Origin of the sequence: Streptomyces alanosinicus (assembly GCF_014650595.1) — a bacterium.
In the GTDB taxonomy this organism is placed as follows: Bacteria; Actinomycetota; Actinomycetes; order Streptomycetales; family Streptomycetaceae; genus Streptomyces; species Streptomyces alanosinicus.
Genome location: NZ_BMVG01000013.1, coordinates 56,155 through 169,425, shown reverse-complemented (window position 1 = coordinate 169,425; position 113,271 = coordinate 56,155). Strand labels below are relative to the sequence as shown.

Below are 113,271 nucleotides of genomic sequence, written 5' to 3'. Positions count from 1 at the left end.
ATCATGGGAAGCCTCGCATGAGCCGGACCCTGTCCATCCGCTTCGCGGCTCAAGAGATCAACGTCACGATCCATGCCGATGCCGAGCAGGCCGTCGCGCCCGTGCTCGACTTCGTGCAGCCGCACTTCTCGGTCGATCCCGTCGACCCAGCCGCGGCGCACGGCCTCCCTCTGCGGATCTCCCCCCTGAGCACCTGGACGCGCCCGTCCGGCGAACCACGCCGGACGATGGTCCGCAAGGGTCGGTCGGCCGACACGCATCTGTGGGGCGACCGCTGGCAGGTCGGGGACCGGACCGTAATCGAGATCCCGTCGAGCCGGACGGTCTTCGACCTCGCCACCGACGGGTCCGAGCTGCACGTCCACGTCAGCGACACTTCGCGCTACCACCTCTCCGACTTCCTGCGCGAGGCTATGTGGGAGCTGGCGGCGGTCGCCGGCGGAACGTTCATCCACGCGGCAGCGGTTGCCAACGGCTGCGCCGCGATCGCTCTGGTCGGCGACAAGGGAGCCGGTAAGACCACGACCGCGCTCGACCTCGTGCACGGCGGAGCCGACTTCTATTCCGGCGACATCTTGTACTCGAACGACGGCGCCGGCCAGGTGTACAGCTTCCCCGACTATCCGGGGGTGTGCTGGGGCACGATCCGCGCCAACCCGGAACTCCTGGAAGCCGCCGAGGAACTGGGCCACGTGCAGTCACCGAACGACGGCGACAAGGTCCTGCTGCCGCACGACATCTACTGGACCGCCCTCGGCGTCCGGAAGGCCGCGCCGCCGCTCCCGTTGGGTGCGATCATCGTCGCCCATGTCTCGGCCGCCGGCCCGGCCCGAATAGAGCCGGTCGCGCCGCGGTGGGATCTGCTGGAGGCGCTGGAGCGCGGGCGCAGCGATGCGGGGGAGGGCTGGGAGCCGTTCCTCGACGAGGCGGGCCGCCGGTACGCCCGCCCCGCCGCCCCGCCGTCCGCCGCCCCGGTACGTCCGGACGTGCCGTGGTACACCCGGCTCGGCCAGGGGCGCCCCTCGCTGGAGGAGATCGCCCGGTTCCTCGACAAGATCGCTCCGAACATTCGTGAGACGCCCGATGGCCGGTCTTGAGCCGTACTGGAATGAGCTGCTGGACGCGGTCCGGGACGACGGCACCGGCAACTGGCTGAACGTCCTCGCCGCGACAGGCTTTCAGATCCATCCCCACGCAAAGGGGCTGGAATTCGAGATCAAGTACACCCCGCGGTCCGCAGCCGTTGGCGAGCTGGGCGACTATGCGCGGATGCTGCTCGCGTCGGAGGACCTTCCGCAGGGCGTGATCTCTCCGCAGTGGCTCGTCTTCGGAGCCAGCACAGTGGAGTACTGGCTGCTGGACGGAACGGAGTGGAGCAAGCGGCGAAAGTCGGGCGGCACCGACGTACTGAAACGGAAGGCACACCAGGTCTTCCGCGACCCGTCGACCGGCACGCCGCTCGTCCAGTCGACTGAGGACTTCGTCACCGACCCAGAGCGGATCACGGTCGTCCTGGAAGACGTTGGTGGCAGCGCCGGAGTGGTGCACAAGGCCCGAGCCAAGGGCCACTATGTCGATCTCGCCACCGGAATCGTCTTCAACCTCGTCGAGTCCCGCTGCCGGGTCGGCGACGCGGAGCAGATCCAGCTGGAGCTCGAGTACGGCGCCCACGTGTACCACGCGACACAGGAGCCGGCCATGGAGTCCACGCCGGCCGAGCTGAGGGCCCAACTGTGGAACCTGCATCGCCTGTTGAATCCTCGCTTCGACAAGGCGGGCCTCGACACCACCGTCGAACTCAAACGCGACTTCGTCCAGACCGCCTCCGCCAAGCAGACCTGACGCCTGCGCCGCTTCCTGTTCCTGCTCATCGGACGACCCCGCCCCGTCACACGTTCCTGCGAACCTGCGCACAGTCCGGGTGACCAGCGTCGGTCCCGCGCTGCGTCGACGCGATCCGGACGGCGGTGCCAGGCCAGGAACCCAGTGAGCGAGGTGGGCCACGAGCGGGCGCAGTACCCCGCCGACCTGGTCCGACTGGTGCTCCGTACCCTCGTGCAGGTGATGTTGGGCGGCCAGCGTCCGCCGGCGCCTTATGCACACGGATACGGCCAAGACTGTTTCCGAAGCGCTGCTGCCGCTCCCCGATATCCGTCTGACCGGGCTCCGGCTTCGCATGAAGGAGCAGGAGCGTCGATGACACCTGTCACACCTGCGCCGTCCTCGACGTCCACCCCCGGATCGCGATGCAGATCCTCCGTCACTCCGAGATCGCCGTGACGATGGAGGTCTATACGCACGTGCCCTCGGCGGAGACTCGGAAGCCGGGCACCGTTCTGGGCGATAGCAAGCAGAAAACAGGCCAGGAAGAAGGGCAAGCGCAAGGAGGGGCTTCGGGAGCGGGTCGGCTTCCAGGCGCCTTCCGGGGCCCGGGACGGCGCCGACGTCCCTACGCCTGGTGTGACAGGTCGTCCACCAGGAGATCGAGGGTCGCCTCCTCATGAAGCGCCACGCCGAGGGTGGTCATGGCAGGGGCGAGATCCCGGTCCCAGTCCGCGCTGACCGGTTGGCCGTCGAGGGCCAGTTGAGGGATGCCCTCGGCCTGACTGCGCGCGGCCAGGTGCTCGTAGTCCGCGGTGCCCATGCGCCACGGCCGGGCTTCGTAGCGGCGGATGACCCGGTTGGCCAGAGCGATCCCAGGCCAGTCGAAGTCGCCGTGGTACGCGAAGCGGCAGCCCGTGGCGGCGAGGGCGTCCAGAAGTGTGAAGACCACCGTGGCGGCGCTACCCGACGTGCACACCAGGGGCCGGACGCAGGCCGCGTCAGCCGCGGCTTCGACCACACGTGGGTTCTCACAGATGTGGATGAGTGTTCCGGCGGGCAGTCGCAGCCGCAGGGCGTGCAGGTCGCGCGGCGTGAGGTGGGTTTCTGCGTGATGTTCGGCCCGCTCCCGGAGGGCACGTTCCCGCCAGCCTCCGCCGTCGGGCCGCAGCCCGTACGTCAGCACCGTGCTGGAGACCTCGTCCGGAGTGACGGACACCAGCCGCCACAGAGCGCGTCGGCCGGCCGCGTCGTTGGGGAACTCGGTGCCATGGGCGAGGGCGACCCCGCGTTGGACGAGGCGTGCGAGCCATGTGCCGTCGTCCAGGCCGTGCGCGGAGCCGGTCGCCATGGCGGCGAGTTCACCTCGGCCGCGTACGCCGCCCCGCTCGGGTCCGAGGAGGGTGGTGAGGACCTGGACCGCCTGCTGGAGTGTCCACACCGCCGCTGCGGGTGTCACTCCGCGCGGAACGCCGGCCCGGCGCAACAGGTCGTACCACTGCCGGGGCCATTCCTGGCCGGCGAGCGGGGAGGCGGCCAGTGACGAAGCGAGGGACGACCACACCTGTTCCCGCCGTGCCGTCGCGTCCGCGCGGGCGGCACGGCGGTCGGTGAGGGGCGGGCCGAGCGCCTCCAGGGTCTGTATGAGCCCGAGTCCGGCGGCCGAGGCGCGCAGCCGTGCGTCGAGGACGTCGAGCCGTACCGTCACGGTGGCACCGGTGAGGGCTTTGCCCAGGAGGAGCGACAGGTCGTTGCGTTCCTGGGGGTTCATCGCGGTGAGCCTAAGGGAGCCGGTGGCCTGTACGCCGTTGCTCTCCAGGCGTTTGCGTACGCTCTCCCAGAGCCGGGTGAGCCCGGGGCCCGTCAGCCATTCGCGCGTCGCGGAGGGCAGTGCGCTCACATGGACACCAGACGCCGGTGGCGGCCGTTCCAGGTGTAGTGCAGGGTGGCCACCCCGCGCACATGGGGGTCACGGAGGCACTCGTAGATGTGCAGGGACGGAACCTCGGGCCAGTTGCCCATGAGCCGCTCGCTGGTGAGGACGAAGTCGAGATCGAGGTCGACGAGGATACGGCCCAGTCGGCCGTGGGTGGGTTCGTCGACCTTGGCGAAGGCGTCGTCCAGGAGGATCAGGCGTGGCGCGTGCGGTGCCGACTCGGCGAGGCTGGTGAAGTGGGCTGCTGCCGCGGCGAAGAGCACGAGGTAGGAGAGGACCCGCTGCTCGCCCTGGCTGAGGCCGGTCCGGCCGGTCAGTTTCCTACGGCGGCCCGGAGCCGCGTCCTCGACCACGAAGGTGCGGAAGCGGAACCAGTCGCGGTAGTCCAGCGCGGTCCGCAGATGGGCGGCGTAACCGGCTGAAGGATCGGCTCGTCGGGCGTCCTCGATCCGGCGTTGCAGGACTTCGCGCAGCTGCTCGGTCTCCTCGCGCGTCCGGAGGCTCGACGGACTGCGCAGCAGTTCCACGGCTGCCCGGACGTCAGCGTCCACGTCCTCGTCCAGCTTCCACAGCAGCTCGACACCGAGACCGTGGGAGGTGCGCACGGTCCGCAGGGTGTCGTTGAGGGCCGCGACCAGGTTCGCCGCGGTGATGACCTGTGCCGAGAGGTGGTCGCCGAGTTCGCCGGTCAGGAACCGCTGGAACACCTCGCGTTCGCGCTCGGTGAGCCGTCCCCGGGCCTCCGCCGCCTGGACCGCGATCCGCTCGCCCACGGCCGCGACGTCATGGGATCCGTGGTCGTCGACCAGGCGGCACACCTTGATGCCGTCGCGTTCCTCCAGTTGCGCGTCGTAGCCGCCGGCCAGTTGGTCGCGCAGTTCGGTGTGCCGGTTGAGCAGGGTGCTGTCCGACACCTCGTCCTTCGGACGGCCGAGGGCCTGCTCCACGGCTTCGGCGAGGGCCCGCAGCGCGCGCAGACGGCTGCGGACGTCCGCGCCGGGGTCGTCCGACACGTACCCGGGGAGCGAGGACCGGTCGAGGCCGGCGCCGAGCACCACCTCGGGTCGGCCGAGAGCACCGCGGAGAGTGCCGCCGGTGTTGATGACGGCCGTCTCCTGGTCCGCCAGGGTCTCGCGCAGCCGCTTCTCGTCCTCTTCCGCGCGTACGCGCAGGTCGTGGAGGTCGTCGCGGGCTCGTTGCGCTCCAGGCAGGGCGCGGACGGCGTTCGCGACGCGCTGCCTGGTCTCCTGCTCGCGGGTGAGGATCTCCTCCTCGGACGACCCGATGGCCTCCTCGCGGGTCCGCAGATCCTGCTCAGCGGTGCGCAGTCCGGCGAGACGGACCCGGTAGCTCTCCTCCGCGGCCAGGCGATCCTCTCGGGCACGTTCGTACCGTTCGGCATCCGTCTGATGCGTGCCGAGCCGTTCGCCCGTGCCGCCGACGGCCCTGCGGAGATGCCCGACACCGCTGAGCAGGGCAGCCAGTGCGGTGCGTACGCGGTCCAGGGCATCGGGGTCGCCGGGGAGATCGTGGGCGGTCGCGGTGGCGTCCGCCTCGGCACGCGCCGATACCGCGAGAGCGCGGGCCTCCTCGGCCAGCCGTGCCGCCCGGGTCGCCTTGGCGGTCAGGTCACGCAGTGCCCTCTCCGCTGATTCGGTCCTGCTCCATGCGTCCGCGAGCCCCCGTGCCCTGGGGAAGCCCCGTTCCGCGAGCGTGAGAGTCCGACGCATGGCATCGGCTGCGGCGAGTTCCTCGCGGACGCCGGCCAGCCGCTGTTCCGTCTGCGCGGTCCGCTCCTCCAGCTCGGCGAGGATCCGCCGGCGGGTCTCGGCGCGTACGGCGGCCCCCACGTACTCGGTGTCGCCCTTGTCGTGACGGCCGCTGAGCACACCCAGACGCCAACTGCCGTCGTAGAACAGCGAGTTGTGAGCAGATGTTTCCTGTGGGGGTGCGAGTGCGATGGTCGCGAGCAGACGACCTACCTGCTCGGACGTGACCCCGCAACCAGGTTCAGGGACCGGGCGCAGGGCCGAGGCGAGAGTCGGTCCGTCGGACAGCGCGGGGCCGGGCTGGAGGAGGGTGTCCTGGGTGCGGGGGTCGAGAAGAACACCGTCCGCGCCTACCCACGAGTCCAGGATTCCGCTCGCCTCCAGGGCCCCTTCCAGACCGGCCCGGTCGGCCGGCGCCAGGCCGTCCGTGAAGTCCACGAGCCGGTAGAAGGGCGCTCCGCTGCCTGTCGTCCTCGCGGCGACGCGGTGGTGCGGAGCCGGCGGCTCAGGGTCGGTACGTTGCTCCCACTCCCGCTTCTGCTCTGTCAGGCGGCCGAGTTCCTCGTCGAGTTGGCCGACGTTCAGCGCCAGTGCGTCCCGCCGTCCGGTGAGTTCCTCGCCGTACGGTTCGAGTGCGGCCTGAGCGGTTCGCCGCGCCTGGCTGTCGATGTCGGGCGGCAGCGTGCGGTCCGCGAACGGCGCGTCGGCTGAGGTTTCGTGGCTGACCGCGGCATGGACAGCGTCCAGCGATGGGCACCCGGGCCCCAGCTCGGCCCGGGTCTGTGCGGTCCACTCGGCGACACTGCCCGCATAGACGCCGCTCTCCCCGGCCACGTTCTGGCGGCTGATGTCGAGACGGCCGGCTGCCTCTTCCGCCTCGCCCTCCAGCCGTTCCCGCTCGGCATCGGCCTGAGCCGCTCCGGCGCGGGCCGCGTCCGCCCGTGAGATGAGGCGGTTCACTTCCTGGACCATCCGGGCCCGGTTCTTCGCGACCGTCTCGGCGTCCTCCAGCTGGTTCTGCCAGGACCGCAGCCCTTCCCGCGTGGTGGCCGTGTCCGCGCGGGCCGCCGACCGGTGCCGTACGGCGCGCGTCTCCCCGTCCGGAGTCGTCAACTCCGTCTCGACGGACTGGGAGAGGACGGTGCGTGACAGGGCCACCGCCTCGCCGAGATGACCGATGGGGAGCCCGGCTTTCTCCGCCTGTGCCAGCAGCTCTCTGTGTTCGGTTCCCAGTTCGGCCAGCCGACTCCCGAGGTGTTCGACCCCTTCGGCCAGCCGCTCCGCCGTACTCTCCTCCGCGTCGTGTGCGTTGCGCAGGGTGGTGAAGGCGGCCTCGGCGGCGGTGTGCAGCGCCTCCACCGTGCCGCGGCGTTCCGACAGTTCGCGCAGGCTGCGGTAGGCGTGGCTGGCGTGCAGGGCGGCGAGGTCGGTCCTGGCTGTCTGTTCCTCCTCGCGCAGGGTCTCCAGCCGGCCCTCCGACTCCTCCTCCTGCGTCCGCAGGTCGCTCGTCCGCTGTGCGGCGTCTCCGGCCGCCCGGCGCCGCTGCGCGAGGACGCCGAGCTCGTGGCCGACTTGCTGCGCGGAGGTGCGCAGGACTCCGGCCAGGTAGCCGCGGTAACCGGTGAGGAACGTGCGCAGTGCCGTATCGGTGCGTTCCAGGCGGCCGAGTTCGTCCCGTACGGCGTCGAGGTCGTGCAGGTTGCGCGCCACCTTCTCGACCACGTCCTCGTCGAGCCCCGGCAGGGTCTCGCTCAGCAGGGAGGCCAGGCCCCCGTGCTCGACGCGGTCCCCGACCGTGGGGCGCCGCAGCCGGTGAAGGAGCTGGGTGAGGTTGCGGTAGCGCGTCGCGTCGGTGATGCCGAACAGGTCCCGGGCCACCCGGGCGCGGTGCGTGACCGCACGCTCGGTCGTGTTGTCGGAGCCGACGATCTCCTTGAGCCGGTCGACCGGCAGCGGCTTTCCGCCCTCGACCAGGTGCAGATCCTCGCCGATCCGCAGCGGAGTGACGAAGAACGTCGGCAGCGCCTTCTGCGTCGACTTCGAGGCACGGACGGCGACACCGAGCGTCAGGAAACAGTGACCGCCGTCTTCGGCCGTGCCCCGGAACTCCACCCACAGGTACCCGAGACGGTTGGTCTGCTCGAACCCGTCCAGCATCAGCCAGGCGAGCGTGGTGCGGCCGGTGCCGGTCGCGTCCAGTGCCCGGGAGTCGCCGTCCAGAAGATACGGAAGCAGCATCTCCAGGGCCTTGGACTTTCCCGCGCCGTTCTTGCCGCGCAGCAGCAGCCGTCCGTCGCCGAAGGAGAACTCCTGGGCGTCGTACTGCCAGACGTTCTGGATGCCCGCCCGGTGCAGCCGGAAGCGGGTGCCGGTGGTCGTCGCGGGGCCGGAACGCGGCAACGGAACGAGGCCACGCGCGTCGGTGGTCATAGCGGCAACTCCTCTTGAACGTCCGTGCCTTTGCCGGCTGCGGTGGTCGGGCGCACCGTGACTTGGGTGGCGTAGCGCGCCGCCGCGGCAAGCAGCACCCAGCCGTCGCCGCCGGGCCGTGCGCCATGGACATCGGTCACCGTGCGTCCTTCCGGCGCCTCCTCGACGTACCCCTCCGGCAGCCCTTCGCCCTTGGAGCGCAGCCGCCCGGCGCGAGCCATCAGCCGCATGCGGACCAGCAGGTCCAGGACGGCCTCCCGCAGGGCGGGGAGGTCCTCCAGGTAGCCGCGCTGCCAGTTGCCGCGCTGCCCGTACTCGGCGATGAGCTCGGCGAGCACCTCGTCCACCAGGCGGTCCGGGACGGCCACGCCGATGACGAGCGTCCCGCCGGTCGACGGATGCCCCGGTTCCTGCGGCCGAAGCCGCTCCACGAGCCGTTCCACCAGCAGCAGCGCGGCCTGTGCGATGGTCCCGGTGCCCGGCAGGTGCAGATCCGTCAGCTCCTCCTCGGGGTCCACCAGCGCCACGCCCTCGGCACGGATCTCCATCTCCAGGCCGAGCAGTTCGGAGAAAGCCTGGGCTTCCCGGCGCTGCCGGGTACGCAGCCAGTCACGCTCGGCGTCGGTCAGCTCGTCGAGGTGGACGACAGGTGTCTCGACAAGCATCCGACGCACATAGGTGCGCGGTCCGCCGAAACCCGGGTCCGCTGCCCGCCGGACCAGATCGGCGCCGTCCCCGGCCTGCGCGAGCGGGCCGGCCACGACCACACGTGCCAGCTCCCGGTCCACCGTGATCAGGGCCTCCCCGCCCGCCTCCTGCGCGAACGCGGCCACCTGGCCCTCGGTCTCGATGAGGACACCCCACCCGACGAGCTGACGCAGAGCCGCGACCAGGGTCCGCTTCCCGGCCGCCCGGCCCGTCTCCTCCAGCTCGATCCCCGCGTCGGCGGCAGCAGCCCTGATGTCGGCGACCAGGTGCGACAGCAGCATCTGCTCGGGCGCGGTCACCAGCACGGACAGGGCCAGCGCGAGGCAGGCGTACGTGTGCGGGGTGAACGGGGTGCCGGTGGAGCGCTCCAGCCGATGACCCGAACCCGCCCCCAGTCCCGTCTTGAACAGCCGGGCGAAGGAGCTGTCGACCAGCAGGCGATAGCCGAGCACCTGCTGGAACCGTTTGCCCAGCCAGTCGGCGTGCCTGCGGATCAGCGGGAACAGGTCGGCATGAGGGCCGTCGGACGCGACCAGAGGGTGCGCCAGCAGCAGCCGGGCGGCGGTACGGCGTTCGGCGGCCAGGGCCACGTCGTGAGCCGAGGGGAGGGTCATGACACGCTCACCTCAGCCTCATCGCCGGCGGCTTCACCGTCGACCGCGGCGGCGGTACGGCTGATGTCCAGCTCCAGGTCGTCCAGCAGCAGGTCACCGTCGGCCGAGTACAGCACCGTCCGCGCGCCCGCCGTCCGGATCACGGTGAGCCGGATGCCCAGTTCGGCGTCCTCGCCGCGCGCCGCGTCGAGGACGAAGCCCGCAGTCCCCTCTCCCTCTCCCTCTCCCTCCCCGTCCCTGTCGGCGAGCCTCCTGAGCTGAGCGTTTCCGAGCGCCGTGGCCAGTAGCTCCAGGAGCAGCCCGAGCGCCGCCGAGGTGAGGCGTACGTCCGCGAACCGGCCCGACGCGCTGCGTAGTTCGTCCGCCGCCGCTGCCCTGGCCGCCGCTCGCTCCCGGGCGGCCTCCCGCAGCCGCTCCTTCTGCGCGGAGTGGTCCTCCACCGAGGAGGCCCGGCCCCGCTGAGCACGGCTGCCCCTCTCCCGCAGGGCCACCGGCACCTCGACCACCGGACCGGTCCACCAGCTCGTGTAGGCGGGCACCACCTCGTCGGCGGCGGGGGGTATGCCCAGATGACGGGCTCCGTACAGACCGAAAGCGGCGACGGCGATGTCGTGCGCGTCCTGCGGCGCCGCTTCCTCGAACCAGCGGGCCAACCGCAGCAGATCCTTACGCCGGGACATCTCCCCGGTGGCCGACCGCAGCATCCGCTTGGCGTTGGCGAGCAGCGACTGCAACGCGCGCAGGGTGGCGTCCCGCAGCTGGTCGACCTGGCTGCCCTGACCGTCGGTGTCCCTGAACCAGCCGCGCAAGCCCTCCCAGTCCGCGAGCTCGCGGCCTCGGCTGCGCTGGACCCGTATTTCCGTGCGGCTTTCGCTCTGTGCGGACAGCCCGGACAGCCCGGTGAGCCCTTGGGCGTGGGCGTCCAGCCGGACCAGCAGGGCCGGAATATGAGGCCACAGGGTGTCCAGCGCCTCCGAGATCCGGGGTGCGCGGAACGCCACGTCCTCGGTGATCGCCTCGACGTAGTCCAGGAGCAGCTCCTTGAAGCCCTGGTACTCGGCGCTGTCCAGGTCGTAGCGGGACAGCACCTGGCCGAGGTAGGCGTAGAAGTCGCGTATGGAGTCCGCGAACTCGGTGAACTGCACGAACAGCGTGCTGACCCGCTCCAGTCCGGCCTGCGGCTCGATACCGCCCGGCGCGGTCACGAGGCCGGCCAGCTCCCGCAGCCCCCGCTCGACCAGGGCCAACAGTTCGTTGCTCACCTCACGGGCGGCGTCGGCCTCGGCCAGGACCCCGTCGGCGTCCCGCTGGATGCGTTCGCCCAGCTTCGACAGCTGGTAGCGCGAGCGCGAACGCTGGTACTCGCTGATGCTGGACGCCTTCACCGTGTGACTGCTGCGCAGCAGGTTTCCCCAGTTCACGAGCTGTTCCAGCCGGACCGTGAGAGTGTCGGCGTCGAGCCCCGCGGCGGAACCACTGCTCTGACGCAGCTTCGCCATGATGTCCGGGACGGCAAGATCCGCCAGCAGCGTTCCGCAGAAAACCCGCATGATCGCGACGTGCTCCAGCCGCTCGGGCGCACTGAGATACACGTACGCGTCCAGCCGCCGCCGCGCCTCCTCATCGGCGTCCTGACCTGCACCGGATGCTGATGCCCCCATGCCCGTGAGGTTACGCGGCGCAGCCGGGCGTCCGCCGGTGGGTGGCCGAAAATGCCACGGACGTGTGCCAGGCTTCCCCGTACGAACCCAAACTCGCCGCCGCGCGTCCGGCACGGCTGTACGCCTACCTCGGGCTCTCGCTCCTCAGCGGTGTGCGCACGGAGGAGGCGCGGCCCCTCGCCTGGGATCACGTCTTCCTGGAGACGACGGACGGCATCCCGCCTCACGTCGCGGTATGGCGCTCGGTGCGCAAGCACGGTGAGACCAAGACCAGGAAGAGCCGCCGGACCAGGCAGCTCCGACCCGTGATCACACAGGGTGCCGAAGCGATGGACGATATCTTCGCCGCAGATCAGGAAGAGGAGGACACGGAGGGCGGGGAAGAGGGCGACGCGGTGGCCTGATCAAATTCGTTTGGCCCCCTGTTTGGCCCCCGAGCACGACAAAGGGCCAATCGCGATCACGCGATTGACCCTTTGACCAGCGTCGGGGTGGCGGGATTTGAACCCACGACCTCTTCGTCCCGAACGAAGCGCGCTGCCAAGCTGCGCTACACCCCGATGTCGCTGCTTCCCGCGGCGACGACGTTTACTTTAGCCCACTGGTGGCTGTAGACGAAATCCGGTTTAGACGCGGCGGCGGACCGGGGTGGGGCGGGTGTGGTCGATGACTACCAGGAGGACGGCCAGGGCGTAGATCGCGAGGCCGAGGAGGAGGGCGTTGGCCAGGGTGCTGCGGTAGCCGTGGGCGGCCACGTCGAGGAAGGGGTACAGGTAGCGGGACGGGTTCGAGGGCGCGAGGAAGACCGCCCGGGCCAGGGTGAAGATCAGGTAGGCCAGGGGGTACAGAAGCCAGGTGGCCGCCTGGCGCAGGTGCAGGCGGGCCGCGGGCGTCAGCAGCAGCCAGTCCAGCACGGCGGCCGCCGGCGTGATCGTGTGCAGGATCTGGAGGGTCGCCCACTGCGCGTGCCAGCGCACCGGGGCCGTCGCCGCGCCGGTCATGGAGAACGGTGGCGTCGTGTGGGCCAGGAGCAGGTGATAGACGAGCGCGGTGATCACGACGTAGAGAAGTGTGGCACCGGTCACGGCGGACGGCAGCGGGCGGCGGGCCCGCTGTGCCCGCCACGCCGACAGGAGCATGACGACGGCCAGCAGGAGGTTCGCCTGGACGCTGAAGTAGCTCAGGGCGCGGGTAGGGGTGGCCAGCAGCAGCTCCAGGGCCACGCCGAAGACCGCTACCGAGCCGGTCAGGAGGCGGAGCAGCGCGACCGTGGGGCGGCGGACCGGCGCCACCACTGCCGTGGCGGGGACCGGGGCGTGCAGCAGCACAGGCGGGCCCGGGACCGCGGGGAGCTCCGGGATGTCCCTGGGTATCGGGGCGGTCATGCCCTCACGCTAGGAGCGGGGGAGGAGGGCGGCCATTTGGCTTAGCCCGGGTGGGTTACGGCCTGGCTTGGTCCGGGTGGGTTACGACGCTTCGACCCGGAGCTTCTCCTCCCCGTCCGTCGGGGCTGTCGGCCGTCGGCCGTCGGCTATCGGCCCATCAACGTCAGCAGCGTCGCCTCCGGGGGGCAGGCGAAGCGGACCGGGGTGTAGCGGTTGGTGCCGCAGCCCGCGGAGACGTGGAGGTAGGAGGTGTTGCCGTCCGCCAGGTGGGTGGACAGGCCCTTCACCCGGTCGGTGTCCAGGTCGCAGTTGGTGACCAGGGCGCCGTAGAAGGGGATGCACAGCTGGCCGCCGTGGGTGTGGCCGGCCAGGATCAGGGGGTAGCCGTCCGCGGTGAACGCGTCCAGGGTGCGCAGATAGGGGGCGTGGACCACGCCGAAGGAGAAGTCGTGGGTGCCGGAGGGGCCGCCCGCCACCTGGGCGTAGCGGTCGCGCTTGATGTGGGGGTCGTCGAGGCCCGTCAGCTCGATCGAGACGCCCTCGACCTTCAGTACGCCCCGGGTGTTCGTCAGGTTCAGCCAGCCCGCCGTGTCGAAGCCGTCGCGCAGGTCTTCCCACGGGTTGTGGATGGCGCCCACGGCCGGCTTGTTGCCGTTCAGGCCGTGCCGGCCGCTCGTCTTCTCCGTCAAGTAGCGGGCGGGGTTGCGGAGTTTGGGGCCGTAGTAGTCGTTGGAGCCGAAGACGTACGCGCCCGGGAACTCCATCAGCGGGCCCAGCGCGTCCAGGACCTCCGGGACACCTTCCGGGTCGGACAGGTTGTCGCCGGTGTTGATCACGAAGTCCGGGCGCAGGCCCGCCAGCGACTGCAGCCAGCGCTGCTTCTTGCGCTGGCCGCTGACCATGTGGATGTCGGAGACCTGGAGCACGCGCAGCGGTCGCATGCCCGGCGGGAGCACCGGGACCGTCACCCGTCGGAGGCGGAAGGAGCGGGCCTCGAAACCCGCCGCGTACGCCAGTCCGGCGGCGCCTGCCGCCATGATTCCCAGGGGTACTCCGTATCGCGCGCGCATACGTCCATCGTGTCAGACCCCGGCGGTACGACGAGACCGGCCGCCCTCCCCTAAATCTGCCCTCCTCAACCTGCCCTCCCTTAAATCTGCGGGCGTTCGCCGTGGTGCACCTGCGACAATCGACTCCATGACCACCACGCTCAAGTCGAAGCTGCAGGACGACCTCAACGCCGCGATCAAGGAGCGCGACGAGCTCCGCTCCTCGACGCTCCGGCTGACGCTCGCCGCGATCACCAAGGAGGAGGTCGCGGGCAAGGAGAAGCGGCAGCTCTCCGACGACGAGGTCCTCAAGGTGATCACCCGTGAGGCGAAGAAGCGCCGGGAGGCCGCCGAGGCCTTCGCGCAGGGCGGTCGCGCCGAGTCGGCCGAGCGGGAGACGGCGGAGGGCGAGGTGCTCGCCGAGTACCTGCCCAAGCAGCTGTCCGACGACGAGCTGAACACGATCGTCGCCCAGGCCGTGGCAGAGGCGAAGGCGGCCGGCGCGGAGGGGCCGCGGGCCATGGGCGCCGTCATGAAGATCGTGAACCCGAAGGTGGCCGGCCAGGCCGAGGGCGGCCGCGTCGCCGCCGTGGTGAAGAAGCTGCTCCAGGGCTGAGACCACACCCAGGGTCCAGGGCTGAGGCCACACCCCGGGCCCTGCCAAGCACTACGGCGGCGGGGCCGCACCCCTCACTTCAGGGTGCGGCCCCGCCGCCGTACGCGTGCCCCGTCGGACCGGGACGGGAGAGGTCGCCAGGGATGAGTTCGATTTCCCCGGTCACCCCGATTTCCCCGGATCACCCCCGCAAGCCACCGTTCCCGTTCCCGTTCCCGGTGCTTCCGCCGTTGCCCTGGCCCTGGATGAAGTTGCCCGGGAGGGAGAAGGTCGGGGCGGGGAAGGCGCCGCCGGTCGTGTCACCCGTGGTGCCGCCCGTCAGACCGCCGATCAGTCCCCCCGTGCTGTCCCCGTTCTTGCCGCCGTCCCTGCCCCCGCGTCCTTTTCCCCGGCCGTTCCGCTTGTCGCCCTTGTCGCCCTTGTCGCCCTTGTTGTTGTCGTCGGGGATGTCGATCAGATGGAAGTTCTGCACCGGCTTGCCCTCCAGGGCGCCGGTCATCATGTCGCGCCAGATCGGGCCGGGCACCTCGCCACCGAACACCTTCTCGTGCGGGACGCCGCCGATGGTGATGTTGATCATCTGGCGCCGGTGCTGCGGGTCGCCGACCCAGACCGCGCCCGCCATGTTCGGGGTGTAGCCGACGAACCAGGCCGCGTAACGCTCGTCCGTCGTACCCGTCTTGCCCGCGCTCGGGCGGCCGTCGAGGCCGGCCTCCTGACCCGTGCCGTCCTCGACCACGCCCTTCAGGAGCGTGCTGACGGTGTCCGCGGTCTTCTCCGACATCGCGCGTGAACAGGCCGTCTTCGGCACGGCCAGCGACTTCTCCTCGCTGCCGACCTTCTGGGTGATCGACTCGATGGCGACCGGGGTGCAGTACATGCCGCGCGAGGCGAACGTGGCGTACGCGTTCGCCATCGTCAGCGGCGACACCTCCTGGGTGCCGAGCGCGATCGACGGGGCCTGGTCCATCACGCGGCCGTCCGCGCGCTCCACGCCCATCTTCTTCGCCATCTGGGTGACGGGGCAGATACCGATGTCGCTGATCAGCTGTACGTAGTAGGTGTTGACCGACTTGGCGGTCGCTTCCTTCATGCCGTACGGGCCGTGCTCGGACTCGTTCTCGTTCGACAGCTTCTCGGGGTTCTGCGGGTTGTTGCGCCAGGTCTTGCCGTCACACGCCTGCACCGGACTCGGGTACGTCATCTGGTACGGCGACGGGTACTGCTGTGTCGGGGCCTTGCCGCCCTCGACCGCGGCCGCCGCGACGATCGGCTTGAACGTCGAACCGCCCTGGTAGCCCGCGCCGCCGCCCATGTCCGAGTTGGCGGAGAGGTTGATCTGCGTCTCGTTCCTGCCGAAGCCGTACGGGCGGGACTGGCCCATGGCGAGGATCTTGCCGGTGCCCGGCTCGACGATGGTCGCGGCCGTCGCCACCGGGTCGGACTGGTAGACGTGATCCTTGATGGAGTTCTGCACGGACTGCTGCGCCCGTGGGTCGAGCGTCGTACGGATCGTCAGACCGCCCTGGTTCCACAGCTTCGCGCGGGACTCCTTGGTCTTGCCGTAGACCGGGTTGTTCAGGACGACGTCGCGTACGTAGTCACAGAAGAAGCCGGCGCCCTTGACCGCGGTGATGCAGCCGTTCTTCGGCTGGCTCGGATGCAGCCCGAGCGGCTCCTGCTTGGCCTGGTCGGCCTCCTTCTGGGAGATGTCGCCGACTTCCGCCATCCGCTGGAGGACGGTGTTGCGCCGCTTGGTGGCCTCCGCCTCGTCGTTGACCGGGTCGTAGCGGCTCGGGGACTGCACGATGCCGGCCAGCAGCGCCGATTCCTGGATGTTCAGGTCCTTGGCGTGCTTGGAGAAGTACCGCTGGGAGGCGGCCTCGACGCCGTAGGCCTGCTCGCCGAAGAAGGTGATGTTCAGGTAATTCTCGAGGATCTTCTTCTTGCCGAGCTTCTCCTCGATCTGGATCGCGTACTTCAGTTCCTTGACCTTGCGGCCGAGGGTCTGCTGGGTGGCCTCGGCGACCTTCGTCGGGTCGTCGCCGGCCTCCTCGATGAAGTAGTTCTTCACCAGCTGCTGGGTGAGGGTGGAGGCACCCTGGGCGACACCGCCCTGCTGAGCGTTCGTGTTCAGGGCGCGCAGCACGCCCTTGAGGTCGATCGCGCCGTGCTGATAGAAGCGTGCGTCCTCGATCGCGACGATCGCCTTCTGCATGTACGGCGAGATGTCCTTGAGGTCCACCACCGTGCGGTCGCGGGAGTAGACGGTCGCGATCTGCTGGCCCTGGTTGTCCAGGATCGTCGTGCGCTGACTCAGCTGGGGACTCTTGAGATTGGCCGGGATCTCGTCGAAACCCTTCACCGAGCCCTTGGCCGCGAGCCCCAGCGCGCCGGCCGCGGGCAGCGCGATGCCCGCCATCACGGCTCCGGCGAGCACACTGACACCGAGGAACTTGGCGGCCTGCTGCGTTGGCGACAGACCACCACCCGAACGCTTCTTTGGCATGGGGGCAGCCTAATCCGTACTCATGAGCGTTCCGAAGGAGCGCCCGCGTCACGGCACGGCAAAGGGAAACTCCTACCTTCCCATTCGCCGGACACGCGCGCAGGCCTTGGCCTAAGCTGCTCTCAACTGTCACAGCAGTGCGGCCACGTATCAATACGTCCGGCGACCCCGAATCGTTCCGGGCGTACCCCGTTTTTTGCACGGGACGCGACCGGTTCGTGAGGTGGACGTGTCCGAATCCGCCTCGTGTGTCACCTCGCGCCCGTTGTTACGCACCACAGCTGTCCCGGTTTGCCGGGATGGTCGCGTATGTCGCCAGCTCACTCCCGCGGGTGATCTGCCGCTTACCCATAGTCCGTTCGGGCCATCCAAGATTGGGCCCGAAGGGGGTGTTGCGCTGTGCCCACCTTCCGTAACGTCCTCAACTGGCGGCGGTGAATATGCCGCTGCCGCCGTGGGGGAGCCTCGATTCGGGAGAGGACGGCGCCGGTATGGGCTGGGTAACCGACTGGAGTGCGCAGGCTGCCTGCCGCACTACCGATCCGGATGAACTGTTCGTTCAAGGAGCAGCGCAGAACAGGGCCAAGGCGGTGTGCACCGGATGTCCGGTACGCACCGAGTGCCTGGCCGATGCGCTGGACAATCGCGTCGAGTTCGGCGTGTGGGGAGGCATGACGGAGCGGGAGCGCCGCGCGCTGTTGCGCCGCCGGCCCACCGTGACCTCGTGGCGCAGGCTGCTGGAGACCGCCCGCTCGGAGTATGAGCGCGGCACAGGCATCGTGCCCCTCGACGACGACGAGGTGTACGAGAACTACGCGGCGGTGAGCTGAGGGCATTCCCGCACGGCACATCCCCGGGGCACAGCACCCCTGGGGAAGCCGTGATCGGCCGCCCTGCGGTATCGCGCGTCCGCCACCCCTGCGCATACGACCGTGTAGCTGCTCCTGCCGCGCTCTCCTCGCCCGCTCTGTGGACTCTTCTGCCCGCTACGTCGGTTCTGTGTGCTCCGTCGCGCCCGCCGCCAGTCGGGCGCCGATGTCACGCAGGCCTGTGAGGTCGTGGACGTCGCCGGGGAGTGCGGGTACTTCGACCACCGCCACCTCGGGGTGGCGGGCGGTGAAACGGTCACATGTGCGCTGCTCGCGCGCGAGCAACTGCATGCGATCGGCGTGCAGTCTCAGCAGTCCCGCGGTGAGCCGGTCGACAGGGCGTTCCGCGTCGGCGGGGGAGCCTTCTTCGGAAGCGGGGGCGTCGCTTGCGGCCTCGGATGCGGGAGATCGCGAACTGCCGTATGGGTCGGGAGAGTTACGAAGTCCAGCTTTCCCGCCGCCCTGATCCACAATGCGGGGGTCCTCAAGATTTTCGGCGGCGGCGAGCGCCCGCTCGGCCGACAACCGGACCGCGTCGCTGCCATGGACCCGGTTCAGCACCAGACCCACCAGCGGCATCTTCTCCGCGGCCAGCCGCTCCACGAAGTACGCCGCCTCACGGAGGGCGTCCCGCTCCGGGGCCGCGACCACCAGGAACGCCGTACCGGGCGCCTGGAGCAGCTTGTACGTGGCGTCCGCGCGCGTACGGAAACCGCCGAAGGTGGTGTCCATCGCGGCCACGAACGTCTGGACGTCCTTGAGTAGCTGACCGCCGAGCAGTTTGCCCAGTGTGCCGGTCATCATCGACATGCCGACGTTGAGGAAGGCCATGCCCGCGCGGCCGCCCAGTTTGGCGGGGGCCGTCAGCAGGCGGATCAGCCGGCCGTCCAGGAAGGAACCGAGCCGCTTCGGCGCGTCCAGGAAGTCCAGCGCCGAGCGGGAGGGCGGGGTGTCGACCACGATCAGGTCCCACTCGTCCTTCGCCCGCAGCTGGCCCAGCTTCTCCATCGCCATGTACTCCTGCGTGCCCGCGAAGCCCGCCGAGAGTGACTGGTAGAAGGGGTTCGCCAGGATCGCGGCCGCCCGCTCGGGGTCCGCGTGCGCCTCGACGACCTCGTCGAAGGTGCGCTTCATGTCGAGCATCATGGCGTGCAGCTCTCCCTCCCGTCGGCCGCCACCGCCCTTGCCCGAGTCGCCGCGCGATGCCTCTCTTCGATCCTCGGTGCCCTTGACCCTCCGCGGGACGTTGTCGAGGGAGTCGATGCCCATCGACTGGGCCAGCCGCCGGGCCGGGTCGATGGTGAGGACCACCACTTTGCGGCCCCGCTCGGCCGCCCTGAGGCCGAGGGCCGCCGCGGTCGTCGTCTTCCCGACCCCGCCCGAGCCGCAGCACACCACGATCCGGGTCTTCGGGTCGTCCAGCAGCGGGTCGACGTCCAGCACGCGCGCGGGGGACAGCCGACGGCCCTGCTCGCGCGCCTCGGCGGATCCCCGTCCCGCGGCGGAACCTCGCCCCCCGGCGGAGCCCTGGCCCTCGGCTGTCCGCTGTGCCTCGGCCGGGTCCGGACTCATGACAACCCCTGCTTCCGCAGCTCGGTGGCGAGTTCGTACAGACCCGCCAGGTCCATGCCCTCGGTGAGCAGCGGGAGTTCGCCCAGCGGCAGGCCCAGCTCGCCCAGGACCGCGCGCTGCTCCTGCTCCAGCGCATACCGCTCGGCGTACTCCGCCGCCTGGCGCAGCAGCGGGTCCACCAGCTTCTCCGCGTTCCCGCCGCGCCGGGCGCCGCCCAGCCCCGCCGCCGACAACGCCTGTGCCACCGATGAACGTGTGACGGCCCCCACGAGTTCCAGGTCGGCCGCGTCCAGCACCTGTGGCCGGACCATGTTCACGATGACCCGGCCCACCGGGAGCCGCGCGGCGCGGAGTTCGGCGATGCCGTCGGCGGTCTCCTGGACCGGCATCTCCTCCAGCAGCGTCACCAGGTGCACCGCCGTCTCCGGCGACTTCAGCACCCGCATCACGGCCTGCGCCTGATTGTGTATCGGGCCGATCTTCGCGAGGCCCGCCACCTCGTCGTTCACATTCAGGAAGCGGGTGATGCGGCCGGTGGGCGGGGCGTCCATGACGACGTAGTCGTACGCGAAGTGCCCCTTCTTGTCCTTGCGGCGCACGGCCTCGCACGCCTTGCCGGTCAGCAGGACGTCCCTGATGCCGGGCGCGATGGTGGTGGCGAAGTCGATCGCGCCGAGCTTTTTCAGGGCGCGGCCCGCACCGCCGAGCTTGTAGAACATCTGGAGGTAGTCCAGAAGGGCCAGTTCGGGGTCTATGGCCAGGGCGTACACCTCGCCGCCCCCGGGAGCGACCGCGATCTTCCGTTCCTCGTACGGCAACGCCTCCGTCTCGAAGAGCTGCGCGATGCCCTGCCGGCCCTCGACCTCCACGAGAAGCGTCCGCTTCCCTTCGGTCGCGAGGGCCAGCGCCAATGCGGCGGCGACCGTCGTCTTTCCGGTCCCGCCCTTGCCGCTGACGACCTGGAGCCTGCTCACGCCTTCGAGACTAACCAGTCCGGGCGACGCGCACGCCCGGGGCTGTGGATAACGGTCGTCACACTCGGGCGGCCCGCCCGTGCACCGCCGGCCGCGGTCGGCCGCCTGCCCCACCGGTCGCAGCGGCTACAGTCGGCCCCATGACCAAGAAGTGGGAATACGCCACCGTGCCGCTGCTCGTCCATGCCACGAAGCAGATTCTGGACACCTGGGGCGAGGACGGCTGGGAGCTGGTCCAGGTCGTGCCCGGGCCCAACAACCCCGAGCAGCTGGTGGCCTACCTGAAGCGGGAGAAGCAGGCATGAGCGCGGTCGAGGCCAAGCTGGCCGAACTGGGCCTGACCCTGCCGGCGGTCGTACCGCCGCTGGCCGCGTACCAGCCGGCCGTCCGGTCGGGTGTGTACGTCTACACCGCCGGCCAGCTGCCCATGGTCGAGGGCAAGCTGCCGGTCACCGGCAAGGTGGGCGCCGAGGTCACGCCGGAGGAGGCCAAGGATCTGGCCCGGATCTGCGCGCTGAACGCGCTGGCCGCCGTGAAGTCCGTCACCGGCGACCTGGACCGCATCGCGCGCGTGGTGAAGGTCGTCGGCTTCGTCGCCTCCGCGTCCGACTTCACCGGGCAGCCCGGTGTCGTCAACGGCGCCAGCGAACTGCTCGGCGAGGTCCTCGGCGACAAGGGCGTGCACGCCCGCAGCGCCGTCGGCGTCGCGGTGCTGCCGCTGGACGCGCCGGTGGAGGTCGAGATCCAGGTGGAACTCGCCCAGTGACCCGCCAGTGACCCGCCAGGGACTCGCCCAGTGACCCGCCGGCGACTCGTGGGTGACCCCGCGGACCCCCGCTGACCTCGGGCACCTCTCGAACATTCGCCGTACACGGGATAGCCTCCGGCCATGGCGAACGGTCAGTGGTATCCACCCGAGTGGCCGGACCGCATCCGGGCGCACGCGGACGGCACCCTCACCCCGGTGTCCCCGAGACGCGCGGCCACGGTCCTGCTCCTGAAGGACACCGAGTCCGGTCCGGTCGTCCACATGCTGCGCAGACGCGCCTCCATGGCCTTCGCCGGAGGCGCGTACGCGTATCCGGGGGGCGGTGTCGATCCACGCGACGACGACCGTCTGGTGCGCTGGGCGGGCCCCGCGCGCGCGTGGTGGGCCGAGCGGCTCGGCGTCGACGAGCCGGGCGCCCAGGCGATCGTCTGCGCGGCCGTACGCGAGACGTACGAGGAGGCGGGTGTCCTGCTCGCCGGGCCCGACGCGGACTCGGTCGTCGGCGACACCACGGGCGACGACTGGGAGGCTGACCGCGTCGCGCTGGTCGCGCGCGAGCTGTCCTTCGCCGAGTTCCTCGACCGGCGCGGCCTGGTGCTGCGCTCGGACCTGCTGGGCGCCTGGACCCGCTGGATCACCCCGGAGTTCGAGGCCCGCCGCTACGACACCTGGTTCTTCGTGGCCGTCCTGCCCACGGGGCAGCGCACCCGCAACGCCTCCACGGAGGCGGACCGCACGGTGTGGATCCGCCCCGCCGAGGCCGCCGCCGGCTACGACAAGGGCGAGCTGCTGATGATGCCGCCCACCATCGCCACCCTGCGCCAGCTGATGCCGTACGACCGTGCCGCCGAGGCGCTCACGGTCGCCTCCGCGCGCGACATGACCCCCGTGATGGCCCGTGCCCGCCTCGTGGACGGCGAGATCGTCCTGTCCTGGCCGGGGCACGAGGAGTTCACCAAGCACATCCCGACGGCCGAGACGAACAGCGGTGGAGGCCCCGCATGACCGACGCAAGCGCCCTGCCGGGCCAGCCCCGCGGCCAGGTGCTCTCCGGCCCCGCCACCGAACGGGCCGTCAACGTCCTCGCGCCCAACGCCTCCGCGATGACCCTGGACGGCACCAACACCTGGATCGTCGCCGAGCCCGACTCCGAACTGGCCGTGGTGATCGACCCGGGCCCGCTGGACGACACCCATCTGAGCGCTGTCGTGGACATGGCCGAGAAGGCAGGCAAGCGCATAGCCCTGACCCTGCTCACCCACGGCCATCCCGACCACGCCGAGGGCGCCGCCCGCTTCGCGGAACTGACCGGCACACGCGTGCGTGCCCTCGATCCGGCGCTGCGCCTCGGTGACGAGGGGCTGGCCGCAGGGGACGTGATCACCGTCGGCGGCCTGGAGCTGAGGGTCGTACCGACCCCCGGGCACACCGCGGACTCGCTGTGCTTCCATCTCCCGGCCGACCGGGCCGTGCTGACCGGCGACACCATCCTGGGGCGCGGTACGACGGTCGTGGCGCACCCGGACGGCCGGCTGGGCGACTATCTGGACTCGCTGCGCCGGCTGCGCTCCCTGACGGTCGACGACGGCGTGCACACGGTCCTGCCGGGGCACGGGCCGGTCCTGGAGGACGCCCAGGGCGCCGTCGAGTTCTACCTCGCCCACCGCGCCCACCGGCTCGCCCAGGTGGAGACCGCGGTCGAGGACGGCCGTCGCACCGCGGGCGAGGTCGTGGCCCACGTCTACGCCGACGTGGACCGCTCCCTGTGGCCGGCGGCGGAACTGTCCGTACGGGCCCAGCTGGACTATCTCAGCGAGCACGGCCTGATCCAGCCGATGTGAGCTCCGCCGCCCCTCCGTGGTCCGCGCGTTCACGCGTCCACGCGTCCGCGCCGGTCAGCGTCCTCTGTCGAGCGGGCGCAGCACATCGGCGCGGTCCAGTTTGTCTGGGTTGCGCATGCCGTAGAGGCCGGTGACCCGTCCGTCCCGGATCTCGAACGCCGCCAGCCAGGCCAGCGCGTCGCCGGTGAGGAACCGGACCGCGGGCATGCCGTTGTAGCGGGCGGGCTCGATCCGGGCCGTCGTCGCGCTGGTGCGGTACACACCGAGGACGAATCGGGCGACCTCGTCGCACCCGACGACCGGGCGGCGGGCGGCGGTGACCTTCCCGCCGCCGTCGGCGATCGCCACCACATCGGGCGCGAGCAGATCCATCAGCGCCTGTACGTCGCCGTCCGCCGCCGACCGCAGGAACCGCTCGACGATCTCCCCGGTGGCGGCGGAATCGGGTTCGAAGCGGCGCCTGCGCGCGTGTACGTGCCCACGCGCGCGGTGCGCGATCTGCCGGACGGTGACCTCGGTCCTGCCGACCGCGGAGGCGATCTCGCCGTGGGTGTAGCCGAACACGTCGTGCAGGACGAACACGGCGCGCTCGGTCGGGTTCAGCGTCTCCAGGACCAGCATCATGGCCATCGACACCGACTCGGCGAGGATCACGTCGTCGCCGACCTCGGGCGCGGTGCGGATCGGTTCGGGCAGCCAGGTGCCGATGTACTCCTCGCGCCGTGACCTGGCCGCGCGCAGATGGTTGAGCGCCTGCCGGGTCACCGTGCGGACCAGGTACGCGCGCGGGTGCCCGACCGTGGCCGGATCGACCTCCCGCCAGCGCAGATAGCTCTCCTGCAGCACGTCCTCGGCATCGGCGGCGCTGCCCAGCATCTCGTAGGCGATGGTGAACAGCAGCGGGCGGTGCTCGGTGAAGGCGTCCTCGGCCATGAGCGGGTCCGGCTCCTCTCCTCCTGGTCTACGGTGCCGACGGTGCCGGGCATGTGCCGTTCGCGGCCGGCAGCTTCCCCGTGAGCAGATAGCGGCTGCCGGCGCGGTCCATGCAGGCGTTCCCGTCGAACAGGTACTGGCCGTGGTTGCCGCCGCCCGAGACGAGGAGGCGGGAGCCGGAGAGCGCCTTCTGCATGCGCTGCGCGCCCACGACCGGGGTCGCCGGGTCGTCCTTGGCCTGGAGCAGCAGGATCGGCGGCACCTTCACCGAGCCGATCTTCACGGGCTTGGCCGTCGGGGCCTTCCAGTACGCGCAGGGCGCGCTGAACCAGGTGTTCTGCCAGGCGAACAGCGGGGCCTTGGGGGCGGCGGCGGCCGTGTCCCGGTGCCAGGTCGCCCAGTCGCGCGGCCAGGCGTCGTCCACGCAGTTGTAGGCGAGTCGGGCCGGATCCACGTCACCGAGGGCCAGCTGGTCGGTCGCGCCGAGCAGTGTGCTCGCGTCCCCGCGCCGGTAGTCCGAGACGGCCTGGGCCGGATCGCTCCAGAACAGATCGGTGTACATGGCGGAGGCCAGCAGGTCGTCCAGCTCGGCGCTGCCCGCGCGGCCGCCGGCGGGGTGGGCGGCCAGTTTCGCGCGGACGGCGTCCCACGTGGCCGCCACCTTCGCCTGAGTGGTGCCCAGGTGATAGGTCGCGTCCTTCTTGGCCGCCCACGCGAAGAACTGCCCGGCCCGGTGCTGCAGCGCCGGATTCTGCTCGTACTGCGAGCCATAGGTGGTGACCGTGGGATCGACGACGCTGTCCAGGATCATGCGGCCGGTGCGCGCGGGAAACAGCGTCGCGTACGTCGCGCCGAGCCGCGTCCCGTACGAGTAGCCGAGGTAGTCCAGCTTGTCGCGGTGGAGCGCGGTACGGATCCGGTCCATGTCGCGGGCCGCGTTCGCGGTGGTGATGTACGGCAGCAGGTCCTTGGCGTGTGCGGAGCACTGCTCGGCGATCTTGCGGGCGACCGTGCTCCGCGCCTGCTCCTGGGCCGCGTTCGCGGGCGTGTACGGCGCGGCCGGATGCTTGATCAGCTTGCTCGTGTCCCCGCAGGAGACGGGGGTGCCGGCACCGACACCGCGCGGGTCGAAGCTGACCACGTTGTACGCCGAGGCGACGTTCTCGGGCATCGAGCTCCACACCAACTTGGGCGCGCCGATGCCCGGTTCGCCAGGCCCCCCGGGGTTGACCACGAGGGTGTGCGGGGCGTTCAGAGCGCCGACCATCGACAGGGTGAGCTTGATCTGCCGGCCGTTCGGCCTGGCGTAGTCGAGGGGCACTTCCAGGGTGGCGCAGTAGGTGCCGCGCGGCGCTTCGGAGCCCGCGGGGCAGGTGGACCAGTGCAGCGCCGCGGGGCCGGTGACCGTGGCGGCGGGCGCCGCATGGGCCGCCTGAGGACCGGCGAGGGCCACGAGCCCGAGGGCGGCGGCGACGGCCGCGCCACGCCGGGCGAGGGGAGAGGGGCGTCTGGTCAACGTCTGCTGCCTTCCGGTCAATTCGCTGCTGCCGGAGGCAAGATGAGACGGAGGCCGGGAGGGTTGCCCGATCGCGGCGGTGCGTTCCGGCCGACTTCGGAAGGAGTTGTCCGGTGCGGGTGCGGGTGCGGGTGCGGGTGCGGGTGCGGGTGCGGGTGCGGGTGCCGGTGGACGGCGTCTGGGCACTGTGGCTGTGGCGCGCGACGCACGCGCGCGTGGCCGTAGCCCGCCGCACATGGCTGCGGCGGGCGACTGATGCCTCAGCGGACGTCAGTGGGCCTCAGCGGCCTCAGCGGACGTCAGCGGCCTCAGCGTGACCTCTTGGCCAGCCTCTCCACGTCCAGCAGGATCACGGCTCGCGCCTCCAGGCGGAGCCACCCGCGCTGGGCGAAGTCCGCCAGTGCCTTGTTCACGGTCTCGCGCGAGGCGCCGACCAGCTGGGCCAGCTCCTCCTGCGTGAGGTCGTGGACGACGTGGATGCCTTCCTCGGACTGCACGCCGAAGCGGCGCGAGAGATCCAGCAGGGCGCGCGCCACACGGCCGGGCACGTCGGAGAAGACCAGGTCGGACATGGCGTCGTTGGTCTTGCGCAGCCGGCGGGCGACGGCGCGCAGCAGCGCGGTGGCCACCTCGGGGCGCGCGTTCAGCCAGGGCTGGAGGTCGCCGTGGCCGAGGCCCAGCAGCTTGACCTCGGTCAGCGCGGTCGCGGTCGCCGTACGCGGGCCCGGGTCGAACAGCGACAGTTCGCCGATCAGCTCGCCGGGGCCGACCACGGCCAGCATGTTCTCGCGGCCGTCGGGTGAGGTGCGGTGCAGCTTCACCTTGCCCTCGGTGACGACGTAGAGCCGGTCCCCGGGGTCGCCCTCGTGGAACAGGGAGTCGCCACGCGCGAGAGTCACCTCACTCATGGAGGCGCGAAGCTCCGCGGACTGCTCGTCGTCGAGAGCCGCGAAGAGCGGGTTGCGCCGCAGAACGTCGTCCACGAGTTCTCTCCTTGTCGACCTGCTCAGGGGATCTTGCTCCCCCGGTGTGCCAGGGGACCGTGTTCCCCATTTTGCCGGACGGTCCAAACAGTGTGATCTGTCACAAGGATGCCGCACAGGTGTCCCGAGGTAAGCGTCAGGGGTCCAATCGGGGGCCGATCTTCGGGGTCCGGAGCGGATGTCGGTGCCGGGCTTTAGGCTGGCCGGGTGTCCAAAACGCCGGTGAGAGCACAGGCCAAGGGGGCTTAGCGGGTGGTTGTACGTCGCGATTCCGCCGTGGGCGAACAGAGCTCCGGCGATGGTAAGAAAACCGGAAAACCGGTAAAAAAGGTCGCTCGGGCCAAGAAGGCCGCGCCGGCGAAGAAGGCAGCGGAGGTGGCACCGTCCGCAGCCGAGGCCGCCACCAAAACCGCCACTAAGGCTGCCACCAAAGCCGCCGCCAAGGCCGTCGCGAAGGCTCCGGCTCAGGAGTCCCGCACGGCCCTGGTCCGCCGCGCCCGGCGCATCAACCGCGAGCTGGCCGAGGTGTATCCGTACGCCCACCCGGAGCTGGACTTCGAGAACCCGTTCCAGCTGGTCGTCGCCACCGTGCTGTCGGCCCAGACCACCGACCTGCGGGTCAACCAGACGACCCCCGCGCTCTTCGGCAAGTACCCGACCCCCGAGGACCTGGCCGCTGCCAATCCGGAGGAGGTCGAGGACATCCTGCGCCCCTGCGGGTTCTTCCGGGCCAAGACCAAGTCGGTCATAGGGCTCTCCAAGGCGCTGGCCGAGGACTTCGGCGGCGAGGTGCCCGGCAGGCTCGAAGACCTGGTCAAGCTGCCCGGCGTCGGCCGCAAGACCGCCTTCGTGGTGCTCGGCAACGCCTTCGGACGGCCCGGCATCACCGTCGACACGCACTTCCAGCGGCTGGTGCGGCGCTGGCGGTGGACGGACCAGACCGACCCGGACAAGATCGAGGCGGCCGTCGGCGCGCTGTTCCCGAAGAGCGAGTGGACCGACCTGTCCCACCATGTGATCTGGCACGGCCGGCGGATCTGCCACGCCCGCAAGCCCGCCTGCGGCGCCTGCCCGATCGCCCCGCTCTGCCCGGCCTACGGCGAGGGCGAGACCGACCCCGAGAAGGCCAGGAAGCTCCTGAAGTACGAGAAGGGCGGCTTCCCCGGCCAGCGGCTCAAGCCCCCGCAGGCCTACCTCGACGCGGGCGGCAAGCCGGCCCCGCCCCTGGGGGCCGCGTGACGGAACGATCTCGGGGCCCTCGGGCGTTGGACAGACAGAGCGAGGGGGGCGGCGATGGCGAGGGCCAGTGAGACGCGGGGCGGCGCGGTGACACTCAGCAAGGAGGGCCTGCCGGCCTGGCTGGCACCCGTGGTGCGGGCCGCCGAGACGATCGAGCCGCTCCAGCTGAGCCGCTTCCTGCCGCCGGAGAACGGCTCGGGGCGGCAGTCGGCCGTGCTGATCCTGTTCGGCGAGGGCGAGCGCGGCCCGGAGCTGCTGCTGATGGAGCGCGCGGGCTCCCTGCGCTCGCACGCCGGGCAGCCGTCCTTCCCGGGCGGCGCGCTCGACCCCGAGGACGGCGACCCGCACACCGACGGACCGCTCAGAGCCGCGCTGCGCGAGGCCGAGGAGGAGACCGGCCTCGACCCGTCCGGCGTCCAGCTCTTCGGTGTGCTGCCCGCGCTGTACATCCCGGTCAGCCGTTTCGTCGTCACCCCCGTGCTCGGCTGGTGGCGCGCACCCAGCCCGGTCGACGTCGTCGATCCGAACGAGACGGCGCGGGTGTTCACGGTCCCCGTGGCGGATCTCACGGACCCCGCCAACCGCGCCACCGCCGTCCACCCCAGGGGATACCAAGGCCCGGCATTCCTGGTCGAATCGGCCCTGGTGTGGGGTTTCACGGCCGGAGTGATCGACCGCCTGCTCCATTTCGCGGGCTGGGAGCGCCCCTGGGACAGGGAGAAGCAGGTCCCGCTCGACTGGCGGTCATGACAGGGTGTCCACCGTGCTGTTTTTCCCGGGGGACGCCCTGTCCTCGTGCCACCGCGTGGCGGGCCGGACCCCAGTCCGGGCTTGCGGGGACTGGAGTGAGTAGGCGAGGCCTCAAGCAGTGAACGTGCTGGACATCCTGTTGCTGGTCGCGGCCGTGTGGTTCGCCGTCGTCGGCTACCGCCAGGGCTTCGTCGTGGGCATCCTGTCGGTGATCGGATTCCTGGGCGGCGGCCTCGTCGCCGTGTACGCGCTGCCGGTGATCTGGGACGCCGTGACCGACAACGCCGACGTCGGCACCACCGCGGCCGTGGTCGCCGTGGTCGTCGTCATCGTCTGCGCCTCCGTCGGCCAGGCCCTGACCACCCACCTCGGCAACAAACTGCGCCGGTACATCACCTGGTCCCCGGCCCGCGCCCTGGACGCCACCGGCGGCGCCCTCGTCAACGTCGTGGCGATGCTGCTGGTGGCCTGGCTGATCGGGTCCGCCCTCGCCGGCACCACCCTGCCCACGCTCGGCAAGGAGGTCCGCGGCTCCAAGGTGCTCCTCGGTGTCTCCAGGGCGCTGCCCGCGCAGGCCGACACCTGGTTCGCGGACTTCTCCTCCGTCCTCGCGCAGAACGGCTTCCCGCAGGTCTTCAGCCCGTTCGCCAACGAGCCGATCAAGGACGTCCAGCCGCCCGACCCGGCCCTCGCGAACAGCTCGGTCGCCGTGCGGGCCCAGCGGTCCATCGTGAAGGTGACCGGTACGGCCCAGAGCTGCGGCAAGGTCCTTGAGGGCAGCGGCTTCGTCTTCGCCGACCGCCGGGTCATGACCAACGCGCATGTCGTCGGCGGCGTCGATGCGCCCACCGTGCAGATAGGCGGTGAGGGCCGCAAGTACGACGCCAAGGTCGTCCTGTACGACTGGAAGCGCGACATCGCCGTGCTCGACGTACCCGATCTGAGGGCGCACGTCCTCAGCTTCTCCACCCGGGACGCGGCCGGCGGGGACGGCGCGATCGTCGCCGGCTTCCCGGAGAACGGCTCGTACGACGTGCGGGCCGCCCGGGTGCGCGGGCGCATCACGGCCAACGGCCCGGACATCTACCACCGGGGCACCGTCCGCCGCGATGTGTACTCGCTGTACACGACCGTGCGGCAGGGCAACTCCGGCGGCCCGCTGCTCACCCCCGACGGCCGCGTGTACGGCGTGGTGTTCGCCAAGTCCCTCGACGACGCCGACACCGGTTACGCCCTCACGTCGGACGAGATCCGGTCCGACATCACACAGGGCCGTACGGCGAACGAGCAGGTGGGTACGGACAGCTGCGCCCTGTGACCTGCGGGAGGGTGCGCCCCTCCCGCGGCGCGGGGTTCAGCCGCGCGGGTGACGCAGCCGTACCGAGACCCAGCGGGCCCGGCGGCGCAGGATGCGCGGGATCCCCACGCGGAGGTCACTTTCCGCGAGTTGCGCGTTGCCTCGCCGAGACGTACTCAGACCGGAGTCCGAGCGGCGATTGCGGGGTGCGTCACTGTAGTCGTGCGTCCAGCCCATACCCCGACGTGTGCCCCTGCCCGAAGGTCGATAACCGCCTGAGCGCCGCCCAATTGGCCTATGCGGCGGGCATGTGGCCGTTCGGGGGACAAGTGTTCACGATCCGGATACTCCACGCATCCGAACCTGACCGTACGGTCACCGGTCCGGCTCGGGATCCTTCAGCCAGTTGACCAGTTCCGTGGAGAACGCCGTCGGGTCCTCCTCGTGCGGGAAGTGACCGAGTCCGTCGAACAGGCGCCAGCGGTACGGCGCTTCGACGTACTCGCCCGAACCGGCGGCGCTGCGGGTGCGGGTCACCGGGTCGAGCGAGCCGTGCAGATGCAGCGTCGGCACCCGTACCGGCCGCTTCATCCGGCGGTTGAACTGGAAGCCGTCCGGCCGGGCCAGCGAGCGCACCAGCCAGCGGTACGGCTCGATCGCACAGTGCGCCGTCGACGGGATGCACATGGCCCGCTGATAGGTCTCCACAGCCGCGTCCTCCGGCGGCTGCGGCCCGGACCACTCCCGGATCAGCCGGCCCACCATCGCCCCGCCGTCCGCCGTGAGTTGACGCTCCGGAAGCCACGGGCGCTGGAAGCCCCAGATGTAGGAGCTGGCGGCCGTCTGCCGGGCGTCGCGCAGCATCGCCGCGCGCCAGCGCCGCGGATGCGGCATCGACACCACGGCGAGGCGCCGGACGAGCTTGGGCCGCATCGTCGCCGCCGTCCACGCCAGATAGCCGCCCAGGTCGTGGCCGACCAGCGCCGCGTCCGGCTCGCCGAGCGAGCGGATGACACCGGTGACATCGAGAGCGAGGTTGGCGGGGTCGTACCCGCGGGGCGTGCGGTCGCTGCCGCCGACGCCCCGCAGGTCCATCGCCACCGCCCGGTAGCCCGCGTCCGCGAGCGCGACCAGCTGATGCCGCCAGGTCCACCAGAACTGCGGGAAGCCGTGCAGGAGCAGCACCAGCGGGCCGTCGCCGAGTTCGGCGATGTGGAAGCGCGCGCCGTTGGCGGCGACGTCCCGGTGAATCACCTTTTTCCCGTGGGGAACGTCGATCCGAACGGCGGACGGTGCGGGGTCGGTCATGATGACGAGCGTGCCACAGCTTCGATGGCGGCGGGGGCGTGATCCCCGGGCAGCTCGGCGCGCGGGTGCGGCTTGGCGTTCTGCAGGACGCCCGCCGTCTCCTTCATGGACGCGGCCACCTTCTGCGGGCCCTGGCCCTTCTTGGCCTTCTTGGCGAAGGCCATGCCGATGATCCCGAGGAGGACGGCGAGGAGCACGTTGGCCGCGAAGGACAGCACGAAGCAGATCGCCAGGTTCCAGTGGCTCCAGGTCCGGATGCCGTAGGCGAGGGCGAAGTTGAGCATCGGAAGTGAGAAGACGAGCAGCACCACGGCCGCGATGAACGAGCCGCCGCTGAGCGCGCCCCGCTTCACGTCCTGCTTCAGCTGGGCCTTGGCCAGGGCGATCTCGTCGTGCACCAGTGCCGACATCTCGGTCGTCGCCGAGGCGAACAGCTGGCCGATGCTGCGTTCGGCGCCGACCGGGCTGCCGTCGGGTGCGCTCATCGCTTTCTCCCTCAGAGGTTTCTTGTGCCACAGGTGTGCCGTCTCGCGCCGGCCGCCCGCCGTGGGCGACGGCGGTACTGCTCGTGTGGCCGTCTTGACTTGTACCGTCTCGTCAGATCATGCCGGACGGCCGTGCTCCTCGCCTGCCCCGCCCGGTACTTCCGCAAGCCCGTGGCGCGCCGCGGCCGCCCGCTCGGCGGCGATCCGCCGGTGTTCGGCGGCCTTGCGCTCATGGATCTCGGCCATGCGCAGGTGGTAGGCGGGGTCGTCCATCTCGTAGATGTCCGGGATGCCGTCGCGGTCCTCGTCGCGGTCCTCTTCCTCGCACAGCCTGCGGTATCTGGCGTTGCGTATTTTCAGCAGCACCGTCGCACACACCGCCGCCATCAGTGATCCGGTCAGCACGGCCGCCTTGACCTCGTCGGTGAGGACGGCGTCGCCGGCGAAGGCGAGTTCGCCGATGAGCAGCGAGACGGTGAAGCCGATGCCGGCGAGGGAGGCCACCGCGAAGACGTCGGCCCAGGCGAGGTCCTCGCTGAGGGAGGCACGGGTGAAGCGGGCGGTGAGCCAGGTACCGCCGAATATGCCGAGCGTCTTGCCGATGACGAGCCCCAGCACCACACCGAGCGTCTCCGGCCTGGTGAACACGTCCCCGAGTGCGCCGCCGGAGACCTTCACCCCGGCGCTGAACAGCGCGAACAGCGGTACGGCGAGCCCGGCGGACAGGGGCCGCACCAGATGCTCGATGTGCTCGCCCGGCGAGTGCTGCTCGCCCTCGCGGGTGGTGCAGCGCAGCATCAGGCCCATCGCCACGCCGGCGATGGTGGCGTGCACGCCGCTGTTGTACATCAGCGCCCAGATGAGCAGGGCCAGCGGTACGTACACGTACCAGCCGCGCACGCCCTTGCGCAGCAGCAGCCAGAAGACCGCCAGCGCGGCGACGGCACCGCCGAGGGCGGCGAAGTTCAGCCGGTCGGTGAAGAAGACCGCGATGATCAGGATCGCGAACAGGTCGTCGACGACCGCGAGGGTGAGCAGGAAGGCGCGCAGCGAGCTGGGCAGCGAGGTGCCGATGACCGCGAGGACGGCGAGTGCGAAGGCGATGTCGGTGGCGGTGGGCACCGCCCAGCCCTGTGTCGAGCCGTGCCCGGTGAGGTTGGTGAGGGTGTAGACGAGTGCCGGTACGGCCATGCCGCACAGGGCGGCCACCACGGGCAGCGCGGCCGCCCTGGGGTCACGCAGGTCTCCGGCGACCAGCTCGCGCTTCAGCTCGATGCCGGCGACGAAGAAGAACACCGCCAGCAGTCCGTCGGCGGCCCAGTGGGCGAGCGAGAGGTTCAGGCCGAGCGCGGCCGGGCCCATGTGGAAGTCGGCGACGGACTCGTAGCTGTGGCGGAGGGCGGGGATGTTCGCCCATATCAGCGCCGTCACGGCGGCGAGGAGGAGCAGGACGCCGCCGACGGTCTCCGTGCGCAGCGCGTCCGCCACGAAGGCCCGCTCGGGCAGGGACAGACGTCCGAGGAGCTTGCGGGGGGTGCGGGGCGCGGTCACGGGACGACCTCCGGTGGGTAGGCAGGGCGGCTCATATGCCGACCAGACTTCCCGGCGCACCCTTGTCACGTCCTTGACGCTTTACTTAGCTTACCTAAGGTTGACGGATGCCTCAAAGGCGAATGGCTCAAAAGGGTGCGGTCAGGGACCGGTGATCTTCACCGTAGACGCAAAAGGGGCACCCGGCCTGTCGGTCGGGCGCCCCCTCCGGACGAGGCAGGTCAGTCCTCGCTGGGCGCCGCCGGCAGCTTGGTCTGGATGAGGTCCATGACCGTGGAGTCCGTCAGCGTGGTGACGTCACCGAGCTGGCGGTTCTCGGCCACGTCGCGCAGCAGACGGCGCATGATCTTGCCGGAGCGGGTCTTGGGCAGCTCGGCCACCGGCAGGATCCGCTTGGGCTTGGCGATCGGGCCGAGCGTGGCGCCCACGTGGTCGCGCAGCTCGCCGACGAGCCCCTCGCTCTCCGCGGCCGTACCGCGCAGGATCACGAACGCGACGATCGCCTGGCCGGTGGTCTCGTCGGCGGCGCCGACGACGGCCGCCTCGGCGACCGAGGAGTGGGAGACGAGCGCCGACTCCACCTCGGTGGTGGAGATGTTGTGCCCGGACACCAGCATCACGTCGTCCACCCGGCCCAGCAGCCAGATGTCGCCGTCGTCGTCCTTCTTCGCCCCGTCACCGGCGAAGTACTTGCCCTCGAAACGGGACCAGTAGGTGTCGATGTACCGCTGGTCGTCGCCCCAGATGGTGCGCAGCATCGACGGCCACGGCTCGGTCAGCACCAGATAGCCACCGCCGCCGTCGGGCACCTCCTGCGCCTCGTCGTCGACGACCGTCGCGCTGATGCCGGGCAGCGGGCGCTGCGCGGAACCGGGCTTGGCCTCGGTGACGCCGGGCAGCGGCGAGATCATCATCGCGCCGGTCTCCGTCTGCCACCAGGTGTCCACGACGGGCGTCCTGTCGGCGCCGATGTGCTTGCGGTACCAGACCCAGGCCTCGGGGTTGATCGGCTCGCCGACGGATCCCAGGACCCGCAGGCTGCCGAGGTCGAACTTGGCGGGGATCTCGTCGCCCCACTTCATGAACGTCCGGATCGCCGTCGGCGCGGTGTAGAGGATCGTGACGCCGTACTTCTGCACGATCTCCCAGAACCGGCCCTGGTGCGGGGTGTCCGGCGTGCCCTCGTACATGACCTGCGTCGCGCCGTTGGCCAGCGGGCCGTACACGATGTACGAGTGCCCGGTGACCCAGCCGACGTCGGCCGTGCACCAGTACACGTCCGTCTCCGGCTTGAGGTCGAACACCGCCCAGTGCGTGTACGCCGCCTGGGTGAGGTAGCCGCCCGAGGTGTGCAGGATGCCCTTCGGCTTACCGGTCGTACCCGAGGTGTAGAGGATGAACAGCGGGTGCTCGGCCTCGAACGCCTCCGGGGTGTGCTCGGCCGGCTGGCGCTCGACCAGGTCGTGCCACCAGACGTCCCGCTCGCCGTGCCAGGCCACGTCCTGGCCGGTACGGCGCACCACCAGCACATGCTCGACGTTGTCGACCCTGGCGATCGCCTCGTCCACGGCCGGCTTCAGCGCGGAGGGCTTGCCCCGGCGGTAGCCGCCGTCGGAGGTGATGACGACCTTGGCGTCCGCGTCCTTGATACGGGTCGCGAGCGCGTCCGCCGAGAAGCCGCCGAAGACCACCGAGTGGGCGGCGCCGATACGGGCCGAGGCCAGCATCGCGATCGCGGTCTCCGGGATCATCGGCATATAGATGGCGACCCGGTCGCCCTTGCCAACGCCCAGCTCCAGCAGGGCGTTGGCCGCCCTGGAGACCTCGTCCTTCAGCTCCGCGTAGGTGATCGAGCGGCTGTCGCCCGGCTCACCCTCGAAGTGGATGGCGACCCGGTCGCCGAGACCGGCCTCCACATGACGGTCCACGCAGTTGTACGCGACGTTCAGTTCGCCGTCCTTGAACCACTTCGCGAACGGCGGGTTCGACCAGTCCAGCGTCTCCGTCGGCTCCTTTGCCCAGGCCAGGCGGCGGGCCTGCTCGGCCCAGAAGCCGAGCCTGTCAGCCTTGGCCTGTTCATACGCCTCCGCGGTGACATTGGCGTGCGCGGCCAGGTCGGCGGGCGGCGCGAACCTGCGTTCTTCCTTGAGCAGGTTGGCCAGGCTCTCGTTGCTCACGACATCTCCCTTTCCCGGGGTGTCCGTTGTGTCCTGAGCCACACCTCATCAGACGAGGGGCGCCGATGACAAGAGTCCACGGCGAAATTGGTTTAGACCTGTCTGCGGGGTGGTTGTTCACACCGGACTGTGCAGCTCCTCCGCCGCGCCCCCGTCCTCTCTCACGTCCTCGAACAGCGTCCCGGTCCGACCGAGCAGATACGCCTGCGCCTCGCCCACGTGGAAGTACATTCCGTGCAGCTCCAGCGCCTCCGCCGCCAGCGCCCGCGCGACCGGGGCGTGCGCCCGCAGATGCTCCAACTGCTGGACCACGTTGGCCAGGCACAGTTCCTCCACCGCGTCGGCGGGTGCCCGTCCGGCCAGCCGGGGCCGGGTGCGCCGGTCGTCGGCCAGCCGCGCCAGACTGGGCAGACCGTGCCCGAGCCACCGGCCGAGTGGAGTCGCCGCACCCGGGGTCCCGGCGGTCAGCAGCGCCTGCATCGCCCCGCATCCGGAGTGCCCGCACACCGTGATGGACCGCACCCCCAGCACCTTCACGGCGTACTCGACGGCGGCCGCCACCGAGTCGTCGCCGTGCTCCTCGCCCGGTGGCGGCACCAGATTGCCGACATTGCGGACGACGAACAGGTCGCCGGGGCCGCTGGCGGTGATCATCGAGGTGACGAGCCGGGAGTCGGCGCAGGTGAGGAAGAGCTGCGCGGGCCGCTGTCCCTCCCGCGCGAGCCGCGCCAGCTCCGCCCGCACCAGCGGGGCGGTGTCACGCTGGAACACCCCGATCCCATGGGCGAGTTCCCGCCCCGCCGCCTCTTCGGCCTCTTGGCCCGCCGCGGCGAGGGCGGCCGGGAAGCAGGACCGGTGATCACGCCAGGGCGTCCAGGGACGGCGGCGGCACCGGGCGTTCTCTGACACGCTCCCGTCTCCTCCCGGGTGGCCCGGTCGTGGACTGGGCGAGATGGATCAACGTCGGTCAATGAATCGTAATGACACGTAAAGACAATGCATAACTTTTCGGTGCAAAAGGCTTAATGGATCGCTCACAGGGGTGAACTAATCATTTGATCGGCTTGTCGTACTAATTCCTTCTCGCTCTCGTGCGACCTTGGCGACGCTGTCGGTGTAATCCCGGCACATCGCCAGAAAACAGTCCTCGTCGGCGTTTGCCTGAGAGAAGGAAGAAGGTGGGCGGACCATGACCGCCACCCAGAGGATCGCCATCGGTGTCGTGATCGGCGCGGCCTGCGCCTCCTCGCTCGCCGGTTGCGCGAGCGGCTCCCACGGTTCGAAGGAAGGGGTGTCCGGTCCGCAGAAGGGGGCTCCGGTCCCCCGCAGTGTGCTCCGGCTGATCGGTGACGGATCCACCGCGTTCACCGGGGCGCAGCCGTATCTGCCCAGACCCGAGCGGCTCAAGCCCGGCCAGAAGCCGCCGCAGTTCGTGGTCTTCTCCTGGGACGGCGCGGGCGAGGACAGCCAGAAGCTGTTCTCGCACTTCCGTCAGGTCTCCAAGGACAACCACGCGACCATGACGTACTTCCTCAGCGGCGTGTACATGCTGCCGGAGGACAAGCGCGCGGAGTACAAGCCGCCACAGCACTCACCGGGCAGTTCCGACATCGGCTTCAACGACGAGAAGGGGATCTCCGACACCGTCAAGCAGGCGCGGCTGGCCTGGTTGGAGGGCAACGAGATCGGCACGCACTTCAACGGCCACTTCTGCGGGCCCAACGGCGGGGTCGGCACCTGGTCGGTGGACGAGTGGAAGAGCGAGATCGCCCAGGCCAAGCGGTTTGTGAAGACCTGGAAGACCAACACAGGCATGAAGAAGTCGGCTCCCCTTCCCTTCGATTACGACAAGGAGCTGATCGGCGCCCGCACCCCCTGCCTGGAGGGCCAGCAGAACTTCATGAAGGCGGCCCGCCAGTTGGGCTTCCGCTATGACTCCAGCGGAGTCAACGAACAGGTCTGGCCCAAGAGGAAGGAGGGGCTGTGGGACCTGTCGATGCAGCTGGTGCCCTTCCCCGGGCACACCTATGAGCAGTTGACCATGGACTACAACTTCATGGTCAACCAGTCCGGCACCCAGACCCAGGGCGACCCGGACAAGTTCGACTACTGGGGCGACCAGATGCGCGACGGCCTCGTCAAGGGCTTCTACCGGGCTTACGACGGCAACCGCGCGCCGCTGATCATCGGCAACCACTTCGAGTCCTGGAACGGCGGCACCTATATGCGCGCCGTCGAGGACACGGTGAAGGAGGTGTGCAACAAGCCGGACGTGCGGTGCGTGTCCTTCCATCAGCTGGCCGACTGGCTGGACGCCCAGGACCCGAAGGTCCTGGAGAAGCTGCGCACCCTGGAGGTGGGCCAGGCTCCCCGGCAGGGCTGGGCGTCCTTCCTGTCCGGCCACCCGGCCCCCGCCCCGAAGGGCGTGCCCGGGGCGCCTGCGGTCAAGCAGTAGACCTCACCCGGGAGTTGTCACGCCGGAGTGGTCACGCCCGCGCCGATGTCCTCGCTGAGCACGAAGCCGGGGTCGACCTGCGCCGCCAGATCGGCCCCGGTGCGCTCGTTGCCCCACGCCTCGGCGTTCTTCAGGTGGAAGTGCACCATCTGGCGGGTGTAGCGCTCCCAGTCCCGCTGTTCGTACATGGCGTCGGCGGTGGCCCGAAGAGTCTGCAGGGCACGGGCGTTGGCCTCCTCCAGGAGGTCGAACCGGGGCGGCCGGCCCTTCTCCATGGCACGCACCCAGTCCGAGCGCCCGACCGTCACCAGCAGGTCGTCCCCGGCTTCCGCGCGCAGGAAGTCGATGTCGTCCTGGTCCTGGATCTTGTTGCCGACGACCTTCAGAGCGATGCCGAAGTCGCGGGCGTACTCCTTGTACTGGCGATAGACGGAGACCCCCTTCCGGGTCGGCTCGGCGACGAGGAACGTCATGTCGAAGCGGGTGAACATGCCGGAGGCGAAGGAGTCCGAACCCGCGGTCATGTCGACCACGACGTACTCGTCGGGGCCGTCGACGAGGTGGTTCAGGAACAGCTCCACCGCTCCCGTCTTGGAGTGGTAGCAGGCGACCCCCAGGTCGGCGTCCGTGAAGGGGCCGGTGACCATCAAACGGACGGCGCCGCCGTCGAGTTCCACCGGACGCGCACAGGCGTCGTAGACCGGGTTGGGCTCCCTCACCCCGACCAGCCGCGAGCCCTCGCCCGGTGGGGTCGTCTTGATCATCGTGGCGGTGGAGTGGATGCGCGGGTTGGTGCCGCGCAGATGGTCCTTGATCAGGGACAGCCGTTCGCCCATGGCGGGCAGTGCGGCCGCCTCCGCCTCGTCGAGGCCGAGCGCGGGACCGAGGTGCTGGTTGATGTCCGCGTCGATGGCGACCACCGGGGCGCCGGCGGCCGCGAGGTGGCGGATGAAGAGGGACGAGAGCGTGGTCTTGCCGCTGCCGCCCTTCCCGACGAAAGCAATTTTCATGTTCACCAAGAGTAGTCAGCTGATAGCTGTATGTGTCAGGAAGAGTGAAGAAGACCACTCCTTCGAGGGGTCGGCCGATGAGGTGCGTAGGGTCGTACTCATGAGTACGACAGGCGCGAACGCCGACCCGCTCGCGGCCCTGGGCTCGTTGCCCGGTGTGGCCGACTCCGTGGAGTCCGTGCGCAAGGCCGTGGACCGGGTCTACGGGCACCGGATCATGCGGCGCCGCGGCACCGAGATCACCGGCGAGGCTGCCCTGCGCGGCGCCCGCGGCTCCGCCGCGCTGTCCGGGGCCGACTGGGCCCTGGAGGAGGTGCGGCGGCGCACCGACTTCAGCGGCGATGCCGAGGCGCGCGTGATGGGCGCCGCCCTGCGCCTGTCGGCGGAGGCGGGCCAGCTGCTGTCCATCTGGCGTCAGTCGCCCCTGCGGGTGCTGGCCCGGCTGCATCTGGTGGCCGCGGCGGGCCACGGTGCCGAGGTCGGCAGGCCGCGCCAGGCCGGCGAAGCGGTGGACGAGCCGCTCGTCGAGCTGCCGCTGCCGGGCGCCCAGGAGGTCTCCGGCCGGCTGGAGGGGCTGGCGAACCTGATCATCGCCGGGACGTCCGCGCCCGCGTTGGTGACGGCCGCCGTGGTGCACGGCGAACTGCTCGCGCTGCGGCCCTTCGTGTCCCACAACGGCCTGGTCGCGCGTGCGGCCGAGCGGATCGTGCTGATCGGCAGCGGCCTGGACCCGAAGTCGGTCTGCCCGGCCGAGGTCGGCCACGCCGAACTGGGCCGCGCCTCCTATCTGGCGGCGCTGGACGGCTATGTCTCCGGCACCCCCGAGGGCATGGCCGCCTGGATCGCCCACTGCGGCAGGGCGGTCGAGCTGGGCGCGCGTGAGTCGACGGCCGTGTGCGAGGCGCTGCAGCGCGGCGCTGCCTGAGGGGGTGTCGCGGCCGGAGGAGCCCGGACATGAGTTGCGGCGGTACGAGTGCTCGTACCGCCGCTGGCATGCTCACCGGGTTACCAAGCGTCCTCGATATGTGCCCATCAAGCCGGGGAACTTTGCCCGTCACCTGGTGCGGCTGGCCCGTAATCGACGGGTCGACGTCGCGTGGGTGCCCGATGTCCATGCAGGGTCCGTGGGCCAAGTGCGTAGTCGTAGGTGATCCTCTCGGATGTCCTTTGGTCTCGCGGGCCTAGGTTCTTTCTACCGCGAGCCCGGAGGAAGCGGAACCCCTGCCTGCACTTCTTTACTTTCGCGTTCAAACGGGCCTGAAACGGGCACCGGTCAGGCCGTGGTGCGGCGCCGGCTGGCGTACCAGACGAGGCCGGCGGTCGCGGCCGCCGCCCCTATGGCCGCCGCCGCGACCAGGGCCGGCCGGGGCGGCACGGAGAACGTGGGCAGCCGCTTCTTCAGCGGGACCGGCCGGCGGAACTCCAGAACCGGCCACTCGCGTGCGAGTGCCTCGCGGCGCAGCGCCCGGTCCGGGTTCACCGCGTGCGGATATCCGACCGTCTTGAGCATCGGCAGATCGGTCGCGGAGTCGCTGTAGGCGTAGCAGCGGTCGAGGTCGTAGCCCTCGGAGACGGCCAGTTCCTGGATCGCCTCGGCCTTGGTCGGGCCGTAGGCGTAGTACTCCACCTCGCCGGTGAAGCAGCCGTCCTCGCCGACGACCATGCGCGTGGCCACCACGCGGTCCGCGCCGAGCAGTTCGCCGATGGGCTCGACGACTTCGGCGCCCGAGGTCGACACGATGACGACGTCCCGGCCGGCCGCGTGGTGCTCCTCGATGAGGGAGGCGGCCTCGTCGTAGATGATCGGGTCGATCAGGTCGTGCAGGGTCTCCGCGACGATGTCGCGCACCTGCTGTACGTTCCAGCCGCGGCACAGCGTGGACAGATACTCGCGCATGCGCTCCATCTGATCGTGATCCAGGCCACCTGCCAGGAAGACGAACTGGGCATATGCGGTGCGCAGTGCGGCCCTGCGGTTGATCAGCCCGCCTTGGTAGAAGGACTTGCTGAAGGTGAGTGTGCTCGACTTCGCAATGACCGTCTTGTCCAGGTCAAAGAAGGCTGCTGCGCGGGGCAAGGAGTGGTTTTCCACGCCCCCGAGCATAGGCGCCCACCATTCGGCGTAAGGTGGGGCGCGTGGGTTTGCCTGAGAGGGCTCTCGGGTACACCATGGAAGTCACGGATCGTTCGCGACCGTGCTAACCCGGTCCGACTCCTCCCCCCCCGAGTCGGCCGTGGGGACGACCCCCGCTCTCCCCCCCGGCGGGGGTCGTCGCATGTCCGGGCGGGTTTTCTTCCCTTACCCCGTTCTCCGCACGGCCGTTGGGCCGGCATCGTGCCGCCGCGGCCGCCGCTTCCGCGCGCCCACGATCCGTTACTCCTGGTAATCGTCGCGCTGCGCTGTGGAAGTCGCACAGGGATCGGTACAGAGGTCACCGGTATGGGTGATGGCGATATTCACAGGCCCCGAGTTGTCCACAGTTTTCCACCAAGATCCACATGATTTCGCGGATCGCTGCACCGTGATTCCGACGCGCTCGGGCCATGGCGAGTTCATGGCCGGTTCCGATTGTCGGAGCGCGTATGGCCGGTTTCCGTCGGCCGTTCATATGGGGGGCCGCTTGGCGGTTCTTCACACCTTTGGGAATCGCGTGGCCGCAGAGGCCGCACGGCCCACGCAGCGAAGGGGGAACACTCGTGACCGCAGCCGTCACCCACGACCCGCCGCCCGGTACGGCAGGCCGGCCGGACCGGCCGCTCATCATCACGGAGGACGCCGAACTCCTCGACGACCTGCTGCGCCTGTGCGCGGCCGCCGGCGCCACACCCGACGTCCACCACGGCGTGCCGGAACACGGCGCCGGCTGGCGGACGGCCCCGCTGGTGATCGTCGGCGATGACGCGGCCCGCCGGGTCGGCGGGGCGCCGCGCCGCGGGGGAGTCGTGCTGGTCGGCCGTGACCAGGACGACCCGGGGGTGTGGAAACGTGCCGTGCTGGTCGGCGCCGACCATGTCCTGATGCTGCCCGACGGCGAGCAGTGGCTGGTCGACCGGATCGCCGACGTCGCCGAGGGCGTAGGCCGCCCGGCCCTCACCGTCGGGGTGATCGGCGGCCGGGGCGGGTCCGGAGCCTCCACGCTCGCGTGCGCGCTCGCCGTCACCTCCGCGCGCGAGGGACTGCGCACCCTGCTCGTGGACGCCGATCCGCTCGGCGGCGGACTCGACGTACTGCTCGGCGGTGAAAGCGCCGACGGACTGCGCTGGCCCGCCTTCGCCGCCTCCCGCGGGCGGGTCGGCGGCGGTGCCCTGGAGGAGTCGCTGCCCGAACTGCACTCCTTGCGGGTGCTGAGCTGGGACCGCGGGGACTGCGTCGCCATCCCGTCGCAGGCGGTGCGCGCGGTGCTCGCCGCCGCCCGGCGGCGCGGCGGCACGGTCGTGGTCGATCTGCCCCGCCGCCTCGACGACGGGGTCGCCGAGGCCCTCGCCCAGCTCGATCTGGCGCTGCTCGTGGTCCCCGCCGATCTGCGGGGAGTCGCGGCCGCCGGGCGGGTCGCCTCGGCCGTCGGCATGGTCGTGCGCGACCTGCGCGTGGCGGTACGCGGGCCGTACGCACCGGGCCTGGACGACCGGGAGGTGGCCCGCCTGCTCGGCCTTCCGCTGGCCGGCGAGGTGCCGGTCGAACCGCCGCTGCTGCGCCCGCGAGGCGGCGGGCAACCGCCCGGCGCGACCGGACGCGGCCCGCTCGCCCGCTTCTGCGCTGACTTCTGGGAGCGCGCGCTCATCGAGGCTGGAGGCACCCGATGAGCCTTCCCGGACTCGACCGCGCGGACGGCGCCGCCCTGCTCGACGGCGTCCGGCGCCGGCTGGCCGAGAGCGGGGCCGAACCCACCCCCGCGCGCGTGGCCCAGGCCCTGCGTGAACAGGGCCGGGTGCTCGGCGACGCCGAGGTCCTCGGCGCGGCCCGGCAGCTGAGGTCCGAACTCGTCGGCACCGGCCCCCTGGAGCCGCTGCTCGCCGACCCGGACGTCACCGACGTCCTGGTGTCCGCCCCGGACCGGGTGTGGGTGGACCGCGGCGGCGGGCTGGAGCTGACCGGGGTGACCTTCCCCGACGCCCCGGCCGTACGACGCCTCGCGCAGCGGCTGGCCGCCGTTGCCGGACGCCGGCTGGACGACGCCCGGCCGTGGGCGGACGCCCGGCTTCCCGACGGCACCCGACTGCATGCGGTGCTGCCCCCGGTCGCCGTCGGCTGCACCTGCCTGGCCCTGCGGGTCGTACGGCCCCGGGCATTCACGCTGGAGGAACTGGTCGAGGCCGGCACCGTGCCGCCCGGCGGCGACCGGATCCTGCGGGCACTGCTCGCGGCCCGGCTGTCCTTCCTCGTCAGCGGGGGCACCGGAAGCGGCAAGACGACCCTGCTCAGCGCGCTGCTGGGGCTGGTCGGCGCGGGCGAGCGGATCGTGCTCGCCGAGGACTCGGCCGAGCTGCGCCCGGACCACCCGCACGTCGTCCGGCTGGAGACCCGGCCCGCCAACCAGGAGGGGGCCGGCCTGGTCACCCTGGAGGACCTCGTGCGGCAGGCACTGCGGATGCGACCCGACCGGCTGGTCGTCGGCGAGGTCCGCGGGCCCGAGGTCGTGCATCTCCTCGCGGCTCTCAACACCGGCCACGAGGGCGGCTGTTGCACGGTCCATGCCAACGCCGCCGCGGATGTGCCGGCCCGGCTGGAGGCGCTGGCCACGGCCGCCGGGCTCGACCGGGCGGCACTGCACAGCCAGTTGGCGGCCGCGCTCTCCGTTGTCCTGCACCTCGTGCGGGACCGGTCCGGGCGGCGCCGGATCGCCGAGGTGCATGTGCTGGAGCGGGATGCGACGGGGTTGGTCCGGACGGTGCCGGCGCTGCGCTGGGGCGAGCGGGCCTTCGTGCGGGAGCGGGGCTGGGAGCGGCTGCGGCACCTCCTGGACGCCGCGGACGGGTCCGGGTTCGGGAAGGGCGGAGAAAGGTGACGGAAGTGACCGGTGAGACGTCCATGGCGGCCGCGCTGCTCTGTCTCTGCGCGCTGGCCTGGCTGCTGGGCGGGCGGCATTACGGGATGCGGCGGGCGCGGTTGGTGCTCGCGGGCGGTGCAGTGGTGGCGACCGGCCCGCCCTCCTGGGACGAGACCCTCGCGGAACTGCGGCGGCTGCACGACCGCTTGGGAGCCGAGTGGTGGGCGCTCGCGGCGGGCCTGCTGCTCGGACTGCTGGGGGCCTCGGTGGTTCCGGTCGTCGCGGGGGCGGCCGGGGTGCCGGTGCTGCGCCGGGTACGGCTGGCCCGGCAGGCCCGGCGCCTGCGGGAGCGGCGGGCGGACGCGGTGATCGCGCTGTGCGGGGCCCTCGCCGGAGAGGTGCGCGCCGGACGGCAGCCGGGTGAGGCGTTGCTGAGGGCGGCGCAGGACTCCGGCGGGCTCGGCGAGGCACAGGCGGCCGTGGTCGCGGCGGCGCGGTTCGGCGGGGACGTGCCCGGCGCGCTCGCCACGGCGGCCCGGCAGCCGGGAGCCGAGGGCCTGCTCGGACTGGCCGCCTGCTGGCGGGTGGCCGTGGACCAGGGCGCCGGACTCGCGAGCGGCCTGGACCGGCTGGAGGCGGCCCTGCGTGCCGAGCGGGATCAACGCGCGGACCTGCGCGCCCAGTTGGCGGGCGCCCGGGCCACCACGGTACTGCTCACGGTTCTGCCCGCTCTCGGACTCCTCCTCGGCTCGGCCATGGGCGCGCATCCCCTGCACGTGCTCCTCCATACCGGCCCCGGCCTGGGCTGCCTCACGGCCGGATCGGCGTTCGAGGCGGCCGGCGTGTGGTGGACGGTGCGGATCATGCGGCAGGCGGAGGTGGTGTGAGTGAGCGGGGTGGTGTGAGGGGCGCGAACAGCGAGCGGGGCGTGTGGGGCGGGAGCGGCGAGCGGGAGCAGCCGGGCGAAGGGGCGGGAGCGGTGTTCGGGAGGTGGCGTGCGATGGGTGCACGGGGTCGGGACGCGTGGGGAGAGCGGGCGGTATGAGCGGGGAAGTTCTCCACAGGTTGGGGATGGTCGGGGGTGTGACGCTGGTCCTCGGCTGGGCGGCGTGGCGGTTGGATCTGCTCCGGCGACGGCGTCGGGCACGGCGCCGGGTGGCCGAGCTGCTGGGCCTGGAAGTCCCGCCGTCCAGGGGGCGGTTCGCGGCGGCGGGTGCGGCGCGCCGATGGCTGCCACCGGCCGGGACGGCGTGCGGCGCCTGGGTCCTGGTCGGTGGTGTGACCGGTGCCGTGCTGGGGCTGGGCGCCGGGGTGCTGCTGTGGCGGTGGCGGAGCCGGCAGCGGGCGGCCGGCCCGGCGGAGCCCGTCGACACGGCCACGGCCGCACGGCAACTCCCGCTCGCGGCCGACCTGCTGGCCGCCTGTGTCGCGGCCGGCGCCGGGCCGGTGATCGCCGCGCAGGCGGTGGGGGAAGCGCTCGACGGGCCTGTCGGGCAGGCGCTGGCACGGGGCTCGGCGGAGGTGCGGCTCGGCGGTGAACCGGCGGACGCCTGGCGGCGGTTGGCCGCACTGCCCGGCGCCGGAGCCCTGGCGCGGTTGCTGGAGCGCGCCGACGAGTCCGGGCTGCCGGCGGCCGACCCGGCCGCCCGGCTCGCCTCGGACGCACGGGCGCAGTGGGCCCGTACGGCGACGGCCCGGGCCCGGCGTGCGGCCGTACTGATCTCCGCACCGGTGGGCCTGTGCTTTCTGCCTGCCTTCATCGCGGTCGGTGTGCTGCCCGTCGTCATCGGACTGGCGGGCGGAGTGATGAGAGGCAGGTGAGGCGACCGCGGAGCACGAACGCGACGAAGAGCAGAACCAAGTGCAGGCCCAAGAACAAGCCCAAGTGCAAGCCCAAGAGCAAGAGGACTGAACGTCATGGGGGTTGGAATGAACGTGAAGATCAAGGAAGCGGCGGTACGGCTGTGCGGGAAGGGGCGCCGCAGGGATGCCGGAATGGTGACGTCCGAGTACGCGATGGGGATCATCGCGGCCGTCGGGTTCGCGCTGCTCCTCTACGAGGTCGTCACCAGCGGCCAGGTCCGCACGGAACTGCAGGACATCGTGAAGAGGGCCCTCAGTGCGCGGATGTGAGCGAAGCGCGGACCAGGGGTTCGTGACCGCGGAGGCGGCCGTGGTGCTGTGCGTGCTGGTGGCGTTCACGATGGCGCTGGTCTGGGGGCTGCTCGTGGTGGCCGCGCAGATCCGGTGCGTGGACGCCGCCCGCATCGGCGCCCGGGCCGCCGCCCGTCAGGATCCGGCCGGCGCGGTGGTGGCGGTGACCCGCGAGGCGGCGCCGCACGGGGCACGCGTGACCGTCGGGCGCGAGGGTGACCGGGTCCGGGTGACGGTGGTGGCCAGGCCTCCGGTGCTGAGCGGGCTGCCCTTCGAGGTGCGGGAGGAGGCCGTCGCACCGGCTGAGGACATCACGGACGCGAAGGAGCCGGCAGGGTCGGGGGAGGCGGGGCCGTGAGGCGGGAAGGGGGACGGGATCGGCGGCCGTCCGACCGGGGGTCGGCCACCGTGTGGAGCCTGGGGGCGATCGCCGTGCTCTGTGTCGTGTTCGGCGCCGTGCTCGCACTCGGGCAGGCCGTCGTGGTCCGGCACCGGGCGGCCGGCGGCGCGGACCTGGCGGCCCTCGCGGCGGCCGACCACTGGGCAGAGGGCCGTGCGGCGGCCTGTGCGCGGGCCGCGCGGGTGGCGGCCGCCCAGGACGTACGGCTCGTGCGGTGCGCGATCGTCGGTGAGACCTCGGACGTGACGGCGGCCTCGGGAAGAGGCCCGTTCACGGCGCGGGCCAGGGCCAGAGCGGGGCCGGCGGGTGCGGTGCGGTCCGCACTCACGCCTGGGGCACGGCCTCCTTCTCCTCCGGCGCTCCCCGCAGGAGCACCGTGAGCAGCCGGACCGCCCCCCTCTTGTGCAGCGGGTCGTTGCCGTTGCCGCACTTGGGGGACTGGATGCAGGAGGGACAGCCGGCCTCGCACTCGCAGGAGGCGATGGCCTCGCGGGTGGCGGCGAGCCAGGCGCGGGCGGTGTGGAAGGCGCGCTCGGCGAAGCCCGCACCGCCGGGGTGGCCGTCGTAGACGAAGACCGTCGGAAGGAGGGTGTCGGGGTGGAGGGGGAGGGAGACGCCCCCGATGTCCCAGCGGTCGCAGGTCGCGAAGAGGGGGAGCATGCCGATGGAGGCGTGTTCGGCGGCGTGCAGGGCGCCGCCGAGGATCTCCGGGTTGATCCGGGCCTCGTCCAGCTGGTCGTCGGTGACCGTCCACCACACCGCCCGGGTGCGCAGCGTACGAGGAGGGAGGTCGAGTTTCGTCTCGCCGAGCACTTCGCCGGTGATGAGGCGTCTGCGGAGGTAGGAGACCACCTGGTTGGTGACTTCGACCGAGCCGTAGCACAGGCGGCCGGCGCCCCACGGGATCTCGGTGTCCGTCTCCAGGATGGAGACCGCGGTGGTGTCACGGGCGACCGTGGAGTAGGGCGGGTCGGCCTGCTCGACCAGGGCGACGGAGTCCTCCAGGTCGAGCGAGCGCACCAGATAGGTGCGGCCCTGGTGCAGATGGACCGCGCCCTCGTGGACCGCGGAGTGCGCGGCACCCGCGTCGACCGTGCCGAGCAGACGGCCCGTACCGGTCTCGACGACCTGCACCGGGCGGCCGCCGGCGCCGCGGATGTCGGTCAGGTCGGCGGCCCGTTCCCGGCGCGTCCAGTGCCAGGCCTTCGTCCGCCTACGCAGCAGCTTCGCGGCCTCCAGCTGCGGCAGCACATCCGCGCAGGCGGGGCCGAACAGGTCCAGGTCCTCCTCGGTCAGCGGGAGTTCCGCGGCGGCGGCGCACAGGTGCGGGGCGAGGACGTAGGGGTTGTCGGGGTCGAGGACCGTGGATTCCACCGGTTGGTCGAACAGGGCCTCCGGGTGATGGACCAGGAAGGTGTCCAGCGGGTCGTCGCGGGCCACCAGCACGGCGAGCGCACCCTGCCCGGAGCGGCCGGCGCGCCCCGCCTGCTGCCACAGGGACGCGCGCGTGCCCGGGTAGCCGGCGATCACCACCGCGTCCAGGCCGGAGACGTCCACACCCAGTTCCAGGGCCGTGGTGGCGGCGAGGCCGAGGAGGTCGCCGGAGTGCAGGGCGCGTTCCAGGGCACGCCGCTCCTCGGGGAGGTAGCCGCCGCGGTACGCCGCGACCCGGCGGACCAGGGAGCGGTCGACCTCGGCCAGCTTCTCCTGGGCGATCACCGAGATCAGCTCGGCGCCGCGCCGGGACCGTACGAAGGCGACCGAGCGCACGCCCTGCACGGTCAGATCGGTCAGCAGGTCGGCGGTCTCGGCGGTGGCGGTGCGCCGTACGGGGGCGCCCCGCTCGCCGTGCAGTTCGGTGAGCGGAGGCTCCCAGAGGGCGAAGACGAGCTCCCCGCGCGGGGAGGCGTCGTCGGCGACCTCGGTCACCGGCAGCCCGGTCAGCCGCCGTGCGGCCACGGCGGGCTCGGCGGCGGTCGCGGAGGCCAGCAGGAAGACGGGGGAGGCGCCGTAGCGGGTGCACAGGCGGCGCAGCCGGCGCAGCACCTGGGCGACATGCGAGCCGAAGACGCCCCGGTAGGTGTGGCACTCGTCGATGACGACGTAGGTGAGTGACTTCAGGAAGGAGGACCAGCGCGGGTGGGACGGGAGTATCCCGCGGTGCAGCATGTCGGGGTTGGTGAGGACGTAGTTGCCGTACTGGCGGATCCACTCCCGTTCCTCGTACGGGGTGTCGCCGTCGTACACGGCCGGGCGTACGCCGTTGCCGAGAGGTTGTGAAAGTTCCTTCACCGATCGGCACTGATCCGCCGCGAGCGCCTTGGTGGGGGCCAGGTACAGCGCGGTGGCGCCACGGCCGTTCGGGGCCTCGGAGCCGTCCAGCAGGGTGGACAGGACGGGCACGAGGTACGCGAGGGACTTGCCGGAGGCGGTGCCGGTGGCGACGACCACCGAGTCGCCGTCCAGGGCGTGCTCGGCGGCCAGGGCCTGGTGCGCCCAGGGGTGTTCGATGCCGTGCGCCTGGACGGCCGCGATCACCTCGGATCGAATCCGGTGAGGCCAGACGGCATGGCGGCCCTCTCGCGGGGGCAAGTGCTCCGTATGAGTGATGCGCGCAGCCCGGTTCGGCCCCGAGGCCAGCCGGTCGAGAACCACGCCCGGGGACGGGCGGGGTGCCGGGGCGGCCGGGGATCGATCGGATCGGTGATTCTTGGCCATTGGCACCGAGTGTGTCACTGGCGTGACGGACAATGGAGCCAAGGCGTCGTGCACGCCTGCCCGTAAGTGATTGAATGCCATCGCGGCTGGCGATGCGTCCTGGGGGCCGCAAGTCGAGGTGGCCGAAGGGCGACCGCTCGATAGCAAGGTGCTGGAGGATCCGTGGACCTGTCCCTGTCGACCGAGACCATCGGCGATCGTACGGTCGTCCGAGTCGGTGGCGAAATCGACGTGTATACCGCGCCCAAGCTGCGCGAGCAGCTGGTCGAGCTGGTGAACGACGGGAATTTCCACCTCGTCGTCGACATGGAGGGCGTGGACTTCCTCGACTCCACCGGGCTCGGCGTGCTGGTCGGTGGCCTGAAGCGAGTGCGTGCCCACGAGGGCTCGCTGCGCCTGGTCTGCAACCAGGAGCGCATTCTCAAGATCTTCCGTATCACCGGCCTCACCAAGGTGTTCCCGATCCACACCTCGGTCGAGGAAGCGGTGCAGGCCACCGACTGACCTGGATCGTCCGTCGGCGTCGGGCTCCTGCCGGGGGTCCGACGCCGGGCGGTCCCGTCCGGGCCGCTGAAGGGGTCCGGGCACAGAAACACAGCTGGGGTGCGGGCTTTCGGCGGCCCCGCCCCCGACCGCACGCCCGTAGTCGCGAGGGGGATGCATGGCCATCGTCGAACTCCGCTTCAGCGCGCTGCCCGAGCACGTCCGGACCGCCCGGCTGGTGGCGGCCGCGGTGGCACGCAGGGCAGGGGTGGACGAGGCCGTCCTGGACGAGGTCCGGCTCGCCGTCGGCGAGGCCTGCTCCCGCGCCGTCGGACTCCACCAGAGCAGCGGCATCACCGCGCCTGTGAAGGTGGCGCTGATCGAGGAGGAGAAACAGTTCTCCATCGAGGTCGGCGACGAGGCACCGCACGCGTCCTCGTCGGACACGCCCGGCGGGGCGCAGGATGTCGAAGCGGACGTCGAGGAGGACGAGATGGGTCTCGCGGTCATCAGCGGCCTCGTCGACGACGTCGAGGTCACCACCGGGCAGGACGGCGGCCGGATCCGCATGACCTGGCCGACCGCACCGCCGGCCGTGGCGCTGCTCTGAGCGTTGCCGTCAGACCCTCCGAAGGCCCTGCCGAGCAGGGCCTTCTGTGTTTTTCCGACACCCCCGGAATTCGTGAATGAATTCACGATCAACCCCTCGATCAATTGATCAAGTGACAATACGGCCGGTTCTGGCCCGTCAATGGTCCGAGGGCATTACCTCATTCGGGTTCGATGGCGGGATCGCGATCATTTGCTGATGAGCCCGTTGAGGCTAATTCCGTTTACCGCGCTCTGTTGAGATCACTCCGAGGTACCTAGAATCCGTCCACATCTTGAGCTCAGCCCAAGCGTCAAGGAGGACGAATGGCGGGGCTTTCCATCCCCCAATCGGATCACCCCACATCCCTCGCAGCCGCGGTCCTGACCGACGACAATCGGATCATCGTGGCCGTCATCGCGGCGGTCGCCCTGGCCGCGCTGTTGGTGGCGGGGATCCTGGTGCGTCAGGTACTGGCTGCGGGCGAGGGCACTGACAGCATGAAAGAGATCGCCGAGGCGGTCCAGGAAGGCGCGAAGGCGTATCTCGCCCGGCAGCTGCGCACGCTCGGCGCATTCGCCGTCGTCGTCTTCTTCCTGCTCATGCTGCTGCCGGCGGACGACTGGAATCAGCGTGCCGGACGATCGGTGTTCTTCCTGATCGGTGCGGCGTTCTCGGCAGCCACCGGCTATATCGGCATGTGGCTCGCCGTGCGCAGCAATGTGCGGGTCGCCGCGGCGGCCCGGGAGGCCACACCGGCACCAGGCGAACCAGAAAAAGATCTCACCACCGTTTCACACACCGCGATGAAGATCGCATTTCGCACGGGCGGCGTCGTCGGCATGTTCACAGTGGGGCTCGGCCTGCTGGGCGCCTCCTGTGTGGTGCTGGTGTACGCGGCCGACGCGCCGAAGGTGCTGGAGGGCTTCGGCCTCGGCGCCGCCCTGATCGCCATGTTCATGCGTGTGGGCGGCGGCATCTTCACCAAGGCCGCCGACGTCGGCGCCGACCTGGTCGGCAAGGTCGAGAAGGGCATTCCGGAGGACGACCCACGCAATGCCGCGACCATCGCCGACAATGTGGGCGACAACGTCGGCGACTGCGCGGGCATGGCGGCCGACCTCTTCGAGTCGTACGCCGTGACCCTGGTGGCCGCCCTGATCCTCGGCAAGGTCGCCTTCGGCGACTCCGGGCTGGCGTTCCCGCTGCTGGTGCCCGCCATCGGCGTCGTCACGGCGATGATCGGCATCTTCGCGGTCGCCCCGCGCCGCACCGACCGCAGCGGCATGTCCGCGATCAACCGCGGCTTCTTCATCTCCGCGGTGATCTCCCTCGTGCTGGTCGCGATCGCCGTCTTCGTCTATCTGCCGTCGAAGTATTCCGACCTCGACGGGGTGACCGACGCGGCGATCAGGGCCAAGGGCGGCGACCCGCGGATCCTCGCCCTGGTCGCGGTGGCGATCGGCATTCTGCTCGCCGCCGTCATCCAGCAGCTGACCGGCTACTTCACCGAGACCAACCGCCGCCCGGTCAGGGACATCGGCAAGACCTCCCTCACGGGCCCGGCCACGGTCGTCCTGTCCGGTATCTCGCTGGGCCTGGAGTCGGCCGTCTACACCGCGCTGCTCATCGGCCTCGGCGTGTACGGCGCGTTCCTGCTCGGCGGTACGTCGATCATGCTGGCGCTGTTCGCGGTCGCGCTGGCCGGCACCGGACTGCTCACCACGGTCGGCGTGATCGTCGCCATGGACACGTTCGGGCCGGTCTCCGACAACGCCCAGGGCATCGCCGAGATGTCCGGTGACGTCGAGGGCGCGGGCGCCCAGGTGCTCACCAACCTGGACGCGGTCGGCAACACCACCAAGGCCATCACCAAGGGCATCGCCATCGCCACCGCCGTCCTCGCCGCATCGGCGCTGTTCGGGTCGTACCGCGACGCGATCACCACCAATGTGCAGGACGTCGGGGAGAAGCTCTCCGGGCAGGGCGCGCCACTGAGCCTGTCCCTGGACATCTCCCAGCCCAACAACCTCGTCGGCCTCATCGCGGGCGCCGCGGTGGTCTTCCTCTTCTCCGGACTGGCCATCAACGCCGTGTCGCGCTCGGCCGGTTCGGTGGTGTTCGAGGTGCGGCGGCAGTTCCGTGAGAAGCCCGGGATCATGGACTTCACGGAGAAGCCCGAGTACGGCAAGGTCGTCGACATCTGCACCAAGGACGCCCTCAGGGAGCTGGCCACACCGGGTCTGCTCGCTGTGATGGCGCCCATCTTCGTCGGCTTCACGCTCGGTGTCGGCGCGCTCGGCTCCTATCTCGCCGGTGCGATCGGCGCGGGCACGCTGATGGCGGTGTTCCTCGCCAACTCCGGCGGCGCCTGGGACAACGCCAAGAAGCTGGTGGAGGACGGCCACCACGGCGGCAAGGGCAGTGAGGCCCACGCGGCCACGGTGATCGGCGACACGGTCGGCGACCCCTTCAAGGACACCGCGGGACCGGCCATCAACCCGCTGCTGAAGGTCATGAACCTGGTCTCGCTGCTCATCGCGCCCGCGGTGATCAAGTTCTCCTACGGCAACGACAAGAACCTGGGTGTACGGGTTCTGATCGCGCTCCTCGCGCTCGTGGTGATCGTCGTCTCCGTGTATGTCTCCAAGCGGCGCGGAATCGCCGTGGGCGACGACGAGAGCACCGAGCGAGTCGCCAACTCGCCGAGTACGGCAGTGGTTTCGTAGGCGAACTCCTGGGTCTGTAGGAGAAACCCTGCTCAACGGACGGGCGGGCGGCGCGTACTGACGCGCCGCCCGCCCGCTCGTGTGTGGGCTCGCCCACGTGGTGAGCCTTGTCTCGCATAGTGCAAAAGGTAATAAAACATGACTTAAGACGTGTACGGGATGGGGAGGGTGTGCGTCCGCCGTGTAGGGTCCGTGGGCCGAGAGCCAGGGAAGGGACCGATCCGGTGAACAAGAAGCTCGCGGCCGCACTGTCCGGCGGTGCGGTACTGGTGGTGGCGCTGACGGGATGCAGCAGCAGCGGCGGCGGTGACAAGGGGCCCGACCCCAAGCTGGTCGCCTGGGCCAAGTCGGTGTGCGACGCGGTGCCCGCGCAGGACGCGAAGATCAAGTCGGCGAACGCGGCGATCAGCACGACGGCCGCCGACACGGCCAAGCCCGAGACCCTCCAGAAGACGGACTCCCAGGCGTTCCAGGACATGTCCGACGGCTACAAGGCGATCGCCGGCGCAGTGAGCAGCGCGGGCGCGCCTCCCGGTGTCGCCGACGGCACCAAGCGGCTGCAGGCCGTCGTGAAGAGTTTCAACGGCCTCTCCGCCTCCTACGCCGCCCTGAAGAAGCAGGTCGACGCGCTGAACACCAAGGACCAGGCCAAGTTCGCCTCCGGCCTGCACGACATCGCCACGAAGATGACGGACCTGGAGACGCAGCACAAGACCGGCACCGACGCGCTGGACAAGCTCCAGCAGGGCGACGTCAAGAACGCCATCGCCCAGCAGGCCAGCTGCAAGAAGGTCGCGTCGTCGTCCTCGGCGCCGGCCTCGTCGTCCTCGCCGTCGGCGGGCTGACACGGCCGTCGGGGTGCGTCGGTGGCGTGCCGGGCCTCGGGCCGGGCCACGTCGCCGACACGTCCCGCCCCCGGCCGGGGTGTGCCGGTGACGCGTGCTGAGGCCGCGTCCGGGGGGTGTCGCGGGCCACAATGGGGGGCGTGACTGACTCCGGACCCGCCTCCCTGCCCGCTTCCGACCGGCCCGACGCCGCCGCGCGCCTGCGGGACGCGCTGTTGGCCGCCTCCTTCACCGCCGACGGGCTGCTCGACCTGCTCGGCGCCCCCGCGTACGCGGCGCTGGCCCGCAGCGAGACCGTCCCCGCCCTGCGCGCGACCCGCGGCGACACGCCGCTGGAGACGCTCGTACGACTCTTCCTGCTCCAGCAGCCGGTGCCGCACGCGCGCGTGGCGGCCGTTCTGCCGGCCGAGGAGGCACTGGAGGCCCGGTGGCTCACGCGTGTGGGCGCCGACGAGGTGGCCGCCACCGTGGACGTACGGCCCTACGGCGGCCCGGGCGGCGAGGACTGGTTCATCGTCTCCGACCTGGGCTGCGCGGTCGGCGGCGCCGGCGGCATCGGCCGGCGTGACGAGGGGGTCGTCCTGGGCGTCGGCGGCGCCTCCACGACCCTCGCCGGCATCACCGTCCGCACGCCGGTCGCGTCCGCCCTGGACCTCGGCACGGGCTCCGGCATCCAGGCACTGCACGCCGCCCAGCACGCCACGCGCGTGACGGCGACCGACCTCAACCCGCGCGCCCTGCACATCACCGCGCTCACGCTCGCGCTCTCCGGTGCGCCGGCCGCCGATCTGCGCGAGGGTTCGCTCTTCGAGCCGGTCCGGGACGGCGAGACCTTCGATCTGATCGTGTCCAACCCGCCGTTCGTCATCTCGCCCGGCGCCCGGCTGACGTACCGGGACGGCGGCATGGGTGGGGACGATCTGTGCCGCTCGCTCGTTCAACAGGCGGGGGAACGGCTGAACGAGGGCGGGTTCGCGCAGTTCCTCGCCAACTGGCAGCACGTGGCAGGGGAGGACTGGCAGGACAGACTCAGGTCGTGGGTGCCGCGCGGGTGCGATGCCTGGATCGTGCAGCGCGAGGTGCAGGACGTCACGCAGTACGCCGAGCTGTGGCTGAGGGACGCCGGTGACCACCACGGGGATCCGGCGGACTACCAGGCGCGTTACGACGCCTGGCTCGACGAGTTCGAGGCGCGCAAGGTCAAGGCGGTCGGCTTCGGCTGGATCACTCTGCGCAGGACGGGTTCCGCCGAGCCCGTCGTCACCGTGGAGGAGTGGCCGCACCCGGTCGAGCAGCCCCTCGGGGACACGATCCGGGCGCACTTCGAGCGCCTCGACTACCTCCGGGAGCACGACGACGCGGCGCTGCTCGACAGCCACTTCAGGCTCGCCGGGGAAGTGGTCCAGGAGCAGGTCGGGCTGCCCGGCGCCGAGGACCCCGAGCATGTGGTGCTGCGCCAGCACCGCGGGATGCGCAGGGCGACGAAGGTGGACACGATCGGCGCCGGGTTCGCGGGCGTCTGTGACGGCACGCTGAGCGCGGGCCGCATCCTGGACGCCATCGCCCAGCTCATGAACGAGGAGCCGGTGCTGCTCCGCGACCGCACACCCACGCAGATCCGGCTGCTGGTGGAGCAGGGCTTTCTCGAACCGGCGGGCTGAGGAGGGGTACGGCGACTGGTTCGCCTGCGGTACGCCGGGTGCCCGTGCGGGCGTAGCTGTCCCCGGACGCCCGGGTGACCCGGCCCGGATCATCGTCGTATGCCGGGGGCACGGGCCGGTGCGGACCGGCGGCGGGAGCCGTGACGCGCCGGTTCCGGGAAAACGGCCGGAAAAATACGGACCTCGTGCCCGCGCCGACGTTGCTCGATCGCATGTTCGGTAATGCGTCGAACCTCCGTTCATCCCGATGTCGCCCGTCCGTCTCCCGCGCGTGCCACTCTCCCGGCGCTGGGCAGGGCCGGAGCGCACGGAGGGCGGGGCAGGCGGTGGAGAGCGTGTCGGCGATCTTCGCGGGAACGGTGTTCGCCCTGTTCGGAGGCGCCCTGCTGGCCTGGACCGGCACCCGCCTGAAGCGTCGCGAGCCGGTCGCCCAGGGTGTGAACCAGGTCGCATCGGCCACCCTCGCGAGCGTGGCCGGGACCATCGCACTGGCCCTCGCCGTGTACTGCCTGACCCGCCTCTGACGTCGGCGGGAGCACGGCGCGCAGCGCGCCGCGGAGTGCCGCGGGAGTAAAAGGGAGCGTCACGCTCCGGACATGCCTGATGTGGGTACCCGGTACTCCGGGCGGCAGGAATGGCGGTAGTCGGGTTACCGTTCGAGTGGCCGTTGTGGGCTTTTCCCGTTTGACACGGGGGCGGGATGTACCGTCACACTCCGCAGCGTCACACGTGCCAGCAGTACGCCGCGACCCCGGGACGAAGGCCTGGGGAGGCCCCAGCGTCGACCGGAGAGAAGAGCGAAGTTGTCCCCGACCAGCGAGACCGCACAGGGCGGCCGCCGACTCGTCATCGTCGAGTCGCCTGCCAAGGCGAAGACGATCAAGGGCTATCTCGGCCCCGGCTATGTCGTCGAAGCGAGCGTCGGGCACATCCGCGACCTCCCCAACGGCGCCGCGGAGGTGCCCGAGAAGTACACCGGCGAGGTCCGCCGCCTCGGTGTGGACGTCGAGCACGACTTCGAGCCGATCTATGTCGTCAACGCCGACAAGAAGGCCCAGGTCAAGAAGCTCAAGGATCTGCTGAAGGACTCGGACGAGCTGCTGCTCGCCACCGATGAGGACCGCGAGGGCGAGGCCATCGCGTGGCACCTCCTGGAGGTCCTGAAGCCGAAGGTCCCGGTCAAGCGCATGGTGTTCCACGAGATCACCAAGGACGCGATCCGTGCGGCCGTCGCCAACCCGCGCGACCTGAACCAGCGCATGGTCGACGCCCAGGAGACCCGCCGCATCCTCGACCGCCTCTACGGCTACGAGGTCTCGCCGGTCCTGTGGAAGAAGGTCATGCCCCGGCTGTCGGCCGGCCGCGTGCAGTCCGTCGCCACGCGACTCGTCGTGGAGCGGGAACGCGAGCGCATCGCCTTTCGTTCTGCCGAGTACTGGGACCTGACGGGCACCTTCGCGACCGGCCGCGCGGGGGATTCGTCGGACCCGTCGTCGCTGGTCGCCCGACTGCAGACCGTCGACGGCCGGCGGATCGCGCAGGGCCGCGACTTCGACTCCCTGGGACGGCTCAAGAGCGAGCAGATCCTCCACCTCGACGAGGTGAACGCCCGCGCCCTCGCCGCCGCCCTGGAGAACACCCGGTTCTCCGTGCGCTCCGTCGAGTCCAAGCCGTACCGCCGCTCGCCGTACGCCCCGTTCCGTACGACGACGCTGCAGCAGGAGGCCAGCCGCAAGCTCGGCTTCGGTGCGAAGGCCACCATGCAGGTCGCGCAGAAGCTGTATGAGAACGGCTACATCACCTACATGCGTACGGACTCCACCACGCTGAGCGACACCGCCGTGGCCGCCGCACGTGCCCAGGTCACGCAGCTGTACGGCGCCGACTATCTGCCCCCGCAGCCGCGTACGTACGCCGGCAAGGTCAAGAACGCGCAGGAGGCCCACGAGGCGATCCGGCCCTCGGGTGATCGTTTCCGCACTCCCGCCGAGACCGGCCTGACCGGCGACCAGTTCAAGCTCTACGAGCTGATCTGGAAGCGCACCGTCGCCTCCCAGATGAAGGACGCGACCGGCAACAGCGTCACCGTGCGGATCGGCGGCACCGCCGCCGACGGCCGGGACGTCGAGTTCAGCGCCTCCGGCAAGACGATCACCTTCCACGGCTTCCTGAAGGCGTACGTGGAGGGCGCCGACGACCCGAACGCCGAGCTGGACGACCGCGAGCGCCGGCTGCCGCAGGTCGCCGAGGGTGACGCGCTGTCCGCCCGGGAGATCACGGTCGACGGCCACGCCACCAAGCCCCCGGCCCGCTACACCGAGGCCTCCCTGGTCAAGGAGCTGGAAGAGCGCGAGATCGGCCGCCCGTCGACGTACGCGTCGATCATCGGCACGATCCTCGACCGCGGCTATGTCTTCAAGAAGGGCACGGCCCTCGTGCCGTCCTTCCTGTCCTTCGCCGTGGTGAACCTCCTGGAGAAGCACTTCGGGCGGCTCGTCGACTACGACTTCACCGCCAAGATGGAGGACGACCTCGACCGCATCGCGGCCGGTGAGGCCAAGGCCGTGCCGTGGCTGAAGCGCTTCTACTTCGGCGAGGGCACCGGCCACGGCGGAGCGGCCGAGGCGGGCAACGGCGACGGGGACCACCTCGGCGGTCTCAAGGAGCTGGTCACCGACCTGGGCGCGATCGACGCGCGCGAGGTGTCCTCGTTCCCGGTGGGCAACGACATCGTGCTGCGCGTCGGCCGCTACGGCCCGTACATCGAGCGCGGCGAGAAGGACTCCGAGCAGCACCAGCGCGCCGACATCCCCGACGACCTGGCGCCGGACGAGCTGAGCGTCGAGCTGGCCGAGGAGCTGCTGGCCAAGCCGAGCGGCGACTTCGAGCTGGGCACGGACCCGGCCAGCGGCCACACGATCGTCGCCAAGGACGGCCGCTACGGCCCGTACGTCACGGAGATCCTCCCCGAGGGCACCCCGAAGACCGGCAAGAACGCGGTCAAGCCGCGCACGGCCTCGCTCTTCAAGACAATGGCGCTCGACACGGTGACGCTCGACGACGCGCTGAAGCTGATGTCGCTGCCGCGCATCGTCGGCGCCGACGCCGAGGGCCAGGAGATCACCGCGCAGAACGGCCGCTACGGCCCGTATCTGAAGAAGGGCACGGACTCGCGCTCGCTGCAGTCCGAGGACCAGCTCTTCACGATCACGCTGGAGGAGGCGCTGGCGATCTACGCCCAGCCCAAGCAGCGCGGTCGGGCCGCCGCCAAGCCGCCGCTGAAGGAGCTGGGTGAGGACCCGGTCTCCGGAAAGCCGGTCGTGGTCAAGGACGGCCGCTTCGGCCCGTACGTCACCGACGGCGAGACCAACGCGACCCTGCGCTCCGGCGACAGCGTCGAGGCGATCACCCCGGAGCGCGGCTTCGAGCTGCTCGCCGAGAAGCGCGCGAAGGCCCCTGCCAAGAAGACCGTGAAGAAGGCCGCGGCCAAGAAGACGGCCCCGGCGAAGAAGACCGCCGCCAAGAAGACGGCGGCGAAGAAGACGACGGCGGCCGCGAAGAAGACCACGGCGAAGAAGACGACCGCCAAGAAGGCGACGGCTTCCAAGGCGACGGCTTCCGGCGCGGAGGACTGAGGCGGAGGGCCGATCCGGGGGGACTGTCCCGGTGTCGGCCGCCTCTTCGGCTTCGCTCAGCGAACGCCCCGGCATCACTTTGGTGTCGGGGCGCGCGCATGCCAGGACGGGCGGCGTGTGCTGTCGGTGGCTGCCGATAGGCTGAACGCATGACGCGAGCCGAGCAGCCAACGGCCCCCACCACCGCACCGGACGACGCCCTCGTCGCGGACTCCCGCGAGCGTGCCGTCCGTTCCCTGCTGCGCCGACCGCAGCTGCGGCGCCTGTGGAGCGCGCAGCTGGTGAGCGGTGTCGGCGACACCCTGGCACTCCTGGTCCTGGTCGTCCTCGCCCTCCAGGCGGCGATCTCCCAGGGCTCCTTCGGGGGTGGGTACCGAGGTGTGGCGTTCGCAGTGGCGACGGTCTTCGCCGCGCGTGTCCTCGCCGCGCTGCTGTTCGGCGCGGTCCTCCTCGGCCCGCTGACCACGCTCACCGCCCAGGAGGGTCCGCTCGACCGCCGCTGGACGATGGTCGGCGCCGACGGCGTGCGCGCCGCACTGCTGATCGTCGCGCCGCTGTGGATCGACTGGACCCCGGACAACGCACTGGCCGTCCTGCTGGTCACCGCCTTCGTCACCGGTGTCGCCGAGCGCCTGTGGACGGTGTGCCGGGAGAGCGCGGCCCCGGCCCTGCTGCCCGGTCCGCCCCCGGAGGGCGCCACCGTACGGCCGCTGCCGGACCACATGGACGCCCTGCGCCGCCTCTCCCTGCGCACGAGCTTCCTCGCCGTCCCGCTGGCCGCCGCCGCCCTGGTCGTCGCCGCCCTGCTCAACAACCTGCTGGGCGTCGGCGTGGTCTGGTTCGACCAGCACCACGCGGCCCTCGCGGCGTATGTGGCGGCCGGCCTGTTCGCCGCCTCCCTGTCCGTGCTGACCTTCCTGGAGCTGTCCGACGTGCGCACCCCGCGCGCGCGGTCCCCGCTGGAGGGCCTGCGCCGCCCGCGCACCGGCTCCGGCGTCGACAAGGGCCGTACGGGCGCGATCCCGCTGCTCGTCCCGGCCTGCGCCGCGGTCGCCGGAGCCATCGCCGCCGCCGTGTCGGTGTGTGTGCTGCACGCCACCGACCTGGGTGGCGGCCCGGTCCTGTACGGCCTGCTGGTGCTGGGCCTGACCGGCGGAGTCGCCGTCGGTATCCGTACGGCCCCCGCGCTGCTGCCCTCGCTCTCGCGCCGTCGGCTGCTCGCCCTCGCGATCGCCCTCACGGGCATCGCCCTGCTGGCCGCCGGGCTGGTCCCGGACGTCACCACGGTCCTGCTGATCGTCACGGTGGCGGGTGCCGGCGCGGGCGTGGCCGCGAACACCGGGCACGCCCTGCTCGACCAGGAGACCGAGGACTACCGCCGGGCGCGAGTCACCGAGCACCTGCACGCGGTCGTCCGGGTCTTCATCGCGCTCGGCGCGCTGATCGCCCCCGTGGTCGCCGGGCTCATCGGCCGGCACCGCATGGAGAACGGCCGGTTCGTCTTCGCGCACGGCGGCGCCTCCTTCACGCTGATGCTGGTCGGCGCGCTGCTGCTGCCGGTGGCGGCGCTGGTGCTCGCCAAGGTCGACGACCGCTCCGGCATCCCGCTGCGCCAGGACCTCAAGGACGCGCTGCTCGGCGGCGACGACCCGGTCGAGGCGTCGGCGGCGACCGGCTTCTTCATCGCCCTGGAGGGCGGCGACGGCGCCGGCAAGTCCACCCAGGCCGAGGCCCTCGCCGAGTGGATCCGCGCCAAGGGCCACGAGGTCGTGCTCACCCGCGAACCGGGTGCCACCCCGGTCGGCAAGCGGCTGCGCTCGATCCTGCTGGACGTCTCCTCGGCCGGCCTGTCGCACCGCGCGGAGGCGCTGCTGTACGCGGCCGACCGCGCCGAGCACGTCGACACGGTCGTGCGACCCGCCCTGGAGCGCGGCGCGGTCGTGATCAGCGACCGCTACATCGACTCGTCCGTCGCCTACCAGGGCGCCGGCCGCGATCTGTCCCCGACCGAGATCGCCCGCATCAACCGCTGGGCGACCAACGGCCTCGTCCCGCATCTGACCGTCCTGCTGGATGTCTCCCCGGAGACCGCCCGCGAGCGGTTCACCGAGGCGCCGGACCGGCTGGAGTCGGAGCCGGCGGAGTTCCACGCGCGCGTGCGGGCCGGTTTCCTCACGCTGGCCGCCTCCGACCCCGGCCGCTATCTGGTGGTGGACGCAGGCCAGGAGCCCGAGGCCGTCACCACGGTGATCCGGCACCGGCTGGACACCGTGCTGCCGCTGTCCGAGGCCGAGATCAAGGCCCAGGAGGAGGCGCGGAAGAAGGCCGAGGAGGAGGCCCGCCGCAAGGCCGAGGAAGAGGCCGCGCGCAAGGCCCAGGAGGAGCGCCTGGAGCGTGAGCGCCAGGAGGAGCTGGCCCGGCTGCGCGCCGAGGAGGAGGAGCGCAAGCGCCGCGAGCTGGAGGAGGCGCAGCGCCGCGAGGCCGAACGGCAGGCGGAGGAGGCCCGGCAGCGGGCCGCGGAAGCCGCCCGGCGCGCGGAGGAGGAGCGGCAGCGGCTGCTCGCCGAGGAGAAGGCCCGCGCCGAGGAGGAGGCCCGCCGCAGGGCAGAGGAGGAGCGGCGCCGCAAGCAGGCCGAGGAAGAGGCCCGGCTGCGCGCCGAGGAAGAGGCCCGGCAGGCCAGGCTGCGCGCCGAGGAGGAGGCGCGGCGCCTGGAGAAGCAGCGCAAGGCCGAGGAGGCACTGCTGCGTGCCGAGGAGGCGCGCCGTCAGGCGGCCGAGGCAGCGGCGGCGGCCGACTCGGCGGCCCGCAGGCCCAGCACACCTCTGCCGTCCGCGCCGGGCGTCGTCCCGGACGCGGCGACGGTTCCCACGCCGGTGGTGTCGCCGGACACGCGCGGTGTCGAGGAGACGGTGCCGACTCCGGTGGTGTCCCCGGCGGCCGACGGCGCCCAGGACTCCAGGTACACCCGGGAAGCCAAGGGCGCCCGGGACGGCGCGGCTTCCGGAAAGGGCTCCCAGCCGGACTCCCCGCCGGACTCCGAGGTGACCGCCGAACTGCCGCAGCCCCCGGTGGCCTCTGGCCCCGCCGACGAGACGGCGGTCCTTCCGCCGGTGTCCGCCGGCCCCGCCGAGGAGACCGCCGTGCTGCCTCCGGTGGCCGCGGGTGCGGCCGACGAGACGGCCGTACTGCCGCCCGTACGGGACGACGCTCCGGCGGACCGGATGCCGACCGGCTTCTTCCGGGACGAGCGGCCCGCCGCGGGCCCCGACGGCTCCGAGGACCGTACGCGCGAGATGCCGCAGGTCGACGCCGACGGCACGCCTCGCCGCCGGCCGCGCCCCGACTGGGCCGAGGAGACCCCGCTGGACGACCTGCCGACGCTGGCGGACGAACTGCTCGGGGCGTACGACGAGCGGGACCACGGCGGCGACCAGGGCGGGGAGCCGGGCCGCGGGGGCCGGGGCCGGCGAGGCTGACGGCCGGGTCCCGCCGGGTACGGCGAGTGGCGCCGGATACGACGAGCGGAGGGCGGCGCGGTTCGGAACACCGACCGGCGCCGCCCTCGCGTTTCCTCCCGGCCGTCGACGGGTCCCACCGGCGGCCGCCGCGCACGCGGACCGCGTTGTCAGTGCCCACCCGCACAATGGATGCAAGGATCGCGGAGTGTGACGAAAGGGCGGCGTGACCCATGACAGTGTGGGACGACCTCGTCGGGCAGGAGAAGGTGAGCGCGGTGCTCGACGCGGCCGCGCGGGACGCCGACGCCCTCGTCACGGCCGCCGCGGCCCACGAGCCGCCGCCCGAGGCCTCGAAGATGACGCACGCCTGGCTGTTCACGGGCCCGCCCGGAGCGGGGCGGAACCAGGCGGCCAGGGCCTTCGCCGCGGCCCTGCAGTGCGTGAGCCCCGACCGAGCCCTCGGCGGATCCCCCGGCTGCGGCTTCTGCGACGGCTGCCACACGGCCCTGCTCGGCACCCACGCGGACGTCACCGCGGTGGCCGCCGTGGGCGCCGAGATCCTCGTGAAGGACATGCGGGACACGGTCCGCAAGTCGTTCACCTCCCCGGCGAACGGCCGCTGGCAGATCATCCTGGTCGAGGACGCCGAGCGGCTGAACGAGAAGTCGGCCAACGCCGTCCTCAAGGCCGTCGAGGAGCCCGCCCCGCGCACGGTCTGGCTGCTGTGCGCCCCCTCCATCGAGGACGTCCTGCCGACGATCCGCTCCCGCTGCCGCCACCTGAACCTGAGCACCCCGTCCGTGGGAGCGGTCGCCGACATGCTCGTACGGCGGGACGGCATCGAGCCCGAGGCCGCGGCGGCCGCCGCCCGCGCCACCCAGGGGCATGTCGACCGGGCCCGGCGCCTGGCCACCGACCCGGCGGCCCGCGAGCGCCGCGCCTCCGTGCTCGGACTGCCCCTGCGGCTGGACGAGGTCGGCGCCTGTCTGAAGGCCGCGCAGGAACTGGTCGACGCGGCCGCCGAGGACGCCAAGCAGCTCGCCGAGGAGATGGACGCCAAGGAGGCCGAGGAGCTGAAGGCGGCGCTCGGCGCGGCGCAGGGCGGCCGGCTGCCGCGGGGCACGGCGGGCGTGATGAAGGACCTCGAGGACATGCAGAAGCGCCGCAGAACCCGTACGCAGCGCGACAGCCTCGACATCGCCCTCGGCGACCTCACCGCCTTCTACCGCGATGTCCTCGCCCTCCAGCTCGGCTCCCGGGTGGCGATCGCGAACGCCGACGCGGAGGACGCCCTGGAGCGGCTGGCGCGCGGCAGCACCCCGGAGTCCACCCTGCGCCGCATCGAGGCGATCGGCGCGTGCCGCGAGGCCCTCGACCGCAATGTGGCTCCGCTGCTGGCGGTGGAGGCGATGACGATGGCACTGCGCGCGGGATGAGGTGCCGGGGCCGAGGTGCCGGGGTGCGCTCCCGGGGTGAGGGGCCCGCAGCCGCACGCGCCCCCGCGTGTCCCCCGTACGAGCACATCCCCCGCACGCATCGCGCCCGATCCGTCGCACAGCGTTACGCTCGCCTGATGCACACCAGGCCATCCCCACGCCGGACCCGGCGCCCCCGCCCCCGGGCGACGGCCCGCCTCACGGCCACCCTGTTCACGGCCGCCGCCCTGCTCGTGTCCGCCTGCTCCTCCTCCGGGAGCTCGACCACGTCGGCACACGATGCGGCGGACGCGGTGCTGGCCGCGCTGCCGCGCGCGACGCCGTCCGCGCTGTCGTCGTACTACACCCAGCAGCTGAAGTGGCGCAGCTGCGGGGTGCCCGGCTTCCAGTGCGCGACCATGAAGGCCCCGCTGGACTACGCCAAGCCCGGCTCGGGTGACGTCCGGCTCGCGGTGTCCCGGAAGAAGGCCACCGGCAAGGGCAAGCCCCTCGGTTCGCTGCTGGTCAACCCGGGCGGCCCGGGCGGCTCTGCGGTCGGCTATCTGCAGAGCTACGCCGGCGTCGGCTACCCGGCCGACGTCCGTGCCCGCTACGACATGGTCGCGGTGGACCCGCGGGGCGTCGCCCGCAGCGAGCCCGTCGAATGCCTCGACGGCCGCCAGATGGACACGTACGCCCAGACGGATCTGACGCCCGACGACCAGCAGGAGCGGAACGCGCTGGTCACAGCCGACAAGAAGTTCGCGGAGAACTGCGGGGCGCACTCCGCGCGGCTGCTGCGACACGTCTCCACGGTGGAGGCGGCGCGGGACATGGACATCCTGCGCGCCGCGCTGGGCGATCAGAAGCTGAACTATGTGGGGGCTTCGTACGGCACATTCCTCGGGGCGACGTACGCCGGGCTGTTCCCCGACCGGGTCGGCCGGGTCGTCCTGGACGGTGCGATGGACCCCTCCCTGGACGCCTGGCAGATGACCATGGACCAGACGGCCGGCTTCGAGACGGCGTTCCAGGCCTTCGCCAAGGACTGTGTGCGGCACTCCGACTGCCCGCTCGGCGGCAAGGGCACGACGCCGGCGCAGGTCGGCGACCACCTCAAGGCGTTCTTCCGGAAACTCGACCAGCACCCCGTGCCGGCGGGCGACGCCGCCGGCCGCAAGCTCGGTGAGGCGCTGGCCACGACCGGGGTGATCGCGGCGATGTACGACCAGGCCGAGTGGGAGCAGCTGCGCGAGGCGCTGTCCTCGGCGATGAAGAAGAACGACGGCGCGGGTCTGCTCACGCTCTCCGACAGCTACTACGAACGTGACGCCAATGGCCACTACAGCAACCTGATGATGGCCAACGCCGCCGTGAACTGCCTGGACCTGCCGCCGGCCTTCACCGGCCCCGACCAGGTGCAAAAGGCGCTGCCCGCCTTCGAGAAGGCCTCCCCGGTCTTCGGTGAGGGGCTGGCCTGGGCCGCACTGAACTGCGCGTACTGGCCGGTGAAGGCCACGGGCGAGGCGCATCGCATCGAGGCGAAGGGGGCGGCGCCGCTCGTGGTGGTCGGCACCACCCGCGACCCGGCGACGCCCTACCGCTGGGCGCAGTCCCTGGCCCGCCAGCTCTCCTCGGCGCGCCTCCTGACCTACGCCGGCGACGGCCACACCGCCTACGGCCGCGGCAGCGCGTGCATCGACACCTCGATCAACACCTATCTGCTCCGCGGCACCCCGCCGAGCACAGGAAAACGCTGCTCATAGCCCCTGGTCCCGGCCCCGGAGCCCCCTGCTCCGGGGCCGGTACGAAGCACCCCCCGAAACTGTGTAGACTTACCGACGTTGCTGATCGCACCATGGTGCGGGCAGCGCGCCGCTTTAGCTCAGATGGCCAGAGCAACGCACTCGTAATGCGTAGGTCTCGGGTTCGAATCCCGAAAGCGGCTCCACTGAAACCCCAGGTCACATAGCCTATGACCTGGGGTTTTCTGTTGCTCGGGCATTGCGATCGATAGTGTCAGCGTTCTGCTGCTTGCTGTCTTGAAGGAGACCGGGTTCCGATGACGACGCCGCTTGGTGAAGCGCCGCTTGCTCGCTGCCGGCTGCCTCGGATCGGAACCGGGGTGGACATCCATCCGTTCGCGGTGGGGCGGCCACTACGTCTTGCCGGATTGGACTGGCCGGACGAGCCGGTGGGCCTGGCGGGCGAGCCCGATGGTGATGTCGTCGTTCATGCCGCATGCAACGCGTTGCTGACAGCTGCGGATCTCGGCGACCTCGGCGCCCATTTCGACACCTCCACCCCTGAATGGCAGGGGGCCGCTCCGACCGTGCTGCTGGCTGAGACCGCCCGCCTGGTCAGGGACGCCGGATTCGAGATCGGCAATGTGTCGGTGCAGCTGATCGGAGAGCGCCCCAAGCTGGGCCCCCGTCGGGCCGAGGCTCAGAAGATCCTCGCGGCGGCCCTCGGCGCCCCGGTGTTCATCGGTGCCGCCACTCCCGAGGGACTGGGCTGGATCGGCCGCGGCGATGGCCTGGCTGCCCTTGCCAACGCACTGATTGTCGAGTTGCCGGGCGTCATCGACGGCGGCTGACCTCGGCTGCGTAGGTGGCCCAGTCGCCGGCGAAGAGACGTTGCCAGGCGACGGCGACGTCGGTGTGGATACCCAGGGTGCGGGCGAGGATCGCGGCGGAAATCTCGGTGGCGAGCTGGAAGAGTGTGGTGCTGCGGGCCTGGTTGGGCCGGATGGACGTCAGCCCAGTGAAGGCTTCAGGCATGAGCTTCACAGCCGGTTTTCAGCCACATTCTCGGTACCTTTTGTTGTTGCGGTCATCAGACCTGCGCCTGTTCGCCGTTGGTCTCAGTCGGCATGCCTCACGGTGCACGCAGGCGTCCGCACGACAATTTTGCCAATCCTTGGCGAATTTGAACGGGCGTCACGCGCAACTGCACCGGGTGTCAAGGCTTTTGACCCCACGTGCAACACTCGTCATGTGATCCCAACTCCCTGTCCGCCTAGCGGGTTTCCAGGCGGCGGCGCGGGCGACACTGCGCAGCAGCAGCTGCATGCCTGTCGGTTAAGTGATTCCGGCCGCGCCGTCGAAGGGGTCGCCAAGTCGTTCCCCACTCCCCTGATCTGGAAGGAGTAGACGGTGGTCCTCGCTGCCGCGGCGGTCAACATCAACTTGGCCAACATCTCGAACTACCTCATCTACTCGGCGATCGCCGTGTATCTGCTGGCGATGTTCGCCTATTGCGCCGAGTGGGCCTTCGGCAGCCGGGGCACGGTCGCCCGCCTATCCGCTGCGCATACCTCGCCCGCCGGGGCGGGATCCAAGACGGCGGTGCCGCAGAAGCAGCACGTCGGGGGGACCGACGGTGCGGTGTCCACGCTCGTTCGTGCAGCGCCTGTCGTCGTCACCAACGGCGGCCGTGGCGGCCGTGACAATGAGCCGGCGGACGGCCTTGGAGCCGCAGGGACAGACGAGCGGGCCGACCTCCTGGGGAGGATCGCGGTCTCGCTGACCGCCCTGGGCTTCCTCCTGCACGCCGGGGGCGTGCTCACGCGAGGGCTGTCGGTGATGCGGTTGCCCTGGGGGAACATGTACGAGTTCTCCTGCGTCTTCGCGCTGACCGTGGTGGGGGCCCACCTCGGCCTGCTGGCTGCCCGGAAGAACGTGCGCTGGCTCGGACTGCCGATCCTCATCGCGGCACTGCTGATCCTCGGCCTGGCCGTCACGGTGCTGTACACCGCGTCCGAGCAGCTCGTTCCGGCTCTTCACTCGTACTGGCTGGGCATTCACGTCTCTGCCATGATCATCTGCGCGGGTGTCTTCTGCGCCGGTTTCGCGGTGACCGTCTCCTATCTGGCGCAGGATTCCCGGGAACGTCGTCTTGCCGCAGGAGAGGGGCGGGGAAGCCGTCTCGACGGCATCCTGGAACGGCTTCCCGCCGCCGCCAATCTCGACAGGCTCTCCTACCGCCTCAACGCCGTGGTCTTCCCGCTGTGGACGTTCGCCGTCATCGCGGGTTCCATCTGGGCCGAAAAAGCCTGGGGGCGTTACTGGAACTGGGATCCCAAGGAGACCTGGTCCTTCATCACCTGGATCGCGTACGCCTGCTACCTGCACGCCCGGTCCACTGCGGGCTGGAAGGGGCGCAAGGCGGCGTACCTTGCCCTGGTGGGCTTCGCCTGCGTCCTCTTCAATTTCTACGGTGTGAACATCTTCGTGACAGGCAAGCACTCCTACGCGGGTGTCTGATACGCACGTAACGCCAGTCGGCCGGGACTCCGAATCTGGAGTCCCGGCCGACTGACGTTACGGCGCCGGATTTATGATGGAGATTGGTCGGAGTGTCGAATTCCGCTTGTGCGCCTTCGACCATGAATTCACCGAGTTATAGCATAGTTTAAGCAAAAACCAATTTTGGAAACGGGGGCTGCGGCCGCCGGTTGTGCGTTTTCCGCCATCCGTTGGCGAGTGTGCGTGTCCTTCTCTGTCTGTCTCAATGGCTCCCTGGCTGCGGCTTTAGCTGTGTGTAGCAATGTGATCACTCGGCGCCAGTGGCTTGAAATCGACATTGCTCGTGCGTGTCTCTGTGCTTGGATCGCCAAACGATCACCAGGTGATCAAGGTTCTGACCAGACCGAAAATAGAGGGGAAGCCAGATGGACAAGTCGCTCGACGCCGATGACGTCACGGTTGTACGCCCGGACGGCCTTGTACGCCCGAACCACGACAAGAGCCGTGGTCCGCTTGACGACAACGACAGCCACGACAGTGGCGGCCACGACAGCTTCACCACGCACGTCGACGACCGGGACTGACCTTTTTCAGTTCTTCTCGTCCAGCAAGTTGAGTAATTCCGTAGGGAGACTCAGGTATCCATGACGATTCTTACGGATCAGGGGGAGGCTGCGCCGGGCGCGCAGCCTTTCTTTGATCTGGCCCGACTCATCAGCCCGATAAATCCAGAAACGTTCCGTCGGGATTACTGGGAAAAGCAGCCGCTTCTGGTCGAGCGCGAGGACCCGCATTACTATGCGGAGCTGCTCACGCTGGACGACGTGGATCAGCTGCTCTTTCTCGCCGGGGCAAACCTCGATTGCATCCGTGTGGTGGTGGACGGCGAGGAGACACCCGTCGAAGACCTCGGCAACCATGGCCCGAACGGCCGGACAGCCATCCTCGAAGCGCTGTACGCGCGCTACCGGAGCGGCTCGACCATCGTGCTGAACGCCCTGGAACGCCGCTGGGACCCGCTGAGCAGGCTGACGACGCAGCTGAGCACCGAAGCAGGTGCCCGCTTCCAGGTGAACGTGTACCTCACCCCAGGCGGTGGGGCACAGGGATTCAAGCCGCACTACGACACCCACGACGTCTTCGTTCTCCAGGTGCACGGCACCAAGCGGTGGCGCCTGTACGGCTCGCCGTACCCGCTGCCGTTCCAGGACCAGCCGTACGACCACTCCGCCGCCGAAGTCCCGGACCTGGAGCGGGAGATCGACCTGACTCCCGGGAGCCTCCTCTACCTTCCCCGCGGCACTGTCCACGCGGCCACATCCACAGACAGCGCCTCTGTTCACATCACCCTCGGCGTTCATCCCGTTCTGTGGTCCTACGTGCTGCAGCAGGCCATCTCGAAGGTCGCGGCCGAGGACGTCAGGTTCCGGACAGGGCTGCCCTTCGGGTTCGTCGGCGACCCTGAGCTGCAACAAGAGGCCGAGAAGACGCTGGTGGATCTCCTGCGGTCGGTTGTCGACCAGGCATCACCGCAAGCGGCGATCCACGACGCCGTCGACCGCTCCGTGTCCATCAGTGCCCCGAGGCTGCGCCACCACCTGACAGACCTGGAAGCGGTGTCGGGCGTCGGGCCCGACACGAAGCTGCGCCGACGTCCTGACCTTCGCTGGGATCTCAAGCTGACGGAGGACCGGGTCAGGCTGAGCTTCCACAACAAGACGGTGGAGTTCCCGCTCCATGTCGCCGACGAGGTCACGTACGTGGCCCAGAGCGACGGTGAACCGATCTCGCCGTCCTCCATCCCAGGGACCTTGGACCAGCCAGGCCGCCTGGTGTTGATCCGCACTCTCCTGCGGGAGGGCTTCCTCACCCTCCACTGACCCGTCACGATCCACGCCGCACCCGCCCGGCCCCGTCGGCACCCAGCCGGCGGGGCGGGTTGTTGCACAGCCGCACCACACCACACGCAGGGCACGACAAGGGGACAGCACATGGCGTCGGACGACTCGGTGGGAAGAGGCAAGGCGCCCCTGGGCAGGATCGCCCGCCTCTTCGTGCCCTATCGGGCGCAACTCACCGTGGTCCTGCTGTTGGTAGGGGGTTCGGCGGTGCTCTCCCTGGCACCGCCGTTCATTGTGCGGGCCATCCTGGACGTCGCACTGCCCCATGGACGGGTGGGCCTGCTCAGCGGGCTGGCCGCCGCGATGCTCCTGCTCGTCGTCGGGAACACTGCCCTGGGCGTACTCCAGTCCTACCTTTCGGTGCGCCTCGGTCAGCAGGTCATGGACGACCTGAGGAATGCGGTCTACACCCACCTGCAACGCATGTCGCTGGCCTTCTTCACCACAACACGCACGGGAGAGATCCAGTCCCGGATCGCGAACGACATAGGTGCCATGCAGGCGACCGTGACGGGTACCGCCACCACACTCGTCTCCAATGTCACGACGCTCGCCGCCAGCCTCGTAGCGATGCTCGCTCTGGACTGGCGTTTGACGCTCGTGTCGCTGCTGATGCTCCCCCTCTTCGCGTGGATCAGCCGCAACGTCGGAGCCGAGCGCCGAGAGCTCACCCAGAAGCGCCAGGAATTGCTTGCGGTCATGTTCGCGCTGATCGAGGAGTCGCTCTCTGTGAGCGGTTTCCTCCTCGGGCGCACGATGGGACGCACGGCGACCTTCACCAACGAGTTCGCAGGCCACTCCCGGGCCCTCACCGACCTGACCGTGCGTTCCTCGTTGGCAGGCCGCTGGCGGCAGTCGGTCATCTCGGTGATCATGGCTGCGATGCCGGTCGTCGTCTACTGGGCGGCAGGAGCCTTCGGCAGCCATGGGGAACCGCGTATCTCCATAGGCACGCTCGTCGCCTTCACCACCCTCCAGCAGGGACTCTTCGGCCCAGTGGTGTCACTGCTCCAGACGGGAATCGCGATGCAGAGCTCACTCGCGTTGTTCGACCGCGTCTTCGAGTACCTGGACCTTCCTGTCGACGTCCCCGAGCCCACGGTCCCGGTGCCGCTCGCCAGCCCTCGTGGGCACGTTCGATTCGACGGCGTCGACTTCAGCTACGCCAACGGAGAGCCGGTCCTCTCCGGCATTTCCATCGACATACCGGCCGGCACTCATCTCGCGGTCGTAGGCGCCACGGGCGCCGGCAAGACAACCCTCGGGTATCTCGTGCCACGCCTGTACGACGTGACACGGGGCCGGATCACGATCGACGACATCGACGTCCGGGACCTCGATTCCACGACGCTGGCCTCCACGGTCGGCGTCGTCTCCCAGGACACCCACCTCTTCCACACCACCGTCACCGACAACCTGCGCTTCGCCAAGCCCGGTGCGACCGAGGACGACATCACAGCCGCCGCGAAGGCCGCCCAGATACACGACCTCATCCAGAGCCTGCCCGACGGCTACGACACCATCGTCGGAGAGCGCGGCTACCGGTTCTCCGGTGGCGAGAAGCAGCGGCTCGCCATCGCCAGGGCCCTTCTGCGTAATCCTCCCGTGCTCGTTCTGGACGAGGCGACCAGCGCGCTCGACACACGCACCGAGCGCGCCGTCCAACGGGCACTGGCCGCGCTGTCACGCAATCGCACCACCATCACCATCGCGCACCGGCTGTCCACCATCCGAGACGCCGACCAGATCATCGTCCTCGAACACGGGCGGATCGTCGAACAGGGGACCCACAGCAGCCTTCTTCACCGCCAAGGGCGCTACGAGGCTCTGGTCCGGGCTGACGGTCACCTTGCGGAGGAGAACGCTCCCGTCCGCTGATGCGGTCTTGCCGCGACGAGGGCGGGTCGTGCGGGCGCCTCTCCGTTATGGGACCGCTCCCGATCACGCCGAACGGGGGAGCTGCTCGCGCACCCATGCAGGATCGGGGTTGGTGTGCGGTCGGCCCGCCACGAACACGGTCGGCACGGTCTCATTGCCATCGTTGGCTGCCCTCACCGCTGCCGCTCCAGCCGGGTCACGCCAGATGTCGACCCAATGCACCTGGCGGGCGCTGCGGCCCAACCGGATGCGCAGTCGCAGACAGTACTTGCAGCCCGGCCGCCAGAAGACGACCGGCCGGCCGTCGACCGCGCTGCGGCGCTGTGCCTCTGGCGCACCGATCGACCTCGGGAAAACGAGGGGCGAGTTCACGCCTGCGAGCAGCACGAACACCAGCAGAACTGCTGTAGCTGTGCCGAGGCTCCCCATCAAGATCAGCCCAGTCGCAACGACTGAGCCACTGACCAGAAGCAGTATCGGCAGGATCCACGCGCGCGCCATGATGGCGCAGACTATCGCGGGCCGGAGGGAGACACATGTCGCCGTCCGGCCCGTGGGTCACCACCGGCCTGACACCTCCAGTGGTGGAAAGCTTGCGCATGACCTGGCCTTCGGGAAGGTTCACCGGCTGGCAGCAGCGCCTGAGCGGTGCTTGCATGGAAGTGGGTTGTGCAGGCCGTGCGGCGCTGGTGAGGGCCACGGCCCCGAGCATCGGCTGCACCGTGGCTGCCGGCCACTTCACCGCCTTCCCAGGGGAATCACCCGGCGCTGTCTGTGCGTCCGGGAGTCCGGGAGTCCGGAGGGAGCCTTTCATGGGAGCCACCTACGCCAAGATCGATGCGAACTGCACGTCCGAGATCCTGTTCATAGGCACCACTGGTCTCCGAGCCTGGGTCAGTCCACCACCCCCACCGCCGCAATGCGATGCGGAGCTGTACATCGACGTCATCGTGCCGACGGCGTACACGAACGTGGAATTCGACAACGTCAATCTCTTCCTTGAGATCAAGAGCCCGGTCGGGGCGATGTTCGTGCCCGACCCGAGGATGGGCAGCGGTGGCGGGCATTGGGGGGTGCCCGACGGCAGCTCATGGGACGAGTCCCTTCCTGGCTCGCCCACGGCCCGTGTGCGGCTGCGGAATCCGCATGCCGAGCTGGTGCGCGGCGGCCTCGACGGGCTGTCGTTCTGGGTCGCTGTGTCCGGGGTGACCAGTGGTTCGACGTTGTCCTTCACCGCGGCGGCCACGGCGGACCGGATCCTGGCCGCCACGGCCAGTTGTCCGATTGAGATCAAGGACTTGGCCGTCGGTGAGCAGCTCACGGGATACCTCGACCGTTAGGGTGAACGGGATCGAGCAGCCGTCGGAACCCCGGCTCGTGCAGCGTCCGGCCCGGGATTTTCTGTGATCCGGCGGAATCCGGCCCGTCCCGCCCCGCCCCGTCGAACCAGCCTTGAGGGAATCCGCGGACAAAAGCACTGCAAAGGGGCTGCAAAGTGAATCGGGGTCGGGTGAACCCGCGCACCTGAGGCAACATCTTGGTGAACGGCGGGCGCCGCGCGGCGGCGCGTGGTGCCGCCGTCGGCCGGAAGGGGTGAGGGACGTGGTGGAGCCGAGGATCGCCGTCGCCGTGGTGACCATGGGCAACCGGCCCGCCGAGGTCGACGCCCTGCTGGAGTCCGTGGCCAAGCAGGATCTCGCCCCCGCCCGTATCGTGATCGTCGGCAACGGCTGCCGGCTGCCCGAGTTCGCCGGCCGGTTGTCCCTGCCCGGCGAGGTCACCACCATCGACGTCGAGGACAACCTCGGCTGCCCGGGCGGCCGGAACGTCGCCCTGGCCCGGCTGCGGGAGTACGGCGACGTCGATGTCGTCGTGGAACTGGACGACGACGGGCTGCTCGTCGACGCGGATGTGCTGCGGAGCGTACGGGATCTGTACGCCGCCGACCCGCGCCTCGGCATCGTCGGCTTCCGCATCGCCGACGAGCACGGTGAGACACAGCAACGGCATGTGCCCCGGGTGGGGAAGTCGGATCCGATGCGCGGGGGGTACGTCACCGGGTTCCTCGGGGGCGGACATGCCCTGAGCATGGCGATGCTGGCCGAGACCGGTGACTGGCCGGCCGAGTTCTTCTTCGCGCACGAGGAGACCGACCTCGCCTGGCGCGCCGCCGACGCCGGCTGGAAGATCCTCTACGCCCCCGAGCTGCTGCTCCAGCACCCCAAGACCTCACCGGCCCGGCACGCCATCTACTACCGGGTCAACGCCCGCAACCGTGTCTGGCTCGTCAGGCGCCGGCTGCCGCTGCCGCTGATCCCCGTGCATCTCGGCGTGTGGACGCTGCTCACCCTCGCCCGCACCCGCTCCCCGGCGGGGCTGAGGGCATGGTGCGGCGGGTTCGTGGAAGGGCTGCGGAAACCGGCGGGCGGGCGCCGTCCCATGCGCTGGCGGACCGTCGTCCGGCTCACGCGGCTCGGCCGCCCGCCGGTGATCTGAGGCTTGCCATCGCTGACCCGAGACCGCCCGCCGGTGTACTGCGGCTGCGCACCAGTGGTCCGAGACCGTCCGTTGGCGTTCCGCAGTTGCCCGTCAGTGGTCTGAGGCTGCCCGTCGGGATTCTGCGGCTGCCCATCAGCGGTCTGCGGCCGCCCGTCGGCGGTCGGTGGCTGTCCGTGGGCGGGGCCCTCCTCGCCGCCCGGGGCAGGTCGTCGGTGATCCGAGGCGCGGGCCCGCGTGGGACGGGACGGGGGCCCCGGGCGTTCACCTCCGCCGACCGGGGCCCCTAGACGTCCCCGGACCCAGCCTGCGGCGACACTCCCCCGAGTTACGCGACATACGCGCGCGCCGTAAGACCAGATCCGATGGAAATGATCACATCAGCAATCGCCAACGGATCGCTAACATATGGCCAACGGTTCGTCGGCTAGTCGCGGAGCCGTTGGCTGGAACTCGCCGACGGTATCCGAGGCGGGGCAGCGGACAGGCCGATCCAGGGCCGGTTTGGCGACAGAAGGTGGCGGGAAACCGTTGTGGGCAGGGCGGATTTCGGCCAGGGAACGGCGGGCGCGCGCCCGCCGCGGAGCACGGTCGGCCCCGACCGCGCAGGAAGGCAGTGGAGCGGCGTGATGCGGCGGTGCGGGCTGCGGTTCGGACTGCTGGGACCGCCTGTCCTGTACGACCGACCGTCGTTCGGGATTTCGTCCGAAGCGCCCGGCGGCAATGTCGACAAGTCTGCCTCCGACGGCACCTACGAGGCCGTTCCCGACGCTCCCCGCGGCTCGGCAGCCGACTCCCTCGACGACGGCGTCCGTGCCATCGGCAGTCCCAAGGTGCGCGCGCTGCTCGCCGCGCTGCTGCTGGAGCCGGGCCGGGTGGTGTCGGTGGAGTCGCTGAAGGACGCCCTGTGGGGCGGGGCGCCGCCCGTCTCCGCGCAGGCGTCGCTGCACAACCACGTCACCCGGCTGCGCCGGCTCCTGGACGACCCCGACCGGCTCAGAGCCGTACCGCCGGGCTACGTACTACGCGTCGATCAGGGCGAGTTGGACGTGCATGTCTTCGACGCCCGGGTCGCTGAGGCACGGGCCGCGCATGCCCGGCGGGACTGGACGGGTGTCGTACGGGCCTGCACGGCCGGGCTCGCGCTCTGGCGCGGCACCCCGCTCAGCGGGCTCCCCGCCGACCTCGGCGGCTATGCCTTGGTGCAGCGTCTGGAGGAGGCCCGGCTGCTGTTGCTGGAGTGGCGCTACGACGCCGAACTCTCCCTGGGCGGTGCACGGCCGGCCGGCGTCGTCCCGGAACTGGCGGCGCTGGTCGCCGAGTATCCGCTGCGCGAGGCGTACCACCGTCAGCTGATGCTCGCCCTGCACCGCACCGGCCGTCAGGCCGAGGCCCTCGCCGTCCATCGTGATCTGCGCGCCCGTCTGGTCGGGGAACTCGGCATCGAACCCGGCCCGGCGGTACGCGCGGCGCATGTCGAGGTGCTGCGAGGCAGTGGTGCGGAGCGGCAGGGGGTGGCGGGGGAGCGCGCAGGCCTCCGTCGGGGCGCGCAGGGCATCGGCCGCCATCCCGCGCAGGGCGCGGGGCGTGCGGCGGGCGCCACCGAGGAGAAAGAGGAGACGTCAGCTCCGCACGAGGCGTCCGGAGCTTCGCACGAGGCGTCCGAAGGGGGGGCGGGGCCGGATGCCCGGCGGACTCCCAGGCCGGCGCAACTCCCGCCGCCGCCCGCTCACTTCACCGGCCGTGCCGATGTCCGTCGTGCGCTGCGGCACGCGCTCACCGAGCCGCCGGCCCCGGCCATCGCCGTGATCAGCGGCATGGCGGGCGTCGGCAAGAGTGCGCTCGCCCTGTATGCCGCGCATGAGCTGCGGGATCGTTTCTCCGACGGTCAGCTGTACGTCAATCTGCACGGCGCCACCCCCGGCATGACCCCGCTCAGCTCTGCCCAGGCACTGGCATCGCTGCTCCGGGACCTGGGCGCCGAGCCGCGCAGCATCCCCGAACACCCGGACGCGGCGGCCGCGTTGCTCCGCTCGCTGCTCGCCCCGGCCCGCGTCCTGCTGGTGCTGGACGACGCGGCGAGCGCGGCCCAGGTACGGCCGCTGCTGCCGGCCGGGCCCGGCTGTGCGGTGATCGTCACCAGCCGCTCGCCGCTGACCGCGCTCGACGGCGCCCGGCGCTATCCGCTCGCCCCGCTGACCGGCGAGGACAGCGCGGCCCTGCTGCGCGCGGTGAGCGGACGCGCGGGGCTGGACGCGGATCACGCGCTGGTGGAACTGACCGGACGGCTCCCGCTGGCGCTGCGTGTCGTCGCCGCGAGGCTCGCCGCCCGCCGCGCCCTCACCCCCGATGTCCTGGCGGGCCAACTCGCCGAGACGGGCGGGCGGCTGCGGCATCTGGAGTACGACGATCTCAGCGTCCGGCGTTCCCTGGCCGTCGCCCATGACGCGCTCGCGGCCGCGGAACGTGAGGCGGACCGGGACGCGGCTCTCGCGCTGCGCCGCATCGGTGACCTGGACCTGCCGACGTACGGCGCCCCGCTGATCGCCCGTCTCACCGGCACCGACGAGCGCCGCGCCGAGGCCGCCCTCGACCGGCTGGTCGACGTCGCCCTGCTGGAGGAGACGGCCTACGGCCGCTATGCCCCGCACGACCTGGTCCGTGACTTCGCCCGCGAACTGGCGGACACGGGGAGTCCCGTCCCCGCGGGCGCCCCCGATCTGACCGCCCTGTGCTGGTACGCCGCCGTGGCCGAGCGGCTGCTGGAGGCGGTCGTGGAGCCGGGGCTCGACCAGGACGACCGGCGTCGGGCGACCTCCGCGCAGCCGCCGGAGCATGCGGTGGACGTGGCCGGGCTGCCGTCCTTCGAGTCCGCCGAGGTGGCATTCGCCTGGGGTGAAGTGGAGTTGGAGAACGTCGTCGCCCTGGTGGCACGGAACGCGGACACGCCCGATCCGCTGCGGGCCGCCCGTCTCTCGGTGCTGGCGCGGCTGCTCTTCCCCTATGTCCAGCGCGGCGGACGGGTCGCCGAGATGGAGGTGCTGGGGCAGGCCGGGCTCGGGGCGGCCCGGCGGCTCGGTGACGCGGCCGCCGAGGCGTACGCGCTGGGCGACCTCGCGGGCCTGCACTTCATGACCGGGCGGCAGAAGGACGCCCTCGCCCTCACCGACCGGTCCCTGGAGATCTGGCGGCGCCTCGGTGTCGTCTCCCGGATCCGGCGCGGTCTGAACAACCGCGGACTGCTGCTGGAGGGCCTCGGGCGGTTCACGGAGTCCGGGGAGGCGCTGCGGCAGAGCCTCGCCTACTCGCGGCAGTTGAACGACCCCCAGGGCGAAGCCGTCACCCACAGCCATCTCGGCAACCTCTACGAGCACACCGACCCGCGTGCCGCCATCGAGCAGCACCGGCGCTCGCTGGCGATCGGGGACGCGATCGGCGCCGTCATCGTGCAGCACTCGGCCCACTGCAACATCGGCTACGCCCATCTCACCCTGGGCGAACCGGCCGCGGCCGCGGGGCACTTCGAGGAGAGCCTGCGCATCCTGGGCGGTCACGGCGACTGGCACGGCGAGTCCCAGACCCGGCTCGGCCTGGTCCGTGCGCTGCGGCAGCTGGGAGATACCGAGCGGGCGGGCCGTGAGTGCGCCGAGCTGTCGCGCCGGGCGGACGCCCGCGCCGACCGCTACATGGGCGGCCTCGCACGGCACCAGCACGGGCTGCTGCTGCAGGCGCGGGGCCGGCGGGCGGAGGCGTACGACGCCTGGCGCGCGGCACTCGCGGCCCTGGACGGCACGGACGAGCAGGTGGTCGTGGCGGAGCTGCGGGAACTGCTCGCGCAGTGACCGAAGGGCGTGCGCGCAGCCCGCGCGGAGCGCCCGAAAGGCCCTCGAAGAGGCCGCGCGAAGTGCCCGAAGTGCGCCCGGCCGGCGCTCACTTGGCGTCGGCATAGCACTCCACCACCGCTGTCGTGAACGGGAACCGCACCGGTGTCTCGCCGAACGTGAGCCGGCCGGCGAGGTCGGCGCAGTCGCGGATGGCCCGTACGACCGTGTCGGACTCCTCGGCGGGGCAGTGCACGATCACCTCGTCGTGCTGGAAGAAGACCAGCTCGGCCTTGAGGCCGGCGCAGGCCCGGCGGAGCCCGGCGAGCATCAGCAGCGCCCAGTCGGCGGCGCTGCCCTGGACGACGAAGTTGCGCGCGAAGCGGCCCCGGGCCCGGGAGTTGGTGGAGGCGTAACCCGGGACCCAGGCGGTCTGGCCGTCGGCCCGGGGCCCGGTGTCGTCCTCGCCGAGGGGGATGCCCGCCTCCTCCGCGGCGTCCTCGCCGGAGCCGGCCGCCGGCGGGCAGGTCCGGCCCAGCCAGGTGCGCACCAGCCGGCCCTCCTCGCCCGCGCGGGCGGCCTCGTCGACGTACGCGACGGCCTTCGGGAAGCGGCGGCGCAGTGCGGCCAGGTTCTTCAGGCCGTCGCCCGAGGTCTGGCCGTAGACCGCGCCGAGCACGGCGAGCTTGGCCTGGTCGCGGTCGCCGGAGAAGGCGCGGTCGGAGACCGACTGGTAGAGGTCGCTCTCGCGGCCGGCGACCTCCATCAGGCCGGGGTCGCGGGAGATCGCGGCGAGCACCCGTGGCTCCATCTGATCGGCGTCGGCGACCACCAGGCGCCAGCCGGGGTCGGCGACCACGGCCCGGCGGATCACCTTGGGGATCTGCAGTCCGCCCCCGCCGTTGGTCACCCAGCGTCCGGTGACCGTGCCGCCGGCGAGGAACTCGGGGCGGAAGCGGCCGTCGCGCACCCAGTCCTGCAGCCAGGACCAGCCGTGCGCGACCCAGATGCGGTACAGCTTCTTGTACTCCAGCAGGGGTGCGACGGCTGGGTGGTCGATCTCCTGGATCTCCCAGCGGCGGGTCGAGCGCACCTTGATGCCGGCCTGGGCGAAGGCCTTGACGACCTCGGCGGGAAGATCGGGGCGGACCCGGCGGCCGAAGGCGGCGGACACCTCGTCGGCCAGCTCGGCGAGGCGGCGTGGCTCGCCGCCGCCCGCGTACCGCTCGCCCAGCAGGTCGTGCAGCAGTCGGCGGTGGACCTCGGTGCTCCAGGGCAGGCCCGCCTGGTTCATCTCGGCGGCCACCAGCATTCCGGCCGACTCGGCGGCCGTCAGCAGCCGCATCCGGTCGGGGTGCGCGGTCCGCTCATGGCGCCGCAGCTGCTCGGCGTAGACCGCGAGGAGGTCGGTCAGGGGCAGGTGGGCGCCGGTGGGTTCGAACAGCGGGGACTGGGCGCCCGGTTCGGCCGCGCGCTGCGGCGGGTCGGGCGGGACGGGGCCGCCCCGGAGGCGGGCCAGGGCGGCGGCGGCCGAGCGGGGCTCGCCGTGCCGGCCCTCGTGGCCCAGCAAGAGGGTCTCGGCGTCCTCGATGTCGTAGCACCGCTCCACTCGCACCCCCGTGGCGAGCAGACGCGGGTAGACCTCGGGGGTGGACCGCCACACCCAGCGCGTCACCTCCGGGCGGCTCCGCACCGCCCCGGCGAGATCGCTCTCCCGCCGCACCGGACCTGCGTGCAGCCCGTCCGGGCCGAGGGGGGCGACGTCCACGCCACCGTCCTCGGCCGGTGCGAGCGCCCACCGGTCGGTCATGACTGCGAGTGTGGCAGGCGGCTCTGACAATCGGACTGACCTGCGGTTTCAGTCCTTCGAGGGGGTCGGATCGGCCGCCGCCTCGCCGACCCCCGGCAGCTTCTGCTCGGTCAGCAGCGCCAGCATCCTGGCGAGCTGCGTCTCGGTTCCGTCCTTGGTGATGCCGAGGCCGTTGAGGACGCCCTCGCCGTTCTCCTGCTCCAGGAGCGCGAGCAGGATGTGCTCGGTGCCGATGTAGTTGTGGCCGAGGCGCAGGGCCTCGCGGAAGGTGAGTTCCAGGGCCTTCTTGGCCTCGGGGCCGTAGGGGACGTCGTCCGAGGCGGCCGGGAGCGCGGCGGTCGCGGCCTGCCGCACGGCGTCCAGGAGGATGCCCCGCGCGGTGATCGCCTTGGCCGCGAGGCCCTCCGGCCCGGCCGGCAGGCCGAGGACCAGGTGCTCTGGACGGCCCTCGGGGTTGCGGGCCGCCACCGCCTCGCTGTGCGCCGCCATGACCACGTTCCGCGCGCGCGGGGTGTAGCGGCTGACGCCCTGGTCGGGGTCGAGACCGGCGGACTCCTTCGGCACGAACCGCTTCTGCGCCGCCTGCCGGGTCACTCCCATGCTCCGACCGATCTCGGTCCAGGACGCGCCGGAGCGCCGTCCGGGTTGGTCGCCATGTGTCAACCGTAGGTTGCGCCCCCAAAGGCGTCAGCCAGAAGTTGACAGGCCGCCTCGCGTCGGCCCGACCGGCCGCCTCCTCAGGGTCGCCCCCCTCAGGACTGCCCCCGCTCCTGCTCGTACATCACCACCAGGACGCCGTGCACCGGCTGGTCCGCGGCGTCCTCTTCCGTGCTGTCGACGAGTTCGGCCAGTGTCTCGCGCAGCCGCCGCGCCCGCTGCGGGGTCAGGCGCAGGTGGCGCAGGGTCAGCAGATGCTCCTCGGGGGAGCGGTCGACCTCCTGGGCGACGGCGTTCAGCAGGGCCGCCCGGTCGGCGGCGCGGGGCTCGGCGACCCGTAGTCGCCGTCCGGTCCGCCGGTAATAGTGCTCGGTGCCGCCCCGGACCTTGCGGGTCTCCGTGATGTGCACGAGCCCCGCCGTGTGCAGGGTCTTCAGGTGGTGCGCGACGCTCCCCTTGGCCGTGCCGAGGCGCACCGCCAACTGGCTGATGGTGGCGGCCTCATGGGTCAGCGCGAAGAGCAGCCGCTGTCGCAGCGGATGGGCGAGCGCGGCGAACTGCTCGGGCGTGGAGATGTCCAGCACGCCCGCGTCGGCGTGGTCGGGCGGTTCCGGTCCGGTCATGGCGTAAAGCGTCTAATTTCCTTGACGCTTTCGCAAGTCCGGTGCTCTACTCACCGCCATGACCACGCCAACAGCATCGCCCGCCCTCGTCGCCGACGTGCCCGCCGTCATCGCGGAGACCACCCGACTCCTCACCGCCCACTACGTCTTCCCCGAGGTGGCTGACCGGCTCGCCGCCCTCCTGCGCGCCCGGCTGGAGAAGGGCGCGTACGACACGGCCGACCCGGCCGAGCTCGGCGCCCGCGTCACCGCCGACCTCCAGTCCGAGAACGGCGATCAGCATCTGCGCCTGAAATTCCACCCCGAGCCGCTGCTGGAGGACGGGACCCAGGCCGATCTGGGCGCACTGCGACGCGAGTTCGCCGCCTCGCTGGGCGGCGTGCCGCGTGTGGAACTCCTCCAGGGCGCAGCCGCGCTGCTGGAACTCGCCCCGAAGCTCTTCCCGCTGGCCTGGGCGGCGGAGCCGCTGTCGGCCGCGCTCACGCTCATCGCGCGCGCGGACACGCTGATCCTGGACCTCAGGGAGACGGTGGGCGGTGATCCGGACGCGGTGGCGTTCGTGTGCAGCCATCTCCTGGACGGGCGGACCCACCTCAACACCCAGTACTGGCGCGCGGGCGACCGGTACGAGCAGTTCTGGACCCTTCCGCACGTTCCCGGCGCCCGCTTCGGCGGGGTCAAGCCGGTGTACGTCCTCACCAGCGGCCGTACGTTCTCCGCCGGCGAGGAACTCGCCTACGACCTGCAGCAGTTGGGGCGCGCGGTCGTCGTGGGCGAGACCACGCGGGGCGGGGCGCATCCGCGCGACGGGTGGGCGGTGCATCCGCACCTGGAGGCCTCGATCCCGGTCGGCCGCGCGATCAACCCCGTCTCCGGCACCAACTGGGAAGGCACCGGCGTACGCCCCGACGTCCCCTGCCCGGCCGACATGGCCCTGGACCGGGCTCTGCACCTGGCCGCAGGCGAACCGGCCCCCCGGCCCTGACGGCACGGGCACGCAGGCGAACCGGCCGCCCTTCCGGCGCCGCTCGCCCTTGCGGCCCGCCACTGCCGTGGGCGGCTACCTTGGTGTGGATCATCCGGATTGCCGCTCGCACCCGGGCCGCTCGCACCCGGGCCGCTCGCACCCCATCTCGCCCTGCCGCCACCCCCGTCATCCACAGCCTGTGGACAAAGCTCGGCCCGCTGTCGGTGGGGCGTGGCACGATCGACGGTGTGACCAGCACTGCCAGCACGGTGGAGCGGGCCTTCCGGGCCGCGCTCTACGACGACACCGACACCGGCCTCGACACCGGTGCCTCCCTGCTCGCCGCCGACCCCGCCTCGGACGCCGAACTCACCCGGCGGGGCGAGGAGTTCCTCGCGTCGGCCTGGCGGTGCGGCTGGCAGCCCGCCGATGTCGTACGACTGGTGCGGCGCGAGCTGGCGGACACGCATGTGCGCCTCGCCGCCGCGCTGATCCGCGCGCAGTCCGGGCGGGACCGCCGGCGCGGGCGCCGCTGGACCGCCCAGCTGGCGGACCTGCCCGCGGGCTCCGCCCGCGAGACCGACCGCTTCTCGCAGGCCACCACCGCGCTGGAGCTGTACCGCCTGCTGCTGCGCCTGCCCGCCCTGGAGCCGTTGGAGGACGAGACCCGGCGTGCCCCGGGCCCGGCCGCCTCCCGCATGCTCGCCCGTATCCGCGCCCTGCTCGCCAAGGCCGAGGCGACCGGGTATCCGGAGGAGGCCGAGGCCCTCAGCGCCAAGGCGCAGGAGCTGATGGCGCGGCACAGTGTCGACGAGGCGCTGCTCGCCGCCGAGGCGCCCGCACCGGACGCGCCCGGCGCCTGCCGGATCGGCGTCGAGCCGCCGTACGAACAGGCCAAGGCGGTCCTGCTCGACGCCGTGGCCGGAGCGAACAACTGCCGCGCGGTGTGGAACGAACCGCTGTGCTTCTCCACGGTCGTCGGCTTCGAGGCGGACCTGGAAGCGGTCGAGCTGCTCTACACCTCGCTGCTGGTGCAGGCCACGCACGCGATGACCACGGCGGAGGCCGCGCAGAGAGCCGGCGGAAGGAAGCGGACCAAGACCTTCCGGCAGTCCTTCCTGGCCGCCTACGCCCATCGCGTCGGCGACCGGCTCGCGGCGGCCGCCGAGACCCAGGTGACCCGGGATCTGCTGCCGGTCCTGGCCACCAGGGAGATAGCCGTCACCGACCGGTTGGAGCGCATGTTCCCCGAGACCACCACGACCCGGCTGCGTGGGGTGAGCGACGCGGCCGGGTGGACGGAGGGCGCGCGGGCGGCGGACCGGGCCCAGGTCAGGGCGCGCCCCAGGCTGGAGTGAGCGTTGCCCGCCGGCGGGTGTCCTCGCCCCGGGCGGGTGTCCTCGCCCCGAGCGGGTGTCCTCGCCCCGAGCGGGTGTCCCTGCCGGGAGCGAGAAGCCGCGCTCAGTCGCCGACCTGCTGGAAGGCGGTCACGGAGGCGTTCGGGCCGCTGCCGCCGGACTGCACGGCGACGGGGCCGTACGACCAGGGGAAGTCCCGGGAGGCGCTGCCGCCCGGCAGGGTGATGTTCAGGGTCTTCACCTCCAGGCTGCTCTTGCCGCCGTCCTCGCCGCGCACATAGCTGATGGTGAAGGACGCCGAGTCGCCCTTGGCGAGCTTCAGCTGCTGGGCCTTCGCGTCCTTGAGTGCCGGCACGTCGGTCTTGGCCTTGCCGGTGTTCAGGGAGACCCCCGCGAAGTGGTCCAGGGTGCAGGGTTTGCTCTGGTTGGTGATGCTGACCGGGATCTCACCCGTGTCCCCGGCCTTCGGCGCCACGCTCGCCGACCCGATCTGCACGGAGACCCCGCCGATCGCGCAGGCCGAGCTGTTCTTGCCGCTGGTCTTGCTCCCGCCGCCGTTGCAGGCGGTCAGCAGCAGGGCGGCGGCGAGAGCCGTGACGGTGAGCGGAATGGCGCGCATGAGCAAGTCCCATCGAGGTCGTGACGGTGCACCTGCATCATGGCGCCTGCGCCGCGCACCCGCTCGCGCACCCCTGCGGAATCACCGCTTCAGGTGGTGTTCCTCAAGTGGCTCACGCCGCCATCGACCCGGCTTCGTCATCGACCCGGCCCCGTCATTGCCCCGGCCTCACCGTCGACCCCGGCCTCGTCATTGCCCCGGCTTCGTCTTCGTCGGCAGCGTCGAGGGCAGCTTGCCGCCCTCGGCCTTGGTGTACGTCTCCTGGCCGGTCCCGCCCGACCAGGTCACCGTCATGCCCTTGCCGTCCACCGAGTCCACCATTCCGGTGGCCCGGTCCTTGTTGCCGTCGGGGCAGGTCAGATGGATCATCTGCATCCCCGACTCCTTGCCGGCGGTGCCCTGGCACCACGCCTTGCGCCCGGTCACGAAGAGACCGGCCTTCTTCCCGGTGATCACCAGGGCCACGATCTTGCCGCCGCTCGTGGTGAGCCAGCTGCCCTGGAGCTTGTCCGAAGCCCCGGTCACCTTTCCCGAGCCCGAGGAGGAGGCGGACGGGGCGGACGCGCTCGGCGTCGCGGAGGAGGCGGTCTTGCCGCCGTCCCCGCCGCCGCTGCACGCGGTCAGCGCGGCGAGCGCGCCCACGAGTCCCGCGGCCACGGTCGCCGTTCGCACCCTTGCAGTCGCAGAAGTCACCGGAAAGCTCCCCAAACTCGTAGCGGCCGGCCGCCCTCGGCCGGACGGCCCGCAGCAAGCTACCAGCTGGTCACCACGAGGACTTGCGGACGCCGGGCAGGAATCCGTTGTGAGCTTGCTCGCGCAGGCTCACCCTGGACAGGCCGAAGGCGCGCAGATAGCCGCGCGGCCGGCCGTCGACCTGGTCGCGGTTGCGTACGCGCGTGGCGCTCGCGTCCCGCGGCTGCCGGCGCAACTCGCCCTGGGCAGCGAGCCGTTCGGCCGCCGAGGACGAGGGCCGCCGGATGATCTCCTTCAGTTCGGCGCGCCGGGCGGCGTACCGGGCGACGGTCTCCTTGCGCTGCTCGTTCTTCGCGATCTTGCTCTTCTTCGCCATCAGACCCGCACCCCCCGCGCGCGGATCCGGGCCACGGCCGCCTCGACGCCGATCGTGTCCACGGTCTTGATCCCCTTCGTGCTCAGTCGCAGCCGGACGTACCGGCTCTCGCCGGGCAGCCAGTAGCGCTTGCTCTGGATGTTCGGGTCGAAGCGCCGGGAGGTGCGCCGGTGGGAGTGGGAGATGCGATGACCGAAGCCCGGCCGGGCCCCGGTGAGCATGCAGTGGGCGGACATGGTGACGTAACTCTCCTCAGACGTAGGTCGTAATGGAATTCATTTTCAGTAAGATAGCAGCATGGCACGCAACGAACTCCGCCCGGTCATCAGGCTCCGGTCCACCGCCGGGACCGGCTACACCTACGTGACCCGCAAGAACCGCCGCAACGACCCGGACCGTATGACGCTGCGCAAGTACGACCCGGTCGCCGGCCGGCACGTCGACTTCCGAGAGGAGCGCTGAGCCGCCATGCGCAAGGGAATCCACCCCGGGTACGGGCTCGTCGTGTTCCGTGACCGTGCCGCGAACCACGCCTTCCTCACCCGCTCGACGCTCTCGGCCGCGCCGGCCGGCAGGACGATCGAGTGGGAGGACGGCAACACCTACCCGGTGGTCGACGTCGAGATCTCGAACGTCAGCCACCCCTTCTACACCGGCACCGCGCGCGTGCTGGACACCGCCGGGCGCGTGGAGCGCTTCGAGCGCCGGTACGGGAAGCGGGGCGGCGCGTGAGCCTGGTGGTGGCCGTCGTCGGCGGGCTGCACACCGACGCGCGCAAGGCGGCCGTCGCGCGGTTGCTCGCCGAGGTGCCCGGCAGTGTCGTACTCCACCACGACCTCGCGACGGCCGCGGCCGGCACGGTCGTCCGTACGGTCCGCGACCGCGACGGCGTCCTGTCCGCGGGCGAGGCGCCCCTGGTCAACGACTGTGCGTGCTGCGCGCTGCGCGAGGACCTGGTGCCCGAGCTGCGCCGGCTCGCCGACGACGGCACGACCCGGCTCGCGATCGTCGAGCTGTGGGACTCGGTCGAGCCCAAGGCGATGGCCGAGGTGGTCACCTCCGGCGGGCTGACCGTCACATCCGTGATCACCGCGGTGGACCCCGCGCTGGTGCTGCCGTATCTCGCCAATGGCGACGACCTCGCCGAGGCCGGTCTCGCCGCGGCCGCCACCGACCGGCGCACGGTCGCCGACACCTTCGCCCGGCAACTGGAGTACGCCCCCGTCCTCGCCCTGGCCGACTCTCCGGAGGCGGACGACGAGGACCGTGAGCTGCTGGCGCAGCTCCACCCGACGGCCCGCCAGGTTCCGATCGGCCACGGAGGCCTGGCGGGCCCCACACCCCCGAGCGCCGCATCCACAGCGGCTGCACCCGCACCGGAACCCGCAGCTGCACGTGCACCAGGGCAGGCCCCCGGGCTCGGCCCGCTGGCCCGGGCGGCCCTCGCCGGCTTCGACGTGGAGGCCGCCGCGGCCGCCCAGCACCCGGCCTGCGCCCTGCTGCCCGCCGAGGCCGACCAGCACGGTGTGTCGACGCTGGTCTGGCACCGGCGCCGGCCCTTCCACCCGGAGCGGCTGTATGCGGCGCTGGAGGATCTGACCTGCGCCGCGGCCCGCAGCCGGGGCCGGTTCTGGCTCGCCGACAAGCCGGACGCGCTGCTCCACTGGGACGCGGCCGGCGGGGCGCTGTGCGTCGAGAGCGCCGGCCTGTGGCTGGCCGCGCTGCCCGATGCGGCCTGGGAGATGGTCCCGCCGATGCGCCGGGCCGCGGCGGCGCTGGACTGGCACGCCGAGCACGGCGACTGCTGCAACCACCTCGTGTTCACCTCGCCCGGCCTCGACCGTGACGGACTGGCGCACCTGTTGGAGTCCTGCCTGCTCACCGATGCCGAGTACGCCGCCGGGCGCGATGCCTGGAAGCGGCTGCCGTCCGCCTTCGACACCCTGCTGGAGATCTGATGTCCCCCGCGAGCGATCGCAAGCCCGCCCGCAACCGCCCCAACCCCCTGGACCAGGCCCAGATCGCATACATCGACTACAAGGACACCGACCTGCTGCGAAAGTTCCTCTCCGACCGCGGCAAGATCCGCAGCCACCGGGTCACCCGCGTCACCGCCCGGCAGCAGCGACAGCTGGCGCGGGCCGTCAAGAACGCCCGCGAGATGGCGCTGCTGCCGTACGCCGGTCGCTGAGCGCGGCACAAGCAGCTGATCACCCCGTATAGGTAGGCGTTTCCCTACGCTTGACTGGTAGGTAAACGCCTACCTATTGTCGTACCCATGACCATCACTCACGCCTCCTTCGTCACCCTCCCCGTCTCCGACCAGGACCGCGCCCTGCGCTTCTACACGGATGTCCTCGGTCTGGAGGTCACCGCCGACCGGGACATGCCCCAGGGGCGCTGGCTCCAGGTGGCCCCCGAGGGCGCGCAGACCGTCTTCACGCTCTCCGGGCCGGGCATGGGCGATTTCGGACCCGGTTCGGCACGGGGGATCATGTTGGTGACGACCGATGTCGACGCCGACTGCGCGCGCCTTGCCGCGGCCGGGATCGCCTTACAGGGACCGGACGACCTTCCCTGGGGGCGCATGGCCTCCTTCGCGGACCCCGACGGCAACGGTCTGATGCTGCTGACGGAGAAGGAAGGCTTCTGACCACTCCATGAACGGGACGGGTACCGCCGCCGAGGACCGTGTCTTCGCCGCGCTCGCCAACGCCACCCGCCGCGAGGTGCTGCGGCTGCTGCGCGAGCGCGGACCGCAGCCCGTCCAGGCCCTGGCCGACCACTTCGACATGCGCCGCCCGAGCCTCTCGGAACACCTCAAGGTGCTCCGGGAGGCCGGCCTCGTCTCCGAGCAGCGCTCCGGACGGCAGCGCATCTACCGCCTGGAGGCGGCCCCGCTTGCCGAGGTGCAGGACTGGCTCCACCCGTACGAGCGGTTCTGGCGCGAGCAGCTGAAGGGCCTCGGCGATCTCCTCGACCGCCTGCCCGACGATGATCAGCGATGAGCGCCGAACCCGATGACGATCTGACGACCCTCCGCGTCGACCAGTTCTTCCCGCATCCGCCCGCCAAGGTCTGGCGCGCCCTGACCGAGCCCGACCTGCTCGTGCAGTGGCAGATGCCCGGCGCCGGGGACTTCCGGCTGGAGGTCGGCCACCGGTACCGGATGACCTCCGTCCCGCGTCCCAACTCCCGCTTCTCCGGGGTCGTGGAGGTGCGGGTCCTGGCCTACGACATCGAGCGGATGCTGTCCGTCCGCTGGGCCGACGCCGATCCGGCCAACCCCGCCGACTGGACCATCACCTGGACCCTGGAACAGGAAGGGCGCGGTACGCGTCTCTTTCTAGTGCACGAGGGGTTCGATCCGGACGACCCGGCTCAGCTGATGGCGCGGAAGATCATGGACGGGGGATGGCGGGGGCATGTCCTGCCCGCACTGGGGCAAACGCTGGAACAGCTCGATTGAGAGGCCGTCGGCCGCGGTGGACAGCCGTCGGTACAGGTCGTGGGATCACTTCGGTAAAGCGGACGTCAAACCTGTAACCGAGGGAACACCCCTCGTGCACGTGCATTTGCTCAAGCATCTGCACGTGAACGGGGTTATGATCCGGGTCAGTTGACCACAGCATCTATGGCCACATCAGCCAGTGCACCACCGGGGAGCGACCTGTGGACCACGACGTTGACGGCGTGTACGGGGGGTACGACGTGTACAACGGCATGGCTGCCGCGCAGCTGGTCGGAGTGGCCTGGCAGAAGAGCAGGCACAGCAACTCGCAGGGCTCCTGCGTGGAGTTCGCCCGGTTGCCGGGCGGTGAGGTCGCCGTACGCAACTCACGCTTTCCGGACGGTCCGGCGCTCGTCTACACGCGCGCGGAGATCGAGGCCATGCTGCTCGGCATCAAGGACGGCGAGTTCGACCACCTGATCGTCGGCTGACGTCCGGGCGGGGCGGGCCCCCGGTGGCAACGATGTCGGATGCGAGGGAATCGGATGCGAGGGAATCGGATGCGAGGGAATCGGGCGGCGGAAGAGGCGGAGCGACGCGCGTAGAAACCGGGCGCTCGTCGGTGCTGCTCCGTGTCATCCGGTCGGCCGGAGCCGGAACAGCGCCCAGACGACCTTGCCGTCGAGGGTGCCTCCGAGGGGGTGCCAGCCCCAGCTGTCGGCGAAGGAGTCGACCAGGAACAGCCCGCGACCGGACTCGGCCGAGAAGTCGTCCGAGTCGCGCGGCGCCGGCGTCTCCTGGCTCGGGTCGCGCACCGCGCACACCAGCCGCTCGGTCCAGCGCATCAGATCCAGCCGTACGGGCGCGGCGTGTTCGGCGCATCCCGGGTCGGCCGGCACCGCATGGCGCAGGGCGTTGGTGACGAGTTCGGAGACGACGAGGCATGTGTCGTCGAAGCGGTCGCCGACGTCCCACTTGTCGAGGGTGTCGCGGGTGAAGTGCCGGGCCTCGCGCACCGCCTCGTAACGGGCGGGCAGGGCGCAGGAGGCGGCATCGGACACGGCTGCGGGATCCAACGGCGGAAGGCCCTGCCGTAACGGCTTGAGCATGGTCGATCCATTCGTCCCCATGCGAGGCACTCCCGGGAATTCGCGGTCGTTGCGATGCAGCGGTGGCGCGGCACCATGGTTTCCGATGCGCAGAGCAGATGCAAGGGCAGATGCACGTGCACGCGACCGAAATGGCCCTGACCGTACCGCTTCTTGGCCATTTTTTCCGCCATCTTCTCTGCCTTTGCCGCCAGTGGTCCTGACCTCTTCCCGACCACACCAGGCAGAAACGGCTCACCTCTTTCCGTTTCCGTAACCGGACGAGTACTGCTCGAAGTGTTTTAGTGGCAGACTGCGGGCCCTGAAGACGGTTGGGGAGGCTGGCGAACGTGAGCGCGGGAGAGCCCGGATCGGTGGTGCGGCGGATGCTGCTCGGCTCGCAACTCAGGCGACTGCGTGAAGCACGGGGGATCACGCGCGAGGCGGCGGGTTACTCGATCCGCGCCTCCGAATCGAAGATCAGCCGGATGGAGCTGGGCCGGGTGAGCTTCAAGACCAGAGACGTCGAGGACCTGCTGACGCTGTACGGCATCACCGACGACGTGGAGCGCGAGTCGCTGCTCTCCCTGGCCCGGGAAGCCAATGTGGCCGGCTGGTGGCACAGCTACACGGACGTCCTGCCCAGCTGGTTCCCCACCTACGTGGGCCTGGAGGGCGCCGCGTCCCTCATCCGTGTCTATGAGGTCCAGTTCGTCCACGGCCTGCTCCAGACCGAGGAGTACGCCCGCGCGGTGGTCCGGCGCGGTATGAAGGGCGCGAGCCCGGCCGACGTCGAGCGCCGGGTCGCGCTGCGGCTGGAGCGGCAGCGGCACCTGCTCGCGGGCGGCGCCTCCGAATTCCACTTCGTCCTCGACGAGGCCGCCCTGCGCCGCCCCTATGGTGACCGCGAGGTGATGCGCGGCCAGCTCCAGCACCTCATCGAGGTCTCCGAGCGGCCCAACGTACGGCTGCAGATCATGCCGTTCGGCTTCGGCGGGCACTCCGGCGAGAGCGGCGCCTTCACCATCCTCAGCTTCCCCGACGCCGATCTGTCCGACGTCGTCTATATGGAGCAGCTCAGCAGCGCCCTCTACCTGGACAAACGCGAGGACGTCGCCCAGTACGAGCAGGCGCTGAAGGAACTCCAGCAGGACAGCCCGGGACCCGATGAGAGCCGGGACCTGCTCCGTGGACTTCTCCAGCTGTCCTGAGCGGACTCCGGACTTTCCCGAGCGGTCCTCTTCTGTCTCGAGATGAATCCTTCAACTCACTTTAAACACAAGTACGATGACGTGTGATCAGGCATGGCGTAGATCTGGTGTCCGCTAGCGATTGAGGGATCACATGTCGTCCTACTTCACCGACCTGGCCCAGCAGTACATCGACGGCGAGTGGCGTCCGGGCACCGGCTCCTGGGACGTCATCGACTTCAACCCGTACGACGACGAGAAGCTCGCCTCGATCACGGTGGCCACGGTCGACGAGGTGGACCAGGCCTACCGGGCCGCCGCCCGCGCGCAGAAGCAGTGGGCCGGGACCAACCCCTATGCCCGCCGCGCGGTCTTCGACCGGGCGCTTCGCCTCATAGAGGACCGTGAGCAGGAGATAGCCGACCTGATCATCGCGGAACTGGGCGGCACGCGCGTGAAGGCCGGTTTCGAGCTGCACCTCGCCAAGGAGTTCCTGCGCGAGTCGATCCATCTGGCGCTGCGCCCCGAGGGCAGGATCCTGCCCTCCCCGGTCGACGGCAAGGAGAACCGCGTCTACCGGGTGCCGGTGGGCGTCGTGGGCGTGATCAGCCCCTTCAACTTCCCCTTCCTGCTGTCGCTGAAGTCGGTCGCCCCGGCGCTCGCGCTCGGCAACGCCGTGGTCCTCAAGCCCCACCAGAACACCCCCATCGCCGGCGGCACCCTGATCGCCAAGATCTTCGAGGAGGCCGGGCTGCCCGGCGGCCTGCTCAATGTCGTCATCACCGACATCGCCGAGATCGGCGACGCGTTCATCGAGCACCCCGTGCCGAAGCTCATCTCCTTCACCGGCTCCGACAAGGTCGGCCGGCACGTGGCCACCGTCTGCGCCGCGAACTTCAAGCGCTCGGTGCTCGAACTGGGCGGCAACAGCGCGCTGGTGGTCCTGGACGACGCCGACATCGACTACGCGGTGGACGCGGCGGTCTTCAGCCGGTTCGTCCACCAGGGCCAGGTCTGTATGGCCGCCAACCGGGTCCTCGTGGACGCGTCCGTCGCCGAGGAGTTCACCGAGAAGTTCGTCGCCAAGGTCCGCACCCTGAAGGTCGGCGACCCGCGCGACCCGCAGACCGTCATCGGCCCGGTGATCAACTCCCAGCAGGCGGGCGCCATTTCCGGCACCGTCGAGCAGGCGCTCGCCGAGGGCGCCACGGCCCTCGTCCAGGGCGCCACGTCGGGGAACCTGGTCGGGCCCAGCGTGCTCACCGGCATCCCCGCCGACTCCGCGCTGCTCCACCAGGAGGTCTTCGGCCCGGTCGTCTTCCTCGTCCCGTTCGACGGCGAGGAGGAGGCGCTGCGGATCGTCAACGACACCCCGTACGGCCTCAGCGGCGCCGTCCACACGGGCGACATCGAGCGGGGCGTCGCCTTCGCCAAGCAGGTCGACACCGGGATGTTCCATGTGAACGACGGCACGGTCCACGACGAGCCGATCGTGCCGTTCGGCGGCGAGAAGCACTCCGGCCTCGGCCGCCTCAACGGAGAGACGACGCTGGAGTCCTTCACGACCGTCAAGTGGATCTCGGTGCAGCACGGCCGCAGCGGCTTCCCGTTCTAGCCGCCCCCGCGCAGGGCCGCTGTTCCCCGGTCTCCCCGGTCTCCCCTGTCTCCCCGGTCTCTTCCGCCGGTTTTTTCGAAGACCGGGCTGTTTGCGCTGCTATTGAGGACGGAAGCTGACCTAAATGGTCCGTAGTGTCGTCGGTGTCAGGGGGCAGGCGGCCCCGGTGACGGTGAGGAGAGGCGGTCGGCCATGGTCAAGCACGTACCGGCGGAGGAGAAGGGCGACGAGCGCGGGGCGCTGCTCGCGTTCATCGAGGAACAGCGCGGCGGCATCCGCCGGGCCCTGCTCGGGCTGACCGAGGAGCAGGCCCGCACCCGCCCCAGCGTCAGCGAACTGTCGCTCGGCGGACTGCTCAAGCATGTCGCCGAGGTCGAGCAGTCCTGGATCGCGCGGGCCAAGCAGGAGCCGCCCGCCATCCGGCGCGACGAGTCCAACTGGCACGAGACCTACCAGCTGGTCGGCGAGGAGACGGTCGCCTCGCAGCTGGCGTACTGGGAGCAGGTCGCCGCCGAGACGGAGAAGTTCATCCGCTCCGCGCCGAGCCTGGACGACTCCTTCCCGCTGCCGCCGGACCCCTGGTTCCCGCCGGAGGGCAGGGTCTCGCTGCGCTGGGTGTGTCTGCACCTGATCCGCGAGACGGCCCGGCACGCCGGCCACGCCGACATCATCCGTGAGTCCCTGGACGGCAAGACCGCCTTCGAGCTGGTGGCCCAGGAACAGGGCGCCTCCTGAGGGTGAGCGCGGGGCGGGCGGCCGTACGGCCATAACCTGGACCGCATGTCAGCGATCCGTCTTCTCGTGCTGGGCGCGGTCCGCCAGCACGGGCGGGCCCACGGCTACCAGGTGCGCGGCGACCTGGAGTACTGGGGCGCGCACGAGTGGTCCAACGCCAAGCCGGGCTCGATCTACCACGCCCTGAAACAGATGGCCAGGCAAGGGCTGCTGCACGCGCACGAGGTCGCTCCGTCCACGGCCGGCGGTCCGCCCCGTACCGAGTACGAGCTGACCGACCGGGGGACCGAGGAGTACTTCACCCTGCTGCGCGCCGCGCTCGTCACCTACGACCAGCGCGGCGACATGAAGACGGCGGCCATCGGCTTCATGGTCGACCTGCCGAGGGCCGAGGCGGTCGCGCTGCTGAAGGAGCGCACGCACCGCATCGAGGCGTGGCGCTCCTCGGTCACCGAGCACTATGTGCCCGAGGAGGGGCCGGCGCGGCTCGGCCACATCGGCGAGATCATGAACATGTGGGTCCACACGGCCGACTCCGAGGCCGCGTGGACCCGGGGCCTCGTCGAGCGCATCGAGAACGGCGCCTACACCTTCGCCGGCGAGGGCGAACCGTTCGTCGGCGTCCTCGCCGAGGACGAGGAGAACCCGTACGCGACGGCGGAGCGACACCCCGGGGACGACCGCTGACGTCACGCGCGCGTGACGTCAGTGGTGGAAGCCGGTCGCCGTCTCCTTGTCCCGGGTCAGGGGGTGCGGCTGCCGGCGCAGCCCGGGCAGGAGGCGTTCCAGGTCGGCGAGGAACAGGTCGGCCAGGTCGTGGGAGAAACCGTTGCGGCACACGACCCGGAGCACGGACAGGTCCTCCCGGTTGGCCGGGAAGGTGTACGCGGGCACCAGCCAGCCGCTCTCGCGCAGCCGCCGGGAGACGTCGAAGACGTCGTACGACGTCACGTGGTCGGCGGTGGTGAAGGCGAACACGGGCAGCTCGTCGCCCCGGGTGAGCAGCCGGAAGTCGCCGAGCGCCGCGATCCGTCCGGCGAGCCCGGTCGCCACGTCCCGCGAGGCCTGCTGCACCGCCCGGTAGCCGTCCCGGCCCAGGCGCAGGAACGTGTAGTACTGCGCGACCACCTGGGCGCCGGGGCGGGAGAAGTTGAGCGCGAAGGTGGGCATGTCGCCGCCCAGGTAGTTGACCCGGAAGACGAGTTCCTCGGGCAGCGCCTCCCTGTCCCGCCACAGCGCCCAGCCGACGCCCGGGTAGACCAGGCCGTACTTGTGCCCCGAGGTGTTGATCGACGCCACGCGCGGGAGGCGGAAGTCCCAGACGAGGTCCTCGTCGAGGAAGGGGGCGATCATGCCGCCGGACGCGCCGTCCACATGCACCGGGATGTCGAGGCCGGTGCGCTCCTGGAGGGCGTCCAGGGCCGCACAGAGGTCGGCGACCGGTTCGTAGGAGCCGTCGAAGGTGGAGCCGAGGACGGCCACGACCCCGATGGTGTTCTCGTCGCACAGCTCGGCGGCGGCCCGCGGGTCCAGATGGAAGCGGTCGCCCTCCATGGGCACCAGCCGGGCCTCCACCTCCCAGAAGTTGCAGAACTTCTCCCAGCACACCTGGACATTGACGCCCATGACCAGGTTGGGCCGGGCGCCGCCCGGGTACCGGTCGGTGTTGCGCGTGGCCCAGCGGCGCTTGAGCGCCATCCCGGCGAGCATGCACGCCTCGCTGGACCCGGTCGTCGAACAGCCCACCGCGGCCGACGGGTCCGGCGCGTTCCACAGGTCGGCGAGCATCGCCACACTGCGCCGCTCCAGCTCGGCCGTGCGCGGGTACTCGTCCTTGTCGATCATGTTCTTGTCCCGGCATTCCGCCATCAGCACCCCGGCCTGCGGCTCCATCCAGGTCGTGACGAACGTGGCCAGATTCAGCCGGGAGTTGCCGTCCAGCATCAGCTCGTCGTGCACCAGCTGATAGGCCGTCGACGGGGGCAGCGGCGCGTCCGGGAGCCGGTGTGTGGGCGGGGCCTCGGTCATGCCACCGACCGGGTTGGCCTCCCCGAAGAACGGGTTGACCGACAGCGTCCGCTCGTCGTGTTTCGCGGGACCTTTGTGCAGGGCCATGAAGGGTGCCTCCGGGGAAAGGTGGGGAAAGGTGTCGAGGAGTGTCAGCGGACCGGGCTGCCGTCCGCGCGCAACTGCATCTGGGCGCGCCCCGTCACCAGCAGCCAGGCCGGCAGCGACGCGACGCACAGCAGGGCGAGAAGGCCGGGCGAGGCGGCCAGCACGGCGGCCGTGAACAGGCTCACCCAGGCCTGCCGGGTGACCGCCAGGAGCATGCCCAGGGCGCCCGTCGCCACGCCCACCGCGGGATGCACCGCGGGAACCAGCGCGTGGGCGCACAGACCGAGGGCGGCGCCGATGAACACCGCCGGGAAGATACGGCCGCCGCGGAACCCGCAGGACGCGGCGACGAGCAGCGCGGCCAGCTTCACCACCGCCATCGCGGCGAACTGCCCCGCCGACCAGCCCTCCGGGCGGCGGGCCAGCTCCCCGACCTCGGACAGCCCCTTGAACAGCGTCAGATGGCCGCCCAGGGCCCCCAGAGCGCCCAGTACGGCCCCACCGGCCGGAAGCATCAGCATCGGGTGCCGCAGCCGCCGGAAGGCCGTGTGGACGTACGGGAAGGCGTACACGGCGCACATGCCGAGCACCGCGGCCGCCGAGGCGATCACGAGCGCCGCCAGCAGGTCCTTCGCATCCGGGTGGCCCATGGGGGGAAGTCCCAGGTCGAAGGTCGGATGGGCCACCAGGGTGGTCGTCATGGCACCGCAGGTGCCGGCGGTCAGCGGCGCGAACACGTTGTCCCACAGCCGTCCGCGCATCGGGCGGCCGGCCAGCGCCTCGGAGATGACCAGCGCCGCCGCCACCGGCGTGCCGAACAGCGCGCCGATCGTCGCGGCCTCGGCCAGCACCGGCCACAGCGCGCCCGGCGTCCGGGGCAGCAGCCGCGCCCCGAGCCAGGCCGCGAGGCCCACGTTCACGGCGATGATCGGGTTCTCCGGGCCGAGGCTCGGGCCGCCGGCCAGCATCAGCCCGGTCGCCAGCACCAGGCCCGGCAGCACGGCCGGCGCCATCACCGGGGCGTTCAGGCCGAGGGTGGCCGGATCGGGCCCGGCGTGCCCCGGCACCTTCCACACCACCAGCCCGACCGCGAGCCCCGTGGCGATCAGCACCGCGAACATCCACGGCACCGAGTAGCGGCCCACCCCGAGCGCGTCCGGCAGCGGGCCCCACAGCACCTGCTGGAGCTTCTCCGCCGCCGCGCTCACCCCGACGAACACCAGGCTCGCGACCACGCCGACGGCCGCGGCGGGCAGGATGAACGGCAGCAGGGCCCGCGCCGGCGCCGTGGAGGAGGCGGTCGGGGGCGCCTGCGGCGCGTCGGTGTCCTGGCCCACGGGTTCCTGACCCACGGGCTCACCATAAGCGGACAAAAAGCACGCAACATCCCGAACGTCTGCGAATGTCCGGCAGGTGTGTGCGCATGTCCGGCCGGGATACCGGCTTGCACCTCACGTGGCGTGAGGCCTCAGCGTGGACGACGTACCGACGACAAGGAGCGGAAAAGTGAGCTACTCCGTGGGACAGGTCGCGGGGTTCGCCGGAATCACGGTGCGCACCCTGCACCACTACGACGAGATCGGTCTGCTCGTACCCAGCGAGCGCACACACGCCGGACACCGCCGCTACGGCGAGGCCGACCTCGACCGGCTCCAGCAGATCCTGTTCTACCGGGAGCTCGGCTTCCCGCTCGAGGAGGTCGCGGCCCTGCTCGACGACCCGGACGCGGACCCGCGCGCGCATCTGCGCCGCCAGCACGACCTGCTGACCGCCCGGATCGAGAAGCTGCAGAAGATGGCCGCGGCCGTGGAGCACGCCATGGAGGCACAGAAGATGGGCATTCAGCTGACCCCCGAGGAGCGGTTCGAGGTCTTCGGGGACAAGGACCCCGAGCAGTACCGCGACGAGGCGCAGGCGCGCTGGGGCAATACCGAGGCCTACGCCGAGTCGCAGCGCCGCGCCGCCACCTACACCAAGGAGGACTGGAAGCGCATCCAGGCCGAGGTCGACGCCTGGGGCGAGCGGTACGCCGCGCTGGTCGACGCCGGCGAGCAGCCGACCGGCGAGGCGGCGATGGACATGGCCGAGGAGCACCGGCAGCACATCGGGACGTACTACTTCGAGGTCCCGTACGAGATGCACCGCTGCTTCGCGGAGATGTACGTCTCCGACGAGCGCTTCAAGGCGTTCTACGACGCCATGCGCCCCGGTCTGGCCGAGCACCTGCGCGACGCGATGCTCGCCAACGCCGACCGGCACACCTCCTGACCGGTCCCGGCCCGGGTGTGCACGGGGTCACTCCCGGGCCAGGACCACCGCCGTGCCGTAGGCGCACACCTCGGTGCCGACGTCCGCGGCCTCGGTCACGTCGAAGCGGAATGCCAGCACGCCGTTGGCACCACGCGCGCGTGCCTGCTCCACCAGGCGTTCCATGGCCTGGTTGCGGGTCTGGACGAGTGTCTTGGTGAGCCCTTTCAGCTCGCCGCCGATCATCGACTTCAGCCCGGCGCCGATCTGGCTGCCGAGGTGCCGTGAGCGCACGGTGAGTCCGAAGACCTCGCCGATCACCTGCTCCACCCGGTATCCGGGCACGTCGTTCGTCGTCACGACCAGCACATCCGGCTGCGGCTCCTGGCCGCCGCCGTAGTCATCGAGTCCCATGAGTCACAGCTTTCCCTCAGTCATCCCACAGTGCATCCTGGAGACACCGGTGGAACCTGGGGCGGTCACATCACGTTGATAGCTTTGTACGGCCTTCACATGGACGCCGCAGCCGCCTTCACCCCCCTCAGGAGCCCGGACCCGTGATGACACTCGCCCTCGGCCCGAGCTGGCTCGATCCCAACTACCTGCTGGACAACTTCGGCATCTGGGGCCTGCTGCTCGTCGTCTTCGCCGAGTCCGGCCTGCTCATCGGGTTCTTTCTGCCCGGCGACTCGCTGCTGTTCACCTGCGGTCTGCTGATCACCTCTCACCAGCTCGACTTCCCCCTGTGGGGCGCGATCGCGCTGATCTGTCTCGCCGCGGTCCTCGGCGACCAGGCGGGCTACATGTTCGGCAAGAAGGTCGGCCCGTCCCTGTTCAACCGCCCGGACTCCCGCCTGTTCAAGCAGGAGAACGTCACCAAGGCGCACGAGTTCTTCGAGAAGTACGGCCCGAAGTCCCTGGTCCTGGCCCGCTTCGTGCCGATCGTGAGGACGTTCACGCCGATCATCGCGGGCGTCAGCGGCATGAAGTACCGCTCGTTCCTGATCTTCAACGTGATCGGTGGCGTCCTGTGGGGCGCGGGCGTCACCCTGCTCGGCTCCTGGCTGGGCAACATCGGTTTCGTCAAGAACAACATCGAGGCGATCCTGATCCTGATCGTCCTCGTCTCCGTGGTCCCGATCGCCATCGAGTTCCTGCGCGCCCGCGGCAAGGCGAAGAAGGCCCCGCGGCCCGAGCCGGCCGCCGAGCAGCCGCAGCGCCGGCAGCCGCCCGCCATGGACTCCTCGACCACCCAGCTGCGCCGCATCGAGCCGGAGCAGCCCCCGTTCCAGCAGCCGCAGCAGCCCGAGTACCAGCAGCAGGAGCAGCAGCAGTACCAGCAGCAGGAGCAGCAGTACTGGAACCAGGGCTACGACACCAACCAGTACTACGACCAGCAGCAATATCCGCAGCAGCACTCCCAGCAGCAGTACGACCAGAACCAGTACGACCAGAGCCAGTACGCGCAGCAGCAGAACCAGAACCAGTACCCCTACGACTACCGCCCGCAGTAGCCGGCCCGGGGGCCCAGGGACCCAGGGGCCTAGAAACCCCTGGTCCGCTTGGCGGCCCGGCGCTTGCCGGGGGAGCCGACCCGCAGGAAGATCCGGAAGACCTCCGACCCCAGATTGACCCCGATCGCGATGGCCATGGCCAGCGACGCCGCGTTCGCCAGCGACACCAGCCCCTTGTCCACCTCGTTCTGCGCCATGCTCAGCAGCCCGAAATACGTGGCGGAGCCGGGCAGCAGCGGCCCGATCGCGGCCGTCGTATAGGGCAGCGCCGACGCGAACCGGTACCGCGACAGCAGCTGCCCGAACAGACCCACCAGCCCCGCCGCCACGGCCGTGGAGGCCACCGGCGAGATGTCGGCGACATAGTGCATCGCGCCGTACACCGTCCAGGCCACGCCCCCGTTGAGCGTCACCCACAGCACGGTCGAGCGCTCCTGCTGGAGCAGCACCGCGAAGGTCAGCGACAGCAGCATGGAGGCCGCGATCTGGATCAGCGGCCGCTCATTGATGATGAGCGCCGCGTCCGGGTTCAGCTTGCCGCCGACCTTCACCCCGAAGTACAGGACGAGCAGGACCCCGGCGACGATGCCGACGAAGAAGTACAGGACCTCCAGCAGGCGGGCCGCGGCGGTGATGTAGAAGCCGGTCAGGCCGTCCTGCACGCCCGCCACCAGCGCCCGCCCGGGCAGCAGCGCGAACAGCCCACCGGTGACGACGGCGGACGCCTTCACGTCGACGTGCGCCAGCGCGAACGCCACCCCGATCGCCGCGGGCGGCATCGCCGCGACCGTGAACTGGTAGAACTCCGGCAGCCCGCGCCCCGCGCACAGCCAGGCCAGCCGGTCGCCGAGCATCGCGCCGAGCGCCGCCGCGACGAACACGATCAGGTCACCGCCGACCAGCACGGAGGCCGCACCGGCCAGCAGACCGCCGGCCAGGGTCAGCGCCCAGCCGGGATAGGGGTGCCGGTTACGGCGGATCTCCGCCAGCCGCCGGTAGGCCTCCTCCAGGGAGACATGGGTCTCCGGGTCGGTCAGGTCGTCCACCAGGCGGAACACGGCCACCAGGCGTGTGTAGTCGGTGCCCCGCCGCCGTACCGTCCGTGACGCCGTCACCGGGTCCTCGACCAGCGAGGGCTGATGCGAGATCGACAGCAGTGTGAAGGTGACGTTCGGCTCACAGCGGTCCAGGCCGTAGGAGCGGCACACCGCGAACATCGCGGCCTCCACGTCCTCCGCACCCTCACCGCCGGCCAGCAGCAGCTCCCCGATACGCAGGGTCAGGTCGAGGACGCGGGGAACCGCCGGGCCCTCGTCCTCATGGCGCTGCACGTGCTCCGGCGCGGGCCGCTCGGCCACCGGCATGCGCAGCATCGTGCGCATCCGGTCCTGCCAGGGCGCGTCCTTGACCAGGCTGACCAGCGGCACCCCGGCGGCCGGGGTGAACGCCGTCAGGGAGTCCTTGGCGCCGTGGACACGCGGCGGGCTGAACGCCGAACCCTCCGGCTCGGCACTCGGCGGCTCCGGCGCCAGAAGCCCCTGCGGCACCGCGAACTCGGAGGTCGTCTCCGGTTCCACGATCGTCTTCGGCACGTCGAGTCCCGCGGGAATGGCGAACTCGGACGTGATCTCCGGGTCGTACCGCGCCTCGTCCGACCGGGGCTTGCGGTCCTCCGCCTCCGTCACCTCGCACCGCTCCCTGAACGACACCTTCCGCTGGCCTCAGTATGCGCACAGATACGCGAACGGCTGCCCGGCCTCCAGGAGACCGGGCAGCCGATTGCTTTCAGGCGCAAGAACAGGGCGCTTGCTCAGTGGCCGCCCTGCTCCTCGAAGCGCTTGTACGACCGCTCGATCTCCGCCTCGGCGTCGGTGCGGCCCACCCAGTTGGCGCCCTCGACGGACTTGCCGGGCTCCAGGTCCTTGTAGACCTCGAAGAAGTGCTGGATCTCCAGGCGGTCGAACTCCGACACGTGGTGGATGTCGCGCAGGTGCTCCACCCGCGGGTCCGTGGCCGGAACGCACAGCAGCTTGTCGTCGCCGCCCGCCTCGTCCGTCATCCGGAACATGCCGATCGCGCGGCACTTGATCAGACAGCCCGGGAAGGTCGGCTCGTCCAGGATGACCAGCGCGTCCAGCGGGTCGCCGTCCTCGCCGAGGGTGTTCTCGACGAAGCCGTAGTCGGTCGGGTAGGCGGTCGAGGTGAAGAGGCGACGGTCCAGGCGGATCCGACCGGTCTCGTGATCCACCTCGTACTTGTTGCGCGAACCCTTCGGGATCTCGATCGTGACGTCGAACTCCACCGGTGGCTCCTCCATGATCAACACATAGTTCTGGTGGTTAAGTGTCCCTCACGCACGTGTGTGATCGCGAAAGGGGCTGGTGGTCGTGCCGGAGCTGAGGCCGTGGCGGGCCGCGGGACCGCAGCTGGAGCGGATCGCGAACGCCGTACGACCACATCTGGCGCGGGCCGCGGCGGCCACGGGGCCGCGCCTCGTGCGAGGGGTGCGGGCTCTGCGCCCCCGCCCCTCTCAGCTGCCGCGTCCGCGGTCCGTCAGGACCTGGCAGTACACCGCGGGCGCCACCGCCGCCGGTCTCGCGCTCGCCGCCGGCGTGGTGAGCGTGGCCGGCCCCTGGGACGCCGACGGTCAGCGTACGGCCGAGCGGGACCGGGCCGCCGCCCTGGAGCGGTCAGGTGGCGCAGATCACGGCGGATCCGGTACGGCCGAGGGGGCGCCCCGGCCCGCGCCGAGCGCCGCGCCGGTCCTGGCGGGCCTGGACGCCGCGAGGAGCCCCGTGGGCACCCAGCAGGCCGCCCCGGGCGGAAAGGCCCTCTCCGGCGTCCTGGAGCCCCTCCTGAACGCCTCCGCGCTGGGCGGCACACACACGGCCGCCGTGGTCGACGTGGCCACCGGCCGGCGCGTGTACGGCGCCGACGACGGCAAGGCCCTCACTCCGGCCTCGACCACCAAGATCGCCACCGCCGTCGCCGCGCTGTCCGCCCTCGGCCCCGACCACCGCCTCACCACGCGGACCGCCCTCGAACCCGACACCGGTGAACTCGTCCTCGTCGGCGGCGGCGACCCCACCCTCACCGCCCGCACCCGGACCTCGGGAGGCTGGGCCGGCCTGCGCACACTGGCGGCGGACACCGCGAGGGCACTGCGCGAGCGCGGCATCCGCAAGGTCACGCTGTCCTACGACACGACCCTGTACTCCGGCCCCGCCCTGCACCCCATCGGCGTCAACGACAACCTGGCGCCCGTGAGCGCCCTCACCGTCGACGAGGGCCGCACCGACAACTCCTCCAGCGGTCCCGCGGCCCGCGTGAGCGACCCGGCGAAGGACGCGGCCGGCAAGTTCGCGGGCTTCCTGAAGGACGCGGGCATCACCACCACACCCCCCGGTCCCTCCAAGGCCAGCACGCGCGCGCAGACCCTCGCCTCGGTCTCCTCGCCCCCGTTGTCCGCCCTGGTCGAGCGCATGCTGACCAACAGCGACAACGACATCGCCGAACACCTGGCCCGCCAGACGGCCCTCGCCAGCGGCCGGCCGGGCAGCTTCGACGGCGGCGCCGAGGCGATCTCCGCGCGGCTGACCAAGCTCGGTCTGCCGATGTCCGGCGCCTCCTTCCACGACGGCAGCGGCCTCGACCGCGACGACCGGCTCACCGCCGACCTCCTCACCGGCCTCCTGGCCACGGCCGGCGACCCCGACCGCCCCGGCCTGCGGCCCGTCCTCACCGGCCTGCCCGTGGCGGGCTTCACCGGCACCCTGGCCGACCGGTACACCGACAGCGCGGCCGGCGTCGTACGCGCCAAGACCGGCACCCTGACCGGGGTGAACACCCTCGCCGGCACCGTCGTGGACGCCGACGGCCGCCTCCTGGCCTTCGCCTTCATGGCCTCCGGTACGGCGAACCCCGCGGCGGCCGAGTCGGCCCTGGACAGAACGGCGACGGCTCTGGCGAGCTGCGGCTGCAGGTAACCCCGCCGTATGGCCGAGACGGCCCCCGTCGTGCGGCCGAGACGGCTGCGTCCGTACGGCCGTGGGCGGCCGGCGCGGCCCGGGTGCCGGGTGCCCGCCCAACACCCCCGGCCCCCGCCGACCGCTCATGGCCTGCCTCGAGCGGGAGCGGTCCCGTACGGTTGACGACATGACTGGCTTCGGTGGCACCACATCTCCCGGGATGGTCGACTGGAACCTCGCGGTGGCAACCGCGACACGGCTCGTGCGACCGGGCCCCGACGTCAGCCGTGACGAGGCACGCGCCGTCGTCGCGGAGCTGCGCCGGCACGCGAAGGCCTCGGAGGAACACGTCCGGGGCTTCACCCGGATGGGCGCCGACGAGACCCGTGACACCCCCGTTCTCGTGGTCGACCGCCCCGGGTGGGTCCGCGCCAACGTCGCCGGCTTCCGCGAGATCCTCAAGCCGCTCCTGGAGAAGATGCAGGAACGTCGCACCGGCAACCCCACCAGCGCGGTCCTCGGCACCGTCGGCGGCAAGGTCACCGGCGTGGAACTGGGCATGCTGCTGTCGTTCCTGTCCTCGCGCGTCCTCGGCCAGTATGAGACCTTCGCCCCCGCCACCCGCGAGCTGCCCGCGGGAGAGAACGGCGGCGGCCGCCTCCTCCTCGTCGCCCCCAACATCGTCCACGTCGAGCGCGAACTCGACGTCGACCCGCACGACTTCCGGCTGTGGGTGTGCCTGCACGAGGAGACCCACCGCACGCAGTTCACGGCCGTGCCCTGGCTGCGTGACCATCTGGAGGGCGAAATCCAGTCGTTCTTGGCGGAGACCGACGTCGACCCGATGACCCTCCTGGAACGCGTCAGGGAAGCCGCCCAGTCCCTCGCCGGAGGCCGCCCCGAGGGCGAGGAGGACGACGGCGGCCGCTCCTTCGTGGAGCTGGTGCAGACCCCCGCCCAGCGCGAGATCCTCGGCCGCCTCACCGCCGTGATGTCGCTGTTGGAGGGGCACGCCGACTACGTCATGGACGGCGTGGGACCCAGCGTCGTACCGACCGTCTCGGAGATCCGCGAGAAGTTCCAGCAGCGGCGTGCCAAAGGCGCCTCCCGCCTGGACCTCGCCCTGCGCAAGCTGCTGGGTCTGGATGCCAAACTGAGGCAGTACCGGGACGGCGAGAGGTTCGTACGCGCGGTGGTCGAACAGGTCGGCGTCGACGGCTTCAACCGCGTGTGGACCTCGCCCAACACCCTTCCCACCAAGACCGAGATCGCCAAACCGGCGGACTGGGTCGCACGGGTGCATCGCAAGGCGGAGTCGTGAAACGGCATGGACACGTCGTGAAATGAATCCGGCCTGCGGCAGGCGAACGCCCCTCCAATCACCCGTCCGAGGGACCGTGGGCCATGCGTAGGCGTGCAATGCTCGGGGAACCGCCCGGTTCTGTCACCATCTACACACTCTGAGTGACCGACTCGGACTCACCCCCCGACAACTTCATGAAGGGAACCGGACATGGGTCCCCATCCTGCGGTCGCGGCGATACGCCTGGCGGTCCGCCGCGTCCTCCACGACATCCTCAACCACCACCACACCCCCGCCGACGCCGGCCGGCAGGCCCTTGGCGGGTACCCGGACCCGACGGCCGAGCGGTCCCCCTCTCCGCTCGTGCTCGTCGCGTGCTCCGGCGGCGCCGACTCCATGGCCCTCGCCTCCGCCCTCGCCTTCGAAGCGCCCAAGCTCGGCGTCCGCGCCGGCGGCGTCACCGTCGACCACGGCCTCCAGCCCGGCTCCGACCTCCGCGCCGACGAGGTCGCTCTGCGCCTGCGTGAACTCGGTCTCGATCCGGTGGTGTCCGTCGCCGTGACCGTCGGCCGCGACGGCGGCCCGGAAGCCGCCGCCCGCGACGCCCGCTACGCCGCCCTCGACGACGTCGCCCTGCGCCACGGCGCGACCGCGGTCCTGCTCGGCCACACCCGCGACGACCAGGCCGAAACCGTCCTGCTCGGCCTCGCCCGCGGCTCCGGCATCCGCTCCCTGTCCGGCATGGCCGCGGTCTCGGGGGCCGAGGGCCGTTACCGGCGTCCGTTCCTGGCGCTCGACCGGCAGACCGCCCGCAAGGCCTGCATGGTCCAGTCCCTCCCGGTCTGGGACGATCCGCACAACACCGACCCCGCCTACACCCGCTCCCGGCTCCGGCACGAAGGGCTGCCCGCCCTGGAGAAGGCCCTCGGCAAAGGAGTCGTGGAGGCGCTCGCCCGCACCGCCCAGCTCTCCCGTGACGACGCCGACGCCCTCGACACCTGGGCCAGCCAGGCCGACGCCTCCGTACGCGACGCCACCGGTGTGCTGGAGTGCGCCAAGCTCTACGCCCTCCCGCCCGCCGTACGCCGCCGGATCCTGCGCCGGGCCGCCATCCAGGCCGGCGCCCCGGCCGGCTCGCTGTTCGCCCGCCACATCGAGGAAGTCGACCGCCTGATCACCGGCTGGCGGGGTCAGGGGGCCATCAATCTCCCGGGCAAAGTCGTCGCCCAGCGCCAGGGTGGCAGACTGGTGATTCGGCAAGGCTGAATCCCGGCCCCGCGGAGCGACCCTCCGGCGGCCGGTCGGGGCAGCCGGTGGCCGTGCAGACGGCCGTAAGTGCGGGACGACCGAAAGTGATGCGGGTGGACGCGAAAGACATGGGTGCCGACCTCCAGCGGGTACTCATCACCAAGGAAGAGATCGACGCGAAGCTGGCCGAGCTGGCCGCGAAGATCGACGCGGAGTACGCGGGCAAGGACCTGCTCATCGTCGGCGTCCTCAAGGGCGCCGTGATGGTCATGGCGGACCTCGCCCGGGCGCTGTCCACCCCTGTCACCATGGACTGGATGGCCGTGTCCTCCTACGGCGCGGGCACCCAGTCCTCCGGTGTCGTGCGGATCCTCAAGGATCTCGACACCGACATCAAGGGCAGGCACGTCCTGATCGTCGAGGACATCATCGACTCCGGCCTGACCCTGTCCTGGCTGATCAACAACCTCGGCTCGCGCGAGCCCGCCTCCCTGAAGGTGTGCACGCTGCTGCGCAAGCCCGACGCCGCCAAGGTGGCCATCGAAGTCGAATGGGTCGGCTTCGACATCCCGAACGAGTTCGTCGTCGGCTACGGCCTCGACTACGCCGAGAAGTACCGCAACCTGCCGTTCGTCGGTACGCTCGCGCCTCACGTCTACGGCGGCTGAGCCAGTCGGCTCAAGCCTTGTAGGACGATCGGGAACCCCGGCGGGTTCCGCGCCGTTGAAGCATGCAGAGACAGGTTTCCCGGCTGTCGAAGCGGCTTCGTGCGGCTTCGGACCACCACGCTGGGGTACCGTCAGAAGAACTGTCTTATCAAACTCACTATGGCAGGAGGGACGGGGCGACACCGCTCCGTATGGATGGACGTGAAGCGATACTTCCGTGGGCCGGTCATGTGGATCGTGCTGGCCGTCCTTGCCGTGGTCGTGTTGATGCAGGTCGTCGGCTCGTCCGGCGGCTACAAGACGGTGGACACAGGCCAGGTAGTGGCGGCGATCAACGCCAACAAGGTCGAGTCGGCCAAGATCACCACCGGTGACGAGCAGAACATCAAGGTCACCCTCAAGGACGGTTACAAGGTCCAGGGCAGCTCGAAGATCCAGGCGAGCTACATCGGCGACCAGGGCGTGACGATCGCCGGCACCCTGCAGACCAAGTACCAGGACAAGCAGATCCCGGACGGCTACACGGTCTCGCCGTCCAAGCAGAACCCGTTCGTCGGCGTTCTGCTCTCCCTGCTCCCCTTCGTCCTGATCGTGGTCGTCTTCCTGTTCCTGATGAATCAGATGCAGGGCGGCGGCTCCCGAGTGATGAACTTCGGCAAGTCGAAGGCCAAGCTCATCACCAAGGACACCCCGAAGACGACGTTCTCCGACGTCGCGGGCTGTGACGAGGCCGTCGAGGAGCTCCACGAGATCAAGGAGTTCCTGCAGGAGCCGGCCAAGTTCCAGGCCGTCGGCGCCAAGATCCCCAAGGGCGTGCTGCTCTACGGCCGCCCGGGTACGGGTAAGACGCTGCTCGCGCGTGCCGTCGCCGGCGAGGCGGGCGTCCCCTTCTACTCGATCTCCGGTTCCGACTTCGTCGAGATGTTCGTCGGTGTCGGTGCCTCCCGAGTCCGTGACCTCTTCGAGCAGGCCAAGGCGAACGCCCCGGCGATCGTCTTCGTCGACGAGATCGACGCGGTCGGCCGCCACCGCGGCGCGGGCCTCGGCGGTGGTCACGACGAGCGCGAGCAGACCCTGAACCAGCTGCTCGTCGAGATGGACGGCTTCGACGTCAAGGGTGGCGTCATCCTGATCGCCGCCACCAACCGGCCCGACATCCTCGACCCGGCGCTGCTGCGCCCCGGTCGCTTCGACCGGCAGATCGCGGTCGACCCGCCGGACCTGCAGGGCCGTCTGGAGATCCTCAAGGTCCACCAGAAGGGCAAGCCGGTCGCGCCCGACGTCGACCTGTCCGCCGTCGCCCGCCGCACCCCGGGCATGACCGGTGCCGACCTCGCGAACGTGCTGAACGAGGCCGCACTCCTCACCGCCCGCAGCGACCAGAAGCTGATCGACAACAAGGCGCTGGACGAGGCGATCGACCGCGTGGTCGCGGGCCCGCAGAAGCGGACCCGGATCATGTCGGACAAGGAGAAGAAGATCACCGCGTACCACGAGGGCGGTCACGCCCTGGTCGCGGCGGCCTCACCGAACTCCGACCCGGTCCACAAGATCACGATCCTGTCCCGCGGCCGCGCCCTCGGTTACACGATGGTCCTGCCCGACGAGGACAAGTACTCGACCACGCGCAACGAGATGCTGGACCAGCTCGGCTACATGCTGGGCGGCCGCGCGGCCGAGGAGCTGGTCTTCCACGACCCGACCACCGGTGCCGCGAACGACATCGAGAAGGCCACCAACCTGGCCCGCGCGATGGTCACGCAGTACGGCATGACCGAGCGGCTCGGCGCCATCAAGTTCGGCGGCGACAACAGCGAGCCCTTCCTCGGCCGTGAGATGGCTCACCAGCGCGACTACTCCGAAGAGGTCGCCGCGCTGGTCGACGAAGAGGTCAAGAAGCTCATCGAGAACGCGCACAACGAGGCCTGGGAGATCCTGGTCGAGAACCGCGACGTGCTCGACCAGCTCGTCCTTCACCTGCTGGAGAAGGAGACCCTGGGCAAGGAGGAGATCGCCGAGATCTTCGCCCCGATCGTCAAGCGCCCGCCGCGGCCCGCGTGGACCGGCTCCTCGCGCCGCACCCCGTCCACCCGCCCGCCGGTGCTCTCTCCGAAGGAGCTGGCACTGACCAACGGTGCGAACGGCGCGACCGCCGCGATCAGCACGGTCAAGTCCACCGCCGTGGAGTCGGCCCCGGTGACGGACCAGACCCCGGAGGACCGTCCGGAGAGCTGACCGCTTTTCGCCAACCGGCCCGGAATGAACGCCGCGCCCGCCAGGTTTTAGCCTGGGGGCGCGGCGTTCGTATGTCCGCAAGGTGACATGTGGCTGTCGTCGCATGTACAGGCACAGGAACGAGGAACCCAGATGATCGACCCCGTGACGCTGGACGGTGACGGCCACATCGGCGAGTTCGACGAGAAGCGCGCCGAGAACGCCGTACGAGAGCTGCTGATCGCGGTCGGCGAGGACCCCGGGCGCGAGGGCCTGCGGGAGACACCGGCTCGGGTGGCACGGGCGTACAGGGAGATCTTCGCGGGGCTGTGGCAGAAGCCCGAGGACGTCCTGACGACGACGTTCGACCTCGGGCACGACGAGATGGTCCTGGTGAAGGACATCGAGGTGTACAGCACCTGTGAGCATCATCTGGTGCCGTTCCGGGGAGTGGCGCACGTCGGGTACATCCCGTCGACGTCCGGGAAGATCACCGGCCTGTCCAAGCTGGCCCGGCTCGTGGATGTCTATGCGCGCCGTCCGCAGGTGCAGGAACGTCTCACTACGCAGATCGCCGACTCCCTGATGGCCATCCTGGAGCCGCGAGGCGTGATCGTGGTCGTCGAGTGCGAGCACATGTGCATGTCCATGCGCGGAATCCGCAAGCCGGGGGCGAAGACCATAACCTCGGCCGTCCGTGGTCAGCTGCGGGATGTGGCCACGCGGAACGAGGCGATGAGCCTCATCATGGCGCGCTGACCCCTGCCGCTGCCTGGCCTCTGTGACGCCGACGTGTCTCTGTGACGCCGATGCCCGCGAGGGGCGTCGGCGGTCAGGCCACCGGCTCCGCCCCGGGGTGGTCCTGGTCGTCGTCCTCGGGGAGCTTGCACACGCGCTCCAGCAAGATGGCCGCCACTATGACCCCGATGCCTGCGAGGACCGAGAAGCCGGCGTAGATGGCCTGGTCGCGGCGGGCGGGGATGTCGAGGAGTTCCAGCAGGAAGACGCCCGTGCCGCCGTACATACCGGCGACGAGGGCGGCGACCAGGGCGCTGGCCTGGCCGAAGACGACCGCGCGAGCGGCCATCAGCGGGTCCACGCCCTTCGCTCCGGGGCGACGCTCGCGCTGGGCTCTGAAACGGGCGCGCAGCGAGAGCGCCGTCGAGAGCAGGACCACCGCGATCAGGGCGAGCACGACGGGCGCGGCCAGCGGGACGCTGGGGAGGGTTCCGATCGAGTTCCAGAGGCGGGCACCCGCCCAGGACAGGATGCCGGCCACGACGAACACGCCCGCCAGCACCCTGATGCGCAGCTCTCTCACGGTGTCCCTTCAGCTCCCCCGGTCCGGTCCGGACTGCGGTCGCAATCGACCTTGTCGTCTTGACCTTAACGACTACTCGGGCAGTCGGAGTTCCAGGTCCCCGCGTGGCTCGACGCCCGTGCGGGTGAGAGCCGACAGCAGGTCGGCCACCGGGCCGCGGCCGGGCAGCTGGGCCTGCGGGTCCACGTCGTGCCAGGGCGCAAGCACGAAAGCGCGCTCGTGGGCGCGCGGGTGGGGCAGGGTGAGCTGTGGGTCGTCGGAGGTGACGTCTGCGTAGGAGACGATGTCGACGTCCAGGGTGCGGGGGCCCCAGTGCTCGTCGCGGACGCGTTTGAACGCCTCCTCGATGGCGTGCGCCCGCTCCAGCAGGGAGGAGGGGGGCAGGGTGGTCTTGAGGGCCACGACCGCGTTGAAGTACGACGGCTGGCTGCCGGGCTCGACGCCCCAGGGCTCGGTCTCGTACACCGGCGAGACGGCCTTCACGCGGACACCGGGGGTGTCCTCGAGCGCGTCGACGGCGCCCTGGAGGGTCTCCAGGCGGTTTCCGAGGTTGGAGCCGATGGAGATCACGGCCCATTTGGGGTTCTGCAAGGTCGTGTCGGCGGCGTCGACCTGCTCGACGACCGAGGCGGGCACCGGCTGGACGGTCGGGTCGCTGTGACCCTGGAGGAAGGATCGGGTCATACTCGGCTCCGGGTGATCGTGACGGTCACGTCGTCGAAGGGGACGGTGATCGGCGCGTCCGGCTTGTGGACGCAGACCTCCACCTCCTGGACCCCTTCGTGCTTCAGACAGGTCTGAGCGATCCGCTCGGCGAGAGTCTCGACGAGGTTGACCGGCTCGCCCTCGACCACGGCCACGACCTCCTCGGCCACGACGCCGTAGTGCACGGTCTTCGCCAGGTCGTCGCCGGCCGCGGCCGGCCGCGTGTCCAGCCCCAGAGCGAGATCGACGATGAAGGTCTGGCCCTCCTCGCGTTCCTTGGGGAACACACCGTGGTGCCCGCGGGCCTTGAGGCCGCGCAGCGCGACACGATCCACGCGAATCACTCCTGCAATCGTCGGGAACGACCGGCCCGTACCACATGCGGGCGGCACACCGGCCTCAGACGAATCTACCTGCGGGCTCTGACAAAGCCGGGCTGCGGGCCGCGGGCGCGGGCCGGGATCACGAGGGTTCATCTCGTGTTTCCCCGGGAAAACCCGGCCGTGTCATGGGTTGGTAGCGGCTCATACCCAGGGGTAGGTGATTCCAACCACTTCTTCGCCCCTGTGTGGAATCCGCCCGTTCAGGGACGCGGCCGGCCGTCCCGGTCCGTCTCACCGGCGTGGCTCCCGCCGTCCTCGTCGTCGCTCTCCGCGAGGACGGGGGAGGCGTGGTGCGACCAGAGCTTCCAGCCGGAGGGCGTGCGCCGGAACACGTTCGTGGCCACCACGAGCTGTCCGACCAGCGGCCCCAGCTCCGTGCCGTCGCTCGGCGCGGGGCCGCCGCTCAGGATGTTCTCGGTGCAGGTCACCACGGCGGTGTCGCCGGTGACGGAGACATGGACGTCGGTGAGGAAGAACTGGATGTAGTCGGTGTTGGCCATGATCAGGGCGTACGACCTGAGGACCTCGCCGCGACCGGTGAGCACCGGCCAGCCGGGGTGGACGCAGGAGATCACTCCGGTGTCCGCCGGGTCGTGGTACTCCTCGTCCACGCCGAGGTCGGCGGGGGTGAGCCAGAGCGAGGACAGCTCCTCGAAGTCACCGCGTTCCATCGCCTCGTAGAAGGCGGTGTTGGCGGCTTCGACCTGCTCGACGTCGGTATGAGGGGCGCTCACCGGGTTCCTTCCGCCCCGTGCTCACCACCGGCACCGGGCGTACGGCCATCGCCGTGCGCCTCGCGCTCACTCGCGACGCCTGGCGTGCGCGCGGCGTCACGCGCTCCGCGCTCACCTCCCGCGCCCGGCGTGGATCTCGCTATGCGCGCCTCCTCCATGGCGCGCGCGACCCGGACCGCGTCCGCGGTGGCGTGCACCTCGTGCACGCGCACCGCCCACGCGCCGGAGTGCGCCGCGAGCGCGGAGACGGCGGCTGTGGCGGCGTCGCGCTCCCGGGCCGGCGGGGGTGCGCCGTCCGCACCGGCGAGGACGCGGCCGAGGAACCGCTTGCGGGAGGCGGCCACGAGCACGGGGTGGCCGAGGTCGCGCAGCCGGTCGAGGTGGGCGAGGAGAGTGAGGTCGTGCTCGGCCTCCTTGGAGAAGCCGAGGCCGGGGTCGACGATGATGCGGTCGGGGGCGATGCCGCCCGCCAGAACGGCCTCCACGCGCGTGTGCAGTTCGTCTGTGACTTCGGCGACGACGTCCTCGTAGACGCCCTTGACGCTGTCGCCCTGGAGGAAGCCGCGCCAGTGCATGACCACGAACGGGGCGCCCGCGGCGGCGACCGCCGGGATCATCGCGGGGTCGGCGAGGCCGCCGCTGACGTCGTTGACGAGGGCGGCGCCGGCCGCGAGGGACTGTTCGGCGACTCGGGCGCGCATGGTGTCGACGGAGACGACGACGCCTTCGGCGGCGAGACCGCGGACGACCGGGATGACACGCCGCAGCTCTTCGGCCTCGTCGACGCGGGTGGCGCCGGGGCGGGTGGACTCGCCGCCGACGTCGACCAGGTCCGCGCCCTGGGCCACGAGATCCAGGCCGCGCTTGACGGCGATGGTCGTGTCGAACCAGCGGCCGCCGTCGGAGAAGGAGTCGGGGGTCACGTTGACCACGCCCATGACCGCGCACCGGTCCCATGCCGGAAGGCCGGCCACCTGGCCGCGCCCGCTGTGGTTGTTCATACGTTCAGCGTAGGCCCCGCAGAACGCCCGGAAAGCGCGGCGGCCCGGGCGGAGCGCCCCGTGCTGGAGGGGGCGGGGCATCCGTCCGGGCCGGTCCTCGGCGGCGCCGCGCAGTCCCGCGGCGCCCGGTTTCTCGGTGGTCAGGGCTGTCGTACGGCGTTCAGGCCGCGCGGACATCCCTTTCCGTCACGGCGTGCGCGCAGGGGCGCTCAGCAGCCGCCCTGCGCCGGCGCAGGAAGCGCGGGAGCGGCAGCGCGAGGTTGACGAAGCCCTCCGCCTGCATGGCGGCGATGCCGATGCGGGGCAGGTCGGCGGAGTTGCGGTAGACCACGAAGCGGGGCTCCCAGCGCGGCTGGAACTTGGCGTTGAACTTGTACAGCGACTCGATCTGGAACCAGCGTGAGAGGAACACCAGCAGCCCGCGCCAGGCGCGCAGCACCGGACCGGCGCCGATCTTCTCGCCCCGCGCGAGGGCCGAGCGGAACATCGCGAAGTTCAGCGAGACCCGCGCGATGCCGAACTTCGGCGCGGCCTGGAGGGCGGCGACGATCAGCAGTTCGTTCATGCCGGGGTCCGCGCTGCGGTCGCGGCGCATCAGGTCGAGCGAGGCGCCGTCCTTGCCCCAGGGCACGAAGTGCAGGATCGCCTTCAGGTCGCCGTACTCGCCGGGCTCGTCGTCCTGCTTGTGGGCGGTGGCGATCAGACAGTCGCCGTCGGTGGCGTCACCGATGCGGCCGAGCGCCATGGAGAAGCCGCGCTCGGTGTCGGTGCCCCGCCAGTCCTCCGCCGCGCGGCGGATACGGTCCAGCTCGCCGTCGCTCAGGTCACGGACACGCCGTACCCGGGTTTCGTAGCCGGCCCGCTCGATGCGCTTGACCATTTGTCGCACGTTGCGCATCGCGCGTCCGGCGAGCGAGAAATCCGCGACCTCCACCACCGCCTCGTCGCCCAGCTCCAGGGCGTCCAGGCCGGTCTCGCGGGTCCACACCTCGCCGCCCGTCTCCGAGCAGCCCATGACGGCGG

General features: G+C 70.9%; 100 protein-coding genes, 2 tRNA genes and 3 pseudogenes (1 of these 105 only partly in view). 62 read left to right on the top strand and 43 right to left on the bottom strand.

Annotation, left to right across the window (positions count from 1 at the left end):
• The first annotated feature begins 17 nt into the window (after window positions 1–17).
• Entirely contained in the window at window positions 18–1,097 is a 1,080-nt protein-coding gene (locus tag IE277_RS25570) for a hypothetical protein (RefSeq protein ID WP_189956031.1), read from the top strand.
• Window positions 1,084–1,842 (top strand): hypothetical protein, encoded by a 759-nt coding sequence (locus IE277_RS25565; protein WP_189956030.1) that lies wholly within the window; start codon window positions 1,084–1,086, stop codon window positions 1,840–1,842. The genes IE277_RS25570 and IE277_RS25565 overlap by 14 nt, the downstream gene beginning before the upstream one ends.
• Window positions 1,843–2,449: 607 nt before the next feature.
• On the opposite strand, the gene IE277_RS25560 is transcribed toward IE277_RS25565, so the two are convergent.
• Genes IE277_RS25560 through IE277_RS25545 form a run of 4 tightly spaced genes read right to left on the bottom strand, consistent with a single transcriptional unit; the run spans window position 2,450 to window position 10,939 of the window.
• The gene (locus IE277_RS25560; protein WP_229881953.1) at window positions 2,450–3,721 is read right to left on the bottom strand and encodes a TIGR02679 family protein; all 1,272 of its coding nucleotides are present in this window, start codon (window positions 3,719–3,721) and stop codon (window positions 2,450–2,452) included.
• Window positions 3,718–7,956, bottom strand: a complete 4,239-nt coding sequence (locus tag IE277_RS25555) for a TIGR02680 family protein (protein ID WP_189956029.1) — start codon at window positions 7,954–7,956, stop codon at window positions 3,718–3,720. Before IE277_RS25555 ends, IE277_RS25560 begins: the two co-directional genes overlap by 4 nt.
• The gene (locus tag IE277_RS25550) at window positions 7,953–9,278 is read right to left on the bottom strand and encodes a TIGR02678 family protein (RefSeq protein ID WP_189956028.1); all 1,326 of its coding nucleotides are present in this window, start codon (window positions 9,276–9,278) and stop codon (window positions 7,953–7,955) included. Before IE277_RS25550 ends, IE277_RS25555 begins: the two co-directional genes overlap by 4 nt.
• Window positions 9,275–10,939: a TIGR02677 family protein gene (locus tag IE277_RS25545; RefSeq protein WP_189956027.1), complete on the bottom strand. Its 1,665-nt coding sequence runs from the start codon at window positions 10,937–10,939 to the stop codon at window positions 9,275–9,277. The genes IE277_RS25550 and IE277_RS25545 overlap by 4 nt, the downstream gene beginning before the upstream one ends.
• 92 nt (window positions 10,940–11,031) lie before the next feature.
• On the opposite strand from IE277_RS25545, the pseudogene IE277_RS25540 reads away from it, so the two are divergent.
• Window positions 11,032–11,343, top strand: a pseudogene (locus IE277_RS25540) (site-specific integrase); the annotation flags it as partial.
• 82 nt (window positions 11,344–11,425) lie between these two features.
• Here the strand turns inward: IE277_RS25540 and IE277_RS25535 are convergent.
• The 3 genes from IE277_RS25535 to IE277_RS25525 form a co-directional block, all read right to left on the bottom strand.
• A tRNA-Pro gene (locus IE277_RS25535) sits at window positions 11,426–11,499 on the bottom strand.
• A gap of 66 nt (window positions 11,500–11,565) precedes the next feature.
• Complete coding sequence (locus IE277_RS25530) at window positions 11,566–12,324, bottom strand: Pr6Pr family membrane protein (protein WP_189956026.1); 759 nt, start codon at window positions 12,322–12,324, stop codon at window positions 11,566–11,568.
• A gap of 146 nt (window positions 12,325–12,470) precedes the next feature.
• Window positions 12,471–13,394: a metallophosphoesterase gene (locus IE277_RS25525; protein ID WP_189956025.1), complete on the bottom strand. Its 924-nt coding sequence runs from the start codon at window positions 13,392–13,394 to the stop codon at window positions 12,471–12,473.
• Between the two features lie 127 nt (window positions 13,395–13,521).
• Here IE277_RS25525 and IE277_RS25520 point away from each other — a divergent pair, with 127 nt between their 5' ends.
• Window positions 13,522–13,989: a GatB/YqeY domain-containing protein gene (locus IE277_RS25520; protein WP_189956024.1), complete on the top strand. Its 468-nt coding sequence runs from the start codon at window positions 13,522–13,524 to the stop codon at window positions 13,987–13,989.
• A 181-nt stretch (window positions 13,990–14,170) separates the two neighbouring features.
• Here IE277_RS25520 and IE277_RS25515 read toward each other — a convergent pair whose 3' ends face one another.
• Window positions 14,171–16,498, bottom strand: coding sequence for a transglycosylase domain-containing protein (locus IE277_RS25515; RefSeq protein WP_189956023.1), 2,328 nt, complete (start codon window positions 16,496–16,498; stop codon window positions 14,171–14,173).
• 491 nt (window positions 16,499–16,989) lie between these two features.
• On the opposite strand from IE277_RS25515, the gene wblA reads away from it, so the two are divergent.
• A complete protein-coding gene (gene wblA / locus IE277_RS25510; RefSeq protein WP_189956079.1) occupies window positions 16,990–17,328 on the top strand; it encodes a transcriptional regulator WblA in 339 nt (112 codons plus the stop codon).
• A 156-nt stretch (window positions 17,329–17,484) separates the two neighbouring features.
• Here wblA and bagB read toward each other — a convergent pair whose 3' ends face one another.
• The gene (gene bagB / locus IE277_RS25505; RefSeq protein WP_189956022.1) at window positions 17,485–18,939 is read right to left on the bottom strand and encodes an ATPase BagB; all 1,455 of its coding nucleotides are present in this window, start codon (window positions 18,937–18,939) and stop codon (window positions 17,485–17,487) included.
• The gene (gene bagA / locus IE277_RS25500; RefSeq protein WP_189956021.1) at window positions 18,936–19,913 is read right to left on the bottom strand and encodes an ATPase BagA; all 978 of its coding nucleotides are present in this window, start codon (window positions 19,911–19,913) and stop codon (window positions 18,936–18,938) included. Before bagA ends, bagB begins: the two co-directional genes overlap by 4 nt.
• A 140-nt stretch (window positions 19,914–20,053) precedes the next feature.
• Here bagA and sp36 point away from each other — a divergent pair, with 140 nt between their 5' ends.
• From sp36 to IE277_RS25480, 4 genes are all read left to right on the top strand, one after another.
• Complete coding sequence (gene sp36, locus IE277_RS25495) at window positions 20,054–20,218, top strand: Sp36 family protein (protein ID WP_136744038.1); 165 nt, start codon at window positions 20,054–20,056, stop codon at window positions 20,216–20,218.
• Window positions 20,215–20,679, top strand: a complete 465-nt coding sequence (locus tag IE277_RS25490; RefSeq protein WP_189956020.1) for a RidA family protein — start codon at window positions 20,215–20,217, stop codon at window positions 20,677–20,679. The genes sp36 and IE277_RS25490 overlap by 4 nt, the downstream gene beginning before the upstream one ends.
• Window positions 20,680–20,802: 123 nt before the next feature.
• Window positions 20,803–21,687, top strand: a complete 885-nt coding sequence (locus tag IE277_RS25485; protein WP_189956019.1) for an NUDIX hydrolase — start codon at window positions 20,803–20,805, stop codon at window positions 21,685–21,687.
• Entirely contained in the window at window positions 21,684–22,523 is an 840-nt protein-coding gene (locus IE277_RS25480; RefSeq protein WP_189956018.1) for an MBL fold metallo-hydrolase, read from the top strand. Before IE277_RS25485 ends, IE277_RS25480 begins: the two co-directional genes overlap by 4 nt.
• Window positions 22,524–22,577: 54 nt before the next feature.
• Here the strand turns inward: IE277_RS25480 and IE277_RS25475 are convergent, their stop codons facing one another.
• From IE277_RS25475 to IE277_RS25465, 3 genes are all read right to left on the bottom strand, one after another.
• Window positions 22,578–23,456, bottom strand: coding sequence for an RNA polymerase sigma-70 factor (locus tag IE277_RS25475; protein ID WP_189956017.1), 879 nt, complete (start codon window positions 23,454–23,456; stop codon window positions 22,578–22,580).
• Between the two features lie 28 nt (window positions 23,457–23,484).
• A complete protein-coding gene (locus IE277_RS25470) occupies window positions 23,485–24,972 on the bottom strand; it encodes an alpha/beta hydrolase (RefSeq protein WP_189956016.1) in 1,488 nt (495 codons plus the stop codon).
• Window positions 24,973–25,280: 308 nt separating this feature from the next.
• Window positions 25,281–25,955, bottom strand: coding sequence for a Crp/Fnr family transcriptional regulator (locus IE277_RS25465; protein WP_018547939.1), 675 nt, complete (start codon window positions 25,953–25,955; stop codon window positions 25,281–25,283).
• 276 nt (window positions 25,956–26,231) lie between these two features.
• On the opposite strand from IE277_RS25465, the gene nth reads away from it, so the two are divergent.
• The 3 genes from nth to IE277_RS25450 all read left to right on the top strand — a co-directional run bounded on the left by nth (window position 26,232) and on the right by IE277_RS25450 (window position 29,262).
• Entirely contained in the window at window positions 26,232–27,194 is a 963-nt protein-coding gene (nth, locus tag IE277_RS25460) for an endonuclease III (protein ID WP_189956015.1), read from the top strand.
• 54 nt (window positions 27,195–27,248) lie between these two features.
• Window positions 27,249–27,944, top strand: a complete 696-nt coding sequence (locus IE277_RS25455; protein ID WP_189956014.1) for an NUDIX hydrolase — start codon at window positions 27,249–27,251, stop codon at window positions 27,942–27,944.
• Between the two features lie 118 nt (window positions 27,945–28,062).
• A complete protein-coding gene (locus tag IE277_RS25450; RefSeq protein WP_189956013.1) occupies window positions 28,063–29,262 on the top strand; it encodes a MarP family serine protease in 1,200 nt (399 codons plus the stop codon).
• 36 nt (window positions 29,263–29,298) lie between these two features.
• Here the strand turns inward: IE277_RS25450 and IE277_RS47425 are convergent, their stop codons facing one another.
• The 6 genes and pseudogenes from IE277_RS47425 to IE277_RS25425 form a co-directional block, all read right to left on the bottom strand.
• Window positions 29,299–29,478, bottom strand: coding sequence for a hypothetical protein (locus IE277_RS47425; protein WP_229881952.1), 180 nt, complete (start codon window positions 29,476–29,478; stop codon window positions 29,299–29,301).
• Between the two features lie 138 nt (window positions 29,479–29,616).
• Window positions 29,617–30,549, bottom strand: a complete 933-nt coding sequence (locus IE277_RS25445; RefSeq protein WP_189956012.1) for an alpha/beta fold hydrolase — start codon at window positions 30,547–30,549, stop codon at window positions 29,617–29,619.
• Window positions 30,546–31,034, bottom strand: a complete 489-nt coding sequence (locus tag IE277_RS25440; protein ID WP_189956011.1) for a phage holin family protein — start codon at window positions 31,032–31,034, stop codon at window positions 30,546–30,548. The genes IE277_RS25445 and IE277_RS25440 overlap by 4 nt, the downstream gene beginning before the upstream one ends.
• Before the next feature lie 117 nt (window positions 31,035–31,151).
• Window positions 31,152–32,585 (bottom strand): Na+/H+ antiporter NhaA, encoded by a 1,434-nt coding sequence (nhaA, locus tag IE277_RS25435; RefSeq protein ID WP_189956010.1) that lies wholly within the window; start codon window positions 32,583–32,585, stop codon window positions 31,152–31,154.
• A gap of 221 nt (window positions 32,586–32,806) precedes the next feature.
• Window positions 32,807–34,762, bottom strand: a complete 1,956-nt coding sequence (acs, locus tag IE277_RS25430) for an acetate--CoA ligase (RefSeq protein WP_189956009.1) — start codon at window positions 34,760–34,762, stop codon at window positions 32,807–32,809.
• Window positions 34,763–34,879: 117 nt separating this feature from the next.
• A pseudogene (locus tag IE277_RS25425) lies at window positions 34,880–35,671 on the bottom strand (carbonic anhydrase); the annotation flags it as partial.
• 280 nt (window positions 35,672–35,951) lie between these two features.
• On the opposite strand from IE277_RS25425, the gene IE277_RS25420 reads away from it, so the two are divergent.
• Window positions 35,952–37,217, top strand: a complete 1,266-nt coding sequence (locus tag IE277_RS25420) for a polysaccharide deacetylase family protein (RefSeq protein ID WP_189956008.1) — start codon at window positions 35,952–35,954, stop codon at window positions 37,215–37,217.
• A gap of 17 nt (window positions 37,218–37,234) precedes the next feature.
• On the opposite strand, the gene IE277_RS25415 is transcribed toward IE277_RS25420, so the two are convergent.
• Window positions 37,235–38,227, bottom strand: a complete 993-nt coding sequence (locus tag IE277_RS25415) for an ATP-binding protein (protein WP_189956007.1) — start codon at window positions 38,225–38,227, stop codon at window positions 37,235–37,237.
• 100 nt (window positions 38,228–38,327) lie between these two features.
• On the opposite strand from IE277_RS25415, the gene IE277_RS25410 reads away from it, so the two are divergent.
• Complete coding sequence (locus IE277_RS25410; protein WP_189956006.1) at window positions 38,328–39,152, top strand: Fic family protein; 825 nt, start codon at window positions 38,328–38,330, stop codon at window positions 39,150–39,152.
• A gap of 348 nt (window positions 39,153–39,500) precedes the next feature.
• Here IE277_RS25410 and IE277_RS25405 read toward each other — a convergent pair whose 3' ends face one another.
• Window positions 39,501–40,331, bottom strand: a complete 831-nt coding sequence (locus IE277_RS25405) for an HAD family hydrolase (RefSeq protein WP_189956005.1) — start codon at window positions 40,329–40,331, stop codon at window positions 39,501–39,503.
• Between the two features lie 593 nt (window positions 40,332–40,924).
• Between IE277_RS25405 and ssd the strand changes: the two genes are divergently transcribed.
• The 7 genes from ssd (at window position 40,925) to IE277_RS25370 (ending at window position 46,149) form a co-directional block, all read left to right on the top strand.
• Window positions 40,925–42,031, top strand: coding sequence for a septum site-determining protein Ssd (gene ssd, locus IE277_RS25400; protein ID WP_229881951.1), 1,107 nt, complete (start codon window positions 40,925–40,927; stop codon window positions 42,029–42,031).
• A complete protein-coding gene (locus IE277_RS25395; RefSeq protein WP_189956003.1) occupies window positions 42,028–43,233 on the top strand; it encodes a TadA family conjugal transfer-associated ATPase in 1,206 nt (401 codons plus the stop codon). Before ssd ends, IE277_RS25395 begins: the two co-directional genes overlap by 4 nt.
• 23 nt (window positions 43,234–43,256) lie before the next feature.
• Entirely contained in the window at window positions 43,257–44,102 is an 846-nt protein-coding gene (locus IE277_RS25390) for a type II secretion system F family protein (RefSeq protein WP_189956078.1), read from the top strand.
• Between the two features lie 154 nt (window positions 44,103–44,256).
• Complete coding sequence (locus IE277_RS25385) at window positions 44,257–45,036, top strand: type II secretion system F family protein (protein WP_189956002.1); 780 nt, start codon at window positions 44,257–44,259, stop codon at window positions 45,034–45,036.
• 108 nt (window positions 45,037–45,144) lie between these two features.
• On the top strand, window positions 45,145–45,348 hold the full coding sequence (locus IE277_RS25380; protein WP_189956077.1) for a DUF4244 domain-containing protein: 204 nt from the start codon (window positions 45,145–45,147) through the stop codon (window positions 45,346–45,348).
• A gap of 22 nt (window positions 45,349–45,370) precedes the next feature.
• Window positions 45,371–45,727 carry a TadE family type IV pilus minor pilin gene (locus IE277_RS25375; RefSeq protein WP_189956001.1) on the top strand — a complete coding sequence of 119 codons (357 nt, stop codon included), beginning with the start codon at window positions 45,371–45,373 and terminating at the stop codon, window positions 45,725–45,727.
• Window positions 45,724–46,149 (top strand): Rv3654c family TadE-like protein, encoded by a 426-nt coding sequence (locus tag IE277_RS25370; protein WP_189956000.1) that lies wholly within the window; start codon window positions 45,724–45,726, stop codon window positions 46,147–46,149. Before IE277_RS25375 ends, IE277_RS25370 begins: the two co-directional genes overlap by 4 nt.
• Here the strand turns inward: IE277_RS25370 and sftH are convergent.
• Window positions 46,094–48,568: a DEAD/DEAH box helicase gene (sftH, locus tag IE277_RS25365; RefSeq protein ID WP_189955999.1), complete on the bottom strand. Its 2,475-nt coding sequence runs from the start codon at window positions 48,566–48,568 to the stop codon at window positions 46,094–46,096. The two genes, IE277_RS25370 and sftH, sit on opposite strands and share 56 nt — an antisense overlap.
• 81 nt (window positions 48,569–48,649) lie before the next feature.
• Between sftH and bldG the strand changes: the two genes are divergently transcribed.
• The 12 genes from bldG (at window position 48,650) to ispF (ending at window position 65,898) form a co-directional block, all read left to right on the top strand.
• Window positions 48,650–48,991, top strand: coding sequence for an anti-sigma factor antagonist BldG (gene bldG, locus IE277_RS25360; protein ID WP_189955998.1), 342 nt, complete (start codon window positions 48,650–48,652; stop codon window positions 48,989–48,991).
• A gap of 157 nt (window positions 48,992–49,148) precedes the next feature.
• Window positions 49,149–49,580, top strand: a complete 432-nt coding sequence (locus tag IE277_RS25355) for an ATP-binding protein (protein ID WP_189955997.1) — start codon at window positions 49,149–49,151, stop codon at window positions 49,578–49,580.
• A 305-nt stretch (window positions 49,581–49,885) separates the two neighbouring features.
• Entirely contained in the window at window positions 49,886–52,288 is a 2,403-nt protein-coding gene (locus tag IE277_RS25350) for a sodium-translocating pyrophosphatase (RefSeq protein WP_189955996.1), read from the top strand.
• Between the two features lie 224 nt (window positions 52,289–52,512).
• Window positions 52,513–53,133 carry a small secreted protein gene (locus IE277_RS25345; RefSeq protein ID WP_189955995.1) on the top strand — a complete coding sequence of 207 codons (621 nt, stop codon included), beginning with the start codon at window positions 52,513–52,515 and terminating at the stop codon, window positions 53,131–53,133.
• Between the two features lie 131 nt (window positions 53,134–53,264).
• Window positions 53,265–54,794: a N5-glutamine methyltransferase family protein gene (locus IE277_RS25340; RefSeq protein WP_189955994.1), complete on the top strand. Its 1,530-nt coding sequence runs from the start codon at window positions 53,265–53,267 to the stop codon at window positions 54,792–54,794.
• 326 nt (window positions 54,795–55,120) lie between these two features.
• Window positions 55,121–55,318 carry a hypothetical protein gene (locus IE277_RS25335; protein WP_189955993.1) on the top strand — a complete coding sequence of 66 codons (198 nt, stop codon included), beginning with the start codon at window positions 55,121–55,123 and terminating at the stop codon, window positions 55,316–55,318.
• A 279-nt stretch (window positions 55,319–55,597) separates the two neighbouring features.
• Window positions 55,598–58,429, top strand: coding sequence for a type I DNA topoisomerase (topA, locus tag IE277_RS25330; protein WP_189955992.1), 2,832 nt, complete (start codon window positions 55,598–55,600; stop codon window positions 58,427–58,429).
• 149 nt (window positions 58,430–58,578) lie between these two features.
• On the top strand, window positions 58,579–61,905 hold the full coding sequence (tmk, locus tag IE277_RS25325; protein ID WP_189955991.1) for a dTMP kinase: 3,327 nt from the start codon (window positions 58,579–58,581) through the stop codon (window positions 61,903–61,905).
• A 212-nt stretch (window positions 61,906–62,117) separates the two neighbouring features.
• Window positions 62,118–63,323, top strand: a complete 1,206-nt coding sequence (locus tag IE277_RS25320) for a DNA polymerase III subunit delta' (RefSeq protein ID WP_189955990.1) — start codon at window positions 62,118–62,120, stop codon at window positions 63,321–63,323.
• A 137-nt stretch (window positions 63,324–63,460) separates the two neighbouring features.
• A complete protein-coding gene (locus IE277_RS25315; protein WP_189955989.1) occupies window positions 63,461–65,068 on the top strand; it encodes an alpha/beta hydrolase in 1,608 nt (535 codons plus the stop codon).
• 108 nt (window positions 65,069–65,176) lie between these two features.
• A tRNA-Thr gene (locus IE277_RS25310) sits at window positions 65,177–65,253 on the top strand.
• A 111-nt stretch (window positions 65,254–65,364) separates the two neighbouring features.
• Entirely contained in the window at window positions 65,365–65,898 is a 534-nt protein-coding gene (gene ispF / locus IE277_RS25305) for a 2-C-methyl-D-erythritol 2,4-cyclodiphosphate synthase (RefSeq protein WP_189955988.1), read from the top strand.
• Here the strand turns inward: ispF and IE277_RS25300 are convergent.
• Window positions 65,882–66,082 (bottom strand): hypothetical protein, encoded by a 201-nt coding sequence (locus IE277_RS25300; RefSeq protein ID WP_189956083.1) that lies wholly within the window; start codon window positions 66,080–66,082, stop codon window positions 65,882–65,884. The two genes, ispF and IE277_RS25300, sit on opposite strands and share 17 nt — an antisense overlap.
• Window positions 66,083–66,457: 375 nt before the next feature.
• Between IE277_RS25300 and ccsB the strand changes: the two genes are divergently transcribed.
• From ccsB to IE277_RS25280, 4 genes are all read left to right on the top strand, one after another.
• Window positions 66,458–67,567, top strand: a complete 1,110-nt coding sequence (gene ccsB / locus IE277_RS25295) for a c-type cytochrome biogenesis protein CcsB (protein WP_229881950.1) — start codon at window positions 66,458–66,460, stop codon at window positions 67,565–67,567.
• Between the two features lie 407 nt (window positions 67,568–67,974).
• Entirely contained in the window at window positions 67,975–68,133 is a 159-nt protein-coding gene (locus tag IE277_RS25290; protein WP_189955987.1) for a hypothetical protein, read from the top strand.
• A 60-nt stretch (window positions 68,134–68,193) separates the two neighbouring features.
• Window positions 68,194–69,429 (top strand): cupin domain-containing protein, encoded by a 1,236-nt coding sequence (locus tag IE277_RS25285; RefSeq protein WP_189955986.1) that lies wholly within the window; start codon window positions 68,194–68,196, stop codon window positions 69,427–69,429.
• Between the two features lie 111 nt (window positions 69,430–69,540).
• Window positions 69,541–71,328, top strand: coding sequence for an ABC transporter ATP-binding protein (locus tag IE277_RS25280; protein WP_189955985.1), 1,788 nt, complete (start codon window positions 69,541–69,543; stop codon window positions 71,326–71,328).
• A gap of 63 nt (window positions 71,329–71,391) precedes the next feature.
• Here the strand turns inward: IE277_RS25280 and IE277_RS25275 are convergent, their stop codons facing one another.
• Entirely contained in the window at window positions 71,392–71,829 is a 438-nt protein-coding gene (locus IE277_RS25275; RefSeq protein WP_189955984.1) for a glutaredoxin domain-containing protein, read from the bottom strand.
• A 311-nt stretch (window positions 71,830–72,140) separates the two neighbouring features.
• Between IE277_RS25275 and IE277_RS25270 the strand changes: the two genes are divergently transcribed.
• The 3 genes from IE277_RS25270 (at window position 72,141) to IE277_RS25260 (ending at window position 77,666) form a co-directional block, all read left to right on the top strand.
• A complete protein-coding gene (locus IE277_RS25270; RefSeq protein ID WP_189955983.1) occupies window positions 72,141–72,668 on the top strand; it encodes a hypothetical protein in 528 nt (175 codons plus the stop codon).
• 262 nt (window positions 72,669–72,930) lie between these two features.
• Window positions 72,931–73,824 (top strand): glycosyltransferase family 2 protein, encoded by an 894-nt coding sequence (locus IE277_RS25265; RefSeq protein WP_189955982.1) that lies wholly within the window; start codon window positions 72,931–72,933, stop codon window positions 73,822–73,824.
• Between the two features lie 629 nt (window positions 73,825–74,453).
• Window positions 74,454–77,666: an AfsR/SARP family transcriptional regulator gene (locus tag IE277_RS25260; RefSeq protein ID WP_189955981.1), complete on the top strand. Its 3,213-nt coding sequence runs from the start codon at window positions 74,454–74,456 to the stop codon at window positions 77,664–77,666.
• 88 nt (window positions 77,667–77,754) lie between these two features.
• On the opposite strand, the gene IE277_RS25255 is transcribed toward IE277_RS25260, so the two are convergent.
• The 3 genes and pseudogenes from IE277_RS25255 to IE277_RS25245 form a co-directional block, all read right to left on the bottom strand.
• The gene (locus tag IE277_RS25255; protein ID WP_189955980.1) at window positions 77,755–79,455 is read right to left on the bottom strand and encodes a bifunctional 3'-5' exonuclease/DNA polymerase; all 1,701 of its coding nucleotides are present in this window, start codon (window positions 79,453–79,455) and stop codon (window positions 77,755–77,757) included.
• A gap of 48 nt (window positions 79,456–79,503) precedes the next feature.
• Window positions 79,504–80,112: pseudogene (locus IE277_RS25250) on the bottom strand (Clp protease N-terminal domain-containing protein); the annotation flags it as partial.
• Window positions 80,113–80,207: 95 nt separating this feature from the next.
• A complete protein-coding gene (locus IE277_RS25245) occupies window positions 80,208–80,735 on the bottom strand; it encodes an ArsR/SmtB family transcription factor (RefSeq protein WP_189955978.1) in 528 nt (175 codons plus the stop codon).
• A gap of 58 nt (window positions 80,736–80,793) precedes the next feature.
• Between IE277_RS25245 and IE277_RS25240 the strand changes: the two genes are divergently transcribed.
• Entirely contained in the window at window positions 80,794–81,720 is a 927-nt protein-coding gene (locus tag IE277_RS25240; RefSeq protein ID WP_189955977.1) for a S41 family peptidase, read from the top strand.
• A 230-nt stretch (window positions 81,721–81,950) separates the two neighbouring features.
• The gene (locus tag IE277_RS25235; RefSeq protein ID WP_189955976.1) at window positions 81,951–83,060 is read left to right on the top strand and encodes a DUF2786 domain-containing protein; all 1,110 of its coding nucleotides are present in this window, start codon (window positions 81,951–81,953) and stop codon (window positions 83,058–83,060) included.
• A 103-nt stretch (window positions 83,061–83,163) separates the two neighbouring features.
• Here the strand turns inward: IE277_RS25235 and IE277_RS25230 are convergent, their stop codons facing one another.
• From IE277_RS25230 to rpmB, 4 genes are all read right to left on the bottom strand, one after another.
• Window positions 83,164–83,679, bottom strand: coding sequence for a DUF4232 domain-containing protein (locus tag IE277_RS25230; protein WP_189955975.1), 516 nt, complete (start codon window positions 83,677–83,679; stop codon window positions 83,164–83,166).
• Between the two features lie 189 nt (window positions 83,680–83,868).
• On the bottom strand, window positions 83,869–84,372 hold the full coding sequence (locus IE277_RS25225) for a hypothetical protein (protein WP_229881949.1): 504 nt from the start codon (window positions 84,370–84,372) through the stop codon (window positions 83,869–83,871).
• A gap of 70 nt (window positions 84,373–84,442) precedes the next feature.
• Complete coding sequence (gene rpsN / locus IE277_RS25220) at window positions 84,443–84,748, bottom strand: 30S ribosomal protein S14 (protein ID WP_189955974.1); 306 nt, start codon at window positions 84,746–84,748, stop codon at window positions 84,443–84,445.
• Entirely contained in the window at window positions 84,748–84,984 is a 237-nt protein-coding gene (gene rpmB, locus IE277_RS25215) for a 50S ribosomal protein L28 (protein ID WP_189955973.1), read from the bottom strand. The genes rpsN and rpmB overlap by 1 nt, the downstream gene beginning before the upstream one ends.
• Before the next feature lie 61 nt (window positions 84,985–85,045).
• Here rpmB and rpmG point away from each other — a divergent pair, with 61 nt between their 5' ends.
• The 8 genes from rpmG (at window position 85,046) to IE277_RS25175 (ending at window position 88,690) form a co-directional block, all read left to right on the top strand.
• A complete protein-coding gene (rpmG, locus tag IE277_RS25210) occupies window positions 85,046–85,210 on the top strand; it encodes a 50S ribosomal protein L33 (RefSeq protein WP_064067341.1) in 165 nt (54 codons plus the stop codon).
• A 6-nt stretch (window positions 85,211–85,216) separates the two neighbouring features.
• Complete coding sequence (locus IE277_RS25205) at window positions 85,217–85,480, top strand: type B 50S ribosomal protein L31 (protein WP_189955972.1); 264 nt, start codon at window positions 85,217–85,219, stop codon at window positions 85,478–85,480.
• Complete coding sequence (locus tag IE277_RS25200) at window positions 85,477–86,706, top strand: CobW family GTP-binding protein (protein ID WP_189955971.1); 1,230 nt, start codon at window positions 85,477–85,479, stop codon at window positions 86,704–86,706. The genes IE277_RS25205 and IE277_RS25200 overlap by 4 nt, the downstream gene beginning before the upstream one ends.
• Complete coding sequence (gene rpsR / locus IE277_RS25195) at window positions 86,706–86,939, top strand: 30S ribosomal protein S18 (protein ID WP_189955970.1); 234 nt, start codon at window positions 86,706–86,708, stop codon at window positions 86,937–86,939. The genes IE277_RS25200 and rpsR overlap by 1 nt, the downstream gene beginning before the upstream one ends.
• A gap of 87 nt (window positions 86,940–87,026) precedes the next feature.
• Entirely contained in the window at window positions 87,027–87,401 is a 375-nt protein-coding gene (locus tag IE277_RS25190; protein WP_189955969.1) for a VOC family protein, read from the top strand.
• Between the two features lie 7 nt (window positions 87,402–87,408).
• Window positions 87,409–87,756: an ArsR/SmtB family transcription factor gene (locus IE277_RS25185; RefSeq protein ID WP_189955968.1), complete on the top strand. Its 348-nt coding sequence runs from the start codon at window positions 87,409–87,411 to the stop codon at window positions 87,754–87,756.
• On the top strand, window positions 87,753–88,217 hold the full coding sequence (locus tag IE277_RS25180; protein WP_189955967.1) for an SRPBCC family protein: 465 nt from the start codon (window positions 87,753–87,755) through the stop codon (window positions 88,215–88,217). The genes IE277_RS25185 and IE277_RS25180 overlap by 4 nt, the downstream gene beginning before the upstream one ends.
• A 203-nt stretch (window positions 88,218–88,420) precedes the next feature.
• Window positions 88,421–88,690 (top strand): DUF397 domain-containing protein, encoded by a 270-nt coding sequence (locus IE277_RS25175; protein WP_189955966.1) that lies wholly within the window; start codon window positions 88,421–88,423, stop codon window positions 88,688–88,690.
• A 144-nt stretch (window positions 88,691–88,834) separates the two neighbouring features.
• Here the strand turns inward: IE277_RS25175 and IE277_RS25170 are convergent, their stop codons facing one another.
• A complete protein-coding gene (locus IE277_RS25170; RefSeq protein ID WP_189955965.1) occupies window positions 88,835–89,308 on the bottom strand; it encodes an ATP-binding protein in 474 nt (157 codons plus the stop codon).
• A gap of 353 nt (window positions 89,309–89,661) precedes the next feature.
• Here IE277_RS25170 and IE277_RS25165 point away from each other — a divergent pair, with 353 nt between their 5' ends.
• The 4 genes from IE277_RS25165 (at window position 89,662) to IE277_RS25150 (ending at window position 93,514) form a co-directional block, all read left to right on the top strand.
• The gene (locus IE277_RS25165) at window positions 89,662–90,498 is read left to right on the top strand and encodes a Sco1979 family transcriptional regulator (protein WP_506005344.1); all 837 of its coding nucleotides are present in this window, start codon (window positions 89,662–89,664) and stop codon (window positions 90,496–90,498) included.
• 133 nt (window positions 90,499–90,631) lie between these two features.
• Window positions 90,632–92,092 (top strand): aldehyde dehydrogenase family protein, encoded by a 1,461-nt coding sequence (locus IE277_RS25160; protein WP_189955964.1) that lies wholly within the window; start codon window positions 90,632–90,634, stop codon window positions 92,090–92,092.
• Window positions 92,093–92,284: 192 nt separating this feature from the next.
• Entirely contained in the window at window positions 92,285–92,827 is a 543-nt protein-coding gene (locus IE277_RS25155) for a DinB family protein (RefSeq protein ID WP_189955963.1), read from the top strand.
• 45 nt (window positions 92,828–92,872) lie between these two features.
• On the top strand, window positions 92,873–93,514 hold the full coding sequence (locus tag IE277_RS25150; protein WP_189955962.1) for a PadR family transcriptional regulator: 642 nt from the start codon (window positions 92,873–92,875) through the stop codon (window positions 93,512–93,514).
• 18 nt (window positions 93,515–93,532) lie between these two features.
• On the opposite strand, the gene gad is transcribed toward IE277_RS25150, so the two are convergent.
• Window positions 93,533–94,942: a glutamate decarboxylase gene (gene gad / locus IE277_RS25145; RefSeq protein ID WP_189955961.1), complete on the bottom strand. Its 1,410-nt coding sequence runs from the start codon at window positions 94,940–94,942 to the stop codon at window positions 93,533–93,535.
• Window positions 94,943–94,986: 44 nt separating this feature from the next.
• Entirely contained in the window at window positions 94,987–96,279 is a 1,293-nt protein-coding gene (locus IE277_RS25140; protein ID WP_189956073.1) for an ion channel protein, read from the bottom strand.
• A gap of 169 nt (window positions 96,280–96,448) precedes the next feature.
• Here IE277_RS25140 and IE277_RS25135 point away from each other — a divergent pair, with 169 nt between their 5' ends.
• Entirely contained in the window at window positions 96,449–97,210 is a 762-nt protein-coding gene (locus IE277_RS25135) for a MerR family transcriptional regulator (protein ID WP_189955960.1), read from the top strand.
• A gap of 27 nt (window positions 97,211–97,237) precedes the next feature.
• Here IE277_RS25135 and IE277_RS25130 read toward each other — a convergent pair whose 3' ends face one another.
• Window positions 97,238–97,603 carry a YbjQ family protein gene (locus tag IE277_RS25130; protein WP_189955959.1) on the bottom strand — a complete coding sequence of 122 codons (366 nt, stop codon included), beginning with the start codon at window positions 97,601–97,603 and terminating at the stop codon, window positions 97,238–97,240.
• A gap of 143 nt (window positions 97,604–97,746) precedes the next feature.
• Here IE277_RS25130 and IE277_RS25125 point away from each other — a divergent pair, with 143 nt between their 5' ends.
• Window positions 97,747–98,703 carry a DedA family protein gene (locus tag IE277_RS25125; RefSeq protein ID WP_189955958.1) on the top strand — a complete coding sequence of 319 codons (957 nt, stop codon included), beginning with the start codon at window positions 97,747–97,749 and terminating at the stop codon, window positions 98,701–98,703.
• 29 nt (window positions 98,704–98,732) lie between these two features.
• On the opposite strand, the gene IE277_RS25120 is transcribed toward IE277_RS25125, so the two are convergent.
• Complete coding sequence (locus tag IE277_RS25120; RefSeq protein WP_189955957.1) at window positions 98,733–100,388, bottom strand: threonine/serine exporter family protein; 1,656 nt, start codon at window positions 100,386–100,388, stop codon at window positions 98,733–98,735.
• Window positions 100,389–100,513: 125 nt separating this feature from the next.
• A complete protein-coding gene (locus IE277_RS25115; RefSeq protein WP_055708033.1) occupies window positions 100,514–101,005 on the bottom strand; it encodes an inorganic diphosphatase in 492 nt (163 codons plus the stop codon).
• Between the two features lie 79 nt (window positions 101,006–101,084).
• On the opposite strand from IE277_RS25115, the gene dacB reads away from it, so the two are divergent.
• The 6 genes from dacB (at window position 101,085) to folE (ending at window position 108,863) form a co-directional block, all read left to right on the top strand.
• The gene (gene dacB / locus IE277_RS25110) at window positions 101,085–102,689 is read left to right on the top strand and encodes a D-alanyl-D-alanine carboxypeptidase/D-alanyl-D-alanine endopeptidase (protein WP_229881948.1); all 1,605 of its coding nucleotides are present in this window, start codon (window positions 101,085–101,087) and stop codon (window positions 102,687–102,689) included.
• 169 nt (window positions 102,690–102,858) lie between these two features.
• Entirely contained in the window at window positions 102,859–103,992 is a 1,134-nt protein-coding gene (locus tag IE277_RS25105) for an Rv3626c family coenzyme F420 biosynthesis-associated protein (protein WP_189955956.1), read from the top strand.
• 192 nt (window positions 103,993–104,184) lie between these two features.
• Window positions 104,185–105,240 carry a tRNA lysidine(34) synthetase TilS gene (tilS, locus tag IE277_RS25100; RefSeq protein WP_189955955.1) on the top strand — a complete coding sequence of 352 codons (1,056 nt, stop codon included), beginning with the start codon at window positions 104,185–104,187 and terminating at the stop codon, window positions 105,238–105,240.
• Window positions 105,241–105,329: 89 nt separating this feature from the next.
• Window positions 105,330–105,890, top strand: a complete 561-nt coding sequence (gene hpt / locus IE277_RS25095) for a hypoxanthine phosphoribosyltransferase (RefSeq protein WP_189955954.1) — start codon at window positions 105,330–105,332, stop codon at window positions 105,888–105,890.
• 195 nt (window positions 105,891–106,085) lie between these two features.
• Complete coding sequence (gene ftsH / locus IE277_RS25090) at window positions 106,086–108,125, top strand: ATP-dependent zinc metalloprotease FtsH (protein WP_189955953.1); 2,040 nt, start codon at window positions 106,086–106,088, stop codon at window positions 108,123–108,125.
• Between the two features lie 132 nt (window positions 108,126–108,257).
• On the top strand, window positions 108,258–108,863 hold the full coding sequence (gene folE, locus IE277_RS25085; RefSeq protein ID WP_189955952.1) for a GTP cyclohydrolase I FolE: 606 nt from the start codon (window positions 108,258–108,260) through the stop codon (window positions 108,861–108,863).
• A 73-nt stretch (window positions 108,864–108,936) separates the two neighbouring features.
• Here folE and IE277_RS25080 read toward each other — a convergent pair whose 3' ends face one another.
• From IE277_RS25080 to IE277_RS25055, 6 genes are all read right to left on the bottom strand, one after another.
• Window positions 108,937–109,425, bottom strand: a complete 489-nt coding sequence (locus IE277_RS25080) for a DUF3180 domain-containing protein (RefSeq protein WP_189955951.1) — start codon at window positions 109,423–109,425, stop codon at window positions 108,937–108,939.
• A 72-nt stretch (window positions 109,426–109,497) separates the two neighbouring features.
• A complete protein-coding gene (gene folK / locus IE277_RS25075) occupies window positions 109,498–110,109 on the bottom strand; it encodes a 2-amino-4-hydroxy-6-hydroxymethyldihydropteridine diphosphokinase (protein ID WP_189955950.1) in 612 nt (203 codons plus the stop codon).
• Window positions 110,106–110,465: a dihydroneopterin aldolase gene (folB, locus tag IE277_RS25070; RefSeq protein ID WP_189955949.1), complete on the bottom strand. Its 360-nt coding sequence runs from the start codon at window positions 110,463–110,465 to the stop codon at window positions 110,106–110,108. Before folB ends, folK begins: the two co-directional genes overlap by 4 nt.
• Before the next feature lie 248 nt (window positions 110,466–110,713).
• On the bottom strand, window positions 110,714–111,247 hold the full coding sequence (locus IE277_RS25065; RefSeq protein ID WP_189955948.1) for a nuclear transport factor 2 family protein: 534 nt from the start codon (window positions 111,245–111,247) through the stop codon (window positions 110,714–110,716).
• Complete coding sequence (gene folP, locus IE277_RS25060) at window positions 111,244–112,248, bottom strand: dihydropteroate synthase (RefSeq protein WP_189956071.1); 1,005 nt, start codon at window positions 112,246–112,248, stop codon at window positions 111,244–111,246. Before folP ends, IE277_RS25065 begins: the two co-directional genes overlap by 4 nt.
• Window positions 112,249–112,408: 160 nt before the next feature.
• A protein-coding gene (locus IE277_RS25055; RefSeq protein WP_189955947.1) for a phosphatidylglycerol lysyltransferase domain-containing protein crosses the window boundary here: on the bottom strand, window positions 112,409–113,271 show its final stretch. Its footprint extends 952 nt past the window's final position; 863 of the gene's 1,815 nt are visible here — the last part of the coding sequence; its start codon lies beyond the right edge, outside the window; it ends in the stop codon at window positions 112,409–112,411.

Excerpts from the sequence above, each read along its gene's own strand:
- bagB (WP_189956022.1), bottom strand. The coding sequence starts at position 18,939 with ATGAGTCCGGACCCGGCCGAGGCACAGCGGACAGCCGAGGGCCAGGGC.
- IE277_RS25410 (WP_189956006.1), top strand. The coding sequence starts at position 38,328 with ATGAGTACGACAGGCGCGAACGCCGACCCGCTCGCGGCCCTGGGCTCG.
- IE277_RS25395 (WP_189956003.1), top strand. The coding sequence starts at position 42,028 with ATGAGCCTTCCCGGACTCGACCGCGCGGACGGCGCCGCCCTGCTCGAC.
- IE277_RS25415 (WP_189956007.1), bottom strand. The coding sequence starts at position 38,227 with ATGAAAATTGCTTTCGTCGGGAAGGGCGGCAGCGGCAAGACCACGCTC.
- IE277_RS25355 (WP_189955997.1), top strand. The coding sequence starts at position 49,149 with ATGGCCATCGTCGAACTCCGCTTCAGCGCGCTGCCCGAGCACGTCCGG.
- IE277_RS25320 (WP_189955990.1), top strand. The coding sequence starts at position 62,118 with ATGACAGTGTGGGACGACCTCGTCGGGCAGGAGAAGGTGAGCGCGGTG.
- IE277_RS25180 (WP_189955967.1), top strand. The coding sequence starts at position 87,753 with ATGAGCGCCGAACCCGATGACGATCTGACGACCCTCCGCGTCGACCAG.
- gad (WP_189955961.1), bottom strand. The coding sequence starts at position 94,942 with ATGGCCCTGCACAAAGGTCCCGCGAAACACGACGAGCGGACGCTGTCG.
- IE277_RS25570 (WP_189956031.1), top strand. The coding sequence starts at position 18 with ATGAGCCGGACCCTGTCCATCCGCTTCGCGGCTCAAGAGATCAACGTC.
- IE277_RS25550 (WP_189956028.1), bottom strand. The coding sequence starts at position 9,278 with ATGACCCTCCCCTCGGCTCACGACGTGGCCCTGGCCGCCGAACGCCGT.
- IE277_RS25485 (WP_189956019.1), top strand. The coding sequence starts at position 20,803 with ATGGCGAACGGTCAGTGGTATCCACCCGAGTGGCCGGACCGCATCCGG.
- hpt (WP_189955954.1), top strand. The coding sequence starts at position 105,330 with ATGCGGGTGGACGCGAAAGACATGGGTGCCGACCTCCAGCGGGTACTC.
- IE277_RS25390 (WP_189956078.1), top strand. The coding sequence starts at position 43,257 with ATGGCGGCCGCGCTGCTCTGTCTCTGCGCGCTGGCCTGGCTGCTGGGC.
- IE277_RS25155 (WP_189955963.1), top strand. The coding sequence starts at position 92,285 with ATGGTCAAGCACGTACCGGCGGAGGAGAAGGGCGACGAGCGCGGGGCG.
- IE277_RS25525 (WP_189956025.1), bottom strand. The coding sequence starts at position 13,394 with ATGCGCGCGCGATACGGAGTACCCCTGGGAATCATGGCGGCAGGCGCC.
- IE277_RS25275 (WP_189955984.1), bottom strand. The coding sequence starts at position 71,829 with ATGGCGCGCGCGTGGATCCTGCCGATACTGCTTCTGGTCAGTGGCTCA.
- IE277_RS25190 (WP_189955969.1), top strand. The coding sequence starts at position 87,027 with ATGACCATCACTCACGCCTCCTTCGTCACCCTCCCCGTCTCCGACCAG.
- IE277_RS25380 (WP_189956077.1), top strand. The coding sequence starts at position 45,145 with ATGAACGTGAAGATCAAGGAAGCGGCGGTACGGCTGTGCGGGAAGGGG.
- IE277_RS25105 (WP_189955956.1), top strand. The coding sequence starts at position 102,859 with ATGACTGGCTTCGGTGGCACCACATCTCCCGGGATGGTCGACTGGAAC.
- wblA (WP_189956079.1), top strand. The coding sequence starts at position 16,990 with ATGGGCTGGGTAACCGACTGGAGTGCGCAGGCTGCCTGCCGCACTACC.
- IE277_RS25205 (WP_189955972.1), top strand. The coding sequence starts at position 85,217 with ATGCGCAAGGGAATCCACCCCGGGTACGGGCTCGTCGTGTTCCGTGAC.
- rpmG (WP_064067341.1), top strand. The coding sequence starts at position 85,046 with ATGGCACGCAACGAACTCCGCCCGGTCATCAGGCTCCGGTCCACCGCC.
- rpsN (WP_189955974.1), bottom strand. The coding sequence starts at position 84,748 with ATGGCGAAGAAGAGCAAGATCGCGAAGAACGAGCAGCGCAAGGAGACC.
- IE277_RS25405 (WP_189956005.1), bottom strand. The coding sequence starts at position 40,331 with ATGCTCGGGGGCGTGGAAAACCACTCCTTGCCCCGCGCAGCAGCCTTC.
- IE277_RS25475 (WP_189956017.1), bottom strand. The coding sequence starts at position 23,456 with ATGGCCGAGGACGCCTTCACCGAGCACCGCCCGCTGCTGTTCACCATC.
- rpmB (WP_189955973.1), bottom strand. The coding sequence starts at position 84,984 with ATGTCCGCCCACTGCATGCTCACCGGGGCCCGGCCGGGCTTCGGTCAT.
- IE277_RS25555 (WP_189956029.1), bottom strand. The coding sequence starts at position 7,956 with ATGACCACCGACGCGCGTGGCCTCGTTCCGTTGCCGCGTTCCGGCCCC.
- IE277_RS47425 (WP_229881952.1), bottom strand. The coding sequence starts at position 29,478 with ATGGGCTGGACGCACGACTACAGTGACGCACCCCGCAATCGCCGCTCG.
- IE277_RS25480 (WP_189956018.1), top strand. The coding sequence starts at position 21,684 with ATGACCGACGCAAGCGCCCTGCCGGGCCAGCCCCGCGGCCAGGTGCTC.
- tilS (WP_189955955.1), top strand. The coding sequence starts at position 104,185 with ATGGGTCCCCATCCTGCGGTCGCGGCGATACGCCTGGCGGTCCGCCGC.
- sp36 (WP_136744038.1), top strand. The coding sequence starts at position 20,054 with ATGACCAAGAAGTGGGAATACGCCACCGTGCCGCTGCTCGTCCATGCC.
- IE277_RS25245 (WP_189955978.1), bottom strand. The coding sequence starts at position 80,735 with ATGACCGGACCGGAACCGCCCGACCACGCCGACGCGGGCGTGCTGGAC.
- IE277_RS25455 (WP_189956014.1), top strand. The coding sequence starts at position 27,249 with ATGGCGAGGGCCAGTGAGACGCGGGGCGGCGCGGTGACACTCAGCAAG.
- IE277_RS25130 (WP_189955959.1), bottom strand. The coding sequence starts at position 97,603 with ATGGGACTCGATGACTACGGCGGCGGCCAGGAGCCGCAGCCGGATGTG.
- IE277_RS25290 (WP_189955987.1), top strand. The coding sequence starts at position 67,975 with ATGGACAAGTCGCTCGACGCCGATGACGTCACGGTTGTACGCCCGGAC.
- IE277_RS25445 (WP_189956012.1), bottom strand. The coding sequence starts at position 30,549 with ATGACCGACCCCGCACCGTCCGCCGTTCGGATCGACGTTCCCCACGGG.
- IE277_RS25240 (WP_189955977.1), top strand. The coding sequence starts at position 80,794 with ATGACCACGCCAACAGCATCGCCCGCCCTCGTCGCCGACGTGCCCGCC.
- IE277_RS25170 (WP_189955965.1), bottom strand. The coding sequence starts at position 89,308 with ATGCTCAAGCCGTTACGGCAGGGCCTTCCGCCGTTGGATCCCGCAGCC.
- IE277_RS25300 (WP_189956083.1), bottom strand. The coding sequence starts at position 66,082 with ATGCCTGAAGCCTTCACTGGGCTGACGTCCATCCGGCCCAACCAGGCC.
- IE277_RS25440 (WP_189956011.1), bottom strand. The coding sequence starts at position 31,034 with ATGAGCGCACCCGACGGCAGCCCGGTCGGCGCCGAACGCAGCATCGGC.
- IE277_RS25490 (WP_189956020.1), top strand. The coding sequence starts at position 20,215 with ATGAGCGCGGTCGAGGCCAAGCTGGCCGAACTGGGCCTGACCCTGCCG.
- IE277_RS25255 (WP_189955980.1), bottom strand. The coding sequence starts at position 79,455 with ATGACCGACCGGTGGGCGCTCGCACCGGCCGAGGACGGTGGCGTGGAC.
- ftsH (WP_189955953.1), top strand. The coding sequence starts at position 106,086 with ATGGACGTGAAGCGATACTTCCGTGGGCCGGTCATGTGGATCGTGCTG.
- folE (WP_189955952.1), top strand. The coding sequence starts at position 108,258 with ATGATCGACCCCGTGACGCTGGACGGTGACGGCCACATCGGCGAGTTC.
- IE277_RS25315 (WP_189955989.1), top strand. The coding sequence starts at position 63,461 with ATGCACACCAGGCCATCCCCACGCCGGACCCGGCGCCCCCGCCCCCGG.
- folK (WP_189955950.1), bottom strand. The coding sequence starts at position 110,109 with ATGACCCGATCCTTCCTCCAGGGTCACAGCGACCCGACCGTCCAGCCG.
- IE277_RS25565 (WP_189956030.1), top strand. The coding sequence starts at position 1,084 with ATGGCCGGTCTTGAGCCGTACTGGAATGAGCTGCTGGACGCGGTCCGG.
- rpsR (WP_189955970.1), top strand. The coding sequence starts at position 86,706 with ATGTCCCCCGCGAGCGATCGCAAGCCCGCCCGCAACCGCCCCAACCCC.
- sftH (WP_189955999.1), bottom strand. The coding sequence starts at position 48,568 with ATGGCATTCAATCACTTACGGGCAGGCGTGCACGACGCCTTGGCTCCA.
- IE277_RS25160 (WP_189955964.1), top strand. The coding sequence starts at position 90,632 with ATGTCGTCCTACTTCACCGACCTGGCCCAGCAGTACATCGACGGCGAG.
- IE277_RS25385 (WP_189956002.1), top strand. The coding sequence starts at position 44,257 with ATGAGCGGGGAAGTTCTCCACAGGTTGGGGATGGTCGGGGGTGTGACG.
- IE277_RS25350 (WP_189955996.1), top strand. The coding sequence starts at position 49,886 with ATGGCGGGGCTTTCCATCCCCCAATCGGATCACCCCACATCCCTCGCA.
- IE277_RS25260 (WP_189955981.1), top strand. The coding sequence starts at position 74,454 with ATGCGGCGGTGCGGGCTGCGGTTCGGACTGCTGGGACCGCCTGTCCTG.
- IE277_RS25530 (WP_189956026.1), bottom strand. The coding sequence starts at position 12,324 with ATGACCGCCCCGATACCCAGGGACATCCCGGAGCTCCCCGCGGTCCCG.
- IE277_RS25230 (WP_189955975.1), bottom strand. The coding sequence starts at position 83,679 with ATGCGCGCCATTCCGCTCACCGTCACGGCTCTCGCCGCCGCCCTGCTG.
- IE277_RS25520 (WP_189956024.1), top strand. The coding sequence starts at position 13,522 with ATGACCACCACGCTCAAGTCGAAGCTGCAGGACGACCTCAACGCCGCG.
- IE277_RS25515 (WP_189956023.1), bottom strand. The coding sequence starts at position 16,498 with ATGCCAAAGAAGCGTTCGGGTGGTGGTCTGTCGCCAACGCAGCAGGCC.
- IE277_RS25280 (WP_189955985.1), top strand. The coding sequence starts at position 69,541 with ATGGCGTCGGACGACTCGGTGGGAAGAGGCAAGGCGCCCCTGGGCAGG.
- IE277_RS25150 (WP_189955962.1), top strand. The coding sequence starts at position 92,873 with ATGTCAGCGATCCGTCTTCTCGTGCTGGGCGCGGTCCGCCAGCACGGG.
- IE277_RS25545 (WP_189956027.1), bottom strand. The coding sequence starts at position 10,939 with ATGGGGGCATCAGCATCCGGTGCAGGTCAGGACGCCGATGAGGAGGCG.
- ispF (WP_189955988.1), top strand. The coding sequence starts at position 65,365 with ATGACGACGCCGCTTGGTGAAGCGCCGCTTGCTCGCTGCCGGCTGCCT.
- tmk (WP_189955991.1), top strand. The coding sequence starts at position 58,579 with ATGACGCGAGCCGAGCAGCCAACGGCCCCCACCACCGCACCGGACGAC.
- IE277_RS25185 (WP_189955968.1), top strand. The coding sequence starts at position 87,409 with ATGAACGGGACGGGTACCGCCGCCGAGGACCGTGTCTTCGCCGCGCTC.
- IE277_RS25340 (WP_189955994.1), top strand. The coding sequence starts at position 53,265 with ATGGGGGGCGTGACTGACTCCGGACCCGCCTCCCTGCCCGCTTCCGAC.
- IE277_RS25285 (WP_189955986.1), top strand. The coding sequence starts at position 68,194 with ATGACGATTCTTACGGATCAGGGGGAGGCTGCGCCGGGCGCGCAGCCT.
- IE277_RS25420 (WP_189956008.1), top strand. The coding sequence starts at position 35,952 with ATGACCGCCACCCAGAGGATCGCCATCGGTGTCGTGATCGGCGCGGCC.
- folP (WP_189956071.1), bottom strand. The coding sequence starts at position 112,248 with ATGAACAACCACAGCGGGCGCGGCCAGGTGGCCGGCCTTCCGGCATGG.
- IE277_RS25270 (WP_189955983.1), top strand. The coding sequence starts at position 72,141 with ATGGGAGCCACCTACGCCAAGATCGATGCGAACTGCACGTCCGAGATC.